The organism is Herbaspirillum sp. NPDC101397 (genome assembly GCF_044767325.1).
Classification (GTDB): Bacteria; Pseudomonadota; Gammaproteobacteria; order Burkholderiales; family Burkholderiaceae_D; genus Herbaspirillum.
Map to the genome: position 1 here is coordinate 1 of NZ_JBIWNS010000008.1, position 114893 is coordinate 114893.

Annotated in this window: 102 protein-coding genes, 1 other RNA gene and 1 pseudogene (1 of these 104 running past the window's edge); 51 read left to right on the top strand and 53 right to left on the bottom strand. The window is 61.6% G+C overall.

Going from position 1 to position 114893, the window contains the following annotated elements; translation table 11 throughout:
* Positions 1-327: 327 nt before the first annotated feature.
* Genes ACIROW_RS19205 through ACIROW_RS19225 form a run of 5 tightly spaced genes read left to right on the top strand, consistent with a single transcriptional unit; the run spans position 328 to position 8381 of the window.
* Positions 328-1839: an efflux transporter outer membrane subunit gene (locus tag ACIROW_RS19205; protein ID WP_402278056.1), complete on the top strand. Its 1512-nt coding sequence runs from the start codon at positions 328-330 to the stop codon at positions 1837-1839.
* Between the two features lie 34 nt (positions 1840-1873).
* Entirely contained in the window at positions 1874-3061 is a 1188-nt protein-coding gene (locus tag ACIROW_RS19210; RefSeq protein WP_402278057.1) for an efflux RND transporter periplasmic adaptor subunit, read from the top strand.
* Positions 3058-6228 carry an efflux RND transporter permease subunit gene (locus tag ACIROW_RS19215; protein ID WP_402278058.1) on the top strand — a complete coding sequence of 1057 codons (3171 nt, stop codon included), beginning with the start codon at positions 3058-3060 and terminating at the stop codon, positions 6226-6228. The genes ACIROW_RS19210 and ACIROW_RS19215 overlap by 4 nt, the downstream gene beginning before the upstream one ends.
* A 33-nt stretch (positions 6229-6261) precedes the next feature.
* Positions 6262-6990: a heavy metal response regulator transcription factor gene (locus tag ACIROW_RS19220; RefSeq protein ID WP_402278059.1), complete on the top strand. Its 729-nt coding sequence runs from the start codon at positions 6262-6264 to the stop codon at positions 6988-6990.
* Positions 6987-8381 carry a heavy metal sensor histidine kinase gene (locus ACIROW_RS19225; RefSeq protein ID WP_402278060.1) on the top strand — a complete coding sequence of 465 codons (1395 nt, stop codon included), beginning with the start codon at positions 6987-6989 and terminating at the stop codon, positions 8379-8381. The genes ACIROW_RS19220 and ACIROW_RS19225 overlap by 4 nt, the downstream gene beginning before the upstream one ends.
* Positions 8382-8473: 92 nt before the next feature.
* Here ACIROW_RS19225 and ffs read toward each other — a convergent pair.
* Together ffs and ubiD are read right to left on the bottom strand one after the other, a co-directional pair.
* Positions 8474-8572, bottom strand: an RNA gene (gene ffs / locus ACIROW_RS19230) — signal recognition particle sRNA small type.
* Positions 8573-8673: 101 nt separating this feature from the next.
* Positions 8674-10158 (bottom strand): 4-hydroxy-3-polyprenylbenzoate decarboxylase, encoded by a 1485-nt coding sequence (gene ubiD, locus ACIROW_RS19235; RefSeq protein WP_402278061.1) that lies wholly within the window; start codon positions 10156-10158, stop codon positions 8674-8676.
* Positions 10159-10622: 464 nt separating this feature from the next.
* On the opposite strand from ubiD, the gene ACIROW_RS19240 reads away from it, so the two are divergent.
* The gene (locus ACIROW_RS19240; protein ID WP_402278062.1) at positions 10623-11588 is read left to right on the top strand and encodes a transglycosylase SLT domain-containing protein; all 966 of its coding nucleotides are present in this window, start codon (positions 10623-10625) and stop codon (positions 11586-11588) included.
* 77 nt (positions 11589-11665) lie between these two features.
* On the opposite strand, the gene ACIROW_RS19245 is transcribed toward ACIROW_RS19240, so the two are convergent.
* From ACIROW_RS19245 to ACIROW_RS19310, 14 genes are all read right to left on the bottom strand, one after another.
* Positions 11666-12844, bottom strand: a complete 1179-nt coding sequence (locus ACIROW_RS19245) for a pyridoxal phosphate-dependent aminotransferase (RefSeq protein ID WP_402278063.1) — start codon at positions 12842-12844, stop codon at positions 11666-11668.
* 96 nt (positions 12845-12940) lie between these two features.
* Complete coding sequence (gene nusB, locus ACIROW_RS19250; RefSeq protein WP_402278064.1) at positions 12941-13408, bottom strand: transcription antitermination factor NusB; 468 nt, start codon at positions 13406-13408, stop codon at positions 12941-12943.
* A gap of 115 nt (positions 13409-13523) precedes the next feature.
* On the bottom strand, positions 13524-14009 hold the full coding sequence (ribH, locus tag ACIROW_RS19255; RefSeq protein ID WP_402278065.1) for a 6,7-dimethyl-8-ribityllumazine synthase: 486 nt from the start codon (positions 14007-14009) through the stop codon (positions 13524-13526).
* A 74-nt stretch (positions 14010-14083) separates the two neighbouring features.
* The gene (ribBA, locus tag ACIROW_RS19260; RefSeq protein ID WP_402278066.1) at positions 14084-15196 is read right to left on the bottom strand and encodes a bifunctional 3,4-dihydroxy-2-butanone-4-phosphate synthase/GTP cyclohydrolase II; all 1113 of its coding nucleotides are present in this window, start codon (positions 15194-15196) and stop codon (positions 14084-14086) included.
* A 97-nt stretch (positions 15197-15293) separates the two neighbouring features.
* Entirely contained in the window at positions 15294-16301 is a 1008-nt protein-coding gene (dusA, locus tag ACIROW_RS19265; RefSeq protein WP_402278067.1) for a tRNA dihydrouridine(20/20a) synthase DusA, read from the bottom strand.
* A gap of 556 nt (positions 16302-16857) precedes the next feature.
* Positions 16858-18693: a translational GTPase TypA gene (gene typA, locus ACIROW_RS19270; RefSeq protein WP_116434894.1), complete on the bottom strand. Its 1836-nt coding sequence runs from the start codon at positions 18691-18693 to the stop codon at positions 16858-16860.
* A 155-nt stretch (positions 18694-18848) separates the two neighbouring features.
* Positions 18849-19802 (bottom strand): tRNA pseudouridine(55) synthase TruB, encoded by a 954-nt coding sequence (gene truB, locus ACIROW_RS19275; RefSeq protein ID WP_402278068.1) that lies wholly within the window; start codon positions 19800-19802, stop codon positions 18849-18851.
* Positions 19803-19902: 100 nt separating this feature from the next.
* Positions 19903-20292, bottom strand: coding sequence for a 30S ribosome-binding factor RbfA (gene rbfA / locus ACIROW_RS19280; RefSeq protein ID WP_402278069.1), 390 nt, complete (start codon positions 20290-20292; stop codon positions 19903-19905).
* 123 nt (positions 20293-20415) lie between these two features.
* On the bottom strand, positions 20416-23280 hold the full coding sequence (gene infB, locus ACIROW_RS19285) for a translation initiation factor IF-2 (protein ID WP_402278070.1): 2865 nt from the start codon (positions 23278-23280) through the stop codon (positions 20416-20418).
* 47 nt (positions 23281-23327) lie between these two features.
* The gene (nusA, locus tag ACIROW_RS19290; protein ID WP_265211660.1) at positions 23328-24890 is read right to left on the bottom strand and encodes a transcription termination factor NusA; all 1563 of its coding nucleotides are present in this window, start codon (positions 24888-24890) and stop codon (positions 23328-23330) included.
* Positions 24887-25375 (bottom strand): ribosome maturation factor RimP, encoded by a 489-nt coding sequence (rimP, locus tag ACIROW_RS19295; RefSeq protein ID WP_116434890.1) that lies wholly within the window; start codon positions 25373-25375, stop codon positions 24887-24889. Before rimP ends, nusA begins: the two co-directional genes overlap by 4 nt.
* Positions 25376-25638: 263 nt before the next feature.
* The gene (gene rluB, locus ACIROW_RS19300) at positions 25639-27618 is read right to left on the bottom strand and encodes a 23S rRNA pseudouridine(2605) synthase RluB (protein WP_402278071.1); all 1980 of its coding nucleotides are present in this window, start codon (positions 27616-27618) and stop codon (positions 25639-25641) included.
* Complete coding sequence (gene scpB / locus ACIROW_RS19305; RefSeq protein WP_402278072.1) at positions 27605-28633, bottom strand: SMC-Scp complex subunit ScpB; 1029 nt, start codon at positions 28631-28633, stop codon at positions 27605-27607. Before scpB ends, rluB begins: the two co-directional genes overlap by 14 nt.
* Before the next feature lie 459 nt (positions 28634-29092).
* Positions 29093-31228, bottom strand: a complete 2136-nt coding sequence (locus ACIROW_RS19310; RefSeq protein ID WP_402278073.1) for an EAL domain-containing protein — start codon at positions 31226-31228, stop codon at positions 29093-29095.
* Between the two features lie 380 nt (positions 31229-31608).
* On the opposite strand from ACIROW_RS19310, the gene ACIROW_RS19315 reads away from it, so the two are divergent.
* Positions 31609-33219 carry an FMN-binding glutamate synthase family protein gene (locus tag ACIROW_RS19315; protein ID WP_402278074.1) on the top strand — a complete coding sequence of 537 codons (1611 nt, stop codon included), beginning with the start codon at positions 31609-31611 and terminating at the stop codon, positions 33217-33219.
* 87 nt (positions 33220-33306) lie between these two features.
* Here the strand turns inward: ACIROW_RS19315 and ACIROW_RS19320 are convergent, their stop codons facing one another.
* From ACIROW_RS19320 to ugpQ, 6 genes are all read right to left on the bottom strand, one after another.
* Positions 33307-33540: a sulfurtransferase TusA family protein gene (locus ACIROW_RS19320; RefSeq protein WP_007876134.1), complete on the bottom strand. Its 234-nt coding sequence runs from the start codon at positions 33538-33540 to the stop codon at positions 33307-33309.
* Between the two features lie 95 nt (positions 33541-33635).
* Entirely contained in the window at positions 33636-34187 is a 552-nt protein-coding gene (locus ACIROW_RS19325) for an NUDIX domain-containing protein (protein ID WP_116434885.1), read from the bottom strand.
* 14 nt (positions 34188-34201) lie between these two features.
* Positions 34202-36826 (bottom strand): alanine--tRNA ligase, encoded by a 2625-nt coding sequence (gene alaS, locus ACIROW_RS19330; RefSeq protein ID WP_402278075.1) that lies wholly within the window; start codon positions 36824-36826, stop codon positions 34202-34204.
* 311 nt (positions 36827-37137) lie between these two features.
* Positions 37138-37365: a hypothetical protein gene (locus ACIROW_RS19335; protein WP_116434883.1), complete on the bottom strand. Its 228-nt coding sequence runs from the start codon at positions 37363-37365 to the stop codon at positions 37138-37140.
* A 167-nt stretch (positions 37366-37532) separates the two neighbouring features.
* Positions 37533-38078 (bottom strand): hypothetical protein, encoded by a 546-nt coding sequence (locus tag ACIROW_RS19340; RefSeq protein WP_402278076.1) that lies wholly within the window; start codon positions 38076-38078, stop codon positions 37533-37535.
* Between the two features lie 191 nt (positions 38079-38269).
* Positions 38270-39031 carry a glycerophosphodiester phosphodiesterase gene (ugpQ, locus tag ACIROW_RS19345; RefSeq protein ID WP_402278077.1) on the bottom strand — a complete coding sequence of 254 codons (762 nt, stop codon included), beginning with the start codon at positions 39029-39031 and terminating at the stop codon, positions 38270-38272.
* 168 nt (positions 39032-39199) lie between these two features.
* Between ugpQ and ACIROW_RS19350 the strand changes: the two genes are divergently transcribed.
* Both ACIROW_RS19350 and ACIROW_RS19355 read left to right on the top strand, forming a co-directional pair.
* The gene (locus ACIROW_RS19350) at positions 39200-40288 is read left to right on the top strand and encodes a sensor histidine kinase (protein WP_402278078.1); all 1089 of its coding nucleotides are present in this window, start codon (positions 39200-39202) and stop codon (positions 40286-40288) included.
* A 16-nt stretch (positions 40289-40304) separates the two neighbouring features.
* Positions 40305-41102, top strand: a complete 798-nt coding sequence (locus tag ACIROW_RS19355) for a LytR/AlgR family response regulator transcription factor (RefSeq protein WP_402278079.1) — start codon at positions 40305-40307, stop codon at positions 41100-41102.
* Between the two features lie 33 nt (positions 41103-41135).
* Here ACIROW_RS19355 and ACIROW_RS19360 read toward each other — a convergent pair whose 3' ends face one another.
* The gene (locus ACIROW_RS19360; RefSeq protein WP_402278080.1) at positions 41136-41600 is read right to left on the bottom strand and encodes a DUF2269 family protein; all 465 of its coding nucleotides are present in this window, start codon (positions 41598-41600) and stop codon (positions 41136-41138) included.
* Between the two features lie 114 nt (positions 41601-41714).
* Positions 41715-41867, bottom strand: a complete 153-nt coding sequence (locus tag ACIROW_RS19365) for a hypothetical protein (RefSeq protein ID WP_016836593.1) — start codon at positions 41865-41867, stop codon at positions 41715-41717.
* A 202-nt stretch (positions 41868-42069) separates the two neighbouring features.
* Here ACIROW_RS19365 and ACIROW_RS19370 point away from each other — a divergent pair, with 202 nt between their 5' ends.
* The 5 genes and pseudogenes from ACIROW_RS19370 to ACIROW_RS19390 all read left to right on the top strand — a co-directional run bounded on the left by ACIROW_RS19370 (position 42070) and on the right by ACIROW_RS19390 (position 45493).
* On the top strand, positions 42070-43824 hold the full coding sequence (locus ACIROW_RS19370; RefSeq protein ID WP_116434876.1) for a glutamine--tRNA ligase/YqeY domain fusion protein: 1755 nt from the start codon (positions 42070-42072) through the stop codon (positions 43822-43824).
* 63 nt (positions 43825-43887) lie between these two features.
* Entirely contained in the window at positions 43888-44187 is a 300-nt protein-coding gene (locus ACIROW_RS19375; RefSeq protein ID WP_402278081.1) for a hypothetical protein, read from the top strand.
* A 53-nt stretch (positions 44188-44240) separates the two neighbouring features.
* Positions 44241-44750, top strand: a complete 510-nt coding sequence (locus tag ACIROW_RS19380) for a DUF1993 family protein (RefSeq protein WP_402278082.1) — start codon at positions 44241-44243, stop codon at positions 44748-44750.
* 274 nt (positions 44751-45024) lie between these two features.
* Positions 45025-45171 (top strand): annotated as a pseudogene (locus ACIROW_RS19385) (hypothetical protein); the annotation flags it as partial.
* 55 nt (positions 45172-45226) lie between these two features.
* Positions 45227-45493 (top strand): hypothetical protein, encoded by a 267-nt coding sequence (locus tag ACIROW_RS19390; protein WP_402278341.1) that lies wholly within the window; start codon positions 45227-45229, stop codon positions 45491-45493.
* A gap of 15 nt (positions 45494-45508) precedes the next feature.
* Here the strand turns inward: ACIROW_RS19390 and ACIROW_RS19395 are convergent, their stop codons facing one another.
* The 3 genes from ACIROW_RS19395 to ACIROW_RS19405 form a co-directional block, all read right to left on the bottom strand.
* The gene (locus ACIROW_RS19395; protein ID WP_402278083.1) at positions 45509-46522 is read right to left on the bottom strand and encodes a transporter; all 1014 of its coding nucleotides are present in this window, start codon (positions 46520-46522) and stop codon (positions 45509-45511) included.
* A 103-nt stretch (positions 46523-46625) separates the two neighbouring features.
* Positions 46626-46865: a hypothetical protein gene (locus ACIROW_RS19400; RefSeq protein WP_402278084.1), complete on the bottom strand. Its 240-nt coding sequence runs from the start codon at positions 46863-46865 to the stop codon at positions 46626-46628.
* Between the two features lie 255 nt (positions 46866-47120).
* Positions 47121-48419, bottom strand: a complete 1299-nt coding sequence (locus tag ACIROW_RS19405) for a solute carrier family 23 protein (RefSeq protein WP_402278085.1) — start codon at positions 48417-48419, stop codon at positions 47121-47123.
* 349 nt (positions 48420-48768) lie between these two features.
* Between ACIROW_RS19405 and ACIROW_RS19410 the strand changes: the two genes are divergently transcribed.
* The 4 genes from ACIROW_RS19410 (at position 48769) to sbcB (ending at position 52110) form a co-directional block, all read left to right on the top strand.
* Positions 48769-49071 carry an antibiotic biosynthesis monooxygenase family protein gene (locus ACIROW_RS19410; protein WP_402278086.1) on the top strand — a complete coding sequence of 101 codons (303 nt, stop codon included), beginning with the start codon at positions 48769-48771 and terminating at the stop codon, positions 49069-49071.
* A gap of 137 nt (positions 49072-49208) precedes the next feature.
* Positions 49209-49754 carry a DUF3828 domain-containing protein gene (locus ACIROW_RS19415; RefSeq protein WP_402278087.1) on the top strand — a complete coding sequence of 182 codons (546 nt, stop codon included), beginning with the start codon at positions 49209-49211 and terminating at the stop codon, positions 49752-49754.
* A gap of 255 nt (positions 49755-50009) precedes the next feature.
* Complete coding sequence (locus tag ACIROW_RS19420) at positions 50010-50561, top strand: hypothetical protein (protein WP_402278088.1); 552 nt, start codon at positions 50010-50012, stop codon at positions 50559-50561.
* Positions 50562-50667: 106 nt separating this feature from the next.
* Positions 50668-52110: an exodeoxyribonuclease I gene (gene sbcB / locus ACIROW_RS19425; protein WP_402278334.1), complete on the top strand. Its 1443-nt coding sequence runs from the start codon at positions 50668-50670 to the stop codon at positions 52108-52110.
* 75 nt (positions 52111-52185) lie between these two features.
* On the opposite strand, the gene ACIROW_RS19430 is transcribed toward sbcB, so the two are convergent.
* Positions 52186-53742, bottom strand: a complete 1557-nt coding sequence (locus ACIROW_RS19430; protein ID WP_402278089.1) for a diguanylate cyclase — start codon at positions 53740-53742, stop codon at positions 52186-52188.
* Positions 53743-53810: 68 nt separating this feature from the next.
* Positions 53811-54071, bottom strand: coding sequence for a hypothetical protein (locus ACIROW_RS19435; RefSeq protein WP_402278090.1), 261 nt, complete (start codon positions 54069-54071; stop codon positions 53811-53813).
* Here ACIROW_RS19435 and ACIROW_RS19440 point away from each other — a divergent pair.
* The 4 genes from ACIROW_RS19440 to ACIROW_RS19455 all read left to right on the top strand — a co-directional run bounded on the left by ACIROW_RS19440 (position 54045) and on the right by ACIROW_RS19455 (position 57222).
* A complete protein-coding gene (locus tag ACIROW_RS19440) occupies positions 54045-54866 on the top strand; it encodes a universal stress protein (protein ID WP_402278091.1) in 822 nt (273 codons plus the stop codon). The genes ACIROW_RS19435 and ACIROW_RS19440 overlap by 27 nt on opposite strands.
* 132 nt (positions 54867-54998) lie before the next feature.
* Complete coding sequence (locus ACIROW_RS19445) at positions 54999-55931, top strand: LysR substrate-binding domain-containing protein (RefSeq protein ID WP_402278092.1); 933 nt, start codon at positions 54999-55001, stop codon at positions 55929-55931.
* A 140-nt stretch (positions 55932-56071) separates the two neighbouring features.
* Positions 56072-56617 (top strand): phosphonopyruvate decarboxylase, encoded by a 546-nt coding sequence (locus ACIROW_RS19450; protein ID WP_402278093.1) that lies wholly within the window; start codon positions 56072-56074, stop codon positions 56615-56617.
* Entirely contained in the window at positions 56614-57222 is a 609-nt protein-coding gene (locus ACIROW_RS19455; RefSeq protein WP_402278094.1) for a thiamine pyrophosphate-dependent enzyme, read from the top strand. Before ACIROW_RS19450 ends, ACIROW_RS19455 begins: the two co-directional genes overlap by 4 nt.
* 154 nt (positions 57223-57376) lie before the next feature.
* On the opposite strand, the gene ACIROW_RS19460 is transcribed toward ACIROW_RS19455, so the two are convergent.
* Complete coding sequence (locus tag ACIROW_RS19460; RefSeq protein ID WP_402278095.1) at positions 57377-58582, bottom strand: ABC transporter substrate-binding protein; 1206 nt, start codon at positions 58580-58582, stop codon at positions 57377-57379.
* A gap of 363 nt (positions 58583-58945) precedes the next feature.
* Here ACIROW_RS19460 and ACIROW_RS19465 point away from each other — a divergent pair, with 363 nt between their 5' ends.
* Both ACIROW_RS19465 and ACIROW_RS19470 read left to right on the top strand, forming a co-directional pair.
* Positions 58946-60376, top strand: a complete 1431-nt coding sequence (locus ACIROW_RS19465) for an aldehyde dehydrogenase family protein (protein WP_402278096.1) — start codon at positions 58946-58948, stop codon at positions 60374-60376.
* A 56-nt stretch (positions 60377-60432) separates the two neighbouring features.
* A complete protein-coding gene (locus ACIROW_RS19470) occupies positions 60433-61341 on the top strand; it encodes an NAD(P)-dependent oxidoreductase (protein WP_402278097.1) in 909 nt (302 codons plus the stop codon).
* A gap of 109 nt (positions 61342-61450) precedes the next feature.
* On the opposite strand, the gene ACIROW_RS19475 is transcribed toward ACIROW_RS19470, so the two are convergent.
* The 5 genes from ACIROW_RS19475 to ACIROW_RS19495 all read right to left on the bottom strand — a co-directional run bounded on the left by ACIROW_RS19475 (position 61451) and on the right by ACIROW_RS19495 (position 67249).
* On the bottom strand, positions 61451-61762 hold the full coding sequence (locus tag ACIROW_RS19475) for a hypothetical protein (RefSeq protein ID WP_402278098.1): 312 nt from the start codon (positions 61760-61762) through the stop codon (positions 61451-61453).
* A 66-nt stretch (positions 61763-61828) separates the two neighbouring features.
* Positions 61829-63058: a putative zinc-binding metallopeptidase gene (locus tag ACIROW_RS19480; RefSeq protein WP_402278099.1), complete on the bottom strand. Its 1230-nt coding sequence runs from the start codon at positions 63056-63058 to the stop codon at positions 61829-61831.
* On the bottom strand, positions 63055-65406 hold the full coding sequence (locus ACIROW_RS19485; RefSeq protein WP_402278100.1) for an FdhF/YdeP family oxidoreductase: 2352 nt from the start codon (positions 65404-65406) through the stop codon (positions 63055-63057). Before ACIROW_RS19485 ends, ACIROW_RS19480 begins: the two co-directional genes overlap by 4 nt.
* 167 nt (positions 65407-65573) lie before the next feature.
* On the bottom strand, positions 65574-66686 hold the full coding sequence (locus ACIROW_RS19490; protein ID WP_402278101.1) for a catalase family protein: 1113 nt from the start codon (positions 66684-66686) through the stop codon (positions 65574-65576).
* 59 nt (positions 66687-66745) lie between these two features.
* Complete coding sequence (locus ACIROW_RS19495; RefSeq protein WP_402278102.1) at positions 66746-67249, bottom strand: hypothetical protein; 504 nt, start codon at positions 67247-67249, stop codon at positions 66746-66748.
* Positions 67250-67623: 374 nt separating this feature from the next.
* On the opposite strand from ACIROW_RS19495, the gene ACIROW_RS19500 reads away from it, so the two are divergent.
* From ACIROW_RS19500 to ACIROW_RS19510, 3 genes are all read left to right on the top strand, one after another.
* Complete coding sequence (locus tag ACIROW_RS19500; RefSeq protein WP_402278103.1) at positions 67624-68484, top strand: SDR family oxidoreductase; 861 nt, start codon at positions 67624-67626, stop codon at positions 68482-68484.
* Positions 68485-68593: 109 nt separating this feature from the next.
* Positions 68594-70720 carry an AsmA family protein gene (locus ACIROW_RS19505; protein ID WP_402278104.1) on the top strand — a complete coding sequence of 709 codons (2127 nt, stop codon included), beginning with the start codon at positions 68594-68596 and terminating at the stop codon, positions 70718-70720.
* Positions 70721-70733: 13 nt separating this feature from the next.
* A complete protein-coding gene (locus ACIROW_RS19510; RefSeq protein ID WP_402278105.1) occupies positions 70734-72008 on the top strand; it encodes a YihY/virulence factor BrkB family protein in 1275 nt (424 codons plus the stop codon).
* Positions 72009-72133: 125 nt separating this feature from the next.
* Here ACIROW_RS19510 and ACIROW_RS19515 read toward each other — a convergent pair whose 3' ends face one another.
* The 12 genes from ACIROW_RS19515 to ACIROW_RS19570 form a co-directional block, all read right to left on the bottom strand.
* On the bottom strand, positions 72134-72763 hold the full coding sequence (locus ACIROW_RS19515; RefSeq protein WP_402278106.1) for an FMN-dependent NADH-azoreductase: 630 nt from the start codon (positions 72761-72763) through the stop codon (positions 72134-72136).
* A 33-nt stretch (positions 72764-72796) separates the two neighbouring features.
* Positions 72797-73246, bottom strand: coding sequence for a GNAT family N-acetyltransferase (locus tag ACIROW_RS19520; protein ID WP_402278107.1), 450 nt, complete (start codon positions 73244-73246; stop codon positions 72797-72799).
* A 130-nt stretch (positions 73247-73376) separates the two neighbouring features.
* Positions 73377-73928, bottom strand: coding sequence for a winged helix DNA-binding protein (locus ACIROW_RS19525; RefSeq protein ID WP_402278108.1), 552 nt, complete (start codon positions 73926-73928; stop codon positions 73377-73379).
* A complete protein-coding gene (locus ACIROW_RS19530; protein WP_402278109.1) occupies positions 73904-75559 on the bottom strand; it encodes a methyl-accepting chemotaxis protein in 1656 nt (551 codons plus the stop codon). The genes ACIROW_RS19525 and ACIROW_RS19530 overlap by 25 nt, the downstream gene beginning before the upstream one ends.
* Positions 75560-75790: 231 nt before the next feature.
* The gene (locus ACIROW_RS19535; RefSeq protein WP_402278110.1) at positions 75791-76867 is read right to left on the bottom strand and encodes a porin; all 1077 of its coding nucleotides are present in this window, start codon (positions 76865-76867) and stop codon (positions 75791-75793) included.
* A 220-nt stretch (positions 76868-77087) separates the two neighbouring features.
* On the bottom strand, positions 77088-77675 hold the full coding sequence (locus tag ACIROW_RS19540; protein ID WP_116434847.1) for a hypothetical protein: 588 nt from the start codon (positions 77673-77675) through the stop codon (positions 77088-77090).
* Between the two features lie 97 nt (positions 77676-77772).
* Entirely contained in the window at positions 77773-78552 is a 780-nt protein-coding gene (locus tag ACIROW_RS19545) for a putative hydro-lyase (protein ID WP_402278111.1), read from the bottom strand.
* Positions 78553-78568: 16 nt separating this feature from the next.
* Positions 78569-79276, bottom strand: a complete 708-nt coding sequence (locus ACIROW_RS19550; RefSeq protein WP_402278112.1) for an ABC transporter ATP-binding protein — start codon at positions 79274-79276, stop codon at positions 78569-78571.
* The gene (locus ACIROW_RS19555; RefSeq protein WP_116434845.1) at positions 79276-79989 is read right to left on the bottom strand and encodes an ABC transporter ATP-binding protein; all 714 of its coding nucleotides are present in this window, start codon (positions 79987-79989) and stop codon (positions 79276-79278) included. Before ACIROW_RS19555 ends, ACIROW_RS19550 begins: the two co-directional genes overlap by 1 nt.
* Entirely contained in the window at positions 79986-81035 is a 1050-nt protein-coding gene (locus tag ACIROW_RS19560; RefSeq protein ID WP_402278113.1) for a branched-chain amino acid ABC transporter permease, read from the bottom strand. The genes ACIROW_RS19555 and ACIROW_RS19560 overlap by 4 nt, the downstream gene beginning before the upstream one ends.
* 33 nt (positions 81036-81068) lie before the next feature.
* Complete coding sequence (locus tag ACIROW_RS19565) at positions 81069-81935, bottom strand: branched-chain amino acid ABC transporter permease (RefSeq protein WP_402278114.1); 867 nt, start codon at positions 81933-81935, stop codon at positions 81069-81071.
* 125 nt (positions 81936-82060) lie between these two features.
* The gene (locus tag ACIROW_RS19570; protein ID WP_116435303.1) at positions 82061-83338 is read right to left on the bottom strand and encodes an ABC transporter substrate-binding protein; all 1278 of its coding nucleotides are present in this window, start codon (positions 83336-83338) and stop codon (positions 82061-82063) included.
* Between the two features lie 684 nt (positions 83339-84022).
* Here ACIROW_RS19570 and ACIROW_RS19575 point away from each other — a divergent pair.
* Together ACIROW_RS19575 and ACIROW_RS19580 are read left to right on the top strand one after the other, a co-directional pair.
* Positions 84023-87649, top strand: a complete 3627-nt coding sequence (locus ACIROW_RS19575; RefSeq protein ID WP_402278115.1) for a hydantoinase B/oxoprolinase family protein — start codon at positions 84023-84025, stop codon at positions 87647-87649.
* Between the two features lie 259 nt (positions 87650-87908).
* Entirely contained in the window at positions 87909-89456 is a 1548-nt protein-coding gene (locus ACIROW_RS19580) for a methyl-accepting chemotaxis protein (protein WP_402278116.1), read from the top strand.
* An 84-nt stretch (positions 89457-89540) separates the two neighbouring features.
* On the opposite strand, the gene ACIROW_RS19585 is transcribed toward ACIROW_RS19580, so the two are convergent.
* Positions 89541-90518, bottom strand: coding sequence for an aldo/keto reductase (locus ACIROW_RS19585; RefSeq protein ID WP_402278117.1), 978 nt, complete (start codon positions 90516-90518; stop codon positions 89541-89543).
* Between the two features lie 82 nt (positions 90519-90600).
* Here ACIROW_RS19585 and ACIROW_RS19590 point away from each other — a divergent pair, with 82 nt between their 5' ends.
* Complete coding sequence (locus ACIROW_RS19590) at positions 90601-91476, top strand: hypothetical protein (RefSeq protein ID WP_402278118.1); 876 nt, start codon at positions 90601-90603, stop codon at positions 91474-91476.
* A gap of 54 nt (positions 91477-91530) precedes the next feature.
* Here ACIROW_RS19590 and ACIROW_RS19595 read toward each other — a convergent pair whose 3' ends face one another.
* Positions 91531-91827, bottom strand: coding sequence for a hypothetical protein (locus ACIROW_RS19595; RefSeq protein WP_402278119.1), 297 nt, complete (start codon positions 91825-91827; stop codon positions 91531-91533).
* Positions 91828-92019: 192 nt separating this feature from the next.
* Positions 92020-94515, bottom strand: a complete 2496-nt coding sequence (locus ACIROW_RS19600; RefSeq protein ID WP_402278120.1) for an acyl-CoA dehydrogenase — start codon at positions 94513-94515, stop codon at positions 92020-92022.
* Between the two features lie 353 nt (positions 94516-94868).
* Between ACIROW_RS19600 and ACIROW_RS19605 the strand changes: the two genes are divergently transcribed.
* From ACIROW_RS19605 to ACIROW_RS19675, 15 genes are all read left to right on the top strand, one after another.
* On the top strand, positions 94869-95753 hold the full coding sequence (locus ACIROW_RS19605) for a neutral zinc metallopeptidase (RefSeq protein WP_402278121.1): 885 nt from the start codon (positions 94869-94871) through the stop codon (positions 95751-95753).
* Positions 95754-95783: 30 nt separating this feature from the next.
* Complete coding sequence (locus tag ACIROW_RS19610; protein WP_144969469.1) at positions 95784-96167, top strand: MAPEG family protein; 384 nt, start codon at positions 95784-95786, stop codon at positions 96165-96167.
* A 4-nt stretch (positions 96168-96171) separates the two neighbouring features.
* Entirely contained in the window at positions 96172-96441 is a 270-nt protein-coding gene (locus ACIROW_RS19615) for a hypothetical protein (RefSeq protein ID WP_402278122.1), read from the top strand.
* Positions 96442-96474: 33 nt separating this feature from the next.
* On the top strand, positions 96475-96705 hold the full coding sequence (locus ACIROW_RS19620) for an RNA-binding S4 domain-containing protein (RefSeq protein ID WP_402278123.1): 231 nt from the start codon (positions 96475-96477) through the stop codon (positions 96703-96705).
* The gene (locus tag ACIROW_RS19625; RefSeq protein ID WP_402278124.1) at positions 96702-97328 is read left to right on the top strand and encodes a DUF924 family protein; all 627 of its coding nucleotides are present in this window, start codon (positions 96702-96704) and stop codon (positions 97326-97328) included. The genes ACIROW_RS19620 and ACIROW_RS19625 overlap by 4 nt, the downstream gene beginning before the upstream one ends.
* 81 nt (positions 97329-97409) lie before the next feature.
* Positions 97410-97631, top strand: a complete 222-nt coding sequence (locus tag ACIROW_RS19630) for a hypothetical protein (protein WP_402278125.1) — start codon at positions 97410-97412, stop codon at positions 97629-97631.
* 13 nt (positions 97632-97644) lie between these two features.
* Positions 97645-98277 (top strand): helix-turn-helix domain-containing protein, encoded by a 633-nt coding sequence (locus tag ACIROW_RS19635; RefSeq protein ID WP_402278126.1) that lies wholly within the window; start codon positions 97645-97647, stop codon positions 98275-98277.
* Positions 98278-98569: 292 nt separating this feature from the next.
* On the top strand, positions 98570-99088 hold the full coding sequence (gene pilV, locus ACIROW_RS19640; RefSeq protein ID WP_402278127.1) for a type IV pilus modification protein PilV: 519 nt from the start codon (positions 98570-98572) through the stop codon (positions 99086-99088).
* Positions 99089-99985: a PilW family protein gene (locus ACIROW_RS19645; RefSeq protein WP_402278128.1), complete on the top strand. Its 897-nt coding sequence runs from the start codon at positions 99089-99091 to the stop codon at positions 99983-99985. It begins immediately after the preceding gene.
* Entirely contained in the window at positions 99982-100572 is a 591-nt protein-coding gene (locus tag ACIROW_RS19650; protein WP_402278129.1) for a PilX N-terminal domain-containing pilus assembly protein, read from the top strand. Before ACIROW_RS19645 ends, ACIROW_RS19650 begins: the two co-directional genes overlap by 4 nt.
* Positions 100573-100601: 29 nt before the next feature.
* Positions 100602-101054, top strand: coding sequence for a type IV pilin protein (locus ACIROW_RS19655; protein ID WP_402278130.1), 453 nt, complete (start codon positions 100602-100604; stop codon positions 101052-101054).
* Positions 101051-101596: a GspH/FimT family pseudopilin gene (locus ACIROW_RS19660; RefSeq protein ID WP_402278131.1), complete on the top strand. Its 546-nt coding sequence runs from the start codon at positions 101051-101053 to the stop codon at positions 101594-101596. The genes ACIROW_RS19655 and ACIROW_RS19660 overlap by 4 nt, the downstream gene beginning before the upstream one ends.
* 40 nt (positions 101597-101636) lie before the next feature.
* A complete protein-coding gene (ribD, locus tag ACIROW_RS19665; protein ID WP_402278132.1) occupies positions 101637-102743 on the top strand; it encodes a bifunctional diaminohydroxyphosphoribosylaminopyrimidine deaminase/5-amino-6-(5-phosphoribosylamino)uracil reductase RibD in 1107 nt (368 codons plus the stop codon).
* 67 nt (positions 102744-102810) lie between these two features.
* Positions 102811-103428, top strand: coding sequence for a riboflavin synthase (locus ACIROW_RS19670; protein ID WP_402278133.1), 618 nt, complete (start codon positions 102811-102813; stop codon positions 103426-103428).
* Between the two features lie 41 nt (positions 103429-103469).
* Positions 103470-104294, top strand: a complete 825-nt coding sequence (locus ACIROW_RS19675) for an oxaloacetate decarboxylase (RefSeq protein WP_402278134.1) — start codon at positions 103470-103472, stop codon at positions 104292-104294.
* Between the two features lie 49 nt (positions 104295-104343).
* Here ACIROW_RS19675 and ACIROW_RS19680 read toward each other — a convergent pair whose 3' ends face one another.
* On the bottom strand, positions 104344-105144 hold the full coding sequence (locus ACIROW_RS19680) for an SDR family NAD(P)-dependent oxidoreductase (protein ID WP_402278135.1): 801 nt from the start codon (positions 105142-105144) through the stop codon (positions 104344-104346).
* A 131-nt stretch (positions 105145-105275) separates the two neighbouring features.
* Here ACIROW_RS19680 and ACIROW_RS19685 point away from each other — a divergent pair, with 131 nt between their 5' ends.
* Positions 105276-106223 carry a GlxA family transcriptional regulator gene (locus tag ACIROW_RS19685; protein ID WP_402278136.1) on the top strand — a complete coding sequence of 316 codons (948 nt, stop codon included), beginning with the start codon at positions 105276-105278 and terminating at the stop codon, positions 106221-106223.
* A gap of 19 nt (positions 106224-106242) precedes the next feature.
* On the opposite strand, the gene ACIROW_RS19690 is transcribed toward ACIROW_RS19685, so the two are convergent.
* Positions 106243-107307, bottom strand: coding sequence for an aldose epimerase family protein (locus ACIROW_RS19690; protein ID WP_402278137.1), 1065 nt, complete (start codon positions 107305-107307; stop codon positions 106243-106245).
* Positions 107308-107329: 22 nt separating this feature from the next.
* A complete protein-coding gene (locus tag ACIROW_RS19695; RefSeq protein ID WP_402278138.1) occupies positions 107330-108574 on the bottom strand; it encodes a XylR family transcriptional regulator in 1245 nt (414 codons plus the stop codon).
* Between the two features lie 385 nt (positions 108575-108959).
* Here ACIROW_RS19695 and xylF point away from each other — a divergent pair, with 385 nt between their 5' ends.
* From xylF to ACIROW_RS19720, 5 genes are all read left to right on the top strand, one after another.
* Positions 108960-109976 (top strand): D-xylose ABC transporter substrate-binding protein, encoded by a 1017-nt coding sequence (gene xylF, locus ACIROW_RS19700; protein ID WP_402278139.1) that lies wholly within the window; start codon positions 108960-108962, stop codon positions 109974-109976.
* Positions 109977-110071: 95 nt separating this feature from the next.
* Positions 110072-111634: a D-xylose ABC transporter ATP-binding protein gene (xylG, locus tag ACIROW_RS19705; RefSeq protein ID WP_402278140.1), complete on the top strand. Its 1563-nt coding sequence runs from the start codon at positions 110072-110074 to the stop codon at positions 111632-111634.
* A 22-nt stretch (positions 111635-111656) separates the two neighbouring features.
* Positions 111657-112832 carry a sugar ABC transporter permease gene (locus ACIROW_RS19710; RefSeq protein WP_402278141.1) on the top strand — a complete coding sequence of 392 codons (1176 nt, stop codon included), beginning with the start codon at positions 111657-111659 and terminating at the stop codon, positions 112830-112832.
* Positions 112833-112871: 39 nt separating this feature from the next.
* Complete coding sequence (locus ACIROW_RS19715; protein WP_402278142.1) at positions 112872-114104, top strand: fumarylacetoacetate hydrolase family protein; 1233 nt, start codon at positions 112872-112874, stop codon at positions 114102-114104.
* Positions 114101-114893, top strand: partial view of an SDR family NAD(P)-dependent oxidoreductase gene (locus tag ACIROW_RS19720; RefSeq protein WP_402278143.1) — the 5' portion only. It continues 20 nt past the right edge of the window; only the first 793 of its 813 coding nucleotides appear in the window; it begins with the start codon at positions 114101-114103; its stop codon lies off the right edge, out of view. Before ACIROW_RS19715 ends, ACIROW_RS19720 begins: the two co-directional genes overlap by 4 nt.

Here is a 114893-nt window from a genome sequence, read left to right on the forward strand (position 1 = left end):
GCGCAGCGGGGCGGCGAATCGCGGTCGCCTTTCTTTGCTTACTTTCTTTGGCGAAGCAAAGAAAGTGAGCGGCTGCCGGGCCGCCCCCGGCAACCACGGTCGACCGAAGAAAGAACAGCATCAGCAACGCAAACAAGCAATCAAACACACCCAAATCCGAAACTGACAGAAATGTCATATTTCCGTCAGCCTCCGGTCGACCGTCCCTCTATAAAGTGAACACCGTATAAAAAGGTGTCGACGGTCGTCCGCAATTTCCACCCGTCAACATGTCCATTTGATCGCCCGCTCAATGCAATGCCGTCCACCATGCCGCCAAACCCACCCATGACAGCGACCACCAAATCGCCACCCCGCTCCACCGCATTCCAGCCGGCTCCCTTGTTGTCCGCCGCCGCCATCGCGACCGCCCTGCTGCTCGGCGGCTGCGCGGTCGGGCCTGACTACGTCCGCCCGCAACTCGACCTGCCCACGGCCTACAAGGAACAAGGCCCCTGGAAGAAAGCCGAGCCCGGTCAGATCGACAGCAACCAGCGCTGGTGGGAGGCGTATCGCGACCCGGTGCTCAATGACCTGATCGAACAAGCCAACCAGGCCAACCAGAACATCCGTCTTGCCGAAGCGCAATACCGTCAGGCTCAGGCCACCGCCGCCATCGCGCGCGCCAGCCTGTGGCCCACCATCGGCGCCTCGGCCGGACCTACGCGGGCGCAAACCAATAGCCCGACCGCAGGCAGCCGGCTGACCGATACCTACGCTGTCGGTCTCAACGCCTCGTGGGAAGCAGACATCTGGGGCCGCGTGCGGCGCTCTGTGGAAAACGGCGACGCCGCCAGCCAGGCCAGCGCAGCCAGCCTCGGCGCGGCGCGTCTGAGCATTCAGGCGACGCTGGCGCAGAACTACCTGCAACTGCGCGTGACCGACCTGCAAAAAGATTTGTACGCACGCACCGTGGCGGCCTATACGCGCTCGTTCCAGCTGACCCGGCATCAATATGACGCGGGCGTGGCATTGCGCTCCGACGTGGCGCTGGCGGAAACGCAATTGCGCGCGGCACAGGCGCAGCTGATCGACCTCGACGCCACCCGCAACCAGCTTGAACACGCCATCGCCATTTTGCTCGGCAAGGCACCGGCGGCATTTTCGCTGGCGCCGCTGACGACCGATGCCGCGGCGTTGCAAGCCAGCATGCCGGCCACGCCGACCGGACTGCCGTCCGATCTGCTGGAGCGTCGCCCCGACATCGCCAACGCCGAGCGTCTGGCCGCAGCCGCCAACGCCAACATCGGCGTGGCGCGCGCGGCGTACTTCCCGGCGCTGACCTTGGGCGCGTCCGGCGGTTACAGCGGCGCATCGTTCTCCCAGTTGTTCGATACGCCTAGCCGCGTGTGGTCGCTCGGCGCCACGCTGGCGGTGGTGCTGTTCGACGGCGGCGCGCGCAGCGCGCGCAACGACCAGGCCACTGCCGCGTTCGACGGCGCCGTCGCCACCTACAAACAAACCGTGCTGGGCGGCTTGCAGGAAGTCGAAGACAACCTGTCGACACTGCGCGTGCTGGATCAGGAAAGCCAGGTGCAGGATCAGGCGGTGAAGGCGGCGCAATTGTCCGAACGACTGGCGCTGAGCCAGTACCAGGCCGGCACCACCACCTACATCGCGGTCGTGACGACGCAGGCGACTTCGCTGACCAACCAGCGCACCGCCGTCACCCTGCTGGGTCGCCAGCTGGTGGCCAGCGTCGCGCTGATCAAGGCGACCGGCGGCGGCTGGACCGTAGCCGACATCGACAAGGTGAGCACTTCGGCTGCATCCACGACATCCAACAGCGCCAACAAATAAGCCGGCCAATAAAAACAATTTCGCGAGTGAAAGCATGACTACTTCTTTGACACCCAAACGTTCCACCCTGTTGATTTCCGCTGCCGTTCTGGTCGCCCTCGGCGGCGGCGCCTGGTCGTTGTTCCATCGCGCCGATGCAGTCGCGGCGCCCAAGGAACAGGCGCAGCAGGCGCCGTCGATTTCCGTCACCACCGTGCAAGTGCAGGAGCGCGACATCCCGCTGTACCTGTCGGGCGTCGGCACCGTGACCGCCAATGCCAGCGTCGTCGTCAAGGTGCGCATCGACGGCCAGCTCGACAAGGTCGGCTTCACCGAAGGCCAGGACGTCAAGGCCGGCCAGATGCTGGCGCAGATCGATCCGCGCGCGCTGCAGGCGCAACTTGCGCAGGTGCAGGCGCAACAGGCGCGTGACCAGGCCCAGCTGACGAACGCAAAAATCGACTTGCAGCGCTACACCACGCTGCGTCAGCAGGACGCCGCCACGCAACAGCAACTGGATACGCAAAAGGCCCTGGTGGCGCAGCTTGAAGCCGCCGTCAAAACCGATGAAGCGCAGATCAGTTACGCCAAGGTCCAGCTCGGCTACACCACGATCAACGCGCCGATCAGCGGCCGCGTCGGCGCACGTCTGGTCGATCCGGGCAATATCGTCCACGCCTCCGACGCCAACGGCCTGGTGATCATCAACCAGATCGATCCGATCACCGTGCAATTCACCTTGCCGGAAGAAGCCGTGCCGGCCATCAACCGCGCCCAGCTGGCCAGTCACAAGCCGCTGAAGGTCACTGCCTACGCGCGCACCAGCAACGAACCGCTGGCGACCGGCACGCTGATCCTGCTCAACAACCAGATCGACACCACCAGCGGCACCGTGCAGCTCAAGGCGCGCTTCACCAACCAGCAGCACACGCTGTGGCCGGGACAGTACGTCAACATCAACCTGCAGATGGATGATCACGCGCCGGCGCTGACCCTGCCGGCCGCTGCGATCCAGCGCAACCAGCAAGGCACTTACGTGTACATCGTCAAGGCCGACGAAACAGTGGCGATCCAGCCGGTCAAGGTCACGCGTATCCAGGACAGCATCGCGGTGCTGAGCCAGGGCCTGGAAGTCTCTCAACGCGTGGTGCTGGACGGTCAGTACAAGCTCAAGCCGGGCAGCCGCATCATTGAGAACAAAGCTGCCGCCAACGGCGCTGCTGCGAAAGGATCCGCAAAGTGAGTGTGTCCGCTACCTTCATCAAGCGTCCCATCGGCACCACGTTGCTGGCGCTGGCGATCCTGCTCGTCGGTGTCGCGGTCTGGCCGCTGCTGCCGGTCGCGCCGCTGCCGCAGGTCGACTTCCCGACGATTCAAGTCTCCGCAAGTTTGCCCGGCGGCAGTCCTGAAACCATGGCGTCCAACGTCGCGCAACCGCTGGAACGCCAGTTCTCACTGATTGCCGGCCTGTCGCAAATGACCTCGCAAAGTGCGCTGGGCAGCACCCAGATCACCTTGCAGTTCGATCTCAACCGCAACATCGACGCCGCCGCGCTCGACGTGCAGGCGGCGATCAATGCGTCGACCGGCCAGTTGCCGGCCAATCTGCCGAATCCGCCGACCTTCCGCAAGGTCAATCCGGCCGATTCGCCGATCATGATCATGTCGGTGCAATCGGACGCGCTGCCGCTGACGCAGGTCAGCGACTTCGCCGACAACATCCTGGCGCAGCAGATCTCGCAGATCTCCGGCGTCGGCCTGGTCAACGTCAACGGCGCGCAGAAACCGGCCGTGCGTATCCAGGTTGATCCCGCCAAGCTCGCAACGCTGAACCTGAGCCTGGAAGACATCCGCGGCGTGATCGCCACCACCACCGTGAACCAGCCCAAGGGCACGGTCGACGGCACGCATCAGAGCTTCACCGTCTATACCAACGACCAGTTGCTGAGCGCCGATCCATGGAACGACATGGTGCTGGCTTACCGCGCCGGCGCACCGATACGCGTGCGCGACATCGGCGTGGCGATCGATGCGCCTGAAAACATGAAGATCGCCGCGTGGGCATTCTCCGGCGCTGCCGCAGAGACCGACACGACGCTGACCAATGGCCGCTCCATCGTGCTGGCGATCACCAAGCAGCCGGGCGCCAACGTGATTGAAACGGTCGACCGCATCAAGGCCGCGATGCCGCGCCTGCGCGCAGCGATCCCCGCCAGCGTGCACGTCAATACGCTGATCGACCGCACCCAGACCATCCGCGCCTCGGTGGAAGATGTCGAGTTCACGCTGGTCCTGACGATTGCGCTGGTGGTGATGGTGATCTTCGTGTTCCTGCGCAACGTCGCGGCGACGCTGATCCCGAGCATCACCGTGCCGCTGGCGATCATGGGCACCGCCGCCGTGATGTACCTGGTCGGCTACAGCCTCGACAACCTGTCGCTGATGGCGTTGACGATTGCGGTCGGCTTCGTGGTCGACGATGCAATCGTGATGCTGGAAAACATTTACCGCTACGTCGAAGAAGGCATGGATCCGATGGAGGCGGCGCTCAAAGGCGCCGGTGAAATCGGCTTCACGATCATCTCGATTTCGGTGTCGCTGGTGGCGGTGTTCATCCCGCTGTTGCTGATGGGCGGCATCGTCGGCCGCCTGTTCCGCGAGTTCGCCGTGACAGTGACGCTGACCATCGGCGTGTCGGTGATCATTTCGCTGACGCTCACGCCGATGCTGTGCTCGCGCTTCCTGAAGAACACCCATGCTGAAAAGCACGGCAAGATGTATCAATTGTTCGAGCGCTTCTTCGATGCCCTGCTGAACGGCTACAAGCGCGGTCTCGATCTGGTGCTGCGCCACCAGTTCATCACGCTGATGAGCTTCCTTGCCACCGTTGCGGTGACCGTGGTGCTGTTCATCTTCATTCCGAAGGGCTTCTTCCCGCAACAGGACAACGGCGTGATCGCCGGCTTTGCCGAATCGGCGCAGGATATTTCCTCGACCGCCATGCATCGCCGCCTGCTGCAGGTGGCTGACGTGGTGCGCAAGGATCCGGACGTGACCGGCTTCGCGATGAGCGCGGGTTCGACCACCTTCAACACCGGCAACTTCTTCATTGCACTGAAACCGAAGAGCGAAGGCCGCACGCTGGACGCCAGCGAGATCATCACGCGCCTGCGTCCGCAAGTGGCCAAGATCCAGGGCGTCAACCTGTTCATGCAGGCCAGCCAGGACATCAACGTCGGCGGCCGTCTGTCGCGTACGCAATATCAATACACGCTGACCGACTCCAACCTGGACGAGCTCAACGTGTGGGCGCCGAAGCTGGTGGATCGCTTGCGCCGGCTGAAGGAGCTCACCGACGTCGCTTCAGATCAGCAAAACTCGGCGGCGACCGCGACCATCACGATTGACCGTGCACGCGCATCGAGCTTCGGCATTTCGCCGGCGCTGATCGACGCCACGATCTATGACGCCATCGGCCAGCGCCAGGTCGCACAGTACTTCACGCAGGTGAACAGTTATCGCGTGATCCTGGAAGTGACGCCGGAGCTGCAAAAGGATCCGGCGCTGTTCAACAAGCTCTACCTGACTTCGCCGCTCACCGGCCAGCAAGTGCCGCTGTCGACTTTCATCAAGGTCGATACGACCAAGACCGCGTATCTTTCGATCAGCCACCAGAGCCAGTTCCCGGCGGTGACGATTTCGTTCAACCTGGCGCACGGCGTGGCGCTGGGCGAAGCGGTCGACGCCATCAACCAGGCGCAGGCCGAGATGGGCGTGCCGACCACGTTGTCGGGTGCGTTCCAGGGTACCGCCAAGGCCTTCGGCGATTCGCTGTCGTCGCAGCCGTACCTGATTGCGGCGGCGTTGATCGCGGTGTACATCGTGCTGGGCCTGCTGTATGAGAGCTACATCCATCCGCTGACCATCCTGTCGACGCTGCCGTCGGCCGGCGTGGGGGCGCTGCTGATCCTGATGGCGGGCGGCTACGACCTCAGCGTGATTGCGCTGATCGGCATCATCCTGCTGATCGGCATCGTCAAGAAGAACGGCATCATGATGATCGACTTTGCGCTGACCGCCGAACGGCAAAAGGGCATGAAACCGGAAGAGGCGATTTATCAGGCGTGTTTGCTGCGCTTCCGGCCGATCATGATGACCACCATGTGCGCGCTGCTGTCGGGCCTGCCGCTGATGTTGGGCCATGGCGCCGGTTCCGAGCTGCGCCGTCCGCTCGGCTATGCGATGGTCGGCGGCCTGGTGCTGTCGCAGGCGCTGACGCTGTTCACGACGCCGGTGGTGTATCTCTACCTGGATCGCGCGCATTACTGGTACATGAACAAGAAGGAAGCACGCGCAGCGCGTAAGGCAGCACGCAAAGGCGGTGCCGCTCCTGTAATAGAATCGCACTAGTTGATGTCAATGAACGCGGTATTTGGAGCAGGAATGAAAATTCTGATCGTCGAAGACGAGCACAAGATGGCGGAGTACCTCTGCAAGGGATTGACCGAGCAGGGCTGCACCGTGGATCTGGCCGCCAACGGCATCGACGGCCAGCATCTGGCGATTCAACATGATTACGATGTGATCGTGCTGGACGTCATGCTGCCGGGGCTGGACGGTTTCTCGGTGCTGCGTTCGCTGCGCACCGTCAAGCAGACGCCGGTGATCATGTTGACCGCGCGCGATCGCGTGGAAGACCGCATCAAGGGCTTGCACGATGGCGCCGACGATTACCTGATCAAGCCGTTTTCCTTCCTCGAACTGCTGGCGCGCCTGCAGGCGCTGACGCGCCGCGGACGATCGCAGGAGCCGGCGCAGCTGCGTATCGGCGACCTGCAAATCGACCTGCTGAGCCGCAAGGCTTACCGCAACAACACGCGTATCGACCTGACCGCGAAGGAGTTCGCATTGCTGGCGATCATGGCGCGGCGTCAGGGCGAGATCCTGTCCAAGACGGCGATTGCCGAACTGGTGTGGGACATGAATTTCGACAGCAACACCAACGTCGTCGAAGTTGCGATCAAGCGCCTGCGCGCCAAGATCGACGCGCCCTTCGACCAGAAACTGCTGCATACGATACGCGGCATGGGCTATGTGCTGGAGCCGCGCGCTGCGGAAGCTGCGCTGCCGGAACACGACGAACATGATGAACGTGACGGGGAAGACGGATGAGGCATTCCATCATCGCGCGGCTGGTCATGATGTTCGCGGCCGCCGCGCTGGTCATTTTTTCGCTGATCGGCGGCGTGCTGTACGCCGTGGTCAAGAACGAGTTGTTGCGCCATGAGCGCGACGGCCTGGTGACGACCTTCAACGACATCGAGTACATGGTCTCGCGCATCGGCACGGTGGAGCGCTGGGCGCGCGTGCAGGCCAAGCTGGACACGCTCACGCCGGCCGACGGCAAGGTGCGCTTCTGGGTATTCAGTGACGATCCGCAATTCAGCTACGGCAAGGACCTGGCCGAGCTGCACGACTTCGATTACGACCCCAACAACATCGGCCGCCTGCGCATCAAGGGCAAGGAATTCCCGATGCACACGCTGACCAAGGTGTTGCCGGCTTATCTCGACCGCCCCGCCATCCGCCTGACCATCGGCGTCGACACCGAACCGTATTTCGAGACGCTGCGTACTTTTGTCGCGGCCATGATCGGCCTGTCGCTGGCGGGGATTTTTCTGGTGATCCTGTTCGGCTACTGGATTGCGCGCGCCGGTCTTCAACCGCTCAAGAGGATGTCGGACAAGGCGCAAACCCTCAGTCCGCAAACCCTGTCGGAACGCCTCACCGTCTCGGCGCTGCCGGATGAATTGTCGGATCTGGCGCAGGCTTTCAACGGCGCGCTGGACCGCATGGAAAACGCCTACAAGCAATTGGAAGCCTTCAACGCCGACGTCGCGCACGAGTTGCGCACGCCGCTGGCCAACCTGATCGGCGAAACCCAGGTGGCCTTGTCGCGCGAACGCAGCGCGCCGGAGTTCGAGATCGTGCTGCAGTCGAACCTGGAAGAACTGGACCGACTGCGTTCGATCATCAACGACATGCTGTTCCTGGCCCGCTGCGATCAAGGCGAAGCCGCCACCAGCCTGGTCTACACGGCGATCGCCGACGAGGTGCAAAAGACCATCGAGTTCTTCGAGTTCGTGCTCGACGAGATGCAGATGAGCGTGGAAGTGGTCGGCGACGTGGATGCGAAGTCGATGATCGAGACTGCGCTGTTCCGTCGCGCGCTGACCAATCTGCTGCAAAACGCCATCCAGCATTCGCCGGCCGGCGCCCGCATCACGGTGTCGATCGATGCGCAGCAGCAGGATGTGCAACAGCGCGTGCAGGTCGCCGTTTCCAATCCGGGTGAACCGATCGAGCAGCGCCATTTGCCACGCCTGTTCGACCGCTTCTACCGCGTCGACAGCGCGCGTCGCGACTTCGACGGCGTGCACGGCCACGGCCTCGGCCTGGCGATCGTCAAGGCGATTGCGCTGATGCACGGCGGCACCGCGTTCGCCAACAGCAGAGGCGGCAAGACCACGATAGGATTTACCGTCGGCGGCAAAGCGGCTTAATTAATTTACAAATCCGGGATTTGAAACAGGAGTGTCGGCGACGGAATGCACTGCGTCGTCGGCGACTTGTATTGAATGCTTCCTGAGAAGGAAGAGGCGAGCCTTGTCTGCGGCACTTGCAGGAAATGGCTGTGGCTGCTTCGTTCCCGACCTGACCAGGTTGACCATGCCACAATGCGCAGGGGCCCGCCGGCAGGAATTGTACCTCATCTGCGCAGCAGGTGCGAGCGCTGTTCGCTCTGACGGCATAAATTGCGGCGCACGCCAATACATACGCCGCAACTCATCTGCATTAAATCCCCAGCTCGTCCCAGATGCTGTCCACGCGCTTCTTGACCGCATCCGTCATGCTGATCGTGGTACCCCATTCGCGATTGGTTTCACCGGGCCATTTGTTGGTGGCGTCGATGCCCATCTTGCTGCCGAGGCCGCTGACCGGCGAGGCGAAGTCGAGGTAATCGATCGGCGTGTTGTCCACCATCACGGTGTCGCGCACCGGATCGACGCGGGTGGTGATGGCCCAGATCACTTCCTTCCAGTCGCGGATGTCGACGTCTTCATCGACCACCACGATGAACTTGGTATACATGAACTGGCGCAGGAAACTCCACACCCCGAACATCACGCGCTTGGCGTGGCCGGCGTAGGACTTCTTCATCTGCACCACCGCCATGCGGTAGCTGCAGCCTTCCGGCGGCAGGTAGAAGTCGGTGATTTCGCTGAACTGCTTTTGCAGCAGCGGGATGAACACTTCGTTGAGCGCGACACCCAGCACGGCCGGTTCGTCGGGCGGCTTGCCGGTGTAAGTGGAGTGGTAGATGGGATCGCGGCGCATGGTGATGCGGTCGATGGTGAAGACCGGAAACCAGTCCTGCTCATTGTAGTAACCGGTATGGTCGCCATACGGCCCCTCAAGCGCATGCTCGTAGCCGGAGGGATGCGATTCATCGGGATAGATATGCCCTTCCAGCACGATTTCGGCCGAAGCCGGCACGCGCAGCTCGCTGCCGATGGCCTTGACCAGCTCGGTGCGGCTGCCGCGAAGCAGGCCGGCGAACTGGTATTCGGACAGGCTGTCCGGCACCGGCGTGACTGCTCCTAATATAGTAGCGGGATCGGCGCCCAGTGCGACGGCGATCGGATACGGCTTGCCTGGATTGGCGATGCAGTGTTCGCGAAAGTCGAGTGCGCCGCCGCGATGCGCCAGCCAGCGCATGATGACCTTGTTGCGGCCGAGGACCTGCTGGCGATAGATGCCGAGATTCTGGCGCTTCTTGTTGGGACCTTTGGTGATCACCAGGCCCCATGTAATAAGAGGGGCGACATCGCCCGGCCAGCAATGCTGGATCGGCAGGCGGTCAAGGTCGACGTCGTTACCTTCCCAGACAATGTCCTGGCACGGCGCCGAACTGTGCTCCTTGGGCGCCATGTCCCACAGCGACTTGACCAGCGTGCCGAGACCCATGATGTCCTTGAAACCTTTCGGCGGCTCGGGCTCTTTCAGCTTCGCCAACAAATGGCCGATGCGTCTTAATTCGCTGACATCTTCCGCGCCCATGCCCAGCGCCACACGGCGCGGCGTGCCGAAAAGATTCGCCAGGACCGGGATATTTTTGCCTTCGACCTTGTCGAAAATCAGCGCCGGACCTGAGGCTCGCAAGGTGCGATCGCAGATTTCGGTGATTTCGAGGTAGGGAGACACCGGCGTGGAGATACGTTTTAATTCGCCGGAAAGTTGCAATTGCGAAATAAAATCGCGTAAATCTGTATATTTCATTTTTTTTCGCTGGATTTCTGTAACACAGCCCTTAGGTGAGATAGACCGGGCAAACGGTTGATTCTATTGATTTTTGGCGGTATACCCCTCCAAAAATCAGACTTAAAAGTTATATTAAATCGGTTTATTAGTATTGACTTGATATAAAGTGGCTTCTACAATTCGGCCACCTTGATTAAAGGAGCCGGGTCAGGAACCCGAATCAGCTCACAAGGTTTCACGGGAACGGGGTCCCACTGACATTTTTAAGGAGTGTTGTCAAAAGGCGTCAGCCTTCTCCCCCGAACTTGGTTGTATTGCACTGCACAGGAGCCGACGGCCCTGCAGTAACCGCAAACAACCCCCAAGCTTGCCGTAACGCCTTGCGACGGCAGTTTTTTGATTGTGATGCATGTAGTCAGTAATCCGGTTTTTCACTCTTGGCCGGTTTTGCCCTATGTAATTTGCAACATTCAGGAGGTTCAATGTTAAACCAACCCATAGAGGCGCCGTTAAGCGCCGCCTCGGATATGGTTGATCAGTCGGCGCAATGGGCGAAGTCCATTCCAAGCCGCATCGGTCGCTTTTTTACCGCAGCGCACTATGCCCTGACTCTGGTCGGCATCGCTGCACTGTTCGTTCTGGGCATGATGTTCTTCAACCCGGATTTCGCCGACAAAATCATCGCTCTGTCACCCTTCTCGGACGGCCAGGTTGAAGAGGCAGCGCCAGAAGCGCCGCCACTGACCAACCTGATGGATACGCCGGCGCCGGCATTGACTGCCGCCGCTGCACCGGCAGCCGCCGCCATCCCGCTCAGCGATGAAGAGCGCAAGATTCTTGGCACGCCGCGTCAGCAGAAGCTGGTGACAAACTGGCTGTCCAAGCGTTATCGCGTTGCCGGCGATGCCACTGACATGCTGGTCTCGGCTGCGTATCTGACAGCACGCGACATCAAGCTTGATCCGCTGCTGATCCTGGCGGTGATGGCAATCGAGTCACGCTTCAATCCGTTCGCGGAAAGCCCGATGGGCGCACAAGGCCTGATGCAGGTCATGTCCAAGGTCCATCACGACAAGTTCCAGGAACTGGGCGGCGTCAAGGCAGCTCTCAATCCGGTGGCCAACATCAAGGTCGGTTCGCTGATCCTGAAAGAATACGTGACACGCGGCGGTTCGGTGGAAGCCGGCCTGAAGAGCTACGTCGGCGCAGCTGAAATGGACAACGACGGCGGCTACGGCCTCAAGGTCCTGTCCGAATATCAGAACCTGAAGGAAGTCGCGGTCGGCAAGAACATCTCGATCTTCACCACCGCGCTGATCAAGCCGGCTCCTCGTCCTGCCGCACCAGCGGCGCCGGTGCAAGCCAAGCCGACCGCTGTCGGCGACATGGCTTCGGCAGCACCGAAGAAGCAAGGCACGAACGTGACCGAAGAAATCGCCGCGCTGTAATTACTTCAGCAACGCCAATAAAAAAGGAGCCAAGCGGCTCCTTTTTTATTTTCTACTCAAACGAAATTCTCAACGAATTACGCCGCCTTGCGCTCCGCCAGATATTTCTCCAGGCGCCGTACCGCTTCCTGCAAATTCTCCATCGACGTCGCGTATGACAAGCGGATATAACGATGCGCCGTCGCCGGACCGAAGTCGAGTCCCGGCACCAGCACCACGCCGGCCTTGTTGAGCATGTCGATGGTAAATGCATCGGCGTCGTCGCTAAGCGCGCTGCAATCGGCGTAAACATAGAACGCGCCGTCCGGCATCACCGGCACCTTGAAGCCGAGACGTTCGAGTTGCGGCACGATGTAATCGCGGCGACGTTTGAATTCGGCCTTGCGGTCTTCGTACAGCGCGATCGACTCCGGCGCAAAACAGGCGATACCGGCATGCTGCGCAATCGACGAGGCGCAGATGAACAAATTCTGCGCCAGCTTCTCGACTTGCGGCACCAGGCTTTCGGGCAGCACCAGCCAGCCGAGACGCCAGCCGGTCATGTTGAAGTATTTGGAAAAGCTGTTGATGACGATGACGTCTTCGCCGAGCGACAGCGCCGAGAACTGCGCGCCTTCGTACGACAGGCCCTGGTAGATTTCATCGACAATGGTGAAACCTTTTTTCTCGCGCACGACGTCGACGATCTTCTTCAACTCATCGGGCAGGATCGAGGTGCCGGTCGGATTCGACGGCGACGCCAGCAATACGCCTTTGGTTGCCGCCGACCAATGTTCCTGCACCATGCCGGCAGACAACTGGAAGCGATGTTCCGGTCCGCTTTCGATCAATTTTGCCCGGCCTTCGAAGGCGGCGACGAAATGGCGGTTGCACGGATAAGAGGGATCGGGCATCAAAACCTCTGCGCCCTTCTCCACCAACGCCGCACAGGCAAGCAACAGGGCCGCTGAGGCGCCCGCTGTGACGATAATTCGCGACGGCGCGATGTCCAACCCGTACACGCGCTGATAATGCGCTGAGATCGCATCTCGTAACGCCGGCAAACCTGTTGCCGAAGTGTATTGCATCTTGCCGTCGGCCATCGCCTGTGTCGCGGCGGCAACAACGGCGGGCGCGGCGGTGAAGTCGGGCTCGCCGATGCCCATGTGAATGATGTGATTGCCTTGTTGCTCCAGGGCAGCGGCCATCTTGGCCAGCTCCATCACATGGAACGGCGCGATGTTTTGCAGGCGGGAGGCGAGATGGTGAAAGCTCATGGAACGATGTGAGAACGAAGAACTGCAAGAAGAACTGTAAAACCGCCGCGCTGCGTTAACTTCAATGCAGCGGCGGCGCGAACAATGACGAGCGGATCAGCGGCGTCCGGCACCGACTTCCACTTCGCGCGCCTTGGCGGCGAAACGGTCAAGCACGCCATTGACGTACTTGTGGCCGTCGATACCACCGAACGACTTGGTCAGTTCAACGGCTTCGTTGATGACCACGCGATACGGAATCTCGAGATTATTTTTCAGTTCGAAGGCGCCGATCAGCAGCGCCGCATGTTCCACCGGCGACAGCTCGGTGATGGCGCGGTCGATCAGCGGCGCCAGATCGGTGCGCAACTCCGGCGCCTGTCTGATCGCGCCGTACAGCAGCACGTCGAAATGCTCGGCGTCGGCCTTGTCGAAACCGTGCGCTTCGCGGATGTGCGCTTCGATCGCGCCGGCGTCTTCATTGTTGAGCAGCCATTGATACAGGCCCTGCAGCGCGAACTCGCGGGCGCGGTGGCGCGGCGTACGGTTCTTGCTCGGGTTGGCGTGTTGAATTTTATTGGTCATGATGAAATGAGGAAACCGGGTCAATGCAAAATCGAAACAGACGCGCAATCAGCAATCAATTGCGCCGCCGGCGTCCACTGCAAAACGTGCAGCGAAGACCGGCCGGCCTGCCTGCTTATTCTTCTTCAGCCACTGTGGCGAGTTCTTCCAGCGCCAGCGACAGGTTGGCCATCTCGACGGCGACGCGGGCAGCATCGGCGCCTTTGACTTCCATGCGCGCTTCGGCCTGCTCGTCGTTCTCGGTGGTCAGCACGGCGTTGGCGATCGGGATGCCGGCGTCGAGGCCGACGCGCGTGATGCCTGCGCCCGATTCGTTCGACACCAGTTCGAAGTGATAGGTCTCGCCGCGGATAACCGCACCCAATGCAATCAGCGCATCGAACTGATCGGTCTCGGCCATCTTTTGCAGGGCCAGCGGAATTTCCAGCGCGCCGGGCACGCTGACGTGGAGGATGTCTTCGTCCTGTACGCCGAGATGCTTGAGCTCAGCCAGGCATGACGCCAGCAAGCCGTGGCAGACGTCTTCGTTGAAACGCGCCTGGACGATGCCGATGCGCAAGCCGTCGCCATTCAGATCCGATTCGTAAGTACCAATAGTCATGGCTTTTCCTTATACGCAAACTTGCGTTGTGTGAGTGTGATGGTGCCGCGATGCGTTGCGGACGGTACGGTCGGTCAGGCGTCTGGCTTGGCGCGATAGCCGGTAACTTCGAGGTTGAATCCGGTCATCGACGGCATCTTGCGCGGGCTGGCCAGAAGCTGCATCTTGCACACGCCGAGATCCTTGAGGATTTGCGCACCGATGCCGTAGGTGCGCAGGTCGAGGCGCTCGGCGCGGGCCGGCTTGGCCGCCTGCACGTTGTTGAGCGCGGCGAACTGGGCAAACATCTGGTCGGCCGATTCCTCGCAATTGAGCAGCACCACGACGCCGCTCGGCGCCGCCTTGATCGCGGCCATGGCCGAGGCCATGTTCCACGAGTGGGTCGTCGCTTTGGTTTCGAGCAGGTCGAGAATCGAGACCGGCTGATGCACGCGCACCAATGTTTCTTCGCCCGGACGGATATCGCCATGCACCAGCGCCAGGTGGGCGCCGCCGCTTGGCGTGTCGCGATAGGCAATGGCCTTGAACGAGCCGTGCACGGTGTGCATCTCGCGCTCGGCGACACGCTCAATGATGCTTTCGTGCTGGCTGCGGTAATGGATCAGGTCGGCGATGGTGCCGATCTTGAGCTTGTGTTCTTCGGCGAATTCGAGCAGGTCCGGCAGGCGCGCCATGGTGCCGTCGTCCTTGAGGATTTCGCAGATCACGGCGGCCGGCGTCAGGCCCGCCATCTGGGTCAGGTCGCAACCGGCTTCGGTATGGCCGGCGCGCATCAGCACGCCGCCCTTTTGTGCGCGCAGCGGGAAAATATGACCCGGTTGGACGATGTCGGCCGGCACTGCGTCCTTGGCGGCGGCAACTTGAATGGTGCGCGCGCGGTCGGCGGCAGAGATGCCGGTCGTGACGCCTTCGGCGGCTTCGATCGAGACGGTGAAATTGGTGCCGAACTGGGTGCCGTTGCGCGTCGACATCATCGACAGGTCAAGACGGTCACAATGCTCTTCGGTCAGCGTCAGACAGACCAGGCCGCGCGCATGCTTGACCATGAAGTTGATGGCTTCAGGCGTGACGAAATCGGTGGCCAGCACCAGGTCGCCTTCATTCTCACGATCTTCTTCGTCGACCAGGATGACCATGCGTCCGGCGCGCAGTTCGGCGACGATTTCTTCTGTTGTTGCGATAGGCATAACGATTTCCTTCAGTAGCCCCGTATTTTAAAGGATTTGCGGCCGTTTTTTTGGCTGATTGCCTGCTTGGGAGGGCAAGGATGGGGTGAATGCAGACTTATTCCAACGTCACCAGTTGCGTATGCGACAAGGCTTCCATCAGCAACGCCGGATCGCCCAGCGCCAGCCGCTTGGAATCCGACAGGGTCTGGCGGAAGGCGCGCGCCCCCGGCAGCCCTGCCATCAGGCCCAGCATATGACGCGTGATGCTGTTCAGGCGCAGGCCCTTGCCGCCGTCGCCATGCGCCGTCAGCTGCGCGCGCGCATACTCCACCATCGCCGCGATGACGTCGTTGCGCGTGGGCTGCAGGCCGCCGTCAACCTGGCTGTAATAGCGCGCGTCAAAGCCCGCCATCAGGAAAGGATTGTGGTAGGCCTCGCGGCCGAGCATGACGCCGTCGACGTGCTGCAGATGGAGGTCGATTTCGGCCACGGTCTTGATGCCGCCGTTGATCAGGATTTCCAGCGCCGGGAAGTCCTTCTTCAGACGATAGGCGTAGTCGTATTTGAGAGGCGGGATCTCGCGGTTTTCCTTGGGGCTCAGGCCTTTCAGGACGGCGTTGCGCGCATGCACGATGAAGGTCTTGCAACCGGCATCGGCGATCGTGCCGACAAAGTCGCGCACGAAATCGTAGGACTCGACGTCGTCGATGCCGATACGATGCTTGACGGTAACGTCGATGTCGACGGCGTCGCGCATTGCCTTGACGCAATCCGCGACCAATGTCGGCTCCGCCATCAGGCAGGCGCCGAATGCCCCCTTCTGCACACGCTCGGAAGGACAGCCGCAATTCAGGTTGATCTCGTCATAGCCCCACTCCTCGCCCAATTTGGCGCTTTGCGCCAGATCGTGGGGCTCGCTGCCGCCGAGCTGCAGGGCGACCGGATGTTCTTCGTCGTTGAAATTGAGGTGGCGCGGCACATCGCCGTGCAGCAAGGCGCCGGTGGTGACCATTTCGGTGTACAGCCAGGTGTGCCGCGTGATCTGGCGATGGAACAGCCGGCAATGCCGGTCGGTCCAGTCCATCATGGGCGCAACGCTGATTGTTCTTGGTCCGTAAGACATAACACCTATCCAAAATGAGCAACATGAACTGGTGGCGCTTTACCGTCCGCCTGCTCCAATATAAGCAATCTGACCGGAACACGCGCGAGGCGCCACAAATAGAAAGCCCGCAACGTTTGCACGTTGCGGGCTGGTGTCCCCTCTATCCTCTGTGAGATAGGATTTTTATACTGCGGGGGTGATTCTGCACCACAAACCAGCATTCGTCATTTCGCAATGCACAATTTAAGTGCTTATCTGTTTTCCGGCACTGGAAAACGTTTGCGGGCGTTCCCATTTTGCAACGCTTCTTTTGCCACTACCGCGCAAACACGCGTCCAGAGGCAAAACAAGTAAAAAGATTCAGGTAAAAAAAAACCCGCTCACCTTTCGGTTGCGGGCTTAAATCCAATTCTTTAGGAGGAAATTGGAGGAGACAGGTGTAACTATATCGCACCGCATCATAGTCGTCCGCTTTATTGTGCTGATATCAGGTATTCACAAAACCAATATCAGCACAGCGTTACTGCTCCTGCCCTTCCTACCATTCTTGCCATTCCTCCACCGCCGACGGCAATTACGCGTCGCGCGATGCCTTCTTGCGCTCGTGTTCCTTCAGGAAACGCTTGCGCAGGCGAATGCTCTTCGGTGTGACTTCGACCAGTTCGTCGTCGTCGATGAATTCAACGGCGTATTCCAGCGACATTTCGATTGGCGGCACCAGGCGAACGGCTTCGTCGGTACCCGACGAACGGACGTTGGTCAGTTGCTTGCCCTTGATCGGGTTCACGACCAGATCGTTGTCGCGCGAGTGGATGCCGATGATCATGCCTTCGTAGACCGGATCGTTGTGGCTGACGAACATGCGGCCGCGATCTTGCAGTTTCCAGATCGCGTAGGCAACGGCAGCGCCGTCGTCTTGCGAAATCAGCACGCCGTTGCGACGGCCGCCGAGTTCACCCTTGCTGTTGTCGACAGGAGCGTATTCATCGAACACGTGGCTCATCAGGCCGGTGCCGCGTGTCAGCGTCATGAATTCGCCCTGGAAGCCGATCAGGCCACGTGCAGGGATACGGTATTCCAGACGGACGCGACCCTTGCCGTCCGGTTCCATGTTTTGCAGATCGCCGCGACGACGACCGAGTTCTTCCATCACGCCGCCCTGGCTGGTTTCTTCGACGTCGACGGTCAGGTTTTCATACGGCTCGTGGCGCACGCCATCGACCATCTTGAACACCACGCGCGGACGCGACACGGCCAGTTCGTAGCCTTCTCGACGCATATTTTCGATCAGGATGGTCAGGTGCAATTCGCCGCGACCCGACACTTCGTAGGTCGAATCGTCGTTCTCAGCCTGCACGACGCGCAGCGCCATGTTGGCTTTCAGCTCGCGGTCCAGACGGTCGCGGATCTGACGGGTGGTCACGAACTTGCCTTCGCGGCCTGCCAGTGGCGAGTTGTTGACCATGAAGTTCATGGTCAGGGTCGGTTCGTCGATCTTCAGCATCGGCAAGCCTTCAGGCGTGTCCGGTGCACAGATGGTGGAACCGATGCTGATTTCTTCGATACCGTTGATCAGGACGATGTCGCCGGCCAGCGCTTCTTCGACAATCACGCGATCCAGGCCGCGGAAAGTCAGCACCTGGTTGATGCGCGCCTTGGTTGGCTTGTCGTCGGGACCGTTCATCCAGATCACGTCTTGCAGCGCTTTGACGCGACCGCGCAGGATACGGCCAACGCCGATCTTGCCGACGTAGGACGAGTATTCCAGCGAAGTGATTTGCAGTTGCAGCGGACCGTCCGGGTCATCTTCGCGCGCAGGAACGTGTTCCAGGATTGCGTCGAACAGCGGCTCCATGTTGCCGTCGCGGACGGTGTCTTCCAGGCCGGCGTAGCCCTTGAAACCCGATGCGTAAATGATAGGGAAATCCAGTTGCTCGTCGGTGGCGCCGAGCTTGTCGAACAGTTCGAACGTGGCGTTGACGGCCTTTTGCGGATCGGCGTTTTCGCGGTCGATCTTGTTGACCACGACGATAGGCTTGAGGCCCAGCGCCAGTGCTTTACGTGTCACGAAACGCGTCTGCGGCATCGGACCTTCTTGGGCATCGACCAGCAACAGCACGCTGTCGACCATCGACAGCACGCGCTCCACTTCACCGCCAAAGTCGGCGTGGCCCGGGGTGTCGACGATGTTGATGTGGGTGCCCTTGTATTCCACGGCGCAGTTCTTCGACAGAATCGTGATGCCGCGTTCTTTTTCGATATCGTTCGAGTCCATCACGCGGGCATCAACCTGCTGGTTGTCGCGGAAGGTGCCCGACTGACGCAGCAGCTGGTCGACGAGGGTGGTTTTGCCATGGTCAACGTGGGCGATGATGGCGATGTTACGAATAGCGCGTTTATTGTTTGACATGATTGAATTGAGTTGGTCTGCCGAATCCGAAGGGCTTAGGGAGGCCCTGAAAGGCGCGCATTATAGCATGTTGCGACGCACGAACTTTAAAAAGCCTAATAATTTCAAAGAGTTGCTGTACACATTACAAAGGCTGGCGACAGCAAAAAATTGCGCTATTCCGACAAGGTCGAAATCAGCCGTTCCGGCGCCAGTATGCCGAATTCCTGCATCAGTCCGGTGCCCAGAAGGCGACCGCTGCTTTCCTGATAAACCCTTGCCCGGCCTGACTCTGCGGGCAATGCAATACCTTCTTTGCCAAGCGCCAGACGCTGGCCGTGCAGGAAGCGCTGGGTCAGCACGTCCGTCAACATTACCGCCGGAAACGTTGTCAGCAATCCGTCTACCGGCAACAGCGCCTGCGTGCGTTGGCCCTCTTCCAGCGCAATGAACTGGTCGAGCGTTACGCTGCCCGCCAGCGTCAATGCGCCGACACCGGTACGCCGCAATTGATTCAAATGCGCGCCGCAACCGAGCTCCGCGCCGATGTCTTCACCAAGCACCCGAATGTAAGTGCCCTTGCTGCACATCACGCGGATGCGCAGGAACGGCGCTTCATACGACAGCAGTTCCAGCTGATGGATCGTCACCTGGCGCGCCTCGCGCTCCAGCGTGATGCCGGCGCGGGCATATTCGTACAGCGGCTTGCCGTCGCGCTTGAGCGCGGAATGCATGGGTGGCACCTGGGAGATCGGACCGCGGAATTTCTCCAGCACCGCTTCGATCTGTTCCGGCGTGACGTCGACTGCCTTGGTGCTCAGTACTTCGCCTTCGGTGTCGCCGGTGTTGGTGACGATGCCGAAATGGACCACGGCTTCATAGGTCTTGTCGGCTTCCAGCAAATCCTGCGAGAACTTGGTAGCCTCGCCGAAACACAACGGCAGCAAACCGGTCGCGAACGGATCAAGCGTGCCGGTATGCCCCGCCTTCAAGGCATTGAGCAAACGCTTGGCCTTGATCAAGGCATCGTTGCTGGACCAGCCGACCGGTTTGTCCAGCAGCAGCACGCCATGCACAGGCACGCGCGGCGCTCTTGGCGGCCGGGAGGGTTGGGGCGATGATTGCGCCATGATTGTGTAGTCCGGGAATTTCTTGAATCGATGCGTCTTGAAACGATGCGGCGATGATTACTGGCGTGCGGTTAAGCGGCGCAATAACGCCGCTGCGTGCTCAACTCTCGTCGGCATCCTTGGCGCGGGTGGCATTGGCCTCGTCGATCAGGCGCGACATTTCAATGCCGCGCGCCGTCGAGTTGTCATGCACGAAATGCAATTCGGGCAAGGTGTGGATCGTCAAACGGCGGCCCAATTGTCCACGCAGGAAACCGGACGCCTTCGAGAGGCCGGTCACCGTATCCTGGATCGCCTGCTTGTCGTCCTTCAAGGTCGTAAAGAAAACCTTGGCATGCGCATAGTCCGGTGTCACTTGCACTTCCGTGATCGTGACCATCCCCACACGCGGGTCTTTCAACTCGAATGCAATGATTTCCGACAGATCGCGCTGGATCTGGTCGGCGACGCGCAAGCCGCGCCCGGGAATGGATTTGCTGTGTTTTGCCATGCTGGATTACTGACCTCGGCCGGCTCGCCAAAGCGGGACGGCATAAAAATTCTGTGCTGCTGTTGAATGAAACAAGGCGGGTGTTTGCTGCGCAGACACCCGCCCTCGTGACGACGGAGAGAATTACAAAGTACGCGCGACTTCCTGCACTTCGAAGATTTCCAGCTGATCGCCTTCCTGGATATCGTTGTAGTTCTTCAACGACAGACCGCACTCGAAGCCCGATTTGACTTCCTTGACGTCGTCCTTGAAGCGCTTGAGCGAATCCAGCTCGCCGGTCCAGAGCACCACGTTGTTGCGCAGCAGACGGACTTGCGAACCGCGCTTGACCAGACCTTCGAGCACGTAACAGCCGGCGATCGAGCCGACCTTGCTGACCACGAACACCTGGCGAATCTCGACCAGACCGAGGGCCTGTTCGCGCTTCTCCGGCGACAGCATGCCCGACATCGCCGCTTTCACTTCATCCACGGCATCGTAAATGATGTTGTAGTAGCGGATGTCCACGCCATTGGCTTCGGCCAGCTTGCGGGCAGACGCGTCGGCACGGGTGTTGAAGCCGATGATGACCGCCTTCGATGCCACCGCGAGGTTGACGTCGTTTTCGGAAATGCCGCCGACCGCTGCATGCACCACCTGAACACGCACTTCGGCGGTGGACAGTTTTTGCAGCGATTGCACCAGCGCTTCTTGCGAACCTTGCACGTCGGTCTTGATGATCATCGGCAGGTTCTTGACCTCGCCTTCGGCCATCTGGTCGAACATGTTTTCCAGCTTCGCCGCCTGCTGCTTGGCCAGCTTGACGTCGCGGAACTTGCCTTGACGGAACAGGCCGATTTCACGCGCCTTGCGTTCGTCGGACATGACCACGACTTCTTCACCCGCGCTCGGCACTTCTGTCAGGCCCTGAATTTCAACAGGGATCGACGGACCGGCTTCGGTGATGCTCTTGCCGCTTTCGTCCAGCATCGCACGGACGCGGCCGTAAGCCGAACCCGCCAGCACGACGTCGCCGCGCTTCAGGGTGCCGGACTGCACCAGGATCGTCGCGACCGGACCACGGCCCTTGTCGAGCTTGGCTTCAATGACCAGGCCCTTGGCCGGGACGTTGATGGCGGCTTTCAATTCCAGCACTTCGGCTTGCAGCAGCACGTTTTCCAGTAACGAATCGATGCCTTCGCCGGTCTTCGCGGACACGGAGATAAATGGCGCTTCGCCGCCGTATTCTTCCGGCACGACGCCTTCGGCAATCAGTTCCTGCTTGACGCGGTCCAGATTGGCGCCCTGCTTGTCGATCTTGTTGATCGCCACGACCAGCGGCACGCCGCCGGCCTTCGCGTGAGCGATCGCTTCCTTGGTTTGCGGCATCACGCCGTCGTCGGCGGCAACCACCAGAATCACGATGTCGGTTGCCTTGGCGCCGCGGGCACGCATGGCGGTAAACGCTTCGTGGCCCGGGGTGTCGAGGAAGGTGATCATGCCGCGCGGTGTTTCCACGTGGTACGCGCCGATGTGCTGGGTAATGCCGCCGGCTTCGCCGGAAGCAACCTTCGCACGTCGGATGTAATCCAGCAGCGATGTCTTACCATGGTCGACGTGGCCCATGACGGTAACCACAGGCGCACGCGCCAGCAGTTCCGCGTCAGGATGCTCAACACCCTCTTCCAGCAATGCTTCCGGATCATCCTGCTTGGCAGCATGCGCACGGTGGCCCATTTCTTCCACCACGATCATGGCGGTTTCCTGGTCCAGCACCTGGTTGATGGTGACCATCTGGCCGAGCTTCATCAGATGCTTGATGACTTCGGAAGCCTTGACGGACATCTTGTGGGCGATCTCGGCGACAGTGATCGTTTCAGGGACGTGGACGTCCTTGATGATCGCTTCGGTCGGCGCCTGGAAATTGCTTTCGTGGTCGTCGTGATGCGAATTGCGGCGGCCCTTCGGACCTGCACGCCAGCCATCGCGGCCACCGGTGCCGGTGTTGCCGCGCGTCTTCATGCCGGTGCCGCGCTTCTTGGCGTCGTCCTGCCATGTCGACGAGACGTTGGCCGACTTGATCGACTTCTTGTCGACTGCAACCGGCGCCTTCTTGTCGTCTTTCTTTTCACCAGGCTTCTTGTCGGCAGGCTTGTGCAGCGTACCTTCGGAAGTCTTGGTGGCAGCGACCGGCGCAGGCTCGGGAGCCTTGATCACGCGGCGCGGCGCATTCATCATGGCCTTGATCTGGGCGACTTCGTCTTCCACGACCTTGCGGGCGCGGTCGGCGGCAGCTGCACGTTCAGAGGCTTCCTTGGCGACCTGGGCAACCTTCTTCTTGGCTTCTTCGGCGGCAGCGCGCTTCTTTTCCTCAGCGGCGGCATCTTCTGCCGATTTCGCTACAGGAGCAGCAGCACCGGCGCTCGGCTTGGCCTTGTCGGCAGTTTCTGCAGCAGCTTGACGAGCTTCTTCTTCAGCCGCCTGCTTGGCTTCCTGCTCAGCCTTCTGCGCTTCCAGTTCGGCCGCCTTGGCTTCCGCAGCGCGCTCGGCTTCGAGTTGCGCCAAACGTTCCTGCTTCTCGCGCAATTCAGCTTCCTGACGGGCGATCAGCTCTTCCTGGTGACGCGCTTCTTCCGCGCTTGGCTCGGCTTCAGTCGACTCAGGCGCAACAGTTGCCGGCTTGCCGGTTTCGTCCGCAGTCGGTTCATCGCGCTTGATGAAGGTGCGCTTCTTGCGCACTTCCACCTGGATAGTGCGTGACTTGCCCGTGGAATCGGCCTGTTTGATTTCGGTCGTTTCCTTGCGGGTCAGCGTGATTTTCTTCTTCTCGCCTTCCGGAGCTGCTCCGCGCACGCGGCGCAGATGCTCCAGCAAACGGTCCTTGTCTTCTTTTGACAAAGGATCGGACTCGGAGCTTTTTTCAACTCCTGCAGATCGCAGCTGGGTCAGTAGCAAATCCGCCGGCATTTTCAGCTCGGTGGCAAATTGGGCTACGTTGTTACTTGCCATTCAGTCCTCTTTTCTATGTGGCTCGGCGATGATGTGGTCCTGGAGGCTTACTGCTTTGCTTCCACGGTGGCCCATGCTTTGGCTTGCAGTGCCTTGGCACGCTCGTCGTATTTAGCATCGATGAGCTTCATTTCATCGTCGGTCACATCTTCAAATTCATTCTCAATCAGTTGGCGCGCGCGCTCGGCCGAAAGGGCCAGGATCGCGCCGAACTCGTCGTACGCCAGTGCGGCGAAAGCAGGCACGTTCTTGACACCCGCCAGGCCCAGCTTGCCGGCAACGACACGATCCATTTCTTCGAAATTGATCAGTTCTTCGTCCATGCCTTCCAGACCTTCTTCGGAGGCGATCGCCTCGGTCACCAGTGCATCGCGCGCGCGGTTGCGCAGTTCGTTGACGGTTTCTTCGTCGAAGGATTCGATCTCGAGCATTTCGTTGATCGGCACGTAGGCGATTTCTTCCAGGCTGGCGAAACCTTCTTCCACCAGGATGTCGGCGACTTCCTGATCGACGTCCAGCTTTTCCATGAACAGGATGCGGGTCGCGGCAGTTTCCTGCGCCGATTTGTCGGCCGATTCTTCCGCCGTCATGATGTTGATCTGCCAGCCGGTCAGCTCTGCTGCGAGGCGCACGTTCTGGCCGCCGCGACCGATGGCGATCGCCAGGTTTTCTTCGTCGACGACGACGTCCATGGCGTGCTTTTCTTCATCCACGACGATCGAGCTGACGTTGGCCGGAGCCAGCGCGCCGATGACGAATTGCGCCGGATCTTCCGACCACAACACGATGTCGACGCGTTCGCCGCCCAGTTCGCCAGTCACGGCCTGCACGCGCGAACCGCGCATGCCGACACAGGTGCCGATAGGATCAATGCGCTTGTCGCTGGTGAAAACCGCGATCTTGGCGCGTACGCCCGGGTCGCGTGCAGCCGACTTGATTTCCAGCGAGCCTTGTTCGATTTCCGGAACTTCCAGTTCGAACAGCTTCATGATGAATTCAGGCGCATTGCGCGACAAGATCACTTGCGGACCGCGTGCATTGCGGTCGATGCGCAGGATATAGGCGCGGACGCGGTCGCCGATACGCAGGTTTTCCTTTGGAATGGTCTGATCGCGCGGCAGGCGGGCTTCGATCTTGCCGGATTCGACGATGGCGTCGCCGCGTTCCATGCGCTTGATCGTGCCGGTCACCAGCGAATCGCCGCGCTCGAGGAAGTCAGCCAGGATCTGTTCGCGTTCAGCGTCGCGGATGCGCTGCAGGACCACTTGCTTGGTGTCCTGGGCAAAACGGCGACCGAATTCTACGGACTCGATCGGCTCTTCGATGTATTCATCGACGGCGATGTCAGGAATCTGTTCCTTGGCTTCGAAGTGCAAAACTTCCTGGTCGGGCAATTGCAAACCTGCTTCGTCAGGCACCACGTGCCAGCGACGGAACGATTCGAATTCGCCGCTTTCGCGGTCGATCGACACGCGGATGTCGACTTCGCCTTCGTAGCGTTTCTTGGTAGCTTGCGCGAGCGCATGCTCCAGTGCTCCGAAGACCACATCCTTATCGACGTTCTTTTCGCGCGCCAGCGCATCGACCAATAACAAAACTTCGCGACTCATGCTTTGCGACTCCTAAAATCCACTTTCGGCACCAGGCGTGCCTTATCCACATCGGCGAGCGTAAAGTCCAACAACGCTGCCGACCCATCGTTTGCTTCAAATTCCAGTTTTAAATTCTCGCCCTCGGGCGCCCGCAAGATGCCTTGGAACGACTTGCGGTTGGCTGCGCCCGGCATCGGCATGCGCAGCTTGACGATTGCTTCCTGATCGGCAAAGCGCACATAGTCGCTGAGCTTCTTCAGCGGGCGATCAAGCCCGGGTGATGACACTTCCAGCCGTTCGTAGTTGACGTTTTCGACCGTAAACACGTGCAACAGCTGATGCGTGACTTTTTCACAATCCTCGACCGTGATCGGGCCCTTGTCGGCGTCGGCGAACGGGAAATCGATAAACACGCGCACCAGACCGCGGTCCGCTTTCTCGAGGTCGACCAGTTCGTAGCCCATGCCCGACAGGGTGGTTTCAATCAGATCCAGCAATTGCAAGGAAATCTCTCCGCGCTTCGTTCTGCGCATTTAAAACGCCAGCACAGACACGTCAATTTGTTCAGCAAAAAAAAAATGGGCATCTGCCCATCGTTCTTATCGTTTATTCAACTACAGACCGCTTCACGATGTATTTCGCCGTGAAGACACCCCGTTAACTTGCGCATTATAACCGATTACGGTATGTCCGGCAATTCAAGATTGCCGGACATACCGCAGACAGCCCGATATTTCCAAAAAGAAATTCCAGAGCAATCAAAGACTTATCCGCGTCGACGACGCTGCTGACCGCCCGCGCCCATCCCTTGCCCGGGCATACCACCACCGCCACCGCCGCCGCCATTGCGTTGCGGGCGGTTATGACGACGTTGACCGGCGTCCGGGAAGCCCAGCGCCGTCTGCAACGGGTCAGGCTGACGCGGCTTGTTGCTCTGCGGACGCCCTCCCTGTCCTTGACGCGAACCCTGGCCTTGACCCTGACGCGCCCCCTGCCCTTGACCTTGCCAGGACGGTTGCTGGTCGCGACGCGGACCACGTGGCTGCATCGGATTGGCGTTGGCGTTGCTGCGCGGCTGGCTGTCGCCGTTGCCACGATTGTCGCTGTTGCCACGATTATCGCCGTTGCGATTGCCGCCGCCTTTGGACTTGCCCGACGGCGCTTCGGCGCCGCCTGTTTTTTCCAGACCGCACACCGTCAGCAGCGTGCGCACGGCGTTTTCTTCCAGTTCTTCCCAACGACCGCGCTTCAAACCTTGCGGCAGCGTCATGACGCCGTAACGGGTACGAATCAGGCGCGACACGGTCAGGCCGATGGCTTCGAACATGCGGCGCACTTCGCGGTTACGGCCTTCGCCGATAGTCACGCGGTACCACTTGTTGACGCCTTCGCCACCGCCGTCGGCGATTTTGGAAAACTGCGCCACGCCGTCATCGAGCTCGACGCCGTGCAGCAGCTTCTGGCGCATGCCTTGCTCCAGCTCGCCCAGCGTACGCACGGCGTATTCACGCTCGATGTTGTAGCGCGGGTGCATCAGGCGGTTTGCCAGATCACCGGAAGTTGTAAACAACAGCAAACCTTCGGTGTTGAAGTCGAGGCGACCGACGGCCAGCCACTTGGCCGCCTTCATGTTTGGCAGGCGATCAAATACCGACGCGCGGCCTTCGGGGTCGTTATGACTGACGATTTCGCCGGCCGGCTTGTGATACACAAGTACGCGCGGCGGTTTCTTGCTGACTTTGCGCTGCAGCAACTTGCCGTTGATGCGGACCTGGTCGGTCGGCAGGATGCGTTGACCGATATGGGCAGGCTCGCCGTTGACCGACACGCGGCCGGCCACGATCAGCTCTTCCATGTCGCGGCGCGAACCGAGACCGGAATCGGCCAGCACTTTGTGCAGTTTGGGCGCGTCGTCTTCCGACGTCAGGTCGCGGCGGCCGTTCTTGCCGCGCAGCTGATGCGTGCCGCGCGCGCCGCTGCGGGCGCCGTCTTCCTTGTCGTAGGCGTCGGAGGTGACGAACGAAAACACGTCGTCGCCGGCGTCATGCGAACGCAAACCCAGTTGCGGCGCTTTTGGCTTGCCGCCCTTGGCGAATGGTTTCTTGCCTTTTTGCTGGCGATTGCGATCCTGCCCCTGACCGTCGCGGCGCGATTCCGCCATGGCCTGGTCGGCCACAGGAACCGGCGCATTGGCATCTGCCTGAACCGGCTGCTCGTCGCCTGCAACCGTATTGTGTTGTTCGCCTTCACCGGCTTCAGCGGCGCGCTGCGCGGCGCGATTGTTGCGCAAAGCGCGCGGTCCGCGTACGCCACGGCGTGCAGGCTTGGTACGGGCGCTGTCGGTCGGCGCATCGAGCAGGACCGGCGCGGCAGTGACTTCTTCACCAATGGTGACGATGACTTTGGGAGCTTCTGCGGTAACGGCCTCGGCGACCGGAGCGGCATCGGCAACCACCTTCTTGACGCGCGGCGCACGCTTCTTCGGCGCGGGCGCATCGGCGGCGGCATCAGCTGCGACCGGCGCAGGCGCAGCCGTTTCAGCCGGCGCTTCCGCAGCGACGACCTTTTTGGCACGCGGCTTGGCCGGCGCCTTGGCGGGCTTTTCGGCCGGCGCTACTTCGGCGACGACGTCTTCCGCCGCAACTTTCTTGGTGCGCTTGCGGACCGGCTTGGCAGCGGTGGCGTTATCGGCTGCGGCGCCGAGCAGGTCTACCTGCTGATCATCATTGGAACTAGATGGTTTCATTATTTGAATCGCGGTTATTCAGACCGGGCGCGGCGTCACTTGCGTGGCCGGAGGCGGGGTCGTTGGTGTGAATGTCTTCAGCAGAAGCAGGGCTTTCAGCCTGCGCTTCTTCGTGATTGGCGACGCTTGGTGCGATGGCATCCACGTCATTCTCGATGTCTTCTCCGGGAATTTCTTCCACGGCAGCTCCGGCAGCCGTCTCTTCAGCCACATCGGCGGCTTCGGCTACATCCGTTGCATCCGCCTCGTCGGCGAACTCAGCCGGTTCGGCAACTTCTTCGGTCGTCAGTTCCACGGCAATGCCGTCGGCAACTTCGGCAATCTCGGCCGCGTCGACAGATTCAGCAGATTCGCCGGCGGCGGGAATAGCAGCAGCAGCAGCAGCAGCAGCCTCCGCTTCGCCTTGGGCAAGCAGATCGGCCTGCATGCCTGCTTCCAGCGCCTGCAATTCCAGCAATGCACCCGGATCGACTACACCGTCCTTGGTCACGGTCTTCAACGGCGGCAACTGATCCAGCGAAGTCAGACCGAGGTCGTCGAGGAACTTCCTGGTCGTCGCAAACAGCGCCGGGCGGCCTGGCACGTCGCGATGGCCGATGGCCTCGATCCAGGCGCGGTCTTCCAGCAACTTGACGGTCTGGGTACTGACCGTCACGCCGCGAATCTCTTCGATGTCGCCGCGGGTGACCGGCTGGCGATAGGCAATGATGGCCAGGGTTTCAAGCGTGGCGCGGGTATATTTCGGCGGCTTTTCCGGATTCAGGCGATCCAGGTAGACCTTCATGTCGGCCCGGCTCTGGAAACGCCAGCCTGTCGACAGGCTGACCACTTCCACGCCCTTGTCGATCCAGTCTTCGCGCAGTTCTTCCAGCATCTGCCGGATGATGTCCGCAGTTATTTCACTGACGGCATCGTCACCTGAGACATAAAGCTTCTTCAGTTCGTTGATTGATAATGGCTCGTGGGCACATAGCAATGCTGTTTCGAGGACTTTCTTGGCCTCAATAGTATTCATGTACGACTCGTGTGCGGCTTGTTTAATAAAAGTTCGCGGCTGACTATTCGATATATCGGAGATACGGACTATACGAAGCCTGGCTGCGCGGGTTGAGTTTCATCACAGCGCCAACGGTGCTGCCAGGTTGTCGAACCTGAATATGCTGCCTGATGCTGTTGGTGCTGCTTCCCGGCGCTCGATTTATAGGAGGTTGAAGATGAGCGGGAAAATAAGGCTTGGTTGCGAACACAGAATCTTGAGTTCCCAGATTCTCGCACCATTTCAACTTTTGACCTTGCAGGCGGCGCCGAGCTGAGTTTTCGGGTGGCCGGAGGCAAAATGCAAAATATACTGCGCGGAGTTTAGCACAAAGGTCCGGACGGTTGTCGTCTCAATCGCGTAGCGTTGCAGCAGTCAGACAGTATTGGCGACGTAACTGAAAGGCAACAAGTCCCGGCTGCCGCGCGGTTGGCCGGGTCAGCCGGCCGCCTTCTTTTCCAGCTCCAGCCGGCGCGTAAAATCCTCCGCCGGCATCGGCTTGCCGAGCAGATAACCCTGCACCTCGTCGCAGCCGTTTTCCAACAGGAAGTTGTATTGCTCCTGGTCTTCCACCCCTTCGGCGATCACCCGCAGGTTGAGGATGTGGCCCAGAGAAATCACCGCCTTGACGATCGCCGCGCTATCGGCGTCGCGGGCGATATCGCGCACAAAGGACTTGTCGATCTTCAGCGCATCCACCGGGAAGCGGCGCAGGTAGCTCAGGCTCGAATAGCCGGTGCCGAAGTCGTCCACCGACACCTGCAAACCCAGGCGCTTGAGTGCATTGAGCGTGGCGACGGTCTTTTCGGCATCCTTCATGACGACGTTTTCGGTAATTTCGAGCTCCAGCCAAGCGGCGGCGAGGCAGCTCTCGGCCAGCACCTGGCGCACAAACTCGGGCAGATTCTGGTCGAGCTGGCGCGGCGACAGGTTCACCGCCACCGGAATCGGCACCAGACCGGCGTCCTGCCATGCCTTGTTCTGGGCACAGGCGGTACGCAACACCCATTCGCCGATCGGCACGATCAGGCCGGCTTCTTCCGCAAACGGGATGAAACGGTCCGGCGGCACCATGCCCTGGTCCGGCGTGATCCAACGGATCAGCGCCTCGGCGCCGATGATGCGACCGCTGGCCAGGCTGATCTTGGGCTGGTAATACAGCTTGAATTCATCGCGGTCGAGCGCGCGCCGCAGACTGACCAGCATTTCCAGGCGATTGCTGACCTGCGCGTCCATCCAGCCGGCGAAATACTGGAAGTTGTTGCGCCCCAGCTCCTTGGCCTTGTACATGGCCGAATCGGCGTTCTTGAGCAGCGTTTCGACATCGCGGCCGTCGGTCGGACAGCGACTCACGCCGATGCTGCAGGTGACGTGGAATTCGCGATCACCTACCACCCACGGCCGCGCCACGGCGGTCAGGATGCGCTGCAGGACTTCGGTGATGCGGTTTTCGTCTGGCTGATTCTGCAGCACCAGCACGAATTCGTCGCCGCCCTGACGCGCCACCATGTCGGTTTCCCGCACGCAGGACACCAGCCGCTGAGCCACGGTCTTGAGCAATTCGTCTCCGACCTGATGACCGAGACTGTCATTGATGAATTTGAACTGGTCGAGATCGACGAACACCACCGCCGTCAGCGTGCCCTTTTGCCGCGTGCTCTGGATCGCGCGCTGCAAGTGGCTGTGCAGCATGGTGCGGTTGGGCAGCCCGGTCAACGCATCATGCGTGGCCTGATGACGGATTTCGGCTTCGTACAACTTGCGTTCGGTGATGGCTTCGACGGTGCCTTCATAAAACATCAGGGTGCCGGCCTCGTCGCGCACGGCGCGGGCGTTTTCGGAGATCCAGATGATCTCGCCGTCGCGACGGTAGACGCGCGATTCGAAGTTCGACACCGAACCGAAGTCGGCCATCATGCGCATGAATTCAGTGCGGCGCTCCGGCTCCACATACAGCTGATGCTTGATGTCGCGCAGGCTGACGATCAGGTCATCTGCCGACTTGTAGCCGTAGATGCGCGCCAGCGCCGGGTTGACCGCAATGTAGCCGCCGTCCGGGGTCGACTGGAACACGCCTTCGATGGCGTTTTCAAAGATGCTGCGGTAACGCCGCTCCGCTTCCAGCAAGGCTTGGTCTGCCTCCTTGCGTGCGGTCACATCCTGCACGTAGCCTTCCAGCGCATCCAGCGTTCCGGCGGCATTGTAGATGCCGACGCCGCGCTCCCACACCCAGCGCATTTCGCCGTCGGCGCGCACGATGCGGTATTCGAGCTCGAAGCGGCGCTTACCGTCCAGGCAGGACTGGATGGTCTGGCGCACCTTTTCGCGATCGTCGGGATGGGTAATATCTTCGTACGAGATACGGTGATTGAACAGCAGGTCTTCGGGTTGGTAACCGGTCAGCTCCAGACAGCCCTCGCTGACGAATTCCATGGTCCATTCTTCGTCGTCGCGGCAGCGATACACCATGCCGTCCAGATTGGCCAACAAGGTTTCAAGCAAGCGCGGTGGCCTGGCAATGGACGTGATGGCGGCAGCATTGTCAGGCGGAATCACGGAAGCGACGATCTTCATAAATGGGTTACACAATCAATGCCAGACGGCAACAACGAAAGGGAACGAACGGAAAACCAATGGAAACAGCAATTGATGTAGCGGACTACACGACGCCTAAGTAGTGGTGCGTGCTTTTTTTGATCACAATAAGCAATAACAATGCCACTCAACGATCCGCCCCGCCGGAGCAGGCCCAGCACAAACTCTTGAGTATGTATATCCAGAAAGCAATACCCGTGCCGCTTTGCGGCCGATGCGTCAGCATGACAACGCACCAACTTGGCGCACATCTGAAGCGGCAGTGATTGCCGTAAACACCATTCTTTTCGACCCATACCGCCACCTTGGCAGCAGTAGAATCCCAACACCGCCTGACAAACAACAAAAAGGACGCTGGTATGTGGGCAACTCGTTACCTGATCTTGTGGTTCATGATTTTTCTGACGCTGGCGCTGGCCATCCTCGCCTCGGACCATATGGTCAGCTGGTGGTGGGCCGCAGCGCCGCTGGTGCTGAGTGTGATCGGCGTGCGCGACATCGTGCAACGCCGCCATGCAGTGCTGCGCAACTATCCGCTGATGGGCCATTTCCGCTTCATGTTCGAAGCGATCCGTCCGGAACTCCGCCAGTATTTCTTTGAAGGTGAAAACGACGGCGCGCCATTCACACGCAAGAAGCGCAGCGTGGTCTACCAGCGTGCCAAGGCGGACGTCGACAGCCGCCCGTTCGGCACCGAGCTCGACGTCAAGCTGGCCGGCTACGAATGGATCGGCCACTCGCTGTCGCCGACCAAGATCGCCAGCCACGACTTCCGCGTCACCGTCGGCGCAGGACTCGCGCAACCGTATTCGATGTCAGTCTTCAACGTCTCGGCGATGAGCTTCGGCTCGCTGTCTTCCAACGCCATCCGCGCGCTCAATCAAGGCGCAAAAAAAGGCAACTTCGCGCATGACACCGGCGAAGGATCCATTTCGGCCTATCACCGCGAATTCGGCGGCGACCTTGTCTGGCAGATCGCCTCGGGGTATTTCGGCTGCCGCCATCCGGACGGCAGTTTCGACGAAGAAAAATTCACAGTCCAGGCCAACGCGCCGCAAGTGAAAATGATCGAAGTGAAGTTGTCGCAAGGCGCCAAGCCGGGCCACGGCGGCGTGCTGCCGGCGGCCAAGATCACACCGGAAATCTCTGCCACGCGTGGCATCCCGATGGGTGTCGACTGCATTTCGCCGGCGGTGCACTCGTCGTTCTCATCACCGATCGGCTTGCTGCAATTCATAGAAAAACTGCGCACGCTGTCGGGCGGAAAACCCACCGGCATCAAGCTGTGCGTCGGCCATCCCTGGGAATTCTTCGGCATCGCCAAGGCCATGCTGGAAACCAATATCGTGCCCGACTTCATCACCGTCGACGGCGCTGAAGGCGGCACCGGCGCCGCGCCGCTGGAGTTCACCGACCACGTCGGCATGCCGCTGCAGGAAGGCCTGCTGATGGTGCACAACACGCTGGTCGGCATCGGCATGCGCGACCGCGTCAAGATCGGCGCCAGCGGCAAGATCATCACCGCCTTTGACGTCGCCCGTACGCTGGCGCTCGGCGCCGACTGGTGCAACTCGGCGCGCGGCTTCATGTTCGCGCTCGGCTGCATCCAGTCGCAGAGCTGCCACACCGACCGCTGTCCTACCGGCGTGGCGACACAGAACCCGACGCGCGCGCGTGCGCTGGTGGTGCCGGACAAGGCCGAACGCGTCTACCGCTTCCACCAGAGCACGCTGCACGCACTGCAGGAACTGGTGCAGGCGGCCGGCTTGCCGCACACCTCGGCGCTGCGTCCGTTCCACATCGTCCACCGCATCAACGATCATGAAATCCAGCTGCTGTCGGAGATGCTCAAATACCTGGAACCGGGCGACCTGATCACCGGCAATTACCGTTACCAGGTCTACGAAAAATACTGGCCGATCGCACGTGCCGAAAGCTTCCATCCGGAAATCGGCAGCGCCTTCCACTGACTTGTTTTACGCGGCGTGGCCAGAATGGCACGCCAATGAAAAACGCCCGCAATTGCGGGCGTTTTTATTTTCAACTGATCTGCGAAATTATTTACGCTTCATGAAGAAAATGAATTCCTGATTCTCTTGCGACTGCGACAGCAAATCGTTGCCGGTCTGCTTGGCGAAGGCCTGGAAGTCGCGCACCGAACCGGTGTCGGTCGCCGTCACGCGCAATACCTGACCGCTCGACATGTCGGCCAATGCCTTCTTGGTTTTCAGTATCGGCAGCGGGCAATTCAGGCCCCGTGCATCCAGCTCTCTGTGAAATTCAATAACCATACTGTGAATCAAAAATTCCTAGTGATCGTTCGAGAATTCTACTCCAACCTGAACCGCCTTGGTGCGTCGCAACATACTATGTTGTATTTCGCGCACTACTGTTGTGCAGGGGAAACTAGCGGGGTGGATGAGCCGGCGAATTCCACGAACTGGACCGGCAAATCATGCCGCCGCATCCACTCCGCCACAGCGTATCCCGTACCCGCAGGCCAAGGCCGCAAATCGGGTGGCGCCACCAGGCGATACTCCAGCAATTCCGGCGACAACTTGATCTGGCCCGAGGCTTTCACGTGATACGCAATGATCAGTTCATTCTTGCGCATGAACTCATAAACGCCGATCAGGGTGATCTGGTTGGCATCCAGATCGGTTTCTTCTTTAATTTCTCGCGCAATGCCCTGCTCCGGCGTTTCGTCGCGCTCCATGAAGCCGGTAATCAGCGCGAAACGGCCTTCCGGCCATGCAGCATTACGCGCCAGCAACATCTTGCCGTCGATCTCGACCAGCGCCGCCAGCACCGGCAAGGGATTATCCCAGTGGGTCCAGTGACCTTCGGGACAGGCAAGCCGCAGCTTGCCCGCCTCTTGCTCGTCGGCGCGCATCACCAGCGAGGCGGCGCAGACGGGGCAGAACTTGAAGTCGCTCATGGGCGTATCCGCGCTCAGGCTTTTGCGCCGACCCAGGCCGCGACGCCTTCCAGCGCCTTCGGCAAACCGCTTGGATCGGTGCCGCCGGCTTGCGCCATGTCGGGACGTCCGCCGCCCTTGCCGCCGACTTGCTGGGCGACGAAGTTGACCAGTTCACCGGCCTTGACCTTGGAAGTCGCATCGGCAGTGACGCCGGCGATCAGACTGACCTTGCCGTCCTTGACCGAAGCCAGCACGATGGCCGCTGTCTTGAGCTTGTCCTTGAGCTTGTCCATGGTTTCGCGCAGCGTGGCGACATCGGCGCCTTCCAGCGTCGCCGCCAGCACCTTGATGCCGTTGACGTCGACCGCTTGCGTGAGCAATTCGTCACCCTGGTTGGACGCCAGCTTGGACTTCAGCGAGCTCAATTCTTTTTCCAGCGCCTTGACGTGATCCTGCACCTGCGCGATGCGCTGAGTCAGTTCTTCCGGTTGCGCCTTCAGGGCCGCAGCCGCCTCGGCAACACGATTGCTCAAGGTCTGCACCAGCGCCAGTGCGCCTTCGCCGCTGACGGCTTCGACGCGGCGGATGCCCGCTGCAACGCCGCCTTCGGCAACGATCTTGAACAGGCCGATATCGCCGGTGCGCGACACGTGCGTACCGCCGCACAGTTCACGCGAGGAACCGATCGACAGCACGCGCACTTCGTCGCCGTACTTCTCGCCGAACAGTGCCATTGCGCCGGCGCCGACGGCGGCGTCGTAGCCCATCAGCTTTGCTTCTGTGGCGACATTGGCGAGAATTTCGCGATTGACGATTTCTTCGACGCGGCGGATTTCATCGGCGCTCATCGGCGCGTTGTGGCTGAAGTCGAAACGCGTCTTGTCGGCGTCGACCAGCGACCCCTTTTGCGACACATGGTCGCCCAGCACTTCGCGCAGCGCCTTGTGCATCAGGTGGGTGGCCGAGTGATTGCGCATGGTTTGCGCGCGCTGCTCGCCGTCGACCCGGGCGTCCACGGTGTCGCCCACCGCCAGCGAACCCTTGACCAGGCTGCCGTGATGACCGAACACGTCGGGTTGAATCTTTTGCGTATCGGCCACTGCGAACAGGGCATCGGCGGCTTCGAGCACGCCGGCGTCGCCCGACTGGCCGCCCGATTCGGCGTAGAACGGCGTGGTATCGAGCACCACGATAGCGTCCTGCCCGGCTTCGACCTTGGCGACTGCGCTGCCGTCAACGTACAGCGCAGTGACCTTGGCCTGCTGCGTCAGCGCGTCATAGCCGACGAATTTGGTCTTGTCGCCGCTGTATTCGATGCCGGCGGCCAGCTTGAACTTACCGGCGGCGCGGGCCGTCGATTTCTGGCGCTCCATGGCCGTGGCGAAACCGGCTTCATCCAGTTCGACATTGCGTTCGCGGCAGATGTCGGCGGTCAGGTCGAGCGGGAAACCATAGGTGTCGTACAGCGTGAAGGCAGTCTCGCCGTCGAGCTTGGCGGCGTTTTTAGCCAGCGCGGCTTCGAGGATCTTCATGCCGTGTTCCAGCGTTTCGCCGAAACGTTCTTCTTCCTGCTTGAGGACTTGTTCGACGCGCGCGGCGGCGGCCGGCAGTTCCGGATAGGCAGCGCCCATTTCGGCGACCAGGTCCTTGACCAGCTTGTAGAAGAACGGCTGGGTCTGGCCCAGCTTGTGGCCGTGACGCAGCGCGCGGCGGATGATACGGCGCAGCACATAGCCGCGGCCTTCATTGCCGGGAATGACGCCGTCGACGATCAGGAAGGACGTGGCGCGGATGTGGTCGGCGATGACCTTGAGCGAATTGTTTTCCAGATCGGTGACATTGGTCTCGCGCGCAGCGGCCTTGATCAGTTTCTGGAACAGGTCGATCTCGTAGTTGCTGTGCACGTGCTGCAGGATAGCAGCCAGACGCTCCAGGCCCATGCCGGTGTCGACGCACGGCGCCGGCAGCGGGGTCAGCGTGGCTTCGCCGGTCTTCGGATCGATCTGGCGGTCGAACTGCATGAACACGTTGTTCCAGATTTCGATGTAACGGTCGCCGTCCTGCTCCGGGCTCCCCGGAGGACCGCCCCAGACGTCGGGACCGTGGTCGTAGAAAATTTCCGAGCAGGGACCGCAGGGGCCGGTGTCGGCCATTTGCCAGAAATTGTCGGAAGCATAAGGCGCACCCTTGTTGTCGCCGATGCGCACGATGCGCTCTTTCGGCAGGCCGATGACCTTGTGCCAGATATCGTAGGCTTCATCGTCGGTTTCATAGACGGTGGCCCACAGTTTTTCCGCAGGCAGGCCGTAGACCTTGGTCAGCAGCTCCCAGGCCCAGACCAGCGAGTCGTGCTTGAAATAGTCGCCGAAGGACCAGTTGCCCAGCATTTCGAAGAAGGTGTGGTGACGCGCGGTGTAGCCGACATTTTCCAGATCGTTGTGTTTGCCGCCGGCGCGCAGGCAGCGCTGCACGGACGTGGCGCGCACGTAATTGCGCTTGTCGGTGCCCAGGAACACGTCCTTGAACTGGACCATGCCGGAGTTGGTAAACAACAAGGTGGGGTCGTTGCCCGGCACCAGGCTGGACGAACGGACAATGGTGTGTCCCTTGGATTCAAAGAATTTCAGAAACTTGTCGCGGATTTCGGCTGAGTTCATGTTCTAGGACTGTAAAGAAAACGGTGCAAAAATGATGTGGCAGAGAAGGCTGTTGTAAACCGGCTGCTGTGAACCCGTGATTATACGTGATTAGCCCTCCCGCAATCATGGTCGGCAAGGCCTGCTGGACGTTTGCCCGATGTTTGCCGCAAGTCAACACGGCCGATCGGGAAAAAGACGTAAAAAAACCCGTTCGGATTGCTCCCAACGGGTTAATGGCGATATCAACCTGCAACCTGAATCAGACCGGTCTCGGAATCCTCCGACCTATCCCCATCACGACTTGCCTGGTCAAAACCCCCTCCGGTAAATCAAGCGCCTTGATACAGCTTGCTGTTCTTGCTCTTCTTGGCGTGTTTCTTGTGCTTCTTGTGCTTTTTCGCGTGTTTCTTGTGCTTGGCGTGCGGCGCCTTGGCTGCCGGTGCTGCAGGTGCAGTTGCTGCAGGAGCGCCAGGCGCTGCGGCAGGAGCATTCTGTGCCAGGACAGGCATGGCGAAAGCGGCGACGAGTACGGCTGCCAGTAATTTATTCAATTTCATCTTTTCCTCTTAAGTTGGTTCTTACAAGCTCGCTGACGATTGTTTGTCACGTCCCCCGTCAATTCGGCGAATCCGCTCTGACATGCGGCCTGTCATTGCTGTAACGTCAGGATTCCGATTCGCGTTGACATAGTTTAAGCGGCGCGCACCAGAAATCCATTCAGGAATTACCTGATGTATTTCACCGCAGTTTTGCGGACTGGTTCGGCTTTTTTGGTGGCAGCGTGGTCTTTCTTGCCTGCCGTTTTGCTCGGCTGTTCTTTTTCCGCGACTGCGTGGTGCGGCCTGGCAGCCGGTGTGGCAGCCTGTTTGGCAACGTGACCGGCTTTTCCAGCATGCGCTTTCTGCGTTGCGTGCCCGGGATGCGGACGGGTCAATTTCTTGACAGGCGCCTTGCTTTTCTTCTGGACAGCTTTACTCGCCTTTACCGGTTTGGCCGGCTTGGTGGTGTGCGCCTTCTTGCCCGCCTTCGCTGCCGCGCCAGATTTTGGTGCAACTGCCGCCGGTGTCGCGGCGGTCTTTGCCGTTGCATGATCGCGCCGGTCTTGCAGGATCTGCGCCTCGCGCACGGTCAGCTTGCCGGCCTTGAGGTCGCGCACGATGCTGTCGTCGGTGTATTTCTTCTGGCTGTTGCCGGCCTGTGCGCCGGCGTTGCTGGTGATGACAATGGCGGCTGCCGCCGCCAGCATGCTGAGCATGCCCTTGGTTTTCATGATTCCTTGCTTCCCTGACTGGTTTCTCTTTGTTTCTCTTATTCTGCTTGAACCTGCTGGCGATCTGCAGCAAGAGGCCATCGGCCGGTGGCGGACGGAGCGCAGGAACCGGGATGTACTTTAGTACATGAAGATTCCGAGCACCGCCCGACGCAGGATCATGGCCTCGCAGTAAGATCGAAAGCAGGTTTTTATGCCGGGCCGATCAGGTCGATGCGGTCGGTGCAAAATCCATCTACGCCCCAGCCCAGAATCTCTTCCGCGCGGGCCGGGTCGTTGACGGTGTAGCAGAATAAACCATATCCCGCCTGTTTCACTGCCTGCGCCAGCTCCGGCGTCAGATTCTTGTGACTGGTGTGCAACGCCACCGCACCGAGCGCCTGCAAACGCGCTTCCCAGTCCGCGGGAATGCGATCGACCAGGAAGCCGCGCGGGATACCCGGCGCGGCGCGCTTGGCCGCCATCAGCGCGTCGAACGAAAACGACGAAAACAGCGGCAGCGTGCGGTCGTTCCGCCCCGGCACATGGGCGGCGATTTCAGCGGCGAAAAAGCGCGCCGTAATCTCGCCCGCCACTTCGCCGGTGCGCACCGCCCAGGCGTCGCCGGCCGGCTTGATCTCAATGTTCATCCAGATGCCGTTGGCACGGCTGAACTCCAACACCTGCTGCAAGGTGCAAACCGGCTCGCCGGCGTATTGCGGGCTATGCCAGCCGCCGGCGTCCAGCTGCTGCAATTGCGCCAGCGTGTGCTCGGCAACCTTGCCTTCGCCCGGCAACGTGCGGCCGAATACCGGGTCGTGCATCAATATGGCCTGCTCGTCGGCGGTCAGCATGACGTCGAATTCGACCGCGCGGAAACCGTGCTCCATGCCGCAGCGGAAGCCCGCCAGCGTGTTTTCCGGCGCCAGCGTGCCGCCGCCGCGATGCGCTGCTACTTTTGGATAAGGCCACATGTATTTCTCCCTGCAGAATTTAGTGCCGACATTCTATGCCGGGCGGCGGCACGATAACAGCATTTCATCAAGCCGATCCGACGCTTCGTCGCCGGACGGCTTTCCAAGCGTTGAATCGGGTTACCATTCCGTCATCAGAGAACTTACCGGATTGACTCAGAACTTTTCATGAACATTCCCGCTTCACGCTTACGCCTCATCCCGCCGGAATTGCTGCGCGGTCTGCTACCGACCATGATCATCAACCTGCTGTGTGCGCTGGTGGTCACTTACCTCATGCGCATCGGCGCCGGCTTTGTTGAAAACCTGGTGTTCTCGATCTGCATCGGCACCACGGCGATGGTGCTGATCGATTGCGGCCGCCTGCTGCTATGGGGCGAGGACGAGCCGAACAAGCCCGGCTTCCTGCTGATGCTGGTGATTTTCGCGCCCTTGTCGTTCGTCATCGGCAACATGATCGCCAGCTCCCTGCTCGGCTATCCGCTCAGGATCTTCACCACCGGCCAGGCCAACAACACCATCGGCGTGATCGTCCTGATCCTGCTGGCCTGCGTCGGCGCCACCCTGTTCTACTGGAATCGCGAAAAAATGGCCGCGCTCGAAGCGCGCAACGTCGTCATCGAGAAACAAGCCCTGCAAGCCCAATTGCAAATGCTGCAGGCGCAAATCGAGCCGCACATGCTGTTCAATACGCTGGCGACGCTGCAGACGCTGATTTCCAGTGAACCGATACGCGCGCAGCAAATGCTTGACCAGTTGATCCACTACCTGCGCGCCACGCTGTCGACCTCGCGCAGCGAACAGACCTCGCTGGGCCAGGAGTTCGACCTGATCAAGGCCTACCTCGGCCTGATGTCGCTGCGCATGGGCTTGCGCCTGACCTACACCTTGCAGTTGCCGGATGAGCTGCGACGCCAGCGCATCGCGCCGATGCTGCTGCAGCCGCTGGTCGAAAACGCCATCCGCCACGGCCTCGAACCCAAGATCGACGGCGGCGACTGCACCGTCAGCGTGACCAAACATCAGGAGTTGCTGATCATCAGCGTGTTCGACACAGGCAGGGGCCTCAACAGCACGGCCAGCTACAACCGTCCCGACAGCACTCACCTCGGACTTGAGAACATTCGCGCGCGCCTGGCTGTCTTGTATGGACCTGAGGCCGAGCTGACGCTGACGCACAATATTCCCGAAGGAACCGTCGCGCAGATCACCATTCCAATCTACGCTCTCAAGAAGTCCTACACCGAGCCCACTTAGTCTTAGCCCATCGACCATGCCAGCTACGTCGCCACCTGTCCGCGCACTGATTGCCGAAGATGAAGCCCTGCTCGCCGATGCCCTGTCCGCGCAGTTGCAACGATTGTGGCCCGGGCTGGAGATTGCCGGCATCGCGCCCAACGGCATGGCGGCCGTCGCGCAGGCGCTGGCGCTGCAACCCGACGTCCTTTTCCTCGACATCAGGATGCCCGGCCAGAGCGGCCTCGAGGCGGCGCGCGAACTGGCCGACGAATGGCCGGACAAGCGCCCGTTCCCCTTGCTGGTGTTTGTGACCGCCTACGATGATTATGCAATCCAGGCCTTTGAGCAGGCGGCGATCGACTACGTGCTCAAGCCGGCCAACGACGAACGCCTGGCGCTCTCGGTGGCACGCTTGCAGACGCGGCTGAAGGATAAGAATGATCAGGGACTGGAAAAGGTATTGGCGCAGTTGCGCAGCCTGGCGCCGGGAATACCCGCGGTGCAGGAGCGCCTGCGCATGATTCGCGCCGCCGTCGGCAACCAGATCAGGCTGATTCCGGTCGACGACGTGGTGTATTTCGAAGCCACCGACAAATACGTCAACGTCGTCACCGCCGACGGCGAAGCGCTGATCCGCACCAGCCTCAGGGAATTGATCCCGCAACTCGACCCCGAGCGTTTCTGGCAGGTGCATCGCGGCACCATCGTGCAGATTGCCGAAGTCGCCGCCGCACAACGCGACGACGCCGGCAAGCTGTCATTGAAACTGCGCAAGCGGCCCGAGATGCTGGCCGTCAGCCGCCTGTTTGCGCACCTGTTCCGGCAGATGTAGGCCGGCGACAAGCGACAATTTACAACGGACAATTCACAGCGACGGCTTGACCGTCATCAGCCACGCTGTTCCGAGCGGCAGCAGCGTCGCCAGCGTGCCGGCCACCGCCCATGCCAGCGCCAGACGCCAATAGCGCGCAGGAATCTCGGCATCGCGCAGCAACGGCGCCAGCAGCTTCGCCTGCGCCCGTTGCAAGGGAATCAGCACACCCACCCACAGCAATCCGGTCGCCGCAAACAAGCCATATGACCAACGCAGCCAGGGCAGCTCCGGTATGCCGGTTTGCGCCGCCAGCGCCCGCCCGGCCGCGGCCAGCAACAGCACGCCGCCGAACGTGAAGAACACATCCGCCCAGTTGGTCGCGCGCACGGCGAAGCGGATCACGGCCAGATCGCGGGTGCGATCGGCCATTACCTTCCAGAAGGCGGTGACGATGATATTGCCGAGAAACAGCACGACGCCCAGCAGATGCAGGGTCTTGAGCAAGCCGACAGACATGGAATTCTCCTGTTGATCCAATCAAATCAGGATTCCAGTATCTGCGGCGGCGGAAGAAGAAAACAGCGCGATGCGACGAAACGCCGCCCGCGCGGAGCGAATGGCAGCCGGCGATCAGCGACCGCCGTAATAACCGCCGCCACCGTAATACGGCCCATGGCGGTAATAACCACCGCCGTGGGGCGGGCCGACCGGGACCACGATGCAGGCCGACAGCGAGGTGGCGACCAATATGCCGGCAATGGCGAGTTTGAGCAGCTTCTTCATGACGTCCTCCTTGGACTTGACGATGAGCACAGCTTGCCAGCAAAGGAAAACGGCAGGTAATTCGCATCCGTATCAGGTGTAATCAATTATTTCCCGGCGTGTGCCTGCGGGAAGCGCTTTCAATGCGCCGCAAAACCCCGTCAACACCGCTTGCTGCGGTAAAATGTCTGCCTATACCTATATGTCTCCCCACAAAGCGTCCATGAGCAACGAACTGAAAAACGGTCACACTCCAGCACCATCCACCAATTTCCTGCGCGGCATCATCGAAGCCGACCTGGTTTCCGGCACGTATGCCGAACGCAGCGACAAGCAGGGTCAGGCCCTGCCGCAGGTAGTGACCCGCTTTCCACCCGAGCCGAACGGCTACCTGCACATCGGCCACGCCAAGTCGATCTGCCTGAACTTCGGCCTGGCGCGCGACTACAACGGCCGCTGCCACCTGCGCTTCGACGACACCAATCCGGAGAAGGAAGACCAGGAGTACGTCGACACCATCATCGACTCGGTCAAATGGCTGGGCTTCGACTGGGACCACAGCGGTCAGCCGCACCTGTACTACGCCAGCAATTACTTCGACGTCATGTACGCCGGCGCGCAAGCGCTGATCCGCAAGGGTCTGGCCTACGTCGATGAGCAAAACGCCGAACAGATGCGCGAAACCCGCGGCACGCTGACCGAACCCGGGACCGACTCGCCATGGCGCAACCGCCCGGCCGATGAATCGCTGCGCCTGTTCGAAGAAATGCGTGACGGCAAGCACGCCGACGGCACGCTGATCCTGCGCGCCAAGATCGACATGGCCAGCCCCAACATGAATCTGCGCGATCCGGCCATCTATCGCATCCGCCACGCCACCCATCACAACACCGGCGACAAGTGGTGTGTGTACCCGATGTACAGCTACGCGCATCCGATCGAAGACGCGCTGGAAAGCATCACCCATTCGATCTGTACGCTGGAGTTCGAAGACCAGCGCCCGTTCTACGACTGGGTGCTGGAACGCCTGGCCGAAGAAGGTTTCTTCAAGAAGCCGCTGCCGCATCAATACGAATTCGCACGCCTGAACCTGACCTACATCATCACCAGCAAGCGCAAGCTCAAGCAACTGGTCGATGAGCACATCGTCAGCGGCTGGGACGATCCGCGCATGCCCACCATCGTCGGCCTGCGCCGTCGCGGGTACACGCCTGAAGCGATCCGCCTGATGTGCGACCGCACCGGCGCGTCCAAGAACAACAGCTGGATCGACTACAGCATCCTCGAAGGCGCGCTGCGCGACGACCTCGACCCGAAGGCGCCGCGCGCCGTCGCCGTGCTGCGTCCGCTCAAACTGATCATCGACAATTTCCCGGAAGGCCAGAGCGTCGAATGCAGCGCCCCGGTCTACCCGCCGGCGCATCCGCTGCATGACAGCGAGCACCGCCTGTTCCCGATCACCAAGAATCTGTGGATCGAGAAGGAAGACTTCATGGAAGTCCCGACCAAGGGCTACTTCCGTCTTTTCCCCGGCAACAAGGTGCGCCTGCGCTACGGCTATGTGGTCGAGTGCACCGGCTGCGACAAGGATGCCGACGGCAACGTCATCGCCGTGCATTGCAACTACTTCGAAGACAGCAAGAGCGGCACGCCCGGCAGCGCCAACTACAAGGTCAAGGGCAACCTGCACTGGGTCAGCGCCGACCATGCGCTGGAAGCTGAAGTGCGCCTGTACGATCGCCTCTTCACCGACGCCCATCCGGACGCCGGCGGCAAGGACTTCAAGCTGGCGCTGAACCCGTCTTCCAAGGAAGTCATCACCGCCTATCTGGAGTCGACGCTGAAGACCGCCGAAGCCGGCGCAATCTACCAGTTCGAACGCCACGGCTATTTCGTCGCCGACCGCGTCGACTCGGTTGCCGGCAAGCCGGTATTCAACCGCGCCGTCACGCTCAAGGACAGCTGGGTCGCCAAATAATCATTCCAATAATATTGTTCCCGCCGGCATCCCGGGACGCCGGCATTTTTTTGCGAGTCCACGATGTTTGAAACATTGCAAATCCAGCGCTTCTCGTTCGGCACGGTGTACAAGATCCTGTTCGTGGCCTCCACCTTCTCGATGGTGCCGCTGGCCATCCTGATGGGTTTGTTCGCCTTCTTCGGCGCCGAAACCATCGTCTGGAACGGCCAGCACCTGACCGGCCTGATGGGCCTGATCGCCTCGCCGTTCGTCGGCATCATGATGGCGCTGATCTTCACCGGCTTCCTCGGCACGCTGTTCGCCTGCGGCCTGTGGCTGTATTCGAAATTCCGTCCGCTCAATCTCAGTTATACAAAATAAAACCCGGACATGCGCAGGTGCGCATGCAGGCAACTCCACCAAAGGACAGCAACATGACCATCTCTTATTACAACGCTTCGGTACCCGTCTTCAAGCAAGGCCTCAACAGCCTCAAAGGCATCCTCGCCAAGGCGGAAGCGCATGCCACCGCAAAGAACATCGACGCCGACGCCTTCCTCAAGGCGCGCCTGTTTCCCGACATGCTGAACCTGACCCGCCAGGTGCAGATCGCCGCCGATTTCGCCAAGGGCGTGCCGGCGCGTCTGGCCAATGTCGAAGTGCCGCCGTACGAAGACAACGAAGCCAGCTTCGCCGATCTGCAAGCGCGTCTGGACAAGACCCTGGCCTTCATCGAAGCCCTCAAGCCGGAACAGTTCGACGGCGCCGCCGATCGTGAAATCGTGCTGCGTCCCGGTACGCCGAAAGAAAAGCGCTTCACCGGCGAAGCCTACCTGCTGCATTACGGCATCCAGCACTTCCTGTTCCACGTCACTACCGCTTACGACATCTTCCGTCACAACGGCGTCGAAGTCGGCAAGAGCGATTACATCGGCACTTACTGATCGTCAGCAGGAAGCGCCCGCGGTTCATCGCGGGCGATCAAATTGAATGGCACAGAGCGTATTGAAGATCCTTCCGTCGTTATTTGCGGAAGGATTTTTTTTGACAGGTGCTTCTGGTACCGAGCCAAACTTCCGCTGAAGCAATTTCAAATGTAATCAAATGCATTATCCGTTGGCGAGCGAAGAATTCTCGGTATAGTGCGATTGTCCCAAAATCGAAAAGAGTCACCACATGAAACGCTTCTTATACGCATCCGCACTCGCCCTCAGCTGCATGACGGTGCTCTTGCCCGGTCAGGCCGCGGCACAAGTCAGCGTCAACATCAATATCGGCACACCGCCTCCCCCGCCTCGCTATGAAGCGGCCCCTCCGCCACGCGGCGGTTATATATGGGCGCCGGGGTACTGGAACTGGAATGGCCATCGCCATGTATGGGTGCAGGGGCACTGGGAACGCATGCGCCGCGGCTATGAATATGACCGCCCTGAATGGCGTGAAGGACCACGCGGATGGGAGCTGCATCGCGGTGGCTGGCGCCGGGGTGAAGAACGTCATCGCGAACATGACCACGATGATCGTCATGACGGCCCTCGCTATCATTGCCCACCAGGGCAGGCAAAAAAAGGAAATTGCTGATCCTGGCCTCGTCAACCGGCAATCAGCCGGTTGGATCGCACAAAGCGCATCACTACGCTTTGTGCATTTCTTCGCAATCGGGTCGAATGTGATGAATATTATTTGACGAAACGATCCGCGATCACCAGATTTTCAGCCACTTCAGCAAAGCAACCGTGGCGACACCCAATCCCATCATCACCCACATCACCATCATGAACGAGGCCTCATCGTGCAGGCCTGGCAAACCCGCGACGTTCATCCCGAAAATGCCCGACACCAGCGTCGCCGGCATCAGCAGCGCGGTCAGGATCGACAAGGCCATCAGATTGCGGTTCATCTGTTCGGACATCTGCGAGGCGATTTCTTCCTGCAGCAACTTGGCGCGCTCATACAGCGCCTCCAGCGTCAGGTGCAGTTCATTGAGCTCATCGAGCGCGTGGTTGAGTTCTTCCAGCGCGGCGGTTGGCACCCAGGCCGGACGCAGACGATTGAGCTGATTCAGCAGGCGCCGCTCCGGCGTGATGTGACGCCGCAATTCCGCCAGCTGGCGACGAATCGCACTGAGTTCGCTGCGGTCTTCCGGCCGACGGTCCGACAGCACCGACTCTTCGATGTCGTCCACCTTGTCGTTGAGCGAGGCCACGCGTGCATCAAAGCCGTCCGCCAGGCAACGCAACAGCTCGGCAAACAATTCCATCGGGTTGTCGAACAGCGCGCCGTCGAGCACCTTCTGGCGCAGCATGTTGGTCGAACACAGCGGCTGCGTGCGCAAGGTCAGCAGACGGTTGCCGTCGAGGAAAAAGTGCAGTGCGCCCTTTTCGGTGCCGGTGTCGCCGATTTCCATCTTGAGGTCGGCCAACGTTCCGTAGGCGCCGTTGGCGGTGGTGTGCAGGCAGGGGTGTGTGTCGCTGCTGAGCAGGAATTCCGCGATGTGCTCGGGAATGTCGTCGCTGGTTTCCATCCAGTGACGGACCTTGACGTCGGCGGTCTTGACGTGCAACCAGCTGAACGCCGGCGCCGCAATCTTGCGCGCCATGACTTCATGCCACTTCAATTGGGTGGCGCGGCCCTCGTCGAAACGGAACGCGCAAATGAAGCCCGCTGGCTCGTACAGCAGGTGCAGGGCCTGGGGCGTATCCGGGGGATTGTGCATGGCGCGGCGCTATCGACGTGAAAACGCTGGATTCTACCGGCCGACTTTGACAATTTTGTGACAAGGCCGGCGCCATGGAGGCGCGCGGCCCGATTCTGAACGATTAGTAGTTGTAGTTACGGTTGGCGTAAGCATCGCGGGCGGCGTCGCATTGCGACATCTGCGCCTTGGACATGCCGGAGGTGCCGTTCATCTGGCATTGGTCGGAAATCGATTTGGCTTCATCCAGATGCTTGCGGAAATAAGCGTAATCTTTCTTGCCCGCCAACGCATCACACCCTGACAGCAAGGGAGCAGCGGCGACGCACAACAACGCGAGGGAATGTGTCAGAGAGATCTTCATACGGCGTGTTCCTGTTTTTTGAGTGATAAGCCGCGGCCGGCAAGAGGCAATTCCTTCTGGCGCATCGCAGTCCCCTTCCCGGTCCTGTTCCGATGCAAAGCAATTGCCACGCGTGAGTATAGTAAGTTCACGAACATTGCTCAATGGAAATCTGGCAAGTCCTTGGCAACCACGTGACAAGTTCGCGAAGATTGAATCGGTAAAACTTTGCATGTAAAAACGCGACCGTCAGGCCGCGTTTTAATTTCGACAACTTTATGCGCCGCGTTTTCTCAGCAAGGCATACAAGATGATCGCACCGAACGTGGCGGTACCGATGCCGCCCAGCGCGAAGCCGCCCAGTTTCAGCGTGAAGTCGCCCGCGCCCAGCACCAGCGTCACCGCTGCCACGATCAGGTTGGTATTGTTGGAGAAGTCGACTTTGTTCTCGACCCAGATGCGCGCGCCCGATACGGTGATCAGGCCGAACACCACGATCGACACGCCGCCCAGCACCGCGCCCGGAATCGTCAGGATCACCGCGCCGAACTTGGGCGAGAAGCCCAGCACGATCGCAATCACCGCCGCCACCACGAACACCAGCGTCGAATAAATCTTGGTCACCGCCATCACGCCGATGTTCTCTGCGTACGTGGTCACGCCGGTGCCGCCGACGCTGCCCGACAGGATAGTCGCCAGGCCGTCGCCGATGAAGGCGCGTCCCATGTACTTGTCGAGGTTCTGCCCGGTCATGGCGCTGACCGCCTTGATGTGGCCAAGGTTTTCCGCCACCAGGATGATCGCGACCGGAGCCAGCAAGGCCATGGCTTCCGCCTTGAACACCGGCGCTGCGAAGCCCGGGATGCCGAACCATGCGGCGTTGGCGACGGCGCTGAAATCGATCGGTTTACCGAGGCCGGCGCCGTTGGTCAGGATCGCGTAGATCACGTATGCCAGCAGCAGACCGATCAGAATCAGCAGACGCTGCATCATGCCGCGCGTGAAGACAGCCACCAGGCCCACGCACAACACCGTGCCGAGCGCCATCCAGGCGTCGAAGTTGTTGCCGGTCACGCCCTTGACCGCGATCGGCGCCAGGTTCAGGCCGATCACCGCGACCACCGAACCGGTCACCACCGGCGGCATCAGGGTTTCGATCCAGCGCGTGCCGACGATACCGACCAGGAAACCGATCAGCGTATACACCACGCCGCAGGCAACGATGCCGCCGAGCGCGACGCCGAGGTTGGTGTTCGGACCTTGTCCGGCATAGCCGGTGACGGCGATCACCAGGCCGATGAAGGCGAAGCTGGAACCGAGATAGCTCGGCACGCGACCGCCCACCAGCAAGAAGAACAGCAAGGTGCCGACGCCCGACATCAGAATCGCCAGATTGGGATCGAAGCCCATCAGCAGCGGCGCCAGCACGGTCGAACCGAACATCGCCACCACGTGCTGCACGCCCATGGCGACCGTTTGCGGCATCGGCAGGCGTTCGTCGGCCGCGATGACCTGTCCTTGTCCATCCGACGTGCCGCTGCGCACACGCCATTGTGGGAAATATGAACCCGCCATGAATTTCCTTCCGAGTGAAGTTGTTATCGGTCGTTCACTGGCTGAAAGCCGTGATGCGCCTTGTTATGGAATGACCGCTAGTGTATTGACGCAACGTCCAAATGACAATTGCCCCGGAGCCTTAAACCAGCGAAAAACGCAAAAAAAACGCGCGTCCGGCCGGGCTTGCGTTGTCCCGGTGCAGAATTCCCCGCCGTGGACCGGCACTGCCCCAATTTGGCCGCACCGGCGTGAAAGTTTTTCAGCCGTCGCGCGACCGTGCTCACGCGATGCTCGCGGGAAAATGTAATAATCAAGCCCCGCTTCACCACGCACTTACTTTCAATTACACGCTCAAACGGAGACAACAATGATTCTGGAACTTGCCGACATCCGCATCCAACCGGGCAAACAGGCTGAATTCGACGAAGCCATCCAACGCGGCGTCGCACAGACCATCGCCAAGGCCAAGGGCTATCTCGGCCATCAGGTGCAAAAGGGCATCGAATCGCCGGAACGCTACCTCCTGATGGTGCAATGGGCGACACTGGAAAACCATACCGTCGACTTTCGTGAATCGCCTGCCTTCACCGAATGGCGCGGCATCGTCGGCCCGTTCTTCGCCGGCGCACCGACTGTCGAACACTTTGCGCTGCTGAGCGGCTCGAAGTAAATACGCCTTCAAGCTAAGTTGTCATTGCGGCAGGCGATCCTGCCGCAATGTGCAAACACCGGGAACGCAATGCCGATTGCCCGACCTAACCGACTAATGACATTGCACCTCCACATCGATATACCCGGACCACGCGCATGAAGATTCTTACCCGCCTCGCCGCCTTGTCGGCGGTCGCCCTCGCGGCCGGCTGCGGCGAACCGCCGGACGATACGCACTTGCAGGAGAAGGTGATTTCCGGCTTTTACCAGCAGCACCTGAAGACGCACAGTCCGGGCATCCCGAGCGCGGACGAGCTGAAACAGTTGCAGCCGTTCGTCTCGCAGGCGCTGTTCAAGCTGCTGAGCCAAGCCTCCGAAACCGAAATCAAATACCACGCTGCCGCCACCGATCCGGTGCCGCCGCTGGTGGACGGCGACTTGTTCACTTCGCTGTTCGAAGGCGCCTCCACCTTCAAGGTCGACAGTTGCGAAAGCGACGACGCGCACGCCGCCTGCCAGGTCAGGTTCACCTACAAGGGCGGCAACGGAGGAGATGAAGAAAAGTGGAAAGACAAGCTGATGCTGGTCAGGGAAGACAAGCAATGGCGCATCGACGACATCGAATTCCTCGGCAGCGACCAGTCGTCGCAGCGCGAATATCTCACCGACACCCTCAGCAGCATCATCAACGAATTCAACTGAAGTGCCGGTTTTATCTCCTGCCGGCGACATTGAAGAAATGCGCCGCCGCTTCCGATAACATCCCTGCAGACGGCTGCGACGTACACGCAAAGTCCGACGTTTGATTTATCATGCTGGCTGCATTTCCCCGAGGAAAAAACGGGGAAGCTGACAACATGACAACACAGCAATGGCTTTGCCGTGCGGGCAATCTCCCGCGCCGCCATCGCCGGGGAGAGAACGATCGTGAAGCAATTCGGCACAATGATGAGGCAAATGATGATCGTGGTTGTCGCCCTGGCGACGACCGCGTGCAGCGCCAGCCGCGAGCAGGAGGCCAAGGATCTGGTCAACAGTTTCTACCAGACCCACCAGTCGAATCGCCCCGTCGGTGCGTTATCGCTGAAGGAACTGATCACCTTCCGCCACTTCCTGTCGGTGCCGCTGTTCGATCTGCTCAAGGACGTCTCGGTGGCGGAAGAAGCTCACTTGGCCCAGACCGACAACCAGACTCCGCCGCTGGTCGACGGCGACCTGTTCACCACCCATCCCAAGGGCGCCTCGACGTATCGACTGCTGCGCTGCGAGATCAGCCAGAGCAGCGCCGACAGCAGCGGCGTCTGCACGGTCGAACTGATCTACAGCGACGCCAAGCTGCAGGCTCCGTTCAAGTCGAATGACCGCGTCATCCTCACGCGCGACGCGCGCGGCTGGGTCATCGACAACATCGAATACGGCGGAGGCAATACAGCCACCGTCCATACCGGCGACCTGCAAAAGACCCTGCAAGGCATCCTTAACAAGAACGAACGGCGCATCGTCCAGTAACGCTCCGGCCGGGTGACAGGTTCTATCGGTTAGAATCGCGGAAAGTTTTGCCGGCCCTGCCGGCGCCTCCGTGCTGCAACCACCGAACCGTCACTGTACCGTCACGATGTCCAATCACACCTTCCTCTGGCACGACTACGAAACCTTCGGCGCCCAGGCGCGCCGCGATCGTCCCGCCCAGTTCGCCGCCATCCGCACCGACGCCGAGCTCAACGAAATCGGCGATCCGATCATGATCTACTGCAAGCCGGCGCCCGACTTCGTGCCCGATCCGCAGTCCTGCCTGATCACCGGCATCACGCCGCAAGTCTGTCTTGAGCGCGGCATCCCCGAGTACCAGTTCGCGGCGCAGATCGAACAGGCCATGTCCGAACCGGGCACCATCGGCGTCGGCTACAACACCATCCGCTTCGACGATGAAATCACGCGTTTCATGTTCTGGCGCAACCTGATCGATCCGTATGCGCGCGAGTGGCAAAACGGCTGCGGCCGCTGGGACTTGCTCGACGTCGTGCGCACGACTTACGCACTGCGCCCCGAAGGCATCGAATGGCCGAAGAAGGAAGACGGCGTCACGCCCAGCTTCAAGCTGGAACACCTGAGCAAGGCCAACGGCCTGTTGCACGAAGCGGCGCACGATGCCCTGTCCGACGTACGCGCGACGATCGCCTTCGCCCGCCTGATACGGGACAAGCAGCCGCGCCTGTTCGACTTCTGCCTGGCGCTGCACAAGAAGGATCGCGTCGCCGCCGAACTCGGCCTGCCGCTGGCCAAACCCTTCCTGCACGTGTCCGGCATGTTCCCCGCCGCGCAAGGCTGCCTCGCCGTGATGTGGCCGCTCGGCACGCACCCGACCAACAAGAATGAAGTGATCGCCTGGGACCTCAGCCGCGATCCGCGCGAACTCGCCGGCCTCGACGCCGACACGATCCGCATGCGCATGTTCAGCAAGACCGACGACCTGCCCGAAGGCGTCACGCGCCTGCCGGTCAAGACCATCCACCTGAACAAGTCGCCGATGGTGATCGCCAGCCTGAAGACGCTGACGCCGCACCGCGCTGCCGAATTCAACCTCGACATCGACGCGGCCTTGCAGAACGCCAAGGCGGCCGCGGAATTGCCGGAGATGGGTGCGATCTGGGCCAAGGTGTTCCAGCGTCCGAAAGAAGCGCCAAGCGATGTCGATGAAGATCTCTACGGCGGCTTCGTCGGCAACAACGACCGCCGGCAGCTCACGCAACTGCGCGCACTGACGCCGCTGGAACTGGCGCAGTCACAGGCGAAGACCAGCTTCGACGATGCACGGCTGGAAGAATTACTGTTCCGCTACCGCGCGCGCAATTTCCCCGAGACCCTGTCGCCGGAAGAAATCCAGCGCTGGGAAGATCATCGCGCCGCGCGTCTGTTCAACGGTGCAGGCGGCGCCCGGACGCTGGACGGCCTGTTCGAGGAAATCGACCAGTTGTCGGAGTCGGTCGACGAACGCGGCGAGGAAATTCTCGGCGCGTTGTACGACTACGCCGAAATGATTGCACCCGAGCGCAGCTGAGGCGAGAGGAACGCAGTTCACCAATGGGTAGGAAAGGCGTTCCAACATAGCCGGCGATCAGCGCCGCGCACCATGTCAACCCGCCGCATAGGCCAGCGCAACGCTGCCCGCAGGGCTGTCGACGCATACCCGGTCGCGGCCACTCGATTTTGCCTGATACAAGGCTTTGTCCGCCTTGCCGATCAACAGTTCGGCAGTATCCCCTTCGCTGACCGTGCTCAGGACCGCGACACCAGCACTGACCGTCACGATCCCGCAAGGATTTCCCTGATGTGAAATCTGCAAGGCGCGTACGCGCGCCAGGGTTGCTTCCGCGATGACCGCAGCATCGGCGCCGTCGCAATCGGGCAGCAGCAGCACCAACTCTTCGCCGCCGTAACGCGCAGCCAGGTCACCCTCGCGTTTTTGCGCCTGGAGCACCGCCTGCGACAACTGGCGCAAGCATTCGTCGCCGGCGAGATGGCCATAGGTATCGTTATAGCGTTTGAAAAAATCGACGTCGAACATGATCAACGCCAACGCAGTCTGGTCGCGTGCACAGCGGCGCAAGGCCCGCGCGATCTCTTCGTCGAAGCAGCGACGATTGGCAAGGCTGGTGAGGCCGTCCTTCATGGCGAGATTCTGCAGCGTCCGGTTCAGGTATTCGACATGCTCGCGCACCCGGTTGGCTTCGTTCTCAGCGTCCACCCGCAAACCGATCTGCTTCAGCAGGCGGCTTCCCAGCCAGCCGAGCAACGCCAGCAGCAGCACCAGGCCGCTGACATGCAGCGTTACGTCCGCACGCCATCCGGCCAGTACTTCCTGCTCGGACAACGCGGCCGCAACGAACAGCGGATAGCGTTCCAAGTGACGATAACTGTTGATGCGAATGATGCCGTCCTGCGCGGAGCGAATGCGTGCGACGCCGTTGGCATGGAGGGCTGCATGGTCCCGGAATACCGCCGCGTTCGCCAGGCTCTTCCCGATCGAATCGTTCAACAACGGTCGCCGTACCAGCAAAACGCCGCGATTGCTGGCGAGGATCAGCGCACCGGCGCTGCCGATATCGAAGCTCTCGTAAAACTTGCTGAAATAGGCTATCCGTATCGCTGCCATGACGACGCCGTTGAAGCTGCCGTCGGCGGCATTCACGCGGCGCGAGATGGTGATGATCCATTCACCGTTGGCGCGGCTCTGCACCGGCATGCTGATGTGGGGCGTCAACTCGGCGTGCTGACGATGATAAAGAAAGTATTCGCGGTCGACGCTGTTGACGTTGCCCGACTTGAATTGACGCGAATTAATCAGCCACTCGCCGTCGCGGCCGATGGCAAACAAGCCGTGAAGTTGCGGCAATTCGACTGCCTGCCGGGCCAATAGCGTTTCCAGTTTGTACAGCGAAGACGGATTGCGCTCATCATGCTCCAATCGTTCGGCCAGGAAAATCAGGGTCGTATCGGCTTGCCTGAAGGTATCTTCAGCGTGCCGCGCCAATGCCAGCGAAATGTTGCGACTGGTGGCTTCAGCCTCTTTCAGTTGCTGTATTCGCCCGCGCCAGTCGGTAACGGCGGCGAGAGCGACGAGCAGGCCGCAGGCCAGCACGATCACGGCCTTGGCCAGAAAAAAGACGGAGGATTGTTTGGTCTGGAGCATGGTCGGCGCATTGGCAAGAGGACTCGGGTGATCTCCATGCTAGCGAATGCAGCTCGTCGCGCCATGACTTAGGTCAACAAGCACATACTACGCATCTTTTTTTGATTTTTCTGCAACGCGTTTCTTTTCTGCATCTTTTTCATCTTTTGCCCGGCGACAAATTCAGCAACAGGGTTGTTGCCGCGACGCGGTTCTGCTTGACGTACATCAAAAGGGCCCGGCAACCGCAGTGCTATGTTGGCGACAAGTGCTGATGGCCGTCGTGCATCAGTTTTCCTGCCTTCCGACTCCAAGGTGAACTCATGACTTACAAAACCATACTCGTCCATGTCGATCAATCCCGGCATGCCGCGGCGCGCATCCGCCTGGCCGCACAACTGGCCGCGAGCCACGAAGCACACTTGGCGGGCGCAGCGATGACTGGCATTTCCCGTTTCATTTATCCCGACGGCGTGGTCTTCATCGGTGGCGTCATCGACTCCTTGCGCGAGCGCGCACAGAGCGACCTGCAGAAGTTTGAAGAAGCAGCGCGCCGTGAAGGCGTTTCGTTCGAACGCCGCCTTGGCGAAGACGACCCGGCCGGCGCACTGGTTCTGCAGGCGCGTTACGCCGACCTGGTGGTGCTGAGCCAGACCGATCCGGACGAGCGCGATTCGAGCGACGTCTACGACCTGCCGGAATACGTGATGCTCAATACCGCGCGCCCGGTCCTGACGATTCCGTACGCCGGCGCGTTCGACAAGATCGGCACCAACATCCTGGTGGCCTGGGACGGCAGCATGGAAGCCACCCGCGCAGTCACCAACGCGCTGCCGTTCCTGCGGCGCGCCCGCAATGTCGACGTGGTGCTGTTCAATCCCGAACAGCAATATGACGTCCATGGCCAGGAACCCGGCGCGGACATTGCCCTTTTCCTTGCGCGCCATGGCGTCAAGGTCAGCGTGCGGCAGCAGCCCACCGACATGGACGTCGGCAATGCGCTGCTCTCGCTCGCCGCCGACACCGGCGCAGACCTGCTCGTAATGGGCGGCTACGGCCACACCCGCTTCCGCGAGGTGCTGCTGGGCGGCGTCACCAAAACCATCCTCAATTGCATGACCTTGCCGGTGCTGTTCTCACACTAAAACCGGTGGCCGGCACAGGGAGCGCCACTCCCTGTGCCGGCTGCAGTGGTGCTAAACTCGCCGGGACCAATGCGCTTCAGACGCATGAGAATAAGCCCGGCCTCAATGGCCGCAGCAAATCAAGGAGGCCATTTGAACGTCAAACAATTGCGCGCCCTGCTCGCCATTGCCGAAACCGGCAGCGTCACGCGCGCAGCGGAGTTGCTCCACATCGTCCAGCCCGCCGTGTCGCGCCAGTTGCGCATGCTGGAAGAAGACATCGGCACCACCCTGTTCGAACGCGGCAGCCGCGGCATGGAACTGACCGACGCCGGCCAGATTCTGGCGACGCACGCCAAGCGCGCGCTGCATGAGCTCGATCTTGCCAAGGCCGAGATCGTGCCGGAGCCCGGCATGGTCACCGGCAACATCACCGTCGGCCTGCTGCCTAGCACCACCGACCTGCTGGCCGCGCGCCTGATCACGCGGCTGCGTGCGCTGTATCCGCAACTGATCGTCAACATTTCCGTCGCTTACGCCGGCCACTTGCAACAGTGGCTGGAAGACGGCGCCGTCGACGTGGCGCTGCTCTACGATCCCAAACCTTCCTCGGTGCTGGAAGTGCAACCGCTGCTCGACGAAAGCCTCTACTTGGTTTCCCTCCCCGGCAAGAATCCGGCCGTCGACGGCGTCGCCGCCCTGCGTTACGTCGCCGAGTTGCCGCTGATCCTGCCGAGCCAGCCGCACGGCTTGCGACTGCTGGTCGACAAGGCTTGTGCGCTGGCCGAGATCGACCTCAACGTGGTCGCCGAAACCAACGCCATGAACGTGCAAAAAAATCTCGTCTTCAGCGGCCTCGGCTACACCATCCTGCCCGGCGTCGCGGTGTTCGACGACGTCGCCGCCGGACGCCTGAGCGTGGCGCCGATCTCCAGTCCGACCCTGCAGCGCAAGATCGTGCTGGCGCTGCCGCTGACGCGACGTTCGTCGATTGCGGTGCGCTGCGCGGTCACCGAACTGCGCGCACTGATCAAGGAAATGCTGGCCCAGGACAACTGGCCCGGCGCTACCTGGCTGGCAAACTGATCTGCTCGCGAACGTCTCATCCGGACGTTCGCGAGAGCTATGCTGAAAACTGATTGACCGAACAAATTTCAGCATTGGACGCCTGCGCGGGGCGCGCCCTACTATTCCCATCCAAGCTCAATGAACGGGGAATAGCAAACATGAACAGTCCTGGCAGCGCCCAAAACGACCTCTACGCCTGGCGCGAAGATATCTTTTCCATCCTCAAGAACGGCGGCGTCAGCCAGGTGGCCTATGTGCCCGATGCCGGCCACTCGCACGTGATCAATCGCGTCCACGAAGAACCCGGCATGCACCCCATCGTGCTGACCACCGAAGAAGAAGGCGTCGCCAGCGTATGCGGCGCCTGGCTCGGCGGCGAGCGCGCAGTGCTGCTGATGCAAAGCAGCGGCGTCGGCAACTGCATCAACATGTTCTCGCTGGTGAACAATTGCCGTTTCCCTTTCCTCGCCATCATCACCATGCGCGGCGAATGGGCCGAATTCAATCAATGGCAATCGCCGATGGGCAAGGCCACTCAGGCCGCCATCGAACTGATGGGCATCACGGTGCTGCGCGCCGACCGCCCGGAAGAAGTCGCGGCCACGGTGTCGGCCGGTTTCGACGCCGCGTTCGAAGGTGGTGAAGCCGTCTGCGTGCTGCTCGGCCAACGCCTGATCGGCAAGAAAAAATGGGAGGGAAAATGAGCCAGCAGAATCAAGCGAATCAACGCACTGCACACATCGACCGCCGCGCCTTCGTCAAGCAATTGATCGCGGCCTGCCCGGATGCGCTGGTCATCACCGGCCTCGGCTCAGCAACGTATGACGTCTACGCCGCCGGCGACCGCCCCGAGAATTTCTACCTGTGGGGCGCGATGGGCGGCGCCGCTGCGGTCGGCCTCGGACTGGCACTGGCGCAACCCAAGCGCACCGTACTGGTCATCACCGGCGACGGCGAACAACTGATGGGCATCGGCGCGCTCGCCACCATCGGCGCACAAAAACCGTCCAATCTCAACATCATCGTGATCGACAACGGACACTTCGGCGAAACCGGCATGCAGCGCAGCCACACCAGCCTCGGCACCGACCTGGCGGCAGTGGCGCGCGGTTGCGGCATCGGCAAGGTGGTCACGATCAACACGCTGGAGCAGCTGCCGTCGCTGGCCGCCGACATCAACGCACGTTCCGGCGCGCTGCTGGCGCAAGTGTTCGTGCAAGCCGACGAATTGCCGCGCGCGCTGCCGACCCGCGACGGCGTCTACACCAAGAACCGCTTCCGCGAAGCACTCGGTTTCGGTCCGGTATAAAATTTTTCAGCTGTGCGTTCAACCCGCCTTCTCCGGCGGGTTTTTTTATGGCGACTGCCATGGCTATTGCAACAATGAGCAATCGCGACAGCAAATAAAAACGTCCGCACACGGCGGACGTTTTCTGCAACCACTGCTTCGATCTATCTACATTTTATTTCCACAGACTACACTTCGATTCCGCCTTGCTCATGTAAGCCGCATCGCCCGGGATCGTCTGCACCACCTTGGCGTAATCCCATGGATATTTGGAGTCCGCCGGGGCCTTCACTTGCATCAGGAACATATCGTGCACCATGCGGCCGTCCGGACGGATCACACCGTTGGTGGCGAAGAAGTCATTGATCTTGTTCTCGCGCAGGTAAGCCATGATCTTGTCCGGATCGGTGCCGCCGGTGGCCTTGACCGCCTTCAGGTAAGTCGACGTGGCGGAGGCGTCGCCGGCCTGCAGCGAGCTTGGCATGCGCTTAGTCTTGGCGAAGAAGCGCTGCGACCAGGCGCGCGATTCATCGGTGCGATCCCAGTAGTAACCGTCGGTGAAATACAAACCCTGGGTCTGCTGCAAACCGAGCGAATGGATGTCGCTGATGAACATCAAAATGCCGGCCAGCTTCATGGTCTTGGACACGCCGAATTCCGAGGCGCCCTTGATCGCATTGATCAGGTCGGTGCCACCGGTCGACAGACCCAGCACCTGCGCCTTGGAAGCCTGCGCCTGCAGCAGGAAGGACGAAAAATCGCTGGCGCCGAGCGGATGCTTGACCGCACCCAGCACGGTGCCGCCGTTGGCGCGCACGGTGTCGGCGGTGTCCTTCTCCAGCGAATTGCCGAACGCCACGTCGGCCGTCAGGAAATACCAGGTCTTGCCGCCCTGCTTGACCATCGCCGTGCCGGTGCCGCGCGCCACCGACATGGTGTCGTAGGTGTATTGCACGGTGTAGGCGTTGCACTCTTCGTTGGTCAGGCGCGTGGTGCCGCTGCCGGAAGAAATGAAGACGCGCTTCTTCTCCGCCGCGATCTTGGCGATGGCCAGGCTGGCGGAAGAATTGGTGCCGCCGATGACCAGGTCGTAACCGGCGTCATACCATTCGCGCGCACGGGTGGCGGCGATGTCGGCCTTGTTCTGGTGATCGATGACGGACAGTTCGATCTTCTTGCCGTTGACGCTGCCGCCGGCGTCGGCGATCGCCATCTTGATCGCTTCCACGCCGCCCGGACCGTCGATGTCGGCGTACACGCCGGAAATGTCGGTGATGAAACCTATCCTGATGGTGTCGCCCGCGGCAAATGCCGCGCCTGCCGGCGCCATCATCATGCCGGCGGCGATCGCCGCCGCCAGTGCTGTCAATCTCATGCGCATTGTCTTCTCCATTATCATTGGTATGGCCGCAGGTGAACACATGAGGATCTCCATGGCGTTCAGTCCCGGGGTCGATTTCGGATGGCTGCATTCCATCCGTCGGCGCAGAAAACTTAACGCGACCGACACGCCATGTCTAATACCTGATTGTGATCGGCTCATTCCCGATTGCTATGGAAGGACGCCGCATGCAGAAACGTAATGGCGCGATCACAATCAGGTATTGGACGGCGGCGTTTCGCCCGTGCAATGCTGGCGTCTGCCATCGGTGCGGAGGTCGTTTTTTCTTCGTTGCGCCGCCGCATGCTTCTTCCGCAATTCCGCAATTTTCTTTACCGCATTTCTCTTTACAGAAGGCTGACCATGATCGAGTACAAGAACCTGATCGCCGGCGAGTGGGTCGCAGGTACCGAGCGCCACGACAACATCAATCCGTCGGATACCAATGAAGTCGTCGGCGTCGCCCTGCACGCCAGTGCGGCGCAAACCGCCGACGCCGTTGCTGCAGCGCGGCAGGCGCTGCCGGGCTGGTCGCGCAACACGGTGCAATTGCGTTCGGACATCCTCAGCACGGTCGCCAATGAATTGTTTTCCCGCAAGGAAGAATTGGGTGAACTGCTGGCCCGCGAAGAAGGCAAGACCCGCGCCGAAGGCATCGGCGAAGTGGCGCGCGCGGCCAACATCTTCCGTTTCTTCGCCAGCGAGGTGGTGCGCATCCGCGGCGAAAAGCTGGCCTCGGTGCGGCCCGGCATCGAAGTCGAAATCACGCGCGATCCGGTCGGCGTGATCGGCGTCATCACGCCGTGGAATTTTCCAGTGGCGATTCCGGCATGGAAGATCGCGCCGGCGCTGGCCTTCGGCAACACCGTGGTCTTCAAGCCATCTGAACTGACCCCGGCCAGCGCCACCGCGCTGGTCGACATCATCGCCCGCGCCGGAGTGCCGGCCGGCGTGATCAACCTGGTGCACGGCGCCGGTGCGGTGGTCGGCGACGCCATTCTGGCTGGCGTGGATGCCGTCACCTTCACCGGCTCGGTCAAGACCGGCGGCCAGATCGTGCAGCGCGCGACCCAACGCATGATTCGCGTGCAGGCGGAAATGGGCGGCAAGAATCCACTGGTGGTGCTGGACGACGCCGACTTCGACACCGCCGTCAATTGCGCCGTCGACGGCTCCTTCTTCCAGACCGGCCAGCGCTGCACGGCGTCGAGCCGCCTGATCGTCACGACCGGCATCCATGACCGCTTCGTCGCCGCCGTCGCCGAACGGCTCGGCAAGATCGTCACCGACAATGCACTGAAGGCCGGTACCCAGGTCGGTCCGGTAGTCGACCGCCGCCAGCTGGAACAAGACTTGCGCTACATCGACGTCGGCATCGCCGAAGGCGCGCGCGCCGTGGTCAAGGGCGAGCTGTTGCAACGCGCGACGCCGGGACATTACCTGTCGCCGACGCTGTTCACCGAGACCTCCAACGACATGCGCATCAACCGCGAAGAAGTGTTCGGTCCGGTCGCCGCCGTGATCCGCGCCAAGGACTACGACGAAGCGCTGCACCTGGCCAACGACACCGCCTTCGGACTGTCGGCCGGCATCTGCACCACCTCGCAAAAGCACGCGCGCCACTTCCAGGCCAACGCCGAAGCCGGCCTCACCATGCTTAACCTGGCCACCGCCGGCCTCGACTACCATGTCCCGTTCGGCGGCCGCAAAGGATCGAGCTACGGACCGCGTGAACAAGGCACGTATGCGATCGATTTCTATACCATCGTCAAGACCTCATACCTGAGCGTGTAAGGCGACAACATTCAGCAAACGACAAATAGAAAACAAAAAACCATAAGGAGACAAGCATGAGCAACAACCTTACCGTCGGTTTCGTCGGCCTCGGCCGCATGGGACTGGGCATGGCGTCCAACCTGCAGCGCAAGGGCTTCGCGCTGACAGTGTTCGACATCAACGCCGACGCCGTCGGCGCATTGGTCAAATTGGGCGCCAAGGCCGCCGGCAGCATCGCCGAAGCCTCGCGCGACCTCGACGTCATCGTCACCATGCTGCCCAACACGGCCGTGGTGCTGGAAGCCGTCAGCGGCGCCGACGGCGTGCTGGCACATGCGCGCAAGGGCGCCATTGTGATGGACATGAGCACGGTCGAACCGGAAGCCACCGATGAACTGGCGGCAGCCGCGCTGGCCGGCGGCAAGTCCTTCGTGGATGCGCCGGTGGGTCGCCTGGCGAGTCACGCCGATCGCGGCGAATCGCTGTTCATGGTGGGTGGCACGGAGGCCGATTTCAACAAGGTGTTGCCGCTGCTGCAGGCGATGGGCACTACCATCCATCATTGCGGCGCGGTCGGCACCGGTACCCGCACCAAGCTGGTCAATAACTACCTGGCGGTTGTTTCGTGCCAGCTCAACGCGGAAGCGCTGACGCTGTCGCAACGCTTCGGCCTGTCATTGGAAAAGACCCTCGACGTCATATACGGCACCACCGCCACCAACGGCCAGCTCAAGATTGCGTGGCCGGACAAGGTGCTCAAGGGCGACATCGCGCCGGGCTTCACCATCGACCTGGCGCACAAGGACCTGACGCTGATCGTCAGCGCCGCCAACTCGGCCAAGTCGCCGATGCCGATCGGTGCAGCGGCGCGCGAAGCGTTCAGCACGGCGCGTGCGCGCGGCTTCGGCGGCAACGATTTCTCGGCGATGGTGGATGTGCTATGCGACCTGTCGAACACGCCGAAGGCGCGGCTGGCCAAGTAATCACCAAGTAGTCGCCAAGTAGTCGCCAAGAAAAAAAGGACGGCAAAAAGCGGCAGCAAGGCATTTCGATCATGCCCTGCTGCCGCTTTTCATTGCGGAAGACGGTAAGTTACTGCGCCTGGTCCTGCGCGCCGGCGCTGCGGCCCTTGCCGACGAAGGCCAGATTGGAGGTATCGGTCTTGAACACCTGGTCGATCAGCTCCATGCATTCCTTGGCGGCGGACAAATAATCCTGCTCGCCGGGAAAGCCGTTCGAAAGGTTCGCCAGCTTGCGCGCACGCTGAACCGATTCCAGCGCATCGTCGCGCGTCAGGTAGTTCTTCCGCACGAGAATGGCGAGGATGTCGAGGGTAACCGCGTAGTTCGCGATGCAATAGCTCAGGGAAATTTCGTTGTTGGTGCCACCGTTGTTGCCGCTCATTGTAAGCTCCGTTCTTGTGTCTGCGAGGGATGGGAGAAGCTTACGGCGACAATGTTGTTAAAGGTATCAGGAAATTCCCGATGCCTCTGCCTCCTGAGCCGCACCCGCTTCCCGCACCACGGTGTGAACGAAACGCAACTTTTCCAGCACCGGGGTCGACAGCGTAAATGGATACGAATCCGGCATGCCGATGCTGCGGTTGAGGCTGTTGAGTACATAGGTCAGCGCAAACCACTCGCGCGACAGTTCGTCGAAGCTGTCCTCTTCCACCGGCGAGGCATCAATCACCAGCTGCTGCTCCCCCCGATGCTGAGGACGCAATTGCACGCCACAGGAATAGGCGGTTTCAAGCGTGTCGAACATGTGCAGGTAATGCGCCCAGGTTTCAGCCCAGTCTTCCCACGGATGGCTGCTGGCATAGACACTCACGAAGTTCTGCTCCCAGCCTTGCGGCGGACCGTTGTCGTAGTGGCGCTGCAGGCTTTGTCCGTAATCGGTGCTCTCGTCGCCGAACAGCGCCCGAAACGCATCCAGCCGCGGCGTGCCGGCGATCAGGCGATCGAAATAATAATGCCCGCTTTCATGGCGAAAATGTCCCAGCAGCGTGCGATAGGGCTCGGCCATCTGCTCGCGCATCTTCTCGCGGTAGGCCGGATCGGCTTCGGCGATGTTGATGGTGATGACGCCGTCGGCATGGCCGGTCATGATTTTTTCGTGCGGCATGTCCTGCAGGAATTCGAAGGACAGTCCGTTGCCGGCATCCTCCATCTTGGGCGGCGGTTGCAAGCGCATGGTCCAGAGCGAATGCAGCAGGCGGCGCTTGGCGACCTCCAGCCGGTGCCACAACAGGCGATTGTTGGCGACGTCGAGTGAAGGAATGACGGTGGTCAGGCGACAAGAGGCGCACAGCTCGTGCTCGTCCTGGTCGTCGAGCATCCAGTTGCACACTTGTTCCTGCGCATAGTTGCGGCATTGCCGGAACAGCTTGCCGGCATTGAGCGGATTGACGCTGCGCCAGCGCAACGGCGTTTCGGAAGGGCTGGCTGCGTCCGCCACCTGCGAATCGGTAGTTACGTCGGTAGTTACGTCGGTCGATACGTCGGCCTGCACCCCGGCCAAAGCATCAACAGCTGCATTAACAGCTGCATCGACCTGCTCCTCGGCTTGGTCGACCGGCGTAAAGCTGCTCATGATCTGGTGTTCGGGCTGATAGCCCAGCATCCAGCCGCAATGATTGCAGACGGTGTTCTCAAAAAAAACCTGCTTGCTGCAATTGTCGCAGTGGAATGTCTTCAAGGTGCGGGAGCTCCAATAACAAGGTCTTCAGGCGGCGCTGGATGCGTCTGCGTACGCATCAATTGCACCGGGATGGATTTGGCGGCCGGCACTTTGCTTTCCCTGGCATGGTGCGCCAAGGGAATCAACGGATTGAGTTCAGGGAAATATCCCATCACGCAACCGGCCGGAATATCGAATGCATGCACGCGCAGATTGGCGACGCTGCGCGCGATGTCATCCTGCGATACGGTCGAGGCCGTCACGAAATCGCCTTCCTCCAGCGCCAGTCGGGACATGTCGGCGGCATTCATCAATAATACCTGACGCGTGCCGTGCACACCGCGAAAGCGATCGTCGAGTCCGTACACGGTGGTGTTGAACTGGCTGTCGCCGCGCGTGGTCATCAGCCGCAGCACGTCCGGGCCGTCGGCAGGCATGTCGGGATCCTCGTCGAGGCTGTCGGGCGTGATGAAGTTGGCCTTGCCGTTTTCGGTCTTCCACTTGCGCTCGCGCGCCGCCAGCGGCCGCGCAAAGCCGCCGGGCGTCCACATGCGTTCGTTGAAATCATGGAAAATTTCGGGATAGGTTTCGGCAATGGCGTTGCGGATGCGCGAGTAGTCGGCTTTCCAGGCGTTCCAGTTGACGCGCGGATTGGGGATCAGGATGCGCTTGGCGATCTCGGCGACAATCGCGACTTCGGACAGCAAATGTTCCGAGGCCGGCTTCACCATACCATGCGACCCGTGCATGCAGCCGGTACTGTCTTCGACGGATACGGCTTGCGGCCCGCCGGCCTGCCGGTCGATTTCAATCCGGCCCAGGCACGGCAGCAGATAAGAACGGCGGCCGTGGATCACCGAGCTGCGATTGAGCCGCGTGACCACCTGCACCGTCAGCGGAATCTTGCGCCAGGCCGGCTCCATGCGGCCGTGGTCGGGAATGGCGCGTACGAAATTCCCGCCCAGCATGAAGAAGGCCGAGATTTTTTCCTTGAGGATTTCTTCACAGGCTTCGACGGTATTCAGGCCTTTTTTCTCCGGCACATCGAAGCAGTACTGCTGCTTCAGTTTTTCTTTCGGCACCATCTCCGGCTTTTCGGTGATGCCGACGGTGCGCTGGCCCTGCACGTTGGAATGGCCGCGGATCGGGCAGATGCCGGCGCCCGGCCGGCCGATATTACCGCGCAGCAGGAGCAGGTTGGTCAGCATGTGGATGGTGCGCACCGCTTCGCGATGCTGAGTCACACCCATGCCATACATCAACATGGTCGAGCGGGCGTTGGCGTAGGTCTGCGCGGCCTGTTCCAGCTCGGCGCGCGAAACCCCCGAGCGCCGTTCGATCTCGGTCCAGTCGGCACTGCGCGCGGCGGCGGCGAATTCTTCGAAGCCGGCCGTATGGTCGGCGATGAAGCCGACGTCGAGCAGGCGCGGCTGGCGCGTTTCACGGGCGACGTCGTCGGCTTCGATCAGCCACTTGGCCATGCCCATCACGGCGGCCGTATCGCCGCCGATCTTGATCTGCACATACTGCGAGCTGATGGCGGTGCGCGCCGGGGTCAGCATTTCCAGTGGCGATTGCGGATTGACGAAACTGACCAGGCCGCGTTCGCGCAGCGGATTGAAGGTGATCACCGGCGCGCCGCGCTTGCGCACTTCTTCCAGAGAATGCAGCATGCGCGGCGCATTGGTGCCGGTGTTGTGACCGAAGAACAGCAGGCAGTCGGTCGCCGCGAAATCATCCAGCGTGACCGTGCCGACCGCCACGCCGATGGTCTTCGGCAAGGCCACCGAAGTCGACTCGTGGCACATATTGGAGCTGTCGGGAAGATTGTTGTTGCCGTACATGCGCGCCATCAGCTGGTACATGTACGACGTCTCGAGCGAGGCGCGGCCGGAGGCGTAGAAGACCACCTTCTCGGGATCGGCCGCGCGCAACTGCGAGCCGATTTCATCGAAAGCCTTGTCCCAGGAAATCGGCAGGTACTTGTCGCTGGCGTCGTCATAGCGCATCGGATGCGTGACGCGACCGACGGCTTCGAGTTCAAGGTCGGACCAGCTTTCGAATTCGGTGACGGTGTGCTGGGCGAAGAATTCCGGGGTGGCGCGCTTGTCGGTGATTTCCCAGGCGGTGGCCTTGGCGCCGTTCTCGCAAAATTCAAACACATGCGGATCGGCCGGCTTGGCCCAGGAACAACTGACGCAGGCGAAGCCGTCGGACTTGTTCTGCTTCATCAGCACGCGCGTGCCGGCGGTCAATACGTGTTCCTGCATCAGGATGGAACCCAGCGCGCGCACCGACCCCCATCCGCCGGCGGCGTTGGTGTATTCGGTGAAACTGGCTTCTTCGGGAATGTCTTTGGTCTTCATGCGCTTCTCCGTACCGACAAGGCCGGCGGCATGAACGGAACAAGCGGGTGCCGGGCCAAAGCCATATCATCCGCCAGCCCGGCCGGTTTGGATGTAGGCCGGGAGCCGATTTGCGTACAGCGCCTGTCCTACAAAGCAACAGCCGCCGGCATTGAGGCGTCCCAGACTTACTCTGGCAACTTGCCGAGATCGATCGGCTCGGCCGTGGATTTGCCGTTGTGGCGCGCACGGAAGCCGGCGGAGAAAGCGTATGCCGCCTTGCGGATCCGCATGATGGAGCCGATCGGCCGATGCGCGGCGACACCGTGCCAGGGGCTGAACGACATGCCGTCGTCAATCGCCTGCGACCGCGCCTCGCTCCAGGCCGTCTGACGCGGCACGCGGATGCGCGCGACCGTGACGTAGGGACTGGTGTCTTCGGGCCAGACCACGGCGGCATCTTCGATCGGCATGTGTTCCAGGTCGGTACACAACTGCACGCGCAATTCCCACTCCGCATCGTTGACCGCAAAGAAATCGCATACGGCTTCACGCAGGCCATCTGGCTTGCCGCGCAAGTCGACCTGTGCACCGGTCAGCGCTTTCAGGTTGGCCGAGACCGGCGCCACCGAGATCTTGGACATGAACGGTCCGCACAGCAGCGGCGCCTGGCTGTAATAGGTTTCGCCCAATACATGGTTGGGCGGATGACCGCCCATGGCCATCAGGGTACTGCTTTGCTTGCCGGCCGATTCGAGCATTTCTTCGGCGCCGCGCAGCAATAGCGACAAAGCCTGTTTCAGCTTCGGCGCCTTGTCGGTGGTCTTGGCCAGCAGCTTCAGCGTGCCGAGGAATTTCTTGGCGCTAGAGACGGCAAACGCCGGCCCGTTGACCAACACGAAATCCTGGGTCACGTCCGCTTCGGAATCGGGCAGGCGCGAGCCTGACACGCCGACGATCTTGATCGCCATACCGCGCGGCGTCGAGACCTTGTCGTCGAGCATGTCGCCCGGCGTAGTCGACAGCCGCATCACCAAGGGATAAATACCGGGACGGGCGAACACGCCGTGCGCCAGCGTCGCAGGCAAACCCTCGAGCACCTCCAGCTCGCCGCGCAGCAGGCCGTGGCTCTTGGCGTGCACGCTGCGCATGGCATGGCCGGAGTGCTTGAAGGTGGTCTCCGAAATTTCCTTGAGCGCGGCGATGAGGCCGGCTTCAACCTCCTTCTCGTCGGGTTCAAGGAGTTCGTACGCCGGATCGTAATAGATAGGCGCTGCGAGACTGCGATCGTCTGGCTTCATTGGCGTGTCCTCCGGTGATGGCTGATGAGCTAGATGCTGCGTTAATGCGTTAGCCCGTATTAGCGAGTACCGCCGCCTGCGCCTACGCCTACACCCAGACCGCCTGAGCCGCCGGAGCCGCCTGCATTGCCCGAGCCGCCCACGCCGACTGAAGCGCCGACGCCGCCGTTGCCGCCGTTGCCATTGCTACTACCCCCGCCGTTCACGCCCACGCCTGCATTGACGCCGCCGTTTGCGCTGCCATTACCGGAGCCGGAGCGCGTGCCGGAATTGACGCCGCTATTCACGCCGCCCTTGACACCGGCGTTGCCGCTGCTGTTGACGCCCGAACCGCTGCGTGTGGAAGAACCGGAACCGCCGGACGCGCCGCCTGATACGCCGCCATTACCGGAAACGCCTGCGGAACCCGACGAGGATCCGGACATGCCGGAACCCGAAGTCGAACCGCCCACGCCAGCGCCACCGGAACCGCCCGCAGCCCCCGAAGCAGCCTGTGCAAAAGCGCCGCCGCTGAGCGAGGCAGCGACCAACAGGGTCAGAATACGGATGGATGTCTTTTTCATGGTATCTCCTTGATTGGATAAATGAAGACGGTACCGCCCATGCAGGGAAGCGCATGGGCCGAGAAATTCCGCCGCTGACATCGAGCCTACGCGCCCCGGGGCTGCCGGTCAGTCGGACAAGCGGCAAATCCTTGTCGGCGAACGCTGGATTCGGGCATCGGTCAAGCGCCACAGGATTTGTGATGGCAGCTATCAGGCCTTCTCCTACAAGCAAAGGCGGGCTTTTCCTCTAGCCGCTATCGCGCCGTCGCACAACACTGCTGGTTCACCGTCCCGCAATCCGCTCCACACGCTCCATATTCATCTGCGCGACGGCCATGCCTGCCTTGTTTTCCGCAGCAGCCGCCGAGCGCCCCGTTTTTGGGAGACCAGCCATGTCCGACACCGTCACCACCATGCCGCCGCAACACCAGCAACACCAGCCCGGCGACGAGTACCTGATGAATCCCAGGCCGCATAGCATGCCTCGCCTGCAAGCTCCCGGCACGCGCCTGAGCCAGAAGGTCGCCCTGATCACCGGCGGCGACAGCGGCATCGGCCGCGCGGTGGCGCTGGCGTTCGCCGGCGAGGGCGCCACCATTGCCGTGATCTACCTGGACGAGCACGAGGATGCCGTCGAAACCCAACGCCTGGTGCGCGAAGCCGGTGGCGAATGCCTGCTGTATCCGGGCGACGTCGGCTCCGAGAAATTTTGCCGGGAAGCGGTCAAGGCCGTCGTCGACCAATGCGGCCGGCTCGACATCCTCGTCAATAACGCGGCCCAGCAGTTTCCTTCCAACGACATTGAAAAGATTACGGAAGAGCAGCTCGAGAAGACTTTCCGCGTGAACATTTTTTCCATGTTCTACATGGTCAAGGCGGCGCTTCCCTATCTGGTTTCAGGTGCGCGCATCATCAATACCGCCTCCATCACCGCCTATCGCGGCAGCGCCCACCTGGTCGATTATTCCGCCACCAAGGGGGCCATCGTGGCGTTCACCCGGTCATTGGCGCAACAATTGGTCAAACATGAAATCCACGTCAACGCGGTCGCCCCCGGCCCGGTCTGGACGCCGCTGATCCCGGCCAGTTTTTCTGCCGAAGAAGTGGCAAAGTTCGGCGCCAACGTGCCGATGAAGCGTCCCGGCCAGCCCGACGAGATCGCGCCGTCCTACCTGTTCCTGGCGACTGAGGGCGCGTCCTACATGACCGGCCAGGTGCTGCATCCGAACGGCGGCGAAATTATCAACGGCTAATCATCAACGAATAGTTTTCCGCGGCGACGGGCATAATGGATCGGGAATCGCTGCTACCGCGCCACTGCACCACAAACCGGCCTGACAACAAACATAAGAAGACCAAGCAATGACAGAAGCACCGACTGCTACCGCAGGCTCACCCGCCCCCTCGCCCTTGCCACCTTCGGGATCCGGCCGTCCGCTTTTGCGGCTTGCCTTGCGCATCGTGTTGTGGACGCTTGCCGCAGTACTACTGCTCGGCGCCGCACTGCTCATTGCCGTCGCCACGGTGGACTGGAACGTTGCGCGCCCCTGGGTCAGCCGCAAGGTGGTCGAACTGACCGGACGCGAATTCGTCATCAGCGGCAATCTCGAGGTCGGCTACACACTGGGCCTGCCGACCGAACCAGGATGGCATCGTTACGTGCCGCGCTTGCGCATCACCGGCGACAACGTTCGCTTCGGCAATCCATCGTGGGCCAGCACCGGTCCCAATCTCGCCACCGCCCGCCGCGTCAGCGTGGCGCTGCATCCGCTGCCGCTGCTGAAACATCGCGTGGTGCTAAGCGACCTGATCATGGACACGCCGATGCTGGCGCTGGAGCGTGATGCGCAGGGTCGTCGCTCGTGGCGGCTGCGCGACCCCGACCGGCCGTCGCCGTGGCGGCTGGAGGTCTTGCACTCCAGCTTCAGCAACGGCGACCTGGTCTATGTCAATCGCCTGCTCGATCTCGATATCAAGGCCAAGGTCACCTCGCTCGATGACGCCAACGCCAGCGGCCCGGCCACCGGCCAACGCTTCGGCCTGCAGTTCACCGCCACCGGCACCTATCGCAAGGCATCGGTCAACGGCAGCGGCAAGGCAGGCAGCCTGCTGGCGTTCACGGCGGAACATTCGGTGTTCCCGATCCAGGCGCAGGCCCTGCTCGGCAAGAACAAAGCCAGCATTGACGGCATCATCAACGACCCGCGTGCACCGGCCGGACTCGACCTGCAGCTGACGCTGGGCGGCGACAGCATGAGCGATCTTTATCCGGTCACCGGCGTGCTGCTGCCGCAGACGCCCGCTTATGAAACACGCGGCCGCCTGATCGGCACAAAGAACGACGGCATCTGGCTCTGGACCTATGAGAAATTCAGCGGCCGCGTCGGCGACAGCGATCTGTCCGGCACGGCGCAATACCTGCCGCGCCAGCCCAAGCTGCCGCGGCCGCTGCTGCGCGGCACGATCACCTCGCAACAACTGCGACTGGCCGATCTCGGCCCCTCCGTGGGCGCCGACGCCGCTTCCAAAAAGCCGGGACGCGACAAGCTGTTGCCGGACAAGCAGTTCCGCGCTGAACAGTGGAGTGCGCTGGACGCCGACATCGCCTTCAAGGGCAAGAAAATCATCAGCAGCTTCGCCGCGCTGCAAGATGTGGACACCACCATCCGCATGCAGGATCGCGTGCTGACTTTGGCGCCGCTCAACTTCGGCTTGGCCGGCGGCAAGGTGACCACCAACATTTCTCTGGATGGCAGACATCAGCCGATTGCCGCGCAGATCAAGCTGGCCGCGCGCCAGGTCAAGGTGCGCGAGCTTTTCCCGAAACTGAAATCGATGCAGGCCAGTTTCGGCGAGATCAACGGCGACGCCGCGCTGACCGGCCACGGCAATTCCATCGCCGCCATGCTGGGCACTTCGAACGGCGAAATCGGCGCGGTCGTGAGCGAAGGCGCCGTCAGCAAATTCATCCTGGAAGCGGCTGGCCTGAATATCGCCAACGCCGTCTTCGCCAAAGTGTTCGGCGACAAGCCGGTGCACCTCAACTGCATGGTGGGCGACATGGTCGTCAACCATGGCCGCGCCGAGGTGCGCCGCTTCATGCTCGACACCGACGACACGCGCGTCGACGTGACCGGCGGCGTCGACCTGAGCCGGGAACAACTGGACCTGGACGTGCGTCCCAAGAGCAAGGGCGTCAGGATCTTTTCCTTGCGCACGCCCTTGTATGCCAAGGGCAGTTTCGCGCATCCCGACATCGGTCCGTACAAAGGTCCGCTGGCGCTCAAAGCCGCCGCTGCCGGTGCGCTGGCCTTGCTGGCGCCGGCTGCTGCGGTGCTGCCGCTGGTGAGCATGGGCGACAAGCAGGACAACGCCGACGACTGCGCGCTGGCGATGGCGAAGACCGCGCAGACACGCGCCCAACCGCATTCTGAGCCGACCGCTGCACCGGCCAAGCCGGTCACGCAAGGGGACATGAAAAAGCCGTAACAGGAGAAACCGCATGCCCGACATCGAGACGCAACAACCCAAGCACACCACCGTCACGCCGGCCGGCAAGATCGTCGTCGGCGCCGTGCTGGCGACCGGACTCGGCCTGCTGTTTGCAGGCCTGCGCGGAAAAAGAAAGCAACGGACGGTAGCCTCCGCCGCCGCCCTGCCGGCGCCGCGTCCCGTGGCGGCGCGCAAGAAAATCGTCCATCCGCGCAAGCCCGGCTTCCTCGAACAACTGGCCCCCTTGCTCACCACCGTGCTGCCGATGATCGCTTCATGGCAAGCGGAACAAGGCAAGCGCGCAGCGCACGCCTCGCTGGAAAAGACGCGTGAATCTGCGGCGCTGGTGGAGGCTGCTGCAGCGCTGACCGCCGAATCGTCGCAACTGCATCCGTCCGAGGGCGGCGTCATCAAGATCCAGCCGGGACCGTGGTGGCGCCAGGCATGGCAGTTCGTCCACGCCGCCGTCAACGCCTGGCTCGACAATTTTGCGCCGAGCATGGGTGCAGCGATCGCCTACTACACCATGTTTTCCATCGCGCCGATCCTGATCATCGCGATCGCCATCGCCGGCATGATTTTTGGCCAGGACGCCGCGCAGGGAGAAATCGTCGAGCAGATCCGCAGTATCGTCGGCACCGACGGCGCCATCGCGGTGCAGGTTTTGCTGAAGTCGGTCAGCACGCGCTCGGATGGCGTGATCGCCACGGTGCTCAGCGTGATCACGCTGGCGGTCGGCGCCACCGCAGTGTTCGCCGAGCTGCAGAGCGCACTCGACCGCATCTGGAAAATGCCCACCGTGGCGCGCCAGAGCAGCATCTGGACGCTGGTGCGCACGCGCCTGCTGTCGTTCGGCCTGATCCTCGGGCTGGGCTTCATGCTGATGGTGTCGCTGGTGGTCAGCGCCGGGCTGGCGGCTCTGGGGAAATGGTGGGGCGGCTGGTTCGAAGGCTGGACCATCGTCATGCACGTAGCCAACTTCGTGATTTCGTTTGCGGTGTTCACCGTGCTGTTCTCGGCGATCTACCGCTTCATGCCGCGCGTGAGCCTGTCATGGCATGACGTGCGCATCGGTGCGATGGCGACCACGGTGATGTTCATGATCGGCAAATACCTGATCGGCTTGTACCTGGGCCGGACCGGCATGAGTTCCGGCTTCGGCGCGGCCGGATCGTTTGCGCTGCTGCTGGCGTGGATCTATTACTCGGCGCAGATTTTCCTGCTCGGCGCCGAGTTCACCTGGATCTATGCCAACAACTTCGGCTCGCGCCAGCCGCGCATTTAGAACGGCTAATAAAACACCGCTGGCGGCGTTGCTTCTCCCGGTTCAACTTAACTGAGGTACTTTTCATACTGTCTTGGTCGGCGCGCCTCGCCATCGACATTTTTGTTAGCCGCTCTTAATTATTTTTATGCAGCCCAGCGTTGCGCCAGCGCCGCCAATTCCGCCTTGGCGCGCACCAGCGCCGCTTCGCGTTCCTGCACGGCGCTGAAGGTCAGCGGCTGGGCATCGACGAAGGTCGGCGACGGCACGCCCATGAAGGCAAACGCCGCGCGCAAGGCCGGCGTGAGCGCATCCATCCCCGCCAGCGGAGAACCGGGGCGCAGGTCGGCGCCGCGCGTGGTCAGGAACAATACCTTTTCCGGCGCCAGCTGCCCCTGGTAGGATCCGTCCGGGCCGACCTTGTAGGTCAGGTCGGTGCGCACGATGTTGTCGATGAAGGCCTTGAACGCGGACGGCATCGAGAAGTTGTACATCGGCATGGCGAACACGAAGGCGTCGGCATTCAGCACGCGCTCACATAGCGCGTCGGAGGCCGCCAGCGTTTGTTTCATGGCCGGCGTGCGTTGCGCTGCCGGCGTGTAGGTGGCGACGGTGAACGCCTCGCTGACGTGTGCCGGAGTATCGGCCGCGACGTCGAGGTAATCGACTTCAAGCGCCGGGACCTGCTGCTTGAGGAGGTCGATGAAGTGACGCGAGAGCGCGCGCGAGTTGGACCATTCGCGCTTGGCGCTGGCGTCGACGTGAAGCAATTTCATGAAGCTGTTCCTTGGGTGGACTTTGGTGGGACTTTATTGTGCGGGGGTGATGGATTTGCCGAAGCGCATGGAGCTGGTCAGCAGACCCTGACGGAAATAGAAGCGTTGCGCCAGCGCATTGGCCAGTCCGGTGTCGAGCGTGAGCCGCACACAACCGGACTGCGCAGCAACTTCGCTGAGTGCATCCAGCAAACGCGCGCCGCATTGGCTGCCGCGCGCCTCTTCAGTGGTGATGAGGTCGTCGACGTAGAGGAATTTTCCGTAGACCAGGTTTTCTTGCAGGCGATAGCCGGCCAGCGCGATCGGCTGGTCGTCTTGCCATTCGGCCAGCAGGCGGTAGCCTTCAGCGGCCTGGCGCGCCACGCGCTCAAGGAATTCCGCTTCGCTTTGCAGGTGCGGACGCAACTGCTTCATGACCGGATAGCAGGCGCGCAGGGCTTCCGGCGTATCGGCATGGCGCAGGACGGCGGGACTGTTGGACATGGACATCCTTCCAGGCAGAGTTGACAAGCCTGCATGGTAAGGAAGGTTTGGCACAACCGACAGAGCCAAGAAGCACAGATTTCACTGGGACATCGGGATGATCGGTCCGAGGTCCACCCTGCGGCCCTGCTTACATCGATGTCGCCGAGCGTGCCGCCTGTTCATACAGCCCCGACAGGATGCGCAGAAAACGCGCCAGTTCCTCCAGCTCAAAGCTCTCGGCCTCATCCCCGGTCAGGCCGGACACCAGCAACTGCTCGCGGATGTCATAGTAGCGCTTGCAGATGTCCTGCCCGGCCTCGTTGGTCGAGTACAGCACTTCCTTGCCGCGCTTCTCGGTGTTGACCAGGCCCAGCGAATGCAGCTTCTTGAGCGAGTAATTGACCACGTGCGTATCCTCGATGTTGAGGATGAAAGAAATGTCGGCCAGTTTCTTCTCGCGCGCGCGATGGTTGATGTGATGCAGCACCAGCACGTCGGTGGCGGTCATGTCCTTCATGCCGGCGGCGGAGATACAACGCACCATCCAGCGGTTGAAGGCATTGCTGGCGATGATCATGCCGAACTCGAACTCGCTCAATTCCTTGCTTCTCCCTGATGCCAGGTGCAACGACGATACGATGGGAACCTTGGCGACATTTTGCGCGAAGGTGGCTTTTACATTCTTCTTTGCGGGCGGCATAGCGCTGGCTCCTGATATGAGATTCTTGTGGGCGCCGGGCCCACCTCCAGCGCACCGATGCCGATGGTCTGGATTGCACCGGGCGCCTCGATCTTGAAGATCGACACCGCGCGGCCCAGCGCCATCGACTGGTCATGCATGCTTTGCGCGGCGGCGGCGGCCTGTTCGACCAGCGCCGAGTTCTGCTGGGTCATGTCGTCGATCTGTTCGATGGCGTCGTTGACCTGGCGGATGCCGGCGCTCTGCTCGTCGCTGGCGGCGGAGATCTCGGTCATGATGTCGGCCACGTGTTTGACGCTGCGCACGATGTCCTGCATGGTGGTGCCGGCCTGGTCCACCAGCGTGCTGCCGGCGTCGACTTTCTTGACCGAGTTCTGAATCAGTCCGGCGATTTCCTTGGCGGCCGAGGCGCTGCGCTGCGCCAGTCCGCGCACTTCCGCCGCCACTACGGCGAAGCCGCGTCCCTGTTCGCCGGCCCGAGCCGCTTCCACTGCGGCGTTCAATGCGAGGATATTGGTCTGGAATGCGATGCCGTCGATGACGCCGATGATCTCGACGATCTGGCGCGAGCTGTCCTTGATTTCACGCATGGTGTTGACCACTTGCGTGACCACGTCGCCGCCCTGCGTCGCCACTTGCGAGGCATTCATCACCAGCTGGTTGGCCTGGCGAGCGTTCTCGGCGTTGTGGTTGACGGCGTCGGTCAGTTCCAGCATCGAGCTGGCGGTCTCTTCCAGCGTGCTGGCTTGCAGTTCGGTGCGCGCCGACAGGTTGGCGTTGCCGTCGGCGATTTCACGGGCAGCCACCGAGATGGCGTCAGAGCCGTCGCGCACCTGGGTGACGGCGTTGACCAGGCCGTCGCGCATGCCTTGCAGCGCAGTCAGCAGTTTTCCGGTTTCGTCGTGGGCGCTGTTCTCGACACGCACCGACAAGTCGCCGCCGGCGACGCGCTCGGCGATGTTGATGGCGGCGTTCAACGGACGCGTGATGCTGCGCATGACCGAATAGCCGACCAGCACCGCCAGCAGCGAGGCGATCGTCGCCATCGCAATCATCAGCACGCTGGCCGCGCTGGAGACGCGCTCCGCTTCCTGACCGGCCTGCTCCATGCCGTGTCCCTGGAAGGCAATCAGGTTGTCGAGCGCCTTGAAGTACGCCACCTGGTAGGGTGCGATCTCCGGCAGGATCAGGTCGCGCGCCTGTTCCACCTGGCCATCCTTGACCGCCGCCAGGAAATTGTTGAGCACCGGCGTGTACTGCGCACGCGCCGCGTTGACGGCGTCGAGCATGCGCTTGCCTTCGGCGGATGGCGTCTCGCGCGCAAAGCGCTTGAGCGTCTCGTCGATGACGGCGCCGGCGCGGGTGATGGCATCGAGCTCGCCCTTGATCTCGTCGACGGTGCTCATGAACAGCAGGTTGCGCATGCTGCGCGCGGTCTCGTCGAGCGCCCCCTTGACCGTGTTGGCCATGACCGTGCGCGGATAGAAATCGTTGGCGATGCTGCGGATGTTGCCGTTGATCTGGTTGAGGCGGTAGACGCCGATCACGGTCAGGCCGAGCATCAGCAGGATGACTACGCCGAACCCGAGGCCGAGGCGTTGTCCTATTTTCAGGTGAGACAGTTTCTTCATTTTCCACCCCTCAATGTTCACGACAAAAATACGCGTTGGTGCAGGTCCGCCTGGCCGACGGCTTTCCTCAAGAAAGAATCGGCCGCTTGCGGCGGGGATATGAAAATTCGCGCCCCCGCCGCAATCGACAAATCTCAAAGCCGCCGGCAATCAGGCCCGGAGGACTACGCCTGAAGACAAGTGTTTTTCCAGGAACCACTTGCCTTCAGGACGCAGCCGCCGGAAGAACGCTTAGAACGTGTGGCGGATGCCCATGTTCCAGGCGCTGTTGCCGCTACCTGCCTCGATCGAGCTGCCGACTGTGTACGGCGCTCCGTTCTTGTTCTTGATGTGGGCATACATCGCGTACAAGTCGGTGCGCTTGGACAAGGCATAGCGATAGCCGAGTGCGAACTGATCCGCATCCTGGTTGAGCGCGGTCTTGTCATTCTTGCGAATGTAGGAGGCCAGGAACGTATGCTGCACACCGAACGGCACCGTCACGCCGACCAGGATGTCGGCGCTGTCGGTGGACGCCACGATCGGCGTGGTGCCGTACGGGTTGACGGTGTTGCGCAGCGGCGAGCTGTTGAGACCCTTGTTGATGCCGTACGCGGCGTGCAGCTTGACGGGACCGAAGTTGTAGGTCGCGCCGAGCAGCGTGCTGCGGCCGGAGCCGGTCTGGGTAGTCACCGTGTCGTTGTTGCGGCCGTGGAAACCCAGGCGCACGTTCAACGGACCGTTGGCGTAGCCGATGGCGGCGCCGAGCTGGCTGGCGGCCTTGGTGCTGCCGGCGGTTTCGCCGAAGCCGTAAGCCAGTTCACCGGTCACGCCGCCGAAGTTGGGCGAAGCGTACTTGATGGTGTTGTCCATGCGGCTGGCGCCGTTACCGGTGTTCGGCATCAGGTTGGCGGCGTCGCCCGCGTAGCCGGTGCCGAAAGGATCGACGGCCGACAGCACCAGGTATTGCGGCGTGTACTGGCGACCGGCGGTCACGGTACCGAAGTTGCCGCCCAGGCCGACATAGCTTTGACGGCCGAACAGCAAGCCGCCCTGACCCAATGCGCCGGTGTCGTTCTGGAAGCCGGTTTCGAGCAGGAACAGCGCCGACATGCCGCCGCCCAGATCTTCCGTGCCTTTGAAACCGATGCGCGAACCGCCGCTGATGCCGCTGGTCAGTTTGGTGACGTGACCTGCTGCGCCGCCGCTTTCGACCACGATGCCGGTGTCGATCAGACCGTAGATCGTGACCGACGACTGCGCCTGGACAGGCGCGGCCTGGATGCCGACTGCGGCAAACGCCGCTGCAGCCAAGACTTTATGTTTCATTGAAACTCCCCGATAAATGAAATTGCATCAAACCCAATAAACCGCGTACCGGCCAAATGTTGTGCGCGCCCTCCTGCTGGCCGGCATGCGCCTGCTCTCTGCGGCGCCGGGACAATGGCCGTTGTCCCGGCGCGTTCAAAGAGAACTCCTGGACGCGCAGCCTCGTTCCCCTTTTCAGCTGCGCGTCGCCATTCTTCTTCCTGCTTTTTTCTGTTTCTTGTTACGCCGTCAGCCGCTCGCGCGGCAGCTCGAATTTGTTGCTCCTGAATTCCTTGAGGAAGGCGAATGCCGGACTGCTGTCGCCGATGAAGCCGAACGACGAATCCAGCACGCGCGGCGGTAGCCACGGATACGGCAGGAACGAATGCAAGGTCGTCAGCAGGTCGCCGGCGACGTCGGCCATCAGCATCATGTGGTCAATGCGGATGTGCATTTCGCTGGCGCGCCACAGTTCTTCCGGATGCTGGTTCAGTTGCCAGTTGTAGTAACCGCGTCCGATGCGCAAGGATGCGGTTTCTTCCTCGCGCATCAGCACCAGCCACGGCAGTTGCTCGATGCGGCCGTTATTGACGTCCAGCTCATCGCACACGTAATAGGTGCGGCAATGTGTGAAGCGCTTGGCGAAGTCAGTCACCAGCGTCTGCGCGATGCCGTCGGCGCCGACCACCAGCGGCGGAAACGCCACCGCGTTGGCCGAGGTCGAGATGCTGAGCACCGCGTTCGGTTCATAGATGTCATGGATCAATGAAGGACAGCATTTGTCTTTTGCATAGACGTACGCTTCCAACAGGGATTTATGCGTCAACATAAAATTCCTCGTTTCATGACGGGCGGGCCCGTCGCTGTGGGGGCTGCGCGCACCACATCGATCTGCGGTGCAGGCGCTTCGGATGGCGCTTACATGGCTATTCGTTGAGACGGTCGGTGACGAACATCTTGCCGGGCGCATGGGTGACGCAGAACGGCAGCTTGCTGAGTTCGGCAACGTATTGCGGCGTCACGCCGCAAGCCCAGAACACCGGCAATTCATCGTCCATGATCTCGACGGCATCGCCGAAATCCGGCCGCATCAGATCGGCGATGCCGATCGCCTGCGGATTGCCGATATGCACCGGCGCACCATGCACCTGCGGCAGGCGCGCCGTGATTTCCACCGCGCGCGCGACGTCGCGACTCTTGACCGGACGCATGCTGACCACGGCGTTGCCGCTGAAACGTCCAGCTGGCACGCACGGCATGTTGGTCTTGTACATGGCGACGTTGCGCTGCTGTGCGATATGGCGCAGCGGGATGCCGCCCTCGATCAGCGCGCTTTCGAACGAGAAGCTGCAGCCGATCAGGAAGCTCACCAGGTCGTCGCGCCAGTAGACGGAGATATCGGCGACTTCCTGCTGCAACACGCCGTTTTCGAAAATTCGATAACCCGGCACATCGGTGCGCAAGTCGGCGCCGGGTGCGCTGCGCGGCTCGAAACGGCCCGGCTCCAGCACTTCCACCAGCGGGCAAGGCTTGGGATTGCGCTGGCAAAACAGCAGGAAATCGAAGGCGTAGTCGCGCGGCACGATCATCAGGTTGGCCTGCACGTGGCCGTCGGCATAGCCGGCGGTAGGACCGTCGAACGCGCCGGACCGGCACAGCGCGCGCAGGTCGGCGGCAGACAGCGCCGCGTCTTGGGTCATCTTCATGTGGGTCGTCATCACCTTACAATCCTCCCAGGTAAGCCTTCTTGATGTCATCGTTGTTCAGCAGTTCGCTGCCGGTGCCTTCCATCACGATGCGGCCGGTCTGGATCACGTAGCCGTAATCCGCAATCGCCAGCGCCTTGTGCAGGTTTTGCTCCACCAGCAGGATCGACACGCCCTTGGCGTTGACCTGCTGGATGGTGTCGAGCACCTTCGTCACGAACTTGGGTGCGATGCCCCACGACGGCTCGTCCAGCAACAACAGGCGGGGCTTGGCCATGAGGCCGCGCGCAATCGCCAGCATCTGCTGCTCGCCGCCGCTCATGGTGCCGGCCAGCTGATGGCGGCGTTCTTTGATGATGGGGAAGGTGGCGTACATGTCCTCGATCGATTCCGCGATCTCGTGCTTGTCGCTGCGCGAGTAGGCGCCCAGCTCCAGGTTGCGCTGCACGCTCAGGCGGCCGAACAGGCGGCGACCTTCCGGCACCAGCGACAGGCCGAGGCCGACGCGGTCGAACGGCGCTACCTTGCCGATGTCGGTGTTGTCAAACACGATGCTGCCGGCGTCGACCTTGTTGAGGCCGGCAATCGCGCGCAGCGTGGTCGACTTGCCGTTGCCGTTGCCGCCGACCAGCGCCACCAGGCTGCCCTGCTTGACGTCGATGTCGACTTTGGACAAGGCCAGTACGCCGTCATAGCTGGCTCGCAGATTTCTCACCTGTAGCATCATTCATCTCCCAAATAAGCGGCGATCACATGCGGATCGTTGGATACATCGTGCGGCGAACCGTCGGCGATCTTCTTGCCGTAATCGAGCACCACGATCTGGTTGGCGATCGGCATGATGCCTTCCAGCACGTGCTCGACGATCAGGCACGAGATGCCCTGGTCGCGGATCTTCAGCACCACGTCAACGGTCTCGCGCACTTCGGTCGGGTTGAGGCCGGCCATGACTTCGTCCATCAGCAGCAGCTTGGGCTTGACCGCCAACGCGCGCGCCACCGCCAGGCGGCGCTGTTCGCTGATGGTCATGCTGCCGGCCGGCTTGTCGGCAAAGCGGCCAAGGTTGACGAAGTCCAGCAGCTCCTGCGCGGTGCGCCGCGCCGCGCCAACGCCGCGCTCGTTGAGGAAGGCGCCGACCATGACGTTTTCCAGCGCAGTCATGCTGGTGAAGGTGCGCGCCACCTGGAAGGTGCGGCCGATGCCGATGCGGGCACACTGCTCCGGCGACATGCCGGAAATTTTGAGATCCTCCAGCCAGATGTCGCCCGTGGTCGGCGGCGAGTAGCCGGCGATGCAGTTGAACATGGTGGTCTTGCCGGCGCCGTTGGGGCCGATCAGGCCGACGATCTCGCCGGCCTGGACCGTGAAGGAAATATCCTGGTTGGCGGTCAGGCCGCCGAATTTCTTGTAGACGTTTTCTACGCGTAGCAAACTCATTTCGTGTCCTCCTTGGCGGCATTCTCAGCCTGCGCCTTGATGGCCTTGCGGCGGGCAAATACGCTCTTGATGTAACCGAGGATGCCGTTCGGGTAGTACACCGCGATGACGATGATCAGTGCGGCGTAGATGATCAGGTCGGTGCCGCGGCCGGAACCGCCGAACAGGGTGCGCGTGCCTTCTTCGATGGCAGTCAGCAGGCCGGCGCCGACCAGCGGTCCGAACAGCGTGCCGATGCCGCCGAGGATGGCGACCAGCGCCATCTTGATCGACATGCCGGTGCCCAGCACCGAGGCCGGATCGATGTACAGCTCCTTCTGCGCGTACAGGCTGCCGCCCATGGCGGTGAAGAAGCTGCTCACCGCGAACGCGATCTGCTTGTATTTGCTGAGACTGACACCGAGGCTGCGGGCGGCGTCCGGCTCATCCTTGATGGCGCGGAAGTAGTAGCCGAGGAAGCTGCGCTCGATGATGAAGTTGGCCAGCAGCGTCAGCAACAACAAGCCGAGTGCGATGTAGTAGTACGGTTCCTTGCCGGCGAAGATCATGTTGGCCCAACCGCCCTCGCCCATCGGAATCGTCAGGCCGACGGCCGCGCCGGCGAAGTCCCAGTTGGTGAAGACGATCTGGATGATCTCGGCCACGGCAATGGTCGCCATTGCAAAGTAGTGGCCCTTGAGGCGGAAGCAGGACCAGCCGATCACCAGGCTGACCAGCGCCGCGATGACGCCGCCGACGATCATGGCAAACCACGGGTTGACGCCGTAGACCGAGAACAGGATCGCCGAGGTATAGGCGCCGATGCCGTAGAAGGCGACATGGCCGAGCGAGACCTGGCCGGCGTAGCCGCCGACGATGTTCCAGGACACGCCGATCTGCGCCGCCATCAGGATCAGGATCGCCAGGTTCTGGTGCGAGGGGCTGGTGACGTACAGCGGCAAGGCCAGCGCCAGCACGAGCAGCGCGACCAGCAGTCCGTGCGTCTTATTAAAGCCCGGTGCGGACGCGGTGGGCGTCAGCGGCAGGCTGGAAGTAGTTTTGAGCATGAGGTTTCTCTCCGAGTAATTGTGTGGTCAGGCTCAGGCCTTGCCCATCAAACCTTGCGGACGGAACATCAGCACCGTCAGGAACAGCACCAGCACGATCGCCATCTTGTATTGCGGTCCGAGAAAGAGACCGCCCATCACTTCGATCACGCCGACCAGCACACCGGCGATCAGGGCGCCGACCACGCTGCCGAAGCCGCCCAGGTTGACCACCACGAAGGCGATGAGGATGAAGTTGGCCCCGACTTCCGGGAAGATCGGGAAGAAGGTCGACAGCAACGCGCCCGCCACACCGGCGCAGGCGGCGCCGACACCCCAGGCCAGCGCGAACATCTTTTGCGAATCGATGCCCATCAGCTGTGCCGCTTCCTTGTCGGCGGCGGTTGCTTCCAGCGCGGCGCCGAGTTTGGTGCGGGTCAGGAACAGGTAGATCACGCCGGTCACCACGATCGCGCCGAGCCCGGCGGTCAGTTGCGGCGAACCGATCTGGATGCCGCCGAGCGAGACATGGCCGGCGACCATGGAGTTTTCGATGGTGCGGAAATCGGCTTTCCAGAAAAACTGCGCGATGCCGCGGAACAGGATCATCAGGCCGAAGGTCGTGAAGATCTGCGACACCATCGGCGCATTGGTGATCTTGCGGATCACCAGTTTGTACAGCAGCGTGCCCAGTCCGAACAGGAACAGCGCGGTGAGCGGCAAGGTAAAGATAGGATCGAGCGCATACAGCGCGAATAGCCAGAAGCTGGAGTACATGCCGAACATCAGGAATTCGCCGTGGGCGAAGTTGACGATGTCCATCACGCCGAAGATCAGCGTCAAACCGATTGCCACGAGCGCATAAATAAGTCCGATCAACAGGCCGGACGCCAGGGTCTGCACCAAAATATCCCAAGTCATGAATTTCCCCTTTACGAACTATTTACGCGCCGTAAATACCCGCGATAAAAATTGAATCAGTGAGGAAGGGGCCGCGTTGTTGTTCTTGTTGCGGCGCCCTTCCGCTTACTTCCCAACCAGAACGATTACTTGCGCTGATCCCACTTCGGCATCGGCCAGACGATGTCGCGCGTCGCCATGTCAAACGGCCACACGGTGTAGTACTTGCCGTTGATGATTTGCAGCAGGATGCCGGAGCTCAGCGTGTTCTGGCCGTGCTCGTCGAACTTGACGCCCTTCCACGGCATGATCAGCTTGTTGCCGGGGATGTTGGTTTCCGAAAGCGCCTTACGGATCGCTTCAGGATCGGTAGAGCCGGCGCGGTTGATCGCGTCGGCCAGCGTCATCAGGCCGGTGAAGGTGCGCGACGAGTTGCCGGTGAAGTTGATCTTGAAGCGGGCGTTGAACAGATCGTTGACTTGCTTGATCAGCGGATTCTTGCCGGCCAGGTCAAGCGACCAGACATCACGGGTGATGATGAAGTCGGCGTCTTTGCCCAGCGTCTTGACGAACTCGGTGTCGATGAAACCGGCGTCGTTGGCCAGGATCATGTCCGGCGTGAAGCCCAGTTCCTTATACGTCTTCATCGACAGGATGGCGTCGCCCAGGTAAGAGGACTGCATCACCACTTGCGGTGCGGCGGCCTTGAGCAGCTGCACTTCGGAGGTCAGCTGGGTGCTCTTGGCCGGATAGACGATGGTCTTCACCAGATCGTAGCCGCGGTCCTTGGACAGCTTGGTTTCGAGCTTGGTGGTCTCGTTGCCCCACAGCGTGTTTTCGTTGAAGGCGCCAAGCTTGCTGATCTTGATGCCCTTCTTGGCTTCCAGCTCCTTGAAGAATTCATAGAAGTTGGTGACGAACAGATCGTCGTGCGCGGTGGTGCGGAAGAACCACTTGAAGCCGCGCTGCGTCAGCGAGGCCGACGACGATTCCGGATTCAGGTAAGGCACCTTGTAGCGTTCCGCGACCTGGCTGGTGGTGGCGGTGACGTTGCTGAAGTAGGCGCCGACCACGGCGACGACCTTCTCCTGCGTGATCAGGCGTTCGGCTTCGGTGGCGCCGACTTGCGGGTTGCCTTGCGAATCAGCGAACACCAGCTTGATCTTGGCGCCCTTCAGATTGGGCAGACCGCCGCCGGCCGAGAACGGCAGGTTTGGCACGCCCTTGGCGCCGTTGTTGATGATGTCGGCCGCCAGTTCCAGCGCGTCCTTCATTTCGGCGCCGGTGGAAGCGGCGGCGCCGCTCAGGGGATAGATGACGCCGATCTTGATTTCCTGCTGTTGCGCTTGCGCCGAGAAGGCGGCAACGCTGAAAGACACGGCCAGGCCGGCTTTGAAAACACGTTTGAAGACGAGACCTAACATGATGAGACGCTCCTTGTTGTATTGACTGACATCCAAAAATTCCCCCCACCGCATGACGCCCGAGACGCTTGAGCGGGAGCTACCAAAAAATCACCACAAAACTTCCAACCACTTCAAACCGCGTCCAACGCACCGCCGCCGCAAAAGCGAAGGCTGTGTTGATCCACTCCAGGCCGGTTGCCCGGCTGGACTTATGTGCTGGTGTTGCGCTGACTTCTATCGACTGCGTGATTCAGGATTCATCAAGCCTTGCCCCGCAATTGCGCTACTGCTCGCCGGCCTTCTGCCGACGTCGGGGGCACGCTTGAAAATGGCGGTGGTGGTTGCGTTGCTTTGCACTCACCTTGTTTTGCGTAGTTCTTTCGCCATTTTTTGTCTCCTTGATTTTTTTCTTGAATCCTATATGTTTCGTCGATAATATGTCAATAAATTATTAATATTAATAAAAATAAATGATCGCCAAATCATTGACGAGTTATTAGCAAAGCGCGTGCCAGTTTTCTAGCGGGAACGCCACTTCAGACGCAAACACAGACGCAGCAAGGCTTTAAGGAGGATTCTCAGGGTTTTCCCAATGTTTCCTCAGCAAAACGCTCGACCTTAATCGCACGGTTTATGTGCAAAGTGTCGATAATTCATCAACAAAAATGCACCTGAAAGTTCAATCGAGAAAGGCAATGCACCATGAATAAAGAGCAGACCACCCTGGGGGAACAACGCTGGCAGTTCTGGATCGATCGCGGCGGCACGTTCACCGACATCGTTGCGCGCCGGCCCGACGGCACCTTATTGACACACAAGCTGCTGTCCGAAAATCCCGAGCAATACAAGGATGCGGCCGTGGCCGGCATCAAGCGCCTGCTTGGACTCAAGCCCGATGAAGCGATCTCGCCGCTGCAGGTCGAAGCAGTGAAGATGGGCACCACCGTCGCCACCAATGCGCTGCTCGAGCGCAAGGGCGACCCGACCGTGCTGGTGATCACCAAGGGCTTCCGCGACGCCTTGCGTATTGCGTACCAGAATCGCCCACGCCTGTTCGACCGCAACATCGTGCTGCCGGAATTGCTGTTTGAAAAAGTCGTGGAAGTCGATGAACGCCTGAGCGCGCACGGCGACGTGGTGCAGCCACTTGACACGGTGTCGGTGCGCCAGGAATTGGCTGCCTTGTATAAGGAGGGCTATCGCGCCGTCGCCATCGTGCTGATGCACGGCTACCGTTTCACGGCGCATGAAGAAAAGCTGGCGGAGATCGCCACCGAACTCGGCTATACGCAAGTCTCGGTATCGCATGAAGTCAGCCCGATGATGAAGCTGGTCTCGCGCGGCGACACCACGGTGGTCGATGCGTATTTGTCGCCGATCCTGCGCCGCTACGTCGACCAGGTCGCTGGCGAAATGGACGGCGTGCGTTTACTGTTCATGCAAAGCAACGGCGGCCTCACCGATGCCCATCGCTTCCAGGGCAAGGACTCGATCCTGTCCGGCCCTGCCGGCGGCATCGTCGGCATGGTGCGTACGGCCGAGACGGCCGGCTTCGACAAGATCATCGGCTTCGACATGGGCGGCACTTCGACCGACGTCTCGCACTATGCGGGCGAATTCGAGCGCGAGTTCGAAACCCAGGTGGCCGGTGTGCGCATGCGTGCGCCGATGATGAGCATCCATACCGTCGCCGCCGGCGGCGGCTCGATCCTGCATTTCGACGGCACCCGCTACCGTGTCGGTCCCGACAGCGCCGGCGCCAATCCCGGCCCGACCAGCTATCGCCGCGGCGGCCAGTTGGCGGTCACTGATTGCAACGTCATGCTTGGCAAGATCCAGCCGGCCTACTTCCCGAAGGTGTTCGGCCCGGCCGCCGATGAAGCGCTCGACCGCGATGCGGTGGTGCGCAAGTTCACCGAGCTGGCTGACCGCATCCATGCCGAAACCGGCAACCGCCGCACGCCCGAAGAAGTCGCCGAAGGCTTCATCGAAATCGCCGTCGGCAACATGGCCAACGCGATCAAGTTCATTTCGGTGCAACGCGGCCATGACGTCACCGACTACACCCTGACCACCTTCGGCGGCGCCGGCGGCCAGCATGCCTGCCTGGTGGCGGATGCGCTGGGCATGACGCGCGTGTTTGCGCATCCGTTCGCCGGCGTGCTGTCGGCTTACGGCATGGGCCTGGCGGACCAGACCGCGATGCGCGAACAGGCGATGGAATTGCCTTTGTCGACCGGCTCGATCGGCACGCTCGATGCGGAACTGAACAAGCTCGCCACACAAGCCGCAGATGACCTGCTGGCGCAAGGCGTGATGCCGACGCAGATCGACGTGATCAAGCGCGCCCACCTGCGCTACGACGGCACCGATTCGGTGATCGTGGTGGCCTTCGGCGATATCGCCGGCATGGTGGCGCAGTTCGAATCGGCCTACAAGAAGCGCTATTCCTTCCTGATGCCGGAAAAGACCATGATCATCGAGGCCATCTCGGTGGAGGCGATCGGCGTCTCCACCGACCGCGAAGAAAAATCCGAGCAGTTGCCGCCGCGCGATGGTGTACTGACGTCGACCGAAACCGTGCAACTGTTCTCGGGCGGTCAATGGCATGACACCGCGCTGTACCGCCGTGAAGACATGCGTCCCGGCGACGTCGTGCACGGTCCCGCAATCGTTGCGGAAAAGAACGCCACCAACATCGTCGAGCCGGGCTGGCTGGCCGAAGTGACGCCGCTGAACCATCTGGTGATGCAGCGCTACCAGGCGCGCGTGCAGCGCAAGGCGATCGGCACCACGGCCGATCCGGTGATGCTGGAAGTGTTCAACAACCTGTTCATGAGCATCGCCGAGCAGATGGGCCTGCGCCTACAGAACACCGCCTTCTCGGTCAATATCAAGGAGCGTCTGGACTTCTCGTGCGCGCTGTTCGACGCCCAGGGCAACCTGATCGCCAACGCGCCGCACATCCCGGTGCATCTGGGCTCGATGGGCGAAAGCATCCGCACCATCATCCGCGAGAACGCCGGCAAGATGCAGCCGGGCGACGTCTTCATGCTCAACGATCCCTACCATGGCGGCACCCATTTGCCGGACATCACAGTGATCACGCCGGCCTTCGACAAAGCCGGCAAGGACATCCTGTTCTACGTCGGCTCGCGCGGTCATCACTCCGACATCGGCGGCATCACGCCGGGTTCGATGCCGGCCAACAGCACGGTGGTGGAAGAGGAAGGCATCCTGATCAACAACTTCCAGCTGGTGCGCGCGGGACGCTTCCTTGAACAGGAAACCGTGGCCTTGCTCGGTTCCGGCCCCTACCCTGCGCGTAACATCGCGCAGAACCTGGCCGACCTGCAGGCGCAGATCGCCGCCAACCAGAAGGGCGTCGACGAATTGCTGAAGATGGTCGATCACTTCAGCCTCGAAGTGGTGCAGGCCTACATGGGCCACGTGCAGGACAACGCCGAGGAAGCCGTGCGCCGCGTCATCACGCTGCTCAAGGACAGCAGCTACGACTACCGGCTCGACAACGGCGCGGTGATCAAGGTGGCGATCCGCGTCAACCATGCCGCGCGCACTGCCGACATCGACTTCACCGGTACCTCGCCGCAGCTGAACAACAACTTCAATGCGCCTAGTGCAATCTGCATGGCGGCGGTGCTGTATGTGTTCCGCACGCTGGTGGACGATGAAATCCCGCTCAACGCCGGTTGCCTCAAACCGCTCAACGTGATCATCCCGGAAGGCTCGATGCTCAATCCGCGCTATCCCGCGGCAGTGGTATCGGGCAACGTCGAAACCTCGAGCTGCATCACCAATGCGTTGTACGGCGCACTCGGCGTGCTGGCGTCGGCGCCGGGCACGATGAACAACTTCACCTTCGGCAACGGCGAGCATCAGTACTACGAAACCATCTCGGGCGGCTCCGGCGCGGGCAACGGTTTCAATGGCACTGATGTGGTGCAGACGCACATGACCAACTCGCGCCTGACCGATCCGGAAATCCTCGAGTGGCGTTACCCGGTTCGCCTGGAAAGCTATGAGATCCGCGAGAACTCGGGCGGCGCCGGTCAATGGCACGGCGGCAATGGCGGCGTGCGCAAGATCCGCTTCCTCGAAGCGATGACGGCCTCGATCCTGTCCAACAACCGCATCGTTCCACCCTTCGGCGCGGCCGGCGGCGAACCCGGCCAGTGCGGTCGCAACACCGTCATCCGCAAGGACGGTACGCAGGAAGAACTGGGCTTCGTCGCCAGCATTGACGTGCAGCCGGGCGACGTGTTCGTGATCGCCACGCCGGGCGGCGGGGGGTATGGCAAGCCGGTCTGAAGTTCCAGCAGTGATGTAAATCGTTTCTCTTGAGCAGTCGTCCCTTTGCGGTATCTCCGTCTTCGTGACGGGGATACCGTTTTTTTATCAGGAAAAGACTGAGTGTTTACCCCTCATTTCGACGTTTTCGCACGCTTTTTGCATGCTAAGATTTTTCGACAAAATACTTTTCAGTATGTTTTTGCAGGGCAATAAAAAAGAGTGTGCTCAGGGAAATTTTTGTCCGCCTCGGGCGGGCATATCTAAAGGGGAATTCGTAGTGAATAACATGTCTTTGAAGCAGAAGCTCTGGCTGCCGCTGGTCTTTGCCTGGATAGCGCTCTTTGCGCTGTCGCTATGGAATATTTATGAAACCCGCAACCTGCAGATCGCCGATCGCCAGCACGCGCTGATCGACATCACGGAAATGTCCTATTCCATCGTGGCCGGCCTGCACAAGCAGTCGACCGAGGGCAAGATTTCCGCCGACGATGCCCGCAAGCAAGCCATCGCCCGCGTGGCCGACCAGCGCTACACCGGCAACGGCTACATCACGTTGGTAGGCGCCGACTCGGTGGTGGCGATGCATCCGATGAGCCCCAAGCTCAACGGCAAGAACATGATCGACTTCAAGGACGCCAAGGGCAACGAGCTCTACAAGATGATTGCCGCGACCGGCTCGTCCGCCGCCGGCGAAGGCTTCCTCGAGTACTGGTGGCCGCGTCCGAATGAGACTAAACCCAGCCCCAAGATGGGCTTCGTCAAACGCTTCAAGCCGTGGAACTGGGACTTCGTCGCCAGCGTATACCAGGATGACATTCAGGCCGACTTCTACCGCTCGCTGATCAAGGCCGGCGTAGTGCTGCTGATCCTCGGCGCGGTCATGTCGGCCATCGCTACGCTGGTGGTGCGCAACATCTATCGCTCCATCGGCGGCGAACCCAGCGAAGCATCGCAAATCGCGCGCAAGATCGCCGAAGGCGACCTGACCGGCGCGATCGCCGTACGCAAGGGCGACGAGGCCAGCCTGGTGTCGTCGATTGCCTATACACGCGACCGCATGGTCGACACGGTCAACAACATCCTCAAGGCTACCGACTCGATCAAGGAATCGGTCGACGAGATCGCCCACGGCAACATGGACTTGTCCAACCGCACCGAGGAACAGGCCAGCTCACTGGAAGAAACCGCCTCGGCCATGGAAGAAATCACCTCCACCGTGAAGCAGAACGCCGCCAACGCCAAGCAGGCCAGCGATCTTGCCGTATCGGCCTCGGCGGTTGCCGAAGAAGGCGGCCATGTGGTCGAGAAGGTGGTGCAGACCATGGACTCGATCAATGCCTCGTCGAAGAAGATCGTCGAGATCATCAGCGTGATCGACGGCATCGCCTTCCAGACCAACATCCTGGCCTTGAACGCTGCGGTCGAAGCGGCGCGTGCCGGCGAACAGGGCCGCGGCTTTGCGGTCGTCGCCTCGGAAGTGCGCAGCCTGGCGCAACGCTCCGCCGCCGCCGCCAAGGAAATCAAATCGCTGATCGACGGCTCGGTGCAGGAAGTGCGCGCCGGTTCCGACCTGGTCGGCCAAGCCGGCCAGACCATGAGCGAGGTAGTCGACAGCATTCGCAAGGTCAGCGACATGATCAAGGAGATCGCCGTCGCCAGCCACGAGCAGAGCGAAGGCATCGACCAGGTCAACCTGGCCATCACGCAAATGGACGAAGTCACGCAACAGAACGCCGCACTGGTGGAAGAAGCCGCTGCCGCGTCTAAGTCGATGCAGCAGCAGGGCGACAACCTGGTAAAGGTAGTCGGCGTGTTCAAGCTCTGACGCTGACGCAGCTCTCCCTGCAATAAAAAAAGCCCACGGCCTTGCGGTCGTGGGCTTTTTCTTTTGGCGGAGCAGAATCAGTAATCAGTACGGTCCGCGAATCGCCGCGTGGATCTTGTCGCGATACAGCGTCGCCAGCTTGTCATGCAGTTCGGCCGGCAGCGAGGGCAAGGCCGATGCACCCGCGTTCGACAACACCTGCGCCGGCGAACTTGCACCCGGGATGATCACCGACACGGCGTCGTGATCGAGGATCCAGCGCAGCGCCATCTGCGGCATGCTCATGCCGGCCGGGACCAGCGCGGCGATTTCCTGCGCCAGATCGACGCCGGTGGCGAACTCCAATCCGGCGAAAGTTTCGCCGACGTTGAACTGCTGGCCGTCGCGGTTGAAGTTGCGATGATCGTCCGCCTTGAAGGTGGTGGCGCGCGTCATCTTGCCGCTCAGCAGGCCGCTGGCCAGCGGCAGCCGCACGATGATGCCGACGCCCTTGGCTTTCGCCTGCGGCAACAGTTCCGCCATCGGCTTCTGGCGGAAGATGTTGAAGATGATCTGCAGCGAGGTCATGCCTTCCTGCTCCAGGCACAGCAGCCCCTCTTCCACGGTTTCGACGCTGGCGCCGAAGCGCGTGATCAGGCCGTCGTCGCGCAACTCGCGCATCCAGTCGAAAATCTTGCCGTCCTTGAGCACGGCCGGCGGCACACAGTGCAGTTGCGTCAGGTCGAGTTTGTCGACGCCGAGGCGCTCGAGCGAACGCTGCGTCGCCGTGCGCACCGCCTCCCGGCTGTAGCCGTCCGGATAGATGGCGCCGCGGCCCAGCTTGGTAGCGACGGTGAGGTCTTTATGCGAGGTCAACAATTGGCCGATCGAACGCTCGCTGGCGCCGTCGCCGTAGACGTCGGCGGTGTCGATGAAGCGCACGCCGGTAGCATAGGCTTGCGCCAGTGTCTGCTGGGCGACGTCGTTGTCCCAGTCGCCACCCCAGCCTCCGCCCAGTTGCCAGCAACCGAGGCCGACTTCAGGAACGGTCAGGCCGTCGCGGGCGAGCTTGCGTGTTTGCATGTATTTTCCTTGTGGTTGAAGCGTTGAGCCTGCGGCGCCGGATTGCGGCGCGTGCATGAGGCCGCCATGTTATGCCGGACGCGTGCGCGTTTCCAATGAATTATTGCGCACGGGGAATACGGATTTCGGCATCGCTGGCGTCACGCCTGCTGATTGCACGTCGTCCTCTGCGGCAAGACGGCATGTTACATTTATTGGCGCATGTTTGCCGGTGACCAACAAAACCATCCGGCATGCCTATCTACATAAAATACCTGGGGGAGCTTCAATGACGGCTGTCGCGACGACTTTTTTTTATCTCGTTTTCAAACGCTGCATCGGCATCTTGCTGATCAGTTTCGGTCTGCTCACCGCACCGGCCTGGGCGCAGGAAACCAGCGCGCCATTTGATCCGGGCCTGTACGCGCAGACTGCGGCGAACAAGGCGGTTGTGCTGCTGTCGGTCGACTGGAGCCGCCGCTGGAACTGCGGACAATATGAAAACGCACAATTGCAGTTCTTGGCATTCGACCGCAGCGGCGTGCAAAAAACTGCGCCCGACGGGCAGTGGGATTTAATGGTCAAGGACGAAGCTATCCTGCCGTCACGCAAGAACTTTGGAAACTACGCCTACATCATCGAACCCGGCGAATACCTGCTGACCGGCTTCCGCATCAAACTGGGCAAATCGGTGAGCCGCGTCGGCAATTTCTTCGGCGATCGCAAGAACATGCTGGAAAACGGCAAATCGAAAGGCGGCAGTTTCACCGTAGCGGCCGGGGAAATCATCTATATCGGCCATTTCAGCCTGGACTGCGCCAAGGCACCGATGCCGTGGCGTTTCTACCTTGAGAACCGCGAAGAGTTCGACAAGTACCTGGATACGATCCAAAACGAGTTCCCTGGCATTCCGAAACAGAAAGTGCAGTTCCGCCTGTTTGAAACGACCATCATGGGCTATCCGTTCAGTTTGCCCTGACATGAAAAAAGGCCGGTTCTCACCGGCCTTTTTATTTCCTCGCCAGCGTTGGATTCAGCGCGAGAAGAACGCAATCACACCATACACAAACGCAGCGAACGGCCCGACCACGACGATGGTGACCAGCAGCACTTCGGCCAGCACGTAGGCGATGGCGCCAGCGGCTATGCTCGACAGGTAGGCGGTGGCGCCCAGATCGCCCGGTACGAACAGGTTGATCAGCGCCAGCACGATGGCGGCGATGCCGAGGCCGACGATGACGTTGAACTTGGTGGGACGGTAAGGATTGAGCCAGCGGAATGGCGGCGAGGTGTTTTGTTCGGTGGAGAAGCTGTTCGAGGTAGTAGTCATGGCGATATCTGTAAAAGGCTGAATGAAAAGCGACGCCTTGCGCAGACGCCCTGATGAACGATGATGAGCGACATTATACGATGTTACGACCCATCGAAACAGCCTGCCCGCTGAAACGGGCGCGCCGGATTGTCAAGAAAAACCGAACAAAGACCGTCCCGACAAGGTCTCGCCGACCTCCCCTACCGATGCTTATGTGCTGATAACGATTTCCGGCGCTTGTCCTTTTTGCAAGGCATCCTTCATGTCGAAGCCGGCGTCGAAATCATCCACCTGCACCGTGATGTTGCCGTAGTGGGCGAAATCGTCCAGCACCACGCGCTCGTCGATGCTGATGAGCCCTTGCTCCATCGCCCGCGCGTTCCAGCGCCGCATCTCGATCAGGCTCTGCGGCATCGCCGGCAGCACGCCATCCTTCACCGATTGCTTCAGGCGCGTTTCGATCTCGTGCACTTGCGGCAACAGATTGAAGGCGTGCTCGCCGCTGCCCAGCAGATCGGTTTTGTAGTCGGGCTGGTAGGCATCCACCACCAGCCGGTCGCGCGCGGCGCCCGGCGTCTGCATCGCCAGCGCGACGTCGCTGGCGAGACGGTCGGACGGCTTGCGGAACGACAGGCCGAGCGGGAACATCCAGATCCGCAACGCCAAGGCGATGAAGGGGTTGGGGAAGTTCTCGAGCACGTCGATGATGGCTTCCTGCGCGCGATGCAGCGCATCCTGCACCGACCACGCGACATACGGCAAGTCGGCTCGCTGGCGGCCGTCGTCTTCATAGCGCTTCAGGGTTGCCGAAATCAGGTAGAGCTGCGACAGCACGTCGCCGAGACGTCCGGAAATGCGTTCGCGGAATTTGAGCGAGCCGCCCAGCACGAACATCGACACATCGGTCAGCAGCGAGAAGCAGGCCGACACCCGCGCCACCGCGCGGAAGTAGACGCGCGTCTCTTCCGCTGTCTGGTTGGGCCCGGGCGCCGACGCCAACAGGCCGCCGCTGAGACCGGCCACCAGCGAACGCGCCATGTTGGCGGCGACAAAGCTCAGGTGGCCGAAGAAGGCCTTGTCAAAATCCTGCAGCGCGCGGTCGTGGTCGTCGTCGGCCGCCGCGGCCATTTCCTTGAGCACGTACGGATGGCAACGGATCGCGCCCTGCCCGAAGATGATCAGGCAGCGCGTCAGGATGTTGGCGCCTTCGACCGTGATGGCGATCGGGATCTGCTGGTACACGCGCGCCAGGAAATTTCCCGGGCCCATGCAGATGCCCTTGCCGCCGATCACGTCCATGCCGTCGTTGACCAGCAAGCGGCCACGCTCGGTCACGTGGTATTTGGAGATCGCCGAAATCACCGACGGCTTCTCGCCGGCATCCACCGCCAGCGACGACAACCGGCGCGTGGCGTCCATCATGTAGAGATTGCCGCCCATGCGCGCCAGCGCTTCCTGGATGCCTTCGAACTTGCCGATGGCGATCTTGAACTGGCGCCGCATGGCGGTGTAGGCGCTGGTGCCGCGCACCGCCATCTTGGAGAAGCCGACGCTGGACGACGGCAGCGAAATCGCCCGCCCCGCCGCCAGGCATTCCATCAGCATGCGCCAGCCCTTGCCGACCTGCGCCTGGCCGCCGATGACCCAGTCGAGCGGGATGAAGACGTTGTCGCCCGAGGTCGGACCGTTTTGGAACACCGCGTTGAGCGGCCAGTGGCGACGCCCGGTGACCACGCCCGGATGGCTGGTCGGGATCAGCGCGCAGGTGATGCCCGGTTCGCTGTTGTCGCCCAGCAGGTGATCGGGATCATGCGCGCGAAAGGCCAGGCCGAGCACGGTGGCGACCGGCGCCAGCGTGATGTAGCGTTTGTCCCAGGTAACCCGGAAACCGATCACTTCGCGTCCTTCATGCATGCCCTTGCAGACCACGCCGACGTCGGGAATCGCTGCCGCGTCGGAGCCGGCGTAGGGACTAGTGAGCGCAAAGCACGGGATCTCTTCACCGCGTGCGAGACGCGGCAGGTAGTGATTCTTTTGTTCTTCGGTGCCGTAGTGCAGCAGCAGTTCGGCGGGCCCCAGCGAGTTCGGCACCATCACCGAAATCGCCGCCACCGAACAGCGCGACGACAACTTCATGATGACCTGCGAATGCATGTAGGCCGAGAACTGCTTGCCGCCGTATTGCTTGGGAATGATCATGCCGAGGAAGCCCTTGTCCTTGACGAACTGCCAGGCTTCCGGCTGCAGGTCCTGCCACACGACCGAGGTGTCCCAGTCGCTGACCATGGCGCACAGCTGCGTGACTTCGTTGTCGAGGAAGGATTGTTCCTCGGCCGTCAGCGAAGGCGGCGGCAATTGCATCAGCTTGTTCCAGTCGGGCTTGCCGGAGAACAGTTCGGCGTCCCACCAGACGGTGCCGGCTTCGATGGCGTCGCGTTCGGTGGCCGACATGCTGGGCAAGATCTTGCGGAAAATGTCGAGCGCCGGACGCGTGATCAGCGTCTGCCTCACCGACTTGATCGCCACCAGCAAGGTCGGCACGCACAAGAGGATCGCGAGCAGCACGCAGGCAACCGCGTTGGCCTGGTCGGTCATGCCGCCTATCCATATCCAGGCCAGCTCGGCCACCAGCCAGGTCCATGCGCCGGCGCGCATCATCATCAACGCCAGGGCGCCCGCTACGAAAAGCACTAGCCACAAGATCATGTGAGTCTCCCGTTAAAATTTCTGTTGTCTGCATGGCAACGTCTTTGGGTGACGTGCATGCTGCTTATGATTCAACTTATGATTCAACGATGATGCGGACGCATAGCCGGATATTCCCACAGAAGTTGCCGCTGCGGAAACCGCTGACATCCTCCCGGTACTTTCCTCGCATGCTCACGCATCGTCATGCACCGGTGCATGCAAGAGTGACCGCATTTCCTGGCAGAAATTCATTCTTGTCGGATTTCCGTCTTTGCGTCGGGACAGAAACCATTGCCGCCGCGCCGGGTCCATTACAATCTCGCCTATCCGGCAATCACGCAGCACTACACGCAGCAAAAAAGGAAATCATCATGAAATGGGAAGGCAATCGCGAAAGCGACAACGTGGAAGACCGTCGCGGCGAGGGTTCGGGCGGTGGCGGCGGCTTTTCCTTCGGCGGCGGCTCGATCGGCATCGGCGGCATCGCGGTCGCGCTGGTAGCGTCCTACTTCCTCGGCATCAATCCGATGACCGTCATCAACATGCTCAGCGGCGGCGGCGGCCAGCTCGCTCCGGTGCAGCAATCGGCGCCGGCGCACAAGCCGCCGCCGAACGACCAGATGGCGCGCTTCGTCTCGACCGTGCTGGCCGATACCGAGGACACCTGGGGAGAAATCTTCAAGGCCGGCGGCGCCACGTATGTACGGCCGAAACTGGTGCTGTTTTCCGGCTCCACGCCGACCGCCTGCGGCACCGGCCAGACCGCCACCGGACCGTTCTATTGCCCCGGCGACCAGAAGGTCTACATCGATCTCAGTTTCTATCAGCTGATGAAGCAGCGCTTCAACGTCTCCGGCAACTTTGCGCAGGCCTATGTGATCGCGCATGAAGTCGGCCATCACGTGCAGAACCTGCTCGGCATTTCCGGGAAGGTCGACAAGGCCCGCCGCAACATGTCCGAGAAACAATCCAACGCGCTCTCGGTGAAGCTTGAATTGCAGGCCGACTGCTTCGCCGGCGTCTGGGCTTATCACGCCAATGAAGCGCGCCACATCATCGAGAACGGCGACGTCGAGGAAGCGCTCAACGCCGCCTCGGCCATCGGCGACGACGCCTTGCAGCGGCAGGCGCGCGGCGAAGTCGTGCCGGACTCGTTCACGCACGGCACCTCGGCGCAGCGCGTGAGCTGGTTCAAGCGCGGCGTCACCGAAGGCAAGGTCAGCGCCTGCAATACCTTCGAAGCAAAAAAACTCTAAGACGCATCATTTAACACGCATAAGGCTCACATGGAAATTTCTTACTGGTGCATCCTGATCGCCGGCCTGCTGCCCATCCTCACGGTATCGGTGGCGAAGTACGGCCGCCGCGATTTCGACAACGGCGAACCGCGCGCCTGGCTCGACAAGCAAACGGGGCTGCGCCGTCGCGCCGACTATGCGCATCGCAACCACTTCGAGGCGTTTCCGTTCTTTGCCGCTGCGGTGCTGGTGGCCCAGCAAACCGGCGCGGCGCAGGAGTGGATCGACGGCCTGGCGCTGGCCTTCATCGCTGCGCGCGTGGTCTATACTGCGCTCTACCTGAACGACCTGCCGAGCCTGCGCTCGCTGTCCTGGACCGTTGGCTACGCCTGCGTCCTCGGCCTGTTCGCCGTTTCCGCCCTTCACCTGTAAACACATGAGCAATCCCGACCTGCAAATCCTGCACGACGCGCTGAACGAGCTGCGCGACGGCGACATCAACGTCGCCGCTTTCTGCAGCGCCTGGCGCGCGCAGACCGACCTGATCAAACGCCTGCCGCCGCGCTACGAAGAAGTCGCCGAAGACCTGCTCGGCCGGCTCGAAGCGGGCAGCCTGTTCACCGAAGAAAGCTGCTCCTTCAGCCAGGAAGACCTGCTCGACAACCTGGCGGTCTGGCTGCACAAGGCCGAGAAGACCTTGGTCTGAAACACGCTTACTGGACATCACCACAAGGTAAATATGCAACACATGGAATTCGAACTGCAAGGCCCTTACGTTGAACTCAACCAGCTGCTGAAACTGGTCGGCATCTGCGACAGCGGCGGCGCCGGCAAAGCCATCGTCGCCGACGGCAACGTCAAGGTCGACGGCCGGCAGGAGTTGCGCAAGACCTGCAAGATCACCGCGGGCCAAACCGTGCAGCTAGGCGATGTACGCATCCGCGTGCTGGCCGGATCAGCGGCACAATGATGGCGACCGAAACCATCGAATCAATCCTGGCGTTCTGGTTCGGCGCCGACGACGCCGGGTCCGACATCAACACGGTAGCCGGTCGCCAGTCCGGTCTGTGGTGGGGCAAGGACGCCGCTGTCGACCAGACCATCAAGGCGCGCTTCGAAGCCAGCCTGCTGGCCGCGCGCGACAACCAACTGGACGACTGGGCCGAGACGCCTGCCGGCCTGCTGGCGCTGATCCTGTTGCTGGACCAGTTTTCGCGCAACATCTATCGCGACAGTGCGACCGCCTTCGACTCCGATGAGCTGGCCCGTCAATGCTGTCATCTGGGTCTGGCGCAGGGATACGATCAGCAGCTGTCGCCGCTGCAGCGTGTGTTCTTTTACCTGCCGCTGGAGCATTCGGAAGACATCGACGACCAGGAACACAGCGTGCAATTGTTCCGTGCGTTGGCCAAACAGGCGGGCAAGGACGATCCGGCCTCGAAGGCGACCTTCGACGACTACCTGAAGTTTGCCGACCGCCATCACGCGATCATTGCGCGCTTCGGCCGCTTTCCCCATCGCAACGCCATCCTCGGCAGGGCCTCCACGGCGGAAGAAACGGCGTTTCTGAAAGAACCGCATTCCTCATTCTAAATTCACATAAGGATGTGAATATTTATTCGTTCTGACGCATATAGTGTCGGTGCTAAGCTCCATTCAATCGCAGCAAGCCTGATGGCATGGAGAATCCCGATGACCGACGTCACCACTACCTTAGCAGCCCCCACCGAAGCGAGCACTGCCGCCGTCACCGACCTGCAGGCCTATCGCCAACAGCGCGCCGCGCGCCAGATGGCGCAGGAATTGATCGCGTTGCCTTTCCACGGTGCACATGACGGCTGGTCGCTGTCGGCATTTCATCCCTTTGCCGCTTCGGCGCGCACCAACCTGCGCTGAAGAGAACACCACCATGACCGCTGAATTGCGTATCGCCGAACCCGCACCGCACCTGCACGCCGTGCCGCCGCAATCTCCCGGCAACGACATCGAAGACATCGTCGCCGACAATCTTTCGCGCCTACGCGCGCTGCGCCATCTTTCACTCGACGGCCTGGCGCGCAAGTCCGGCGTGAGCCGCGCCATGCTGGCGCAGATCGAATCCGGCCGCAGCGTGCCGACCATTCGCGTGCTGCAACGCGTGGCATCGGCCTTGCAGGTGTCGGTGTCGGCCTTCCTGCGCAACTTCGCACCGCAGGGGCTTGCCGTATTGCCGGTGCAGGATTCGCCGCGCACGGTCAGCGGCAACGGCCGCTTTTCCAGCCGCAGCCTGTATCCCGCCGGCGAGCGCCGTTTCGAATTCCATGAACTGAAGCTGGATGCGCTGTCGACCGAACATCTGCAGGCGCTGGTGCCGGGTGCACAGAAGAACCTGGTCATCACACACGGCACACTGGAGATCCACATCAACGATCATCGCCAGCTGCTCGGCACCGGTGATGCCATATTCTTCGATGCCGACCACGCGCACAGCTATCGCAATCCGGCCAACGTCGAAGCGGTTGCCTACGTGGTCACGCAATATCCGGAGACGCGCACGGTGTGATTTTTTCGACTGCCGGCATAAAAAAGCCTCGCTGATGCGGGGCTTTTTCGTTGTTGAGGGCGGAATCCAAGACCGGAACCCGGGCGCTCCCTCTTCATCTATCGCTCATCGATCCTCTGCAATACAAATGCATCGAGATCGAATAGCAAAGATAGCCAGAAAATACAAACAACAATTCTGATTAATTAGAATATTGCAGTTTCTGCCTGCGTTGCCGCAGAAAAAACGGCGGCGTCACACACAAACACCCGCAAAATCTTGCCTTTCCGACATGCCACATGCGGAGCGACAAGTGATCCCTCCTACTTTTACTCCCACGCCGTCCCGAGCGAATTTCATCCAGCGCGGCTTCACGCTGGTGGAAGTGCTGACGGCGATTTTCATTCTGGCGCTGGCCGCTTCCGGCGTCGCGGCAATGCAGCTGCACGCCTTGCGCACTGCGCAACACAGCGCTTACCAATCCGCCGCGCTGCAATTGGCCATTGAACTGGCCGAGTTGCTGCGCGCCGAGGCCCAGCCGACGTCCTACCAATTCGAATACAAGGCCGCAGTTGCGCCATCCGTGGCCTGCGCACGAGCCGACTGCGACCTTGCCGACTGGAAGCAACGCCTGGCCGCAGCCCTGCCGCGCGCACGCGTGGTGGTCTGCACGGACAGTACGCCGGTCCTCAATGAGACGCTGCGCTGGGCCTGCAGCGGCAGCAGCGGCGACGGCCCCTTGCTGATCAAGATCGGCTGGGCGTCGCGGGAGCCGGCGCCTGCCGCGCAATCCGAGCCGCCGCCATTCCTCGCGTTGCCGGTGGAGCGATAAATGCACCGTCATCAGCAAGGCCTGACACTGATCGAATTGATGATCGCCATGGCGCTCGGCATGGGCGTGGTACTGGCCGCGGTGGCGCTGATGCAGGCGGCACGATCGACCTACCTGAGCGTGGCCGACAGCGCCCAGGTCCAGGAAAACGGCCGTTATGCGCTGGACCTGATGGCGCGCACCGTGCGGCAGGCGAACTACGTGCCTCAAGATAATCCGGCGTTCCTGCGCAATGACCTCGGCGGCCTCGAACCGGGCGTCTTCGGCATCGACAACGCCAGGGTGAGCGAGCATTCGACCGGCTTGTCGTCGCCTTCCGCCAATCGCGATGCCCATGGCAGCGATTTGCTGGCGATACGTTTCTTTGGATCAGGTCCCAGGAATCAGCCGGACAACGACATGCTCAATTGCGCCGGGTTCGCAGTCCCCGGCCCCAACGGCGCCACCTCGTTATCGGACCTTGAAGAGGTGCGCGGCCTGAGCATCTTTTACGTGGCGCCCGACAGCACCGGCGAACCGGAGCTGCGCTGCAAATACTTCACCCGCGACGGCGGCTGGAGCGCTGCCGCCATCGTGCGCGGCGTGGAGTCCTTCCAGGTACTGTACGGCGTGCGCAACGTGAACAATATCGGCGGCGATCTTGACTATATGAGTGCAACGCGCATCGACAAGCGCTGGCGCGATGTCGCGGCGATCAGGATCGCGCTGCTGGCGCGCGGCGAACGCAATGTTCGGGATGGCGGCACAGCGCTCGTGCATCGCCTGTTCGGCGCGGCATATCAGGATGGCGGCGACGCCGGCGCAATGATCGATGAAGCGAGATTGCCACCCCTCGTGCAACAACGCACCCGCAAAGTCTTCCAGACCACCATCTGGTTACGCAATTCCGCGCCATGAGTACCACACATCGCCAACGCGGCGCCTCGCTGCTGATCGTCGTGCTGATGCTGGTGGTGGTGATGCTGTTCGGCGTCTCCGCCGCGCAGCTCACGCTCATGAACGAGAAGTCTTCGCGCAATGATCGCGACCGCCACGTCGCCTTCCAGGCCGCCGAAGCCGGATTGCGTGACGCCGAACGCGACATTGCCGGCGGTCGCGTTGCACCGGAAGTTTTTCCCGAGCAGGCGGGCGCTTGCCACGGCACCGGTGCGCACAGCGGACTATGCCTGGCCACTGCCAACGCGGCGCCATGGCGGCTCGTCGATTTCAGCACACCTTCGCCGTCGGTGCGCTACGGCCAGTTCACCGGATTGAGTTTTCCGCACGGCGCGGCGTCGCTGCCGGCGCAACCGCCGCGCTACCTGATTGAATTGCTCAGGCTGACGACGGCAGACCGGCAAGTTGCAATGCGCTATCGCGTCACGGCAGTCGGCTTTGGTCCGAACTCAAGCACGCAGGTCATGCTGCAAACCGTACTCAACGCCGCACCGCTGCCGCCATCACAGCCACCGCCACGCATGAGCTGGCGGGAAATCAACAACTGAACAACATCGCATCACCTAGGAGACAGACCATGTTGCGTTGCCCTCGCCATCACCATCGCGGCTTCACCCTGATCGAACTCATGTGCGTGCTGTGCATCGTCGGCATGCTGGCGCTGTTTGCCTATCCGTCATATCAATCCTACACACGCAAGGCGCGGCGCGCCGAAGCACGCGCGGCGCTGATGCAGGCGATGCAGCAACAGGAACGCCATTTCACGCAGCACAATCGCTACCATGCCTACAGCGACGCCGCCACCGCCGGGACATTCAGATGGTTTTCCGGCGACACCGAGGCCGGCAGCGCCTATCGCGTCAGCGCCAGCGGATGCAGTGGCGGCACCTTGCAGGAATGCGTGATGCTGTCGGCGACGCCGGCCGGTGGCTTCATTGATCACCAATGCAGCACGCTGACGCTCAATAGCCGCGGCGAACAAACCATCTCCGGCCTTCCGTCCGCTATCGCTCCCGAGGCGTGCCGATGAAATCGGACGCAATGCGTCAGGCCGGCTTCACGCTGCCGGAACTGCTGATCGTGCTCGCTATCGTCGGCGTGCTGCTGGCGGCCGGCATGCCCGGCCTGCGCAGTTATACGCAAAGCCAGCAGCTCGCGGGTGCCGCCAACGCGTTCCTGGGTGCGCTGAACCTTAGCCGCAGCGAAGCCATCCGGCGCGGCGGGCGGGTCGATCTGGCGCCGCGCGACGGCGTCAACTGGGAAAACGGCTGGGTGGTATTCGTCAACAAGCCGGCCGACGCCAACCGACAATTCGATGCCGGCGACGAATTGATTTACAGCCACGACAGATTGCCGGCGGGCATGGTCGTAACGACCACGCTGACCGACAAGTCGGCGCCCTACATCGCTTACAATGGCAACGGCAGGACCCGCAACAATATGAGCGACCGGGCGCCGCTATGGGGCTCGTGGCAATTCTCGCTGGATGGAAGAAGCCGCCTGGTCAGGCTTGGAATCCTGGGCCGCGCCCGCATCTGCAATCCGGCGGATGACCGAAGCTGCGCATTCTGATGCACCTCGCGCCGCCACCAACCAGAACATCGTTGTCTTTATGTCCATCTACGATATCTTCATCGAAAACGACCAGCAAGCCATGGCGCTGGCGCTGCAACAAGCCGAACGCGGCATGTTCACGACCACGCCCAACCCGCGCGTCGGCTGCGTGATCGTGCGCGACGGCCGTGTCATCGGCGCCGGTTTCACCCAGCCGCCGGGTGGCAACCACGCTGAAATCGAAGCCATGCGCGACGCCCGGCAACGCGGCAACGACGTGCGCGGCGCCACCGTCTACGTCACCCTGGAACCCTGCAGCCATTTCGGCCGCACCCCGCCCTGCGCCGATGCATTGGTGACGGCCGGCGTCGGCAAGGTGGTGTCGGCGATGACCGATCCCAATCCGCTGGTGGCCGGCAAGGGCCTGGAAAAATTGCAGGAGGCCGGCATCGCCGTGGTGTCCGGCGTATTGACGGAGCAGGCCCGCGAAATGAACATCGGCTTCTTCAAGCGCATGCAGCACGGCACGCCGTGGGTGCGTATGAAGTCGGCCGCCAGCCTCGACGGCAAGACCGCCTTGCACAACGGCAAGAGCCAGTGGATCACCGGCCAGGCGGCGCGCGACGACGGCCATTTCTGGCGTGCACGCGCCTGCGCCATCCTCACCGGCATCGGCACCGTCAAGGACGACAACCCGCAACTGAGCGTGCGCGCCGTCGACACGCCGCGCCAGCCGCGCCGCATCGTGGTCGACAGCAAACTGACGCTGTCGCCGGACGCCAACATCCTCACCGGCGGCGGCACCTGGGTCTTCACCGCCAGTGAAGACCGCGCCCGCATCGCGGCGCTGGAACAGCGCGGCGCCGAGGTCATCGTGCTGCCCAACGCCGCCGGCAAGGTCGATCTGCCGCGCGTGATCGCCGAGCTCGGCAAGCGCAACCTCAACGAAGTGCACATCGAAGCCGGCTCCAAACTCAACGCCTCGCTGCTGCGCGAAGGCTGCGTCGACGAACTGCTGGTCTACCTTGCACCCAGCCTGCTGGGCGACGGCCGCAGCATGTTCGACCTGCCGGCGCTGGACGACCTGTCCGGCAAGATCGCGCTGCGTTTCCATGAGGTCAAGCAGATCGGCGAGGATTTGCGTATCCTTGCACGGTTCGATTGATCGCCCGGCCCAGCCACGCTATTTCGTTATTGATTTCATTATTTATTTCGTTTATTTGGATTCCATCATGTTCACAGGCATCGTCGCCGCCGTCGGCAACATCACTTCCGTTCAACCGCTGGGCAACACCGCCGACGCCGGCGTGCGCCTCGACATCGACGCCGGCCGGCTGGCGATGGACGACGTTGCGCTGGGCGACTCGATCGCCCTCAACGGCGCCTGCATGACGGTGGTGGAAAAGACCGCAAAAGGATTCACCGTCGACGTCTCGCGCGAGAGCCTCAACCTCACCGTCGGCCTCGATGCGCCCGGTGAAGTGAACCTGGAAAAAGCCCTGACCCTGGCCGAGCGCCTGGGCGGTCACCTGGTCTCCGGCCACGTCGACGGCCTCGGCGTGGTCCGCAAGTTCGAACCGGTCGGCGAATCGTGGGAACTGGTCATCGAAGCGCCCAAATCGCTCGCCAAGTACCTTGCCTACAAAGGCTCCATCGTCGTCAACGGCGTCTCGCTGACCGTCAACCGCGTGGAAGACGTCGCCGGCGGCTGCCGCTTCTCGATCAACCTGATCCCGCACACGATCCAGGTCACCACGCTCAAGCACCTGAAGGTCGGCGGCAAGGTCAATCTGGAGATCGACCTGATTGCGCGTTATGTCGAGCGCATGCTGTCGACGACGCATAAATAAAAGAATTCGCCCACACCGGGCATTGCCGAGGAGACCCGGAGATGAATGTCGCAGACAAGCGCAGCGCTTTCAAAGCACTGCACCGTGAAGGATGTTTTGTCTTGCCCAATCCCTGGGATATCGGCAGCGCGACGTTGCTGGAAGGTCTGGGATTCAAAGCCCTGGCGACTACAAGCGCCGGTTATGCATGGTCGCAAGGCCAGGCCGACGGTCAGACATCGCGGGCCGAATTGCTGGCTCATCTGGCGACCATCGCGGCGGCGACGACACTTCCCGTGAATGCCGATTTCGAAAGCGGCTTCGGCGATGATCCGGCCGGCGTCGCCGAGAGCGTGCGCATGGCGGTGGCTACCGGGATTGCCGGATTGTCGATCGAAGATTCAACCGGCATGCCCGACAATCCGGTCCGGGAATTCAGCGACTCCGTGGCGCGGCTGCGTGCAGCGCGCGCCGCCATTGATGAAAACGGCGGCGACACCTTGCTGATCGCCCGCGCTGAAAACTTCTTCGTCGGCCGTCCCGATCTCGACGACACGATTGCCCGCCTCAAGGCCTATGCCGAAGCAGGCGCCGATTGCCTCTACGCTCCCGGTATCCAGACCCGCGAACAAATCATCGCGGTGGTCTCGGCCGTCGCACCGAAGCCAGTCAATTTACTGATCGGTTCCGCCAATGGCTTGACGGTGGCTGACGTCGCTGCGCTCGGCGTCAGGCGCGTCAGCGTCGGCGGCGCGTTGGCGCGCGCGGCGTGGGGCGGCTTCCTGCGCGCCGCCCGCGAAATCGCGGAACACGGCCGCTTTGACAGTTTTGCGGAAGCCGAGCCGGGTGCGGCGCTGAATTCGCGTTTTCGCGAAAAGAACAAGTAACAGCACCGGTCCGGACCCCGAGGTCCGAACCGGTGTCATCCTGTGGTGGTCACTTCTCCAGACTATAACGCGGCGCCGGCGTGTTGCGCGACAGATGCGCCGACATGGTCTTGCGTGCCGCCTCGTAGGCTTCCCACTCCTCCACTTCATGCAGCGACGGAATCGTGATCAGCTCGCCACGGTCGAATCCCACCAGCGCGGCGTCGACCATGCTCTCTGCCGACATGACGATGTTCTGATCCAGATGCTCGACCGGCAAGCCGCCTGTTGCCCAGAAATCGGTCGCGGTCGCGCCCGGCAACACCGCCTGCACACGTACGCCCTGCGCCGCCAGCTCATGATGCAGCGACTGGCTGAACGCCTGCACGAAAGCCTTGGTGCCGCCATAGACGCCATTGAGGACTTCCGGCGCGATGGCGACGATCGAGGCGATGTTGATGATGCCGCCCTTGCCGCGTGACGCAAAAGCCGGAGCGATCGCATAGGTCAGGCGCGTCAGCGCGGTGACGTTGAGATCGATCATCTGCACCATCTTGTCGACGTCGCTGGACAGCAGCGGCGTATGCGTGCCGATGCCGGCGTTGTTGACCAGCAGCGTGATGCTGGCGTCGCTGCGCAGCTTGGCTTCCACCTGCGCCAGCGCCGCCTTGTCGTTGAGGTCGGCGTCCAGCACTTCAACCGTGCGTTGCGTTTCGGTCGTGATGCGGTCTGCCAGCGCGTTGAGGCGATCGCGGTTGCGCGCCACCAGGATGAGGTCGTAGCCGCGCTTGGCGAGACGGTCTGCATAGATCGCGCCGATGCCGGAAGAAGCGCCCGTGATAAGGGCCGTGCCTTGATGTGCCTGGGTCATGATGTATTCCTTTGTGAGATGTAAGCAGGGATCCGGGTTCGAATCCATGGCTGCATCATAGGACTGAACATCAATGTCTCAAATGACGTTTATGGTATTATTTTGAGACATTCAACAGACAAGGAACGGACATGCACCGTATCGGCTACCTGCTGCAGGACGGCTTCCAGGTGATGGCGCTGGCGACGCAATCGGTGTTCGAGTACGCGAACATGGTCGCGGGCGAACCGTTTTACGCCATCGATAATTTTTCCGTGAAAGGCGGCGACATACGCTCCTCGCTGGGACTGAACGTGACGACGCGACAAGCGACGCTGCGCAGCCCGGCCGACACCTGGATCGTCACCGGCGTCGGCGATCCTGTGCATTCGCCCGCTTCGGCGGCGGAGCTGGCATTCCTCAACAAGGTCAGCACGCGTGCGCGACGCATCGCGGCGATCTGCACCGGCGCTTTCGTGCTGGCCGAATCCGGACTGCTGGATGGACGGCGTGCGACCACCCATTGGTATTTTTCGCGCGAGATGCAGACGATGTTTCCGGAGATCCAGGTGGAGGACGACCGCATCTATCTGATCGACGGTCCGATCTGGACCTCGGCCGGCATGACCGCCGGCCTGGACCTGGCGCTGGCGATGGTGGAAAAGGATCTCGGTCCGGACGCGGCGCGCTCGGTCGCGCACAAGCTGGTGATGCACCAGCGGCGTTCCGGCGGCCAGTCTCAGCACTCGGAAATCCTCGACCTGGCGCCCAAGTCGGACCGCATCCAGAACGCGCTCAATTACGCCCGCAAGAATCTTTCGCATGCGCTGTCGGTGGAAGAACTGGCGGAGTCCGTCAGCCTGAGTCCGCGCCAGTTCAGCCGTGTGTTCGTTGCGGAGACCGGACAGTCGCCGGCCAAGGCGATCGAAGGCCTGCGCCTGGAGGCGGCGCGGCTGATGATAGAACAAAGCCGTCATCCGCTCGACGTGATTGCGCGCGAAACCGGCTTCCGCGACCGCCGCCACATGCGCGAGGTGTTCATGCGCGGCTTCGGCGTACCGCCGCAGGCGATCAGGCGCGAGGTGCGGGAAGTCCGTTAGTCCGTTATCTGCGCGCCTGTCAGGCGCGTACGCTCAACCGGTAGGACGTCGTCTGGCGATAGACCTGCCCCGGCCGCAAAATCACGTCTTCGCGGTCGGGCCCGTTGACCTGGTCCGGGTAGGCTTGCGCTTCAAGGCAGAAACCGTCGTGCGCGGCATAGACCTGCGCGCCGCGGCCGGCAATGCCTTCCAGAAAATTTCCGCTGTAGAACTGCAGGCCGTTCTCCGTCGTGGCGACCGTCAGCTCGCGTCCCGAGCCGGGATCGTAGACCGTCGCCACATCGCGCAGGGCCTGCGCATTGCGGCTGCGCGACGCGGTTGCGGGGTCGCCCGGACGCAGGCAATAACAGTGATCGAAACCGCCGGCGATGGCGAGCTGATCATCGGGCCACGCCAGGCGCGCGCCGATCGGCGCCGGCTGGCGGAAATCGAAAGCGCTGCCGGCCACGTCCGCGGCCTTGTTGGGGATCAGCGCGCGGTCGACTTGCAAGTAACGGTCTGCATCGATGGACAAGATGTGATCGCCGATGTCGGCGGCGCCGCCGTTGAGGTTGAAGTAGCCGTGCGATGTCAGGTTGAGCGGCGTCGGCGCATCGCTGGTGGCCGTGTAATCGATGCTCAGCCGGCCCTCGTCGTCGAGCCGGTACAGCACCGACGCCAGCACGTTGCCGGGGAAGCCGGCGGCGCCGTGCGGCGACGCCAGCGTCAGGCGCAACCCCTCTGGGTCGGCCTGCACCTGCCACGGCAACAGGTGAAATCCCCCCGCGCCGCCGTGCAGATGATTCCTGCCTTCGTTGCGGTCGACCTGGTAGTCGACGCCGTCGAGGGAAAAACGTCCGGCGGCGATGCGATTGCCCCAGCGTCCGATGACGCCGCCGAAGTACGGCGTGTTGGCAAGATAGTCCTGCTGGTCTGGATAGCCGAGCAGGATGTCGGCTTCGCGGCCATAGCGGTCGGGCGCCCACCAGGAAATCAGCGTGGCACCGCGATTGCTGATGACGACGCGCATGTCGTGCGCATTGCGCAGGGTGTACAAGGTAACGCCGTGGCCGGCGGAAGTGCTGGAGAGGGTGAAATGTGTCATGTCGTCGGAATGCGGCGGCGAATCAATCGCCTTGGATGGGTTCCTGCAATGAAGGAAGTGAAGACGGCGCGTTTTCCGCGGCGCCCTGCAACAGCTGCTCCTGGTATTCCCGCGGCGTGCAGCCGAGCTCGCGCTTGAACACCGCGTGCATGTATTGCACCGAGGTGAAGCCGCAACTGACGGCGATCTCGGCGACGTTGCCGTGCGCCTGCTGCAGCATGCGCCGGGCGGCGTCGAGCTTGAAGCGCAGGATTTCGTCATGCACGCTGCGGCCGAGCTCGCGCCGGAAGTACCAATCCAGCGACGAGCGCGACACGCCGACGTAATCGGCGACCTGTTCGGTCTTGATGCCCTGGCAGGCGTACTGGCGGATGAAGTGCATCGCCTGCATGACGTGCGGATGATTGCGCGCTTCGTGCCGGCTCGACGCCAGCACATTGATGCCGGCCGGCGGCACCAGGATGCGCTTGTCGGCAAACTGGGCGCCGTGGCCATGCAGCATCTGGTGCAGCAGGTGCGCCGCCGTACGGCCCATTTCCAGTGTGCCCTGGATGACCGAGCTGAGCGGCACGCGCGTCAGGATGCGCGCCAGCGGGTCGTTGTCGATGCCGATCAGCGCGACCTGCTCCGGCACCGCGATGCCGGCGAACAGGCAGGCTTGCAGCAATTGGCGTGCACGGGCGTCGGTGACGGCGATGATGCCGATCGGCTTGGGCAGGCTGCGGACCCAGGCGATCTGCTGTTCCACGGCGGTGTCCCAGGACTGCGCGCTGGTGCCGACGCCGCGATAGATGTGGCCTTGGATGCCGTCGCGCTGCGTCAGCGATTCGAAAGCCTTTTCGCGCTCCTGCGCCCAGCGGTTGACATCGGCCTGCGGCAGGCTGAAGCAGGCGAAATTCTGCAATCCGGCTTCGATCAGATGGTCGTAGGCCAGCTTGACCAGCTTGAAGTTGTCGGTCGCGACATAGGGCAAATCCTTGGGATAGTCGGCCTCGTCGGCGTAAGAGCCGCCGACGGCGACCACCGGCAACTGCACGCGCGACAGGGCTTCCTGCATGGTCGGGTCATCGAAGTCGGCGATGATGCCGTGGCCCTGCCAGCGCTCGATGCCTTGCGGCCGGCAGCGGAAGTCCTCCTCCAGATACAAGTCCCACGACGCCCGCGTGCTGGTCAGGTATTCGCCGATGCCGGCGATGATGTCGCGGTCGAATATCTTGTTGCCATTGAACAGCAGCGCAATGCGATGCACGGTCGGTACTTTTGTCACGCTGAACTCTCCGATGCCCGGGCGGCGGCAGCTATCGCTGCGCCGGCGGGCGGTCTCCTGAAGCGCCGGAGTATCTTCTGACGATGTCGAAACACCATCATTCCGATTCCGGTCTTCCTGTTTTTTATCCTGTTTCGATTGTACCGAGGGTGCGTTCCCACGTCAGTCCAAATAGCCGTTTGTGCAAGTGCAATAGAAAGAATCGCACTCCCGGTTGGCGGATTTCGTAATTGTGGTGGCCGGTATGCGGTTGCTAGTATGGCCGCACATCAAGCCTCGGCGAGGCAGAGATGGGCAGGAGCGGACCGGTGTCCTTATATGAATGTCCGCCGAAGCAGGAGCAGACCCCCTTAAAAATCATAATGAACAATCTGGAGACAAGGCAATGAACGCAATCCTGAAAAAGAGTGTATTGGCCCTGATGGCGGCGACCACGATGTCGCTGGTCGCAGGCGGCGCGATGGCCGACGCCAAGAATCCGAAGATCGGATTTTCCATCGACGACCTGCGCGTCGAACGCTGGGCGCGCGACCGCGACTTCTTCACCGCTGCAGCGGAAAAACTCGGCGCCAAGGTATTCGTGCAGTCCGCCGACGCCAGCGAAGCGCGCCAGATCTCGCAAATCGAGAACCTCATTTCGCGCGGCGTCGACGTGATCGTGATCGTGCCGTTCAACGCAACGGTGCTGACCAACACCATCAAGGAAGCCAAGAAGGCCGGCATCAAGGTGCTGTCCTATGACCGCCTGATCCTGAACGCGGACGTCGACGCCTACATCTCGTTCGACAATGAAAAAGTCGGTGAAATGCAGGCCGAAGGAGTGATCAAGGCGCAATCGAAAGGCAATTTCTACCTGCTCGGCGGCTCGCCTACCGACAATAACGCCAAGATGCTGCGCGAAGGCCAGATGAAGGTGCTCAAGCCGCTGATCGACAAGGGCGACATCAAGATCGTCGGCCAGCAATGGGTCAAGGACTGGAGCCCGACCGAAGCCTTGTCCATTGTTGAAAACGCCCTGACCGCCAACAACAACAAGATCGACGCCATCGTCGCCTCCAACGACGGCACCGCCGGCGGCGCCATCCAGGCGCTGGCGGCACAGAAGCTGGCGGGCAAGGTGCCGGTATCGGGCCAGGACGCCGACCTCGCCGCGATCAAACGCGTCGTTGCAGGCACCCAGACCATGACGGTCTACAAGCCGCTCAAGCTGATCGCCACCGAAGCCGCCAACCTGTCGGTGCACCTGGCGCGCAATGAGAAGCCGAGCTACAACTCGCAGTACGACAACGGCTTCAAGAAGGTCGACACGGTGCTGCTCAAGCCGATTCCGCTGACCAAGGCCAACGTCAATATCCTGGTTGACGACGGCTTCTATACGCAGGCGCAGATCGGCGCCAAGTAAGTCCCTCTTCGCATCTCCGCGAAAAACAAGCACGCAAGTACGGCGCCCGGCGGGCGTCGTACCCGCTTCTTCCCATCCCATTCCGCGAGCGCAGCATGTCAGAGTATTTATTGGAAATGAAGGGCATCGTCAAACAGTTTGACGGTGTCCGCGCCCTCGACGGCATCGACCTGAAAATCAAGGCCGGCGAATGCGTCGGCCTGTGCGGCGAAAACGGCGCCGGCAAATCCACGCTGATGAAGATCCTCTCCGGCGTCTATCCGCACGGCACCTGGGACGGTGAAATCCTGTGGGACGGCAAGCCGCTGGTCGCCCATTCCGTGCGCGACACCGAAGCGGCCGGCATCGTCATCATCCATCAGGAGCTGATGCTGGTGCCCGAGCTGTCGGTGGCGGAAAACATCTTCATGGGCCACGAACTGACCCTGCCCGGTGGCCGCATGAACTATCCCGCCATGTACCGTCGCGCCGAAGAACTCATGCGCGAACTGAACATGCCCGACATCAACGTCGCCCTGCCCGTGATGCAATACGGCGGCGGCCACCAGCAACTGGTGGAGATCGCCAAGGCGCTTAACAAGAAGGCGCGCCTGCTGATCCTCGACGAGCCGTCGTCGTCGCTGACCGCCTCCGAAATCGCGGTGCTGCTCAAGATCATCATGGACCTCAAGGCCAAGGGCGTGGCCTGCGTCTACATCTCGCACAAGCTCGATGAAGTGGCCGCCGTGTGCGACACCATTTCTGTCATCCGCGACGGCAAACACATCGCCACCACGCCGATGGGAGAACTCGACGTCGACCGCATCATCACGCAGATGGTCGGACGCGAAATCACCGCGATGTATCCGAGCCGCGACCATCAGGTCGGCGAGATCGTGTTCGAGGCCCGTCACATGACCTGCTTCGACGTCGACAACCCAAAACGCAAGCGCGTCGACGACGTCTCGTTCTCGGTGCGGCGCGGCGAAATCCTCGGCATCGCCGGCCTGGTCGGCGCCGGCCGCACCGAGCTGGTGTCGGCGATCTTCGGCGCCTATCCAGGGCGCTGCGAAGGCGAAGTCTGGATGGCCGGCGCGCGCGTCGACACCGGCACGCCGCTCAAATCGATCCGGCTAGGCCTGTGCATGGTGCCGGAGGACCGCAAACAGCACGGCATCGTACCCGACCTCAGCGTCGGCCAGAACATCACGCTGACGGTGTTGGAGAACTTTTCGCGCGGCACCCGCATCGACGGCGAGGCGGAGCTGAAAACCGTTCAGGAAGAGATCGCGCGCATGCGACTCAAGACCGCGAGCCCGTTCCTGCCCATCACCGGCCTGTCCGGTGGTAATCAGCAAAAGGCCGTGCTGGCCAAGATGCTGCTGGCAAAGCCCAGGGTATTGATCCTCGACGAACCCACGCGCGGCGTCGACGTCGGCGCCAAGGCGGAAATCTACCGCCTGATCGCCGAACTGGCGAAGCAAGGCGTGGCCGTGATCATGGTGTCGTCCGAACTGGCGGAAGTGCTGGGCGTATCCGACCGCGTACTGGTCATCGGCGAAGGCAAGCTGCGCGGCAATTTCGTCAATCAGGACCTCACGCAGGAAACGGTGCTGGCGGCGGCCATCAACCAATCGCCGCAACAGCGCATGCACGTCGCGACGCCTTCCGCCGCATAAACACAACACTCTGGAATCAAGCATGACCTCAACCATCAGCACGCGCAACGGCGCGGCCAACACCACGGCCAACATCAAACAGCTCTTCAGCCGCTACAAGATCATGGCGCTGCTCATCGCCATCGCCATCATCTGGGCCTTCTTCAGCTGGAAGACCGAAGGCGGCTTCGTCACGCCGCGCAACCTGTCCAATCTGCTGCGCCAGATGTCAGTCACCGGCATCCTGGCCTGCGGCATGGTGCTGGTCATCATCGCCGGGGAAATCGACCTGTCGGTCGGCTCCCTGCTCGGTCTGCTGGGCGGCGTCGCCGCCATCCTGAACGTCACGCACAACCTGCCGCTGCCGCTCAATCTCTTCCTCGTGCTGGCGCTTGGCTTGTTGCTCGGGCTGTTCAACGGCTACCTGACGGCGTACATGCGCATCCCCTCCTTCATCGTCGGGCTGGGCGGTATGCTGGCGTTTCGCGGCGTGCTGCTGGGCATCACCGGCGGCCTCACGATTGCACCGGTATCGAGCGACCTGGTGTACCTGGGCCAGGGCTACCTGCCCGCCAGCTTCGGCGTCGCCCTCGTCGTCGTGCTGTTCGTGCTGGCGCTGGCATTGACCTGGCGCCAACGCGTCAATCGCCAACGGCATGCATTGCCGGTGGCGCCGCTGTGGCGCGATGCGATCAAGGTGGCCCTGATCGGCGCGGTGCTGCTGGCGTTCGTGCGCACGCTCAACAGCTACGACGGCATCCCGGTGCCGGTGCTGCTGTTGCTGGCGCTGCTGGGCCTGTTCAGCTATGTCACCAAGCAAACCGTATTCGGTCGCCGCATCTACTCGGTCGGCAGCAACATGGAAGCCACGCGCCTGTCCGGCGTGAACGTGCAGTCGGTCAAGCTGTGGGTGTTCGGCATCATGGGCGTGATGTGCGCGCTGGCCGGACTGGTCAACACCGCGCGCCTGGCGGCGGGGTCGCCCTCGTCGGGCAGCATGGGCGAACTCGACGCCATCGCCGCCTGCTTCATCGGCGGCACTTCGATGCGCGGCGGCTCGGGCACCATCTACGGCGCGCTGATCGGCGCACTGGTAATGGCCAGCCTGGACAACGGCATGTCGATGCTCGACGTCGGCACCTACTGGCAGATGATCGTCAAGGGCAGCATCCTGATGCTGGCCGTGTGGGTCGACGTCAGTACACGCTCGGGCCGCTGAGCGGCCTGCCTTGATCACATTTCTGAAAAGAGGAACGCCATGCAAGCGACTATGCAAGCAATACCGGCCCACGCCACCTTACCTGCCGATCTTGACGACGCGCTGCTGATCGGCCGCGTCTGGAGGAACAGCAAGATCAACGGCCCCTGCGTCGTCGTCGTGCGTCACGGCCAGGTCTTCGACATCACCGCTGCGGCGCCGACGGTGGCAGACCTGCTCGACGCCGAAGACCTGCTGCACGTCGCCCGCCACGCTCCCGGCGAAGCGCTGGGCAGTGCGCTCGACCTGGTTCACCATGCACTACACACACAAGACGACACCAGCCTGCCGCTGTTGCTGGCGCCTTGCGACATCCAGCCGATCAAGGCCTGCGGCGTGACGTTCGCGGTCAGCATGCTGGAACGCGTGATCGAAGAGAAGGCCGCCGGCGACGCTGGTCGTGCAGAGGCCCTGCGCAAGGAATTGCAGGCCAGCATCGGCGCCGACTTGTCCACTATCCGACCCGGTTCGGAAGCGGCCATCAAGCTGAAGCAGGAACTCGTCAAGCGCGACGCCTGGTCGCAGTACATGGAAGTCGGCATCGGTCCCGATGCGGAAGTGTTCTCGAAAGCACAGGCGATGTCGGCGCTGGGACTGGGTGCCGACGTCGGCCTGCACCCCGCCTCGCAATGGAACAATCCCGAGCCGGAAATCGTGCTGGCCGTCAACAGCGCCGGCGAAGCCGTCGGCGCAACGCTGGGCAACGACGTCAACCTGCGCGACATTGAAGGCCGCAGCGCATTGTTGCTTGGCAAGGCCAAGGACAACAACGGCTCGTGCGCCATCGGCCCCTTCATCCGCCTGTTCGACGAGCGCTTCACGATCGACACGGTGCGCCAGGCCGAAGTCTCGCTGCTCATCGAAGGCGATGACGGCTTCCGTCTCGACGGCGTCAGCTTCATGCGTGAGATCAGCCGCGATCCGCTTGACCTGGTGCAGCAAACCTGCGGTGCGCATCACCAGTATCCGGACGGCTTCATGCTGTTCCTCGGCACCATGTTTTCGCCGATCAAGGACCGTGGCGCAGCCGGCGCCGGCTTTACCCATCATCTGGGCGACCGCGTCACCATCGCCAGCCCATCGCTGGGCGCGCTCGTCAATCGCGTGCAACGCAGCGACGCCATCGCCCCCTGGACCTTCGGCATCCGCTCGCTCTATCGCTATCTGGCCGGGCGCGGCCTGACCGATTCAGTGCCCACTTCAGTATCATCTTCCAGGAGAACAGCAGCATGACAGCATCACCATCGGCTTCCCTCGCGACCGCGCCGAGACCCTTCGAGCACGCTGTCTACCGCAGCCTCGCCGGCAAACGCGTGGTCATCACCGGCGGCGGCACCGGCATCGGCGCCGCGCTGGTGGAAGCCTTCGCCAGACAAGGTGCGCAGGTATTTTTCCTCGACATCGCCGAGCGCGAGTCGCGCGAACTGGAAGCCGCGCTGCGCGACGCGCCGTTGCCGCCGACCTTCCTGCACTGCGACCTGCTCGACCTCGACGCGCTGGCCGCAAGCTTCGTCGTCATTGAAAAAATCGCCGGCGCCGTCGACATCCTCATCAACAACGCCGCCAACGACGACCGCCATAAAGTCGCCGACGTCACGCCGGCTTATTGGGATGAGCGCATGGCGGTCAACCTGCGCCATCAGTTCTTTTGCGCCCAGGCGGTCACGCCCGGCATGCGCGAGAGGGGGCGCGGTGTGATCCTGAATTTCGGGTCGATCTCGTGGCACCTGGCGTTGCCCGGCCTGGCGCTGTACATGACCGCCAAGGCCGCCATCGAAGGCCTGACGCGCGGCCTGGCGCGCGACCTCGGCGTGCACGGCATCCGCGTCAACTGCATCATCCCCGGCGCGGTGCGCACGCCGCGCCAGATGCGCCTGTGGCACAGCCCGGAAGAAGAAGCCAAGATCCTTGCCTCGCAATGCCTGTACGAGCGCGTCGAGCCGCATGACGTGGCGGCGCTGGCGCTGTTCCTGGCGTCCGACAGCGCCTCCAAATGTTCCGGTCGCGACTACTTCGTCGACG

Excerpts from the sequence above, each read along its gene's own strand:
- ACIROW_RS19635 (WP_402278126.1), top strand. The coding sequence starts at position 97,645 with ATGACCGCTGAATTGCGTATCGCCGAACCCGCACCGCACCTGCACGCC.
- ACIROW_RS19320 (WP_007876134.1), bottom strand. The coding sequence starts at position 33,540 with ATGGTTATTGAATTTCACAGAGAGCTGGATGCACGGGGCCTGAATTGC.
- ubiD (WP_402278061.1), bottom strand. The coding sequence starts at position 10,158 with ATGAAATATACAGATTTACGCGATTTTATTTCGCAATTGCAACTTTCC.
- ACIROW_RS19310 (WP_402278073.1), bottom strand. The coding sequence starts at position 31,228 with ATGAAGATCGTCGCTTCCGTGATTCCGCCTGACAATGCTGCCGCCATC.
- ribD (WP_402278132.1), top strand. The coding sequence starts at position 101,637 with ATGTCCATCTACGATATCTTCATCGAAAACGACCAGCAAGCCATGGCG.
- ACIROW_RS19555 (WP_116434845.1), bottom strand. The coding sequence starts at position 79,989 with ATGAGTTTGCTACGCGTAGAAAACGTCTACAAGAAATTCGGCGGCCTG.
- ACIROW_RS19655 (WP_402278130.1), top strand. The coding sequence starts at position 100,602 with ATGTTGCGTTGCCCTCGCCATCACCATCGCGGCTTCACCCTGATCGAA.
- ACIROW_RS19400 (WP_402278084.1), bottom strand. The coding sequence starts at position 46,865 with ATGAAGATCTCTCTGACACATTCCCTCGCGTTGTTGTGCGTCGCCGCT.
- nusA (WP_265211660.1), bottom strand. The coding sequence starts at position 24,890 with ATGAGTCGCGAAGTTTTGTTATTGGTCGATGCGCTGGCGCGCGAAAAG.
- ACIROW_RS19470 (WP_402278097.1), top strand. The coding sequence starts at position 60,433 with ATGAGCAACAACCTTACCGTCGGTTTCGTCGGCCTCGGCCGCATGGGA.
- ACIROW_RS19595 (WP_402278119.1), bottom strand. The coding sequence starts at position 91,827 with ATGACTACTACCTCGAACAGCTTCTCCACCGAACAAAACACCTCGCCG.
- ACIROW_RS19565 (WP_402278114.1), bottom strand. The coding sequence starts at position 81,935 with ATGACTTGGGATATTTTGGTGCAGACCCTGGCGTCCGGCCTGTTGATC.
- ACIROW_RS19360 (WP_402278080.1), bottom strand. The coding sequence starts at position 41,600 with ATGTCTGTCGGCTTGCTCAAGACCCTGCATCTGCTGGGCGTCGTGCTG.
- ACIROW_RS19210 (WP_402278057.1), top strand. The coding sequence starts at position 1,874 with ATGACTACTTCTTTGACACCCAAACGTTCCACCCTGTTGATTTCCGCT.
- ACIROW_RS19560 (WP_402278113.1), bottom strand. The coding sequence starts at position 81,035 with ATGCTCAAAACTACTTCCAGCCTGCCGCTGACGCCCACCGCGTCCGCA.
- ACIROW_RS19355 (WP_402278079.1), top strand. The coding sequence starts at position 40,305 with ATGCCAGCTACGTCGCCACCTGTCCGCGCACTGATTGCCGAAGATGAA.
- ACIROW_RS19535 (WP_402278110.1), bottom strand. The coding sequence starts at position 76,867 with ATGAAACATAAAGTCTTGGCTGCAGCGGCGTTTGCCGCAGTCGGCATC.
- ACIROW_RS19410 (WP_402278086.1), top strand. The coding sequence starts at position 48,769 with ATGATTCTGGAACTTGCCGACATCCGCATCCAACCGGGCAAACAGGCT.
- rbfA (WP_402278069.1), bottom strand. The coding sequence starts at position 20,292 with ATGGCAAAACACAGCAAATCCATTCCCGGGCGCGGCTTGCGCGTCGCC.
- ACIROW_RS19550 (WP_402278112.1), bottom strand. The coding sequence starts at position 79,276 with ATGCTACAGGTGAGAAATCTGCGAGCCAGCTATGACGGCGTACTGGCC.
- ACIROW_RS19325 (WP_116434885.1), bottom strand. The coding sequence starts at position 34,187 with ATGAGCGACTTCAAGTTCTGCCCCGTCTGCGCCGCCTCGCTGGTGATG.
- ACIROW_RS19240 (WP_402278062.1), top strand. The coding sequence starts at position 10,623 with ATGTTAAACCAACCCATAGAGGCGCCGTTAAGCGCCGCCTCGGATATG.
- ACIROW_RS19225 (WP_402278060.1), top strand. The coding sequence starts at position 6,987 with ATGAGGCATTCCATCATCGCGCGGCTGGTCATGATGTTCGCGGCCGCC.
- ACIROW_RS19475 (WP_402278098.1), bottom strand. The coding sequence starts at position 61,762 with ATGAGCGGCAACAACGGTGGCACCAACAACGAAATTTCCCTGAGCTAT.
- ugpQ (WP_402278077.1), bottom strand. The coding sequence starts at position 39,031 with ATGTGGCCTTATCCAAAAGTAGCAGCGCATCGCGGCGGCGGCACGCTG.
- ACIROW_RS19510 (WP_402278105.1), top strand. The coding sequence starts at position 70,734 with ATGCCCGACATCGAGACGCAACAACCCAAGCACACCACCGTCACGCCG.
- ACIROW_RS19495 (WP_402278102.1), bottom strand. The coding sequence starts at position 67,249 with ATGAAAAAGACATCCATCCGTATTCTGACCCTGTTGGTCGCTGCCTCG.
- ACIROW_RS19680 (WP_402278135.1), bottom strand. The coding sequence starts at position 105,144 with ATGACCCAGGCACATCAAGGCACGGCCCTTATCACGGGCGCTTCTTCC.
- ACIROW_RS19620 (WP_402278123.1), top strand. The coding sequence starts at position 96,475 with ATGCAACACATGGAATTCGAACTGCAAGGCCCTTACGTTGAACTCAAC.
- nusB (WP_402278064.1), bottom strand. The coding sequence starts at position 13,408 with ATGACCAATAAAATTCAACACGCCAACCCGAGCAAGAACCGTACGCCG.
- sbcB (WP_402278334.1), top strand. The coding sequence starts at position 50,668 with ATGTCCAATCACACCTTCCTCTGGCACGACTACGAAACCTTCGGCGCC.
- ACIROW_RS19380 (WP_402278082.1), top strand. The coding sequence starts at position 44,241 with ATGACCATCTCTTATTACAACGCTTCGGTACCCGTCTTCAAGCAAGGC.
- ACIROW_RS19245 (WP_402278063.1), bottom strand. The coding sequence starts at position 12,844 with ATGAGCTTTCACCATCTCGCCTCCCGCCTGCAAAACATCGCGCCGTTC.
- ACIROW_RS19485 (WP_402278100.1), bottom strand. The coding sequence starts at position 65,406 with ATGAAGACCAAAGACATTCCCGAAGAAGCCAGTTTCACCGAATACACC.
- ACIROW_RS19395 (WP_402278083.1), bottom strand. The coding sequence starts at position 46,522 with ATGCACAATCCCCCGGATACGCCCCAGGCCCTGCACCTGCTGTACGAG.
- ACIROW_RS19335 (WP_116434883.1), bottom strand. The coding sequence starts at position 37,365 with ATGAAATTGAATAAATTACTGGCAGCCGTACTCGTCGCCGCTTTCGCC.
- ACIROW_RS19390 (WP_402278341.1), top strand. The coding sequence starts at position 45,227 with ATGACCGCCCTGAATGGCGTGAAGGACCACGCGGATGGGAGCTGCATC.
- truB (WP_402278068.1), bottom strand. The coding sequence starts at position 19,802 with ATGGCGCAATCATCGCCCCAACCCTCCCGGCCGCCAAGAGCGCCGCGC.
- ACIROW_RS19365 (WP_016836593.1), bottom strand. The coding sequence starts at position 41,867 with ATGAAGAAGCTGCTCAAACTCGCCATTGCCGGCATATTGGTCGCCACC.
- ACIROW_RS19675 (WP_402278134.1), top strand. The coding sequence starts at position 103,470 with ATGAATGTCGCAGACAAGCGCAGCGCTTTCAAAGCACTGCACCGTGAA.
- ACIROW_RS19610 (WP_144969469.1), top strand. The coding sequence starts at position 95,784 with ATGGAAATTTCTTACTGGTGCATCCTGATCGCCGGCCTGCTGCCCATC.
- ACIROW_RS19440 (WP_402278091.1), top strand. The coding sequence starts at position 54,045 with ATGACTTACAAAACCATACTCGTCCATGTCGATCAATCCCGGCATGCC.
- ACIROW_RS19540 (WP_116434847.1), bottom strand. The coding sequence starts at position 77,675 with ATGTTGACGCATAAATCCCTGTTGGAAGCGTACGTCTATGCAAAAGAC.
- ACIROW_RS19370 (WP_116434876.1), top strand. The coding sequence starts at position 42,070 with ATGAGCAACGAACTGAAAAACGGTCACACTCCAGCACCATCCACCAAT.
- ACIROW_RS19315 (WP_402278074.1), top strand. The coding sequence starts at position 31,609 with ATGTGGGCAACTCGTTACCTGATCTTGTGGTTCATGATTTTTCTGACG.
- ACIROW_RS19375 (WP_402278081.1), top strand. The coding sequence starts at position 43,888 with ATGTTTGAAACATTGCAAATCCAGCGCTTCTCGTTCGGCACGGTGTAC.
- ACIROW_RS19690 (WP_402278137.1), bottom strand. The coding sequence starts at position 107,307 with ATGACACATTTCACCCTCTCCAGCACTTCCGCCGGCCACGGCGTTACC.
- ACIROW_RS19205 (WP_402278056.1), top strand. The coding sequence starts at position 328 with ATGACAGCGACCACCAAATCGCCACCCCGCTCCACCGCATTCCAGCCG.
- ACIROW_RS19600 (WP_402278120.1), bottom strand. The coding sequence starts at position 94,515 with ATGATCTTGTGGCTAGTGCTTTTCGTAGCGGGCGCCCTGGCGTTGATG.
- ACIROW_RS19575 (WP_402278115.1), top strand. The coding sequence starts at position 84,023 with ATGAATAAAGAGCAGACCACCCTGGGGGAACAACGCTGGCAGTTCTGG.
- ACIROW_RS19405 (WP_402278085.1), bottom strand. The coding sequence starts at position 48,419 with ATGGCGGGTTCATATTTCCCACAATGGCGTGTGCGCAGCGGCACGTCG.
- ACIROW_RS19460 (WP_402278095.1), bottom strand. The coding sequence starts at position 58,582 with ATGCGCATGAGATTGACAGCACTGGCGGCGGCGATCGCCGCCGGCATG.
- xylF (WP_402278139.1), top strand. The coding sequence starts at position 108,960 with ATGAACGCAATCCTGAAAAAGAGTGTATTGGCCCTGATGGCGGCGACC.
- ACIROW_RS19685 (WP_402278136.1), top strand. The coding sequence starts at position 105,276 with ATGCACCGTATCGGCTACCTGCTGCAGGACGGCTTCCAGGTGATGGCG.
- ACIROW_RS19220 (WP_402278059.1), top strand. The coding sequence starts at position 6,262 with ATGAAAATTCTGATCGTCGAAGACGAGCACAAGATGGCGGAGTACCTC.
- ACIROW_RS19605 (WP_402278121.1), top strand. The coding sequence starts at position 94,869 with ATGAAATGGGAAGGCAATCGCGAAAGCGACAACGTGGAAGACCGTCGC.
- ACIROW_RS19570 (WP_116435303.1), bottom strand. The coding sequence starts at position 83,338 with ATGTTAGGTCTCGTCTTCAAACGTGTTTTCAAAGCCGGCCTGGCCGTG.
- ribBA (WP_402278066.1), bottom strand. The coding sequence starts at position 15,196 with ATGCCTATCGCAACAACAGAAGAAATCGTCGCCGAACTGCGCGCCGGA.
- scpB (WP_402278072.1), bottom strand. The coding sequence starts at position 28,633 with ATGAATACTATTGAGGCCAAGAAAGTCCTCGAAACAGCATTGCTATGT.
- ACIROW_RS19520 (WP_402278107.1), bottom strand. The coding sequence starts at position 73,246 with ATGTCCAACAGTCCCGCCGTCCTGCGCCATGCCGATACGCCGGAAGCC.
- ACIROW_RS19435 (WP_402278090.1), bottom strand. The coding sequence starts at position 54,071 with ATGGACGAGTATGGTTTTGTAAGTCATGAGTTCACCTTGGAGTCGGAA.
- ACIROW_RS19500 (WP_402278103.1), top strand. The coding sequence starts at position 67,624 with ATGTCCGACACCGTCACCACCATGCCGCCGCAACACCAGCAACACCAG.
- ACIROW_RS19645 (WP_402278128.1), top strand. The coding sequence starts at position 99,089 with ATGCACCGTCATCAGCAAGGCCTGACACTGATCGAATTGATGATCGCC.
- ACIROW_RS19420 (WP_402278088.1), top strand. The coding sequence starts at position 50,010 with ATGATGATCGTGGTTGTCGCCCTGGCGACGACCGCGTGCAGCGCCAGC.
- infB (WP_402278070.1), bottom strand. The coding sequence starts at position 23,280 with ATGGCAAGTAACAACGTAGCCCAATTTGCCACCGAGCTGAAAATGCCG.
- ACIROW_RS19710 (WP_402278141.1), top strand. The coding sequence starts at position 111,657 with ATGACCTCAACCATCAGCACGCGCAACGGCGCGGCCAACACCACGGCC.
- alaS (WP_402278075.1), bottom strand. The coding sequence starts at position 36,826 with ATGAACTCAGCCGAAATCCGCGACAAGTTTCTGAAATTCTTTGAATCC.
- ACIROW_RS19660 (WP_402278131.1), top strand. The coding sequence starts at position 101,051 with ATGAAATCGGACGCAATGCGTCAGGCCGGCTTCACGCTGCCGGAACTG.
- ACIROW_RS19465 (WP_402278096.1), top strand. The coding sequence starts at position 58,946 with ATGATCGAGTACAAGAACCTGATCGCCGGCGAGTGGGTCGCAGGTACC.
- rluB (WP_402278071.1), bottom strand. The coding sequence starts at position 27,618 with ATGAAACCATCTAGTTCCAATGATGATCAGCAGGTAGACCTGCTCGGC.
- ACIROW_RS19530 (WP_402278109.1), bottom strand. The coding sequence starts at position 75,559 with ATGAAGAAACTGTCTCACCTGAAAATAGGACAACGCCTCGGCCTCGGG.
- ACIROW_RS19715 (WP_402278142.1), top strand. The coding sequence starts at position 112,872 with ATGCAAGCGACTATGCAAGCAATACCGGCCCACGCCACCTTACCTGCC.
- ACIROW_RS19545 (WP_402278111.1), bottom strand. The coding sequence starts at position 78,552 with ATGAAGATGACCCAAGACGCGGCGCTGTCTGCCGCCGACCTGCGCGCG.
- ACIROW_RS19505 (WP_402278104.1), top strand. The coding sequence starts at position 68,594 with ATGACAGAAGCACCGACTGCTACCGCAGGCTCACCCGCCCCCTCGCCC.
- ACIROW_RS19650 (WP_402278129.1), top strand. The coding sequence starts at position 99,982 with ATGAGTACCACACATCGCCAACGCGGCGCCTCGCTGCTGATCGTCGTG.
- ACIROW_RS19515 (WP_402278106.1), bottom strand. The coding sequence starts at position 72,763 with ATGAAATTGCTTCACGTCGACGCCAGCGCCAAGCGCGAATGGTCCAAC.
- ACIROW_RS19350 (WP_402278078.1), top strand. The coding sequence starts at position 39,200 with ATGAACATTCCCGCTTCACGCTTACGCCTCATCCCGCCGGAATTGCTG.
- ACIROW_RS19625 (WP_402278124.1), top strand. The coding sequence starts at position 96,702 with ATGATGGCGACCGAAACCATCGAATCAATCCTGGCGTTCTGGTTCGGC.
- ACIROW_RS19670 (WP_402278133.1), top strand. The coding sequence starts at position 102,811 with ATGTTCACAGGCATCGTCGCCGCCGTCGGCAACATCACTTCCGTTCAA.
- ACIROW_RS19340 (WP_402278076.1), bottom strand. The coding sequence starts at position 38,078 with ATGAAAACCAAGGGCATGCTCAGCATGCTGGCGGCGGCAGCCGCCATT.
- ACIROW_RS19630 (WP_402278125.1), top strand. The coding sequence starts at position 97,410 with ATGGCATGGAGAATCCCGATGACCGACGTCACCACTACCTTAGCAGCC.
- ACIROW_RS19450 (WP_402278093.1), top strand. The coding sequence starts at position 56,072 with ATGAACAGTCCTGGCAGCGCCCAAAACGACCTCTACGCCTGGCGCGAA.
- ACIROW_RS19455 (WP_402278094.1), top strand. The coding sequence starts at position 56,614 with ATGAGCCAGCAGAATCAAGCGAATCAACGCACTGCACACATCGACCGC.
- ACIROW_RS19430 (WP_402278089.1), bottom strand. The coding sequence starts at position 53,742 with ATGCTCCAGACCAAACAATCCTCCGTCTTTTTTCTGGCCAAGGCCGTG.
- ribH (WP_402278065.1), bottom strand. The coding sequence starts at position 14,009 with ATGACTATTGGTACTTACGAATCGGATCTGAATGGCGACGGCTTGCGC.
- ACIROW_RS19585 (WP_402278117.1), bottom strand. The coding sequence starts at position 90,518 with ATGCAAACACGCAAGCTCGCCCGCGACGGCCTGACCGTTCCTGAAGTC.
- ACIROW_RS19525 (WP_402278108.1), bottom strand. The coding sequence starts at position 73,928 with ATGCCGCCCGCAAAGAAGAATGTAAAAGCCACCTTCGCGCAAAATGTC.
- ACIROW_RS19490 (WP_402278101.1), bottom strand. The coding sequence starts at position 66,686 with ATGAAGCCAGACGATCGCAGTCTCGCAGCGCCTATCTATTACGATCCG.
- ACIROW_RS19615 (WP_402278122.1), top strand. The coding sequence starts at position 96,172 with ATGAGCAATCCCGACCTGCAAATCCTGCACGACGCGCTGAACGAGCTG.
- dusA (WP_402278067.1), bottom strand. The coding sequence starts at position 16,301 with ATGTCTTACGGACCAAGAACAATCAGCGTTGCGCCCATGATGGACTGG.
- ACIROW_RS19415 (WP_402278087.1), top strand. The coding sequence starts at position 49,209 with ATGAAGATTCTTACCCGCCTCGCCGCCTTGTCGGCGGTCGCCCTCGCG.
- typA (WP_116434894.1), bottom strand. The coding sequence starts at position 18,693 with ATGTCAAACAATAAACGCGCTATTCGTAACATCGCCATCATCGCCCAC.
- xylG (WP_402278140.1), top strand. The coding sequence starts at position 110,072 with ATGTCAGAGTATTTATTGGAAATGAAGGGCATCGTCAAACAGTTTGAC.